Raw genomic sequence first — 111,432 nt, forward strand, 5'->3', positions numbered from 1 at the left:
TGATCCGTCCTGCGAGGAGACCCGCGCCCAGGGCGATACCCAGGAACGCTCCGGGACGCTTGCGCGCAAACTGCTTGACCTCGTCGACTAAGTCGCCGGGTTCTCGTTGATCGAGCCAGTCGGCAATCTGACCACTGTGATGGGAGGCTTGGTCAACCAAAGTGGCTGCAGTTCCCGAAGCCTGGGACTGATCCAGCATGGAGCGGAACTCATCACTGATGTCACGCAGATTCGTCGCGACTTTCTGCTGCTGGAGTGAGGCTTGCTCACGCAGATCGGAGCTGAGTTCGCCCAGCAGGTCCGCTGCTTGCTCTTTGGCCTGTTCTCCAAGCAGAGACGCTTCATGCTTAGCGGTGTCCAGGACTTCCGTTGCGGCGTGCTGCCCTTCCTGCGCGAGGTCCTTAGCCGTCTCAGCTGTCTTGCTGGTATTGGACTGCGACGTCGTATCCTCCCGGTCCTGATCATCAGCGATGTCCAGATGTTCCGGAAGAAACTGATCGTTGCGCAGGTTGGGTGCGGCAGGTGGGAGAGTTTCCCGCCCAGTTGCCTGCTCCGGCAAATTCGGTGATGGGCTGGAGCTTGGAAATTGGTCGTTGCTCATTTCGTGCCTTCCACTAGAGTCTGAACTTGTCCCTTACGTGAGCAAGATTAGAGACCTCCGAGAATCGCGACAGAAATTATTCGAAATCATAAGGATTCTTTCAGCTTGGTGAACTGGGACACGCTGATCGGTGATCTGGTCACCGGGTGCAGCCGGTTACTATCCGAAAGAGATTAAAACTGCCAAGAATGGCTAACGGTAAAATTTCGCAGCCAGGCGCGGTAGGGCATCGCTTGCGAGGGCGAGCTGATCCACTGGGGTAGGGGAATTTTGACTTTGGCCATCCCATTTTTCGAGCCTATATTTCAAGAACGTTAGCCGCTGGCCAAATCTGTATTTTGTCCAAAGCCTGTTTGGTGAGTTCTGGGCTACGGCACAGAAGGGAGAAATGTTTAGCTCGGAGGCCAAGCGGCAGGGGAATCGATGGAAAAACGCAGGAGCCCCGCGCGTTTCTGCGACGGGGCTCCTGCAAGCGGTCTGAACGCCAATCACCATCTAGCAAGAAGATGGTGTGCGCTTTTTGAACGTCCCCACGTTCTTAGGTCAACCGCCGAACCTACCTCTCAGGCTAAGCCCCGAACGAACTAAGCGCCTTCCTTTTCAGGGTTTGACTAGTTTTCGACTCGACAAGTGGCAGCGCGTCGGGGCACGTTGTGAAAGCACGGCAGCTGGCCACAGCATGTAAATCTGTGCAGAAATCCAGAGAATTTTTAACCGACGACTCGTACGCTATACAGACATCTCGCGACACCGTTATCGACTCCGATGGCTGCAGCAGAAATAGGCCGCGAGCCGCCTCCGACACGTGATGGAATTCTTCAACTGAAGCCGTGCAGAGTGTAAGCCCGTCACTTCTCTTTATTCTCTGGCCTCGGGTTTGTTCCAGTTCGTTTCCTTGTCTTCTTCTGCTTCCTCGCGTTGGAGCTCTGCGGAAATACGCAGTTCTTTGCCTTCTTGGACATCTTTCTCTTCCTTGGCAATCTGTTTCTCGCTTGCCTTCATGTCACGAGGTGGCAGTTGGATAGAGCTTTCCGCGGCGATCCCTGATTGCAGCTGGCGAGCACGTTCGAGTTCCGCATCGAAGGCCACCCCGAACAGAAGCGAAAGGTTTCCAATCCAAATCCACAACAGCAACACGATCACACCACCGATGGCGCCGTAGGTCTTGTTGTAGTTTGAAAAATTCGAAACGTAGAAGAAGAACCCCAGGGTCGCTAGCCCTAAGATCACCAAGGAGATGGCCGAGCCGAGGCTGAGCCACCGGAATTTGGGCTGCCGGACATTTGGTGTGCCGTAGTAGAGCAAGGCAATCATGAATACCGCGGCCAGAAGGATTACCGGCCATTTGGCGATATTCCAGACCATGATCGCGGTGTCCCCGAGACCGATGAGATCGCCCAGAGTGCGGGCCAAGGGACCGGAGACAGCCAGCAGCACCGCTACGGTCGCCGCGCACAGGAGCAGCGCGAGGGTGATCAGCAGCATTACTGGTTTCAGTTTGTAGGCTGGCCGGCCTTCTTGCACGTCGTAGATCTGGTTGATCGAGCGGCCAAAGGCCCCCACGTAGCCGGACGCGCTCCACAGCGCGCCTAAGAGACCTACAGCAAGGGCGAGTCCGGCGGACGGAGCAGAGGCGAGTTGCTCAATTGGCTGCTTCAACGTCTCGACTACTTGATCGCTGGCGAACTGCTCAAGAATGCCGACAATGTTGCGCGTTGTCGCTTTCGCCTGCCCCGCAATTCCGAGCAGGGAGACCATGGCTAGAAGCGCGGGGAAGAGGGAGAGCATTGCGAAGTAGGTCAGCGAGGCGGCAAGGTCCGTGCACTTGTTGCGCGAGAACTCGCTGATTGACCTTTTGAAGGCATATTTCCATGAGCTGCCATGCAGTTGCGTCGGGGAATCCGGTTTGGTTTCGTCTTCCGGTTCCGGGGCATTTAGATACTTGCGGCGGGTATCGGTGGCGGTGCCGTCCTCGGTATGGAGCCGGTTTTCCCCCGGATTTCCTTCTGCCGAATGTGATCTGGACATTCCAAAACCTCCGCAACGTCGTTGCTAGTCAAATTTTAAGCATTCAATCAGAAGCAATCAACCCAGATCAACGGCTTAGATAGTTTACTCAGGTAGTGCGCTAGCTTTAGCTGATGGCCACCGGCCAAGAATCGCTTATGAATGCACCTTCGCCGGCTTAGAGCACAGCCCGTTTCAAGTTGGTGAGTGGGTTTTACTGGTTCGTGTCCTACGCGATGGAACTGATTCAATCACGGTATCGCATATCCCAGGACTCTCTGCAGTTTCACGTCCAGGAATCGACTCAGCCTGCGAATGGATGCAAACCACATGGTGTTCTCGCCGTGAACCGCATATGTTTTTTGCTGCAGGCCGCCGGGAAATTTTCCTCTGCGCCTGAATTCTGCGTCACGGTGTTCGTGTCCGTATCCGTGTTCCTTTAGACTTACCCAGAACAATCCCATTCTGCTTCACCTCAGGATGCGCGCCATGTGATTCAGCAAGGAATATTTCCGGTCGCTTCTATCGAATCTTGTGGGATTGCTGAGTAAACTTCTGCGGTCTTGACCTATAGGTGTTACCGGCGAGTAAAGTATGAAACCCGCAGAACTATTGGACAACCAGGAGTTCATGGTGAACACTCCCCGTAAAGACATTCATCTGTCTCTCTCAGATGACCAGTATGATGACCTGACCAGCGCACTGGAAGCCCACCGTGACTCCATGCAGCAGTTCGCCAAGGAGTCAGTACTCGGTTTTGGATTAGATTCCACGTATTGGTCTCACCGCGTCACCGAGGTCCAAGAACTGCTGGAAGCCGTCCGCCGGCTCGCAGCAGGAGAAAGCCCCGACGCGGTCAAGCAAGACCTTCAGCACCAATCGCACGAGCACCCCCAGCAGTAGCCCGGCATTCGTCATCAGACTCAGTGCATTTGCTACATAGGAAAGGTTTCTTTTAGCTGCCCTTGAAAGGCTGGTACAGGGATCAAGGGTTCAAGCGTTGCCCATGGCGCAACGTATCTGGCACGGCATTGAAAGCAGGGATCGGATGCGCGACCGCGCAGGAATCCCAATACTTCACTCGGAAAGTCACTGACCCTCGATTTTGCGTGCGAACAAACAGCTCGTGGATCTGGTCCGTATCCTTTTCCAGATCGACTGACTGCAGTGCGGGGTTCGGCATGGAAACATGCAAGAAGTTGAGCTCATCGGTCCCAGCGTCGAGCATGGCAACCAGCACCGAACGACCATGCATGGACACCAAGCCCATGACGTCGTTGACAGGTTCGGTTGGAACCGTCATGATAACTGGCATTCCCTGTACCCAGCCGTAGGCGGCGAGGTGGTTGCGTCCTTCACGTGATCCAAGCAGTTCGGTCACGCGTTCGGCCGTTCGAGTACGTACAAGACGTCCTGGCATTGGTACTACCTCCACTATAGTTCTTGAGTTTTCCGAGTGATCCCCATCAGCTTGGAACAAGACGCAACGCAGACTGGCGGCCCGTCGTTGCGGTTCTCTAGTGTGCTTTAACCTTAAAAGATTAGAAGCAGCAAAGCCAGCATTAAAGATGAATGGTAAGAAAAGTTCACGTCAACACCTCGGCATCTGCTATTTCTCGGGTTCAAGTTGCCTGAATACTGCACAATTGGGTCAAGTAGATCCGAGTAAAACTCCAATCCCATCAGCTAAATTCCCGGAACTCCACGTTGATTATCATGAGCGCCGAAATATCCTGGAATTAAGAGGGATGCTCGGGCCTGAAAGCATGCATTTATGGGAGCGGGCAATCACTTAGTGTGTGCCGGGTGCCGGAGTGGCACTTGCATCGCTGTTGTCGCTGCGAACATAGAGAGGTATTTGGTGGATGGCGGCGCTATGCGCCCAGAAAGCGACGCGGAACGGCATAAGCCTGTTATTGCTGTGCCTGACACAGAGCTCGGCGAGCGTAGTCCCAGACGGCAGAGGCGGGACTCTGGTGAAGATAGGGCTGGGAACAGTGACATGCCATAGCTGCAGTTCATCGTTGGGTGCATCGGTAAGCACCAAGAGTACGGCCCGCCCATGGATGGAAATAAAGCCCATCACGTCTTCAACCATCTCGGCACCTTGCGCAAAGACTACCGGCATCCCTGAGACCCATCCATATGCCGCGAGATGCCTTTGAGCTATGGGGCAGTGCAGCAGTTCATTGAGGCGTTGGATCGCATGCGTGTGCAGTTCAGGGGTGTTCATATCTTCCTCCGTTGACAGCAGCTGTTCGAAAGCTGCTCGACCACGAGCTTCCTGAATCTTTATTCAGGCGCATTCCCCGGGTTTCGCATTGGGCGCTCGGTGATCATCGTGGAGTGATCTTCTGAGGATATCTTCCTTGCCGGAGCTTATAAAGTCTCCAGCACCTCCGAATTTGCTGGAGGAATTATCAGCAACGAAGCCGGATTTCATAAAAGGACTGATCAGCCTAAAAATATCCTTCTTATTTGATGCGCTGGATGTGCTGGACATCTCCATGCCGCGAGCCTTCTAACGCGATGAGATCTTCAACGTCCGCACGACAACTGGTTTGGCTGTTACGCGCCGTCCACCGCTAAGTCAAGATCTTCGGAATCTTCAGAACTAGCACCATCTGTCGACGGACAAATGGACTTTATAAGCAGTCCGTCTAGATTCCTTCGGATATTGGGCATAGTCTGGAGCACTACAATCAATTCGTCTTTGGGGGACCGGATTATTGTGCAACGCCGACACCACGTGACCTACCTATTGCCCAGAACCCAGCGAGCACGATATAGCAAACCGCTGATGATCTGGACAACTTCCGTGCTGTCCGCACTGAGCCTCACTGGTGCACTTGCTTGGCCGCTACTGGCTCAGCCGGCAGACCTCAGAACAGGTTCGATACCGACAGCAATTGGATCCCTGGACACGGCAAGCTTTCACGACTATCCCATAGTTGTCAGTGAATTTGCGCCGTTGGCGGTCTTCGCTGGCTCCGGCAAAGAACTTGCAATTGATGGGCGCCCCACAAATATCCCAGTCGTTCAAATTGGTGACAGCGGCCAACTGAATGAAAACGACGGCTTAACTACGTTCCCAAGTCAGCAGCAATCTGCGCAGGAACCGGCACAACGCGCATTATTGGCAGGACGAGTTGGGTCTGTGGGCAAACTGCCCGGAGGGCTTCAACTGATGCATCCGGTCACGACCCGGAGAATTTCGAGCCCTTATGGTTGGCGCGCAAATCCAACGGGTGCAGGGAACCAGATCCATATTGGACAGGATTACCCCATTGCCTGCGGCTCCCCGGTCTACGCCAGCGAATCCGGTCGAGTAGTCGTCGCCAACTGGGCCGGCCACTCGGGCCTGCGGGTCACCCTCGATCACGGATATAACGTGCATACCGGATACAGCCACAATTCGAAGATGCTTGTTCGAGCCGGCCAGAACGTGCAACGAGGAGAAGTCATTGCCCTGTCGGGCACCACAGGCAACTCCACCGGATGCCACGTGCATTTTGAAGTGCTCCTCGATGGCCGGTGGAATGATCCTCGGCTGTATTTGCCTGCTAACCCTGGTCAGCCAGAAGCCATGATTGATTCCACTTCGCTGACTGTTGACGCTAGGAACGCACCCAAGGCAGAGTCGAAGAACAAGATTGAAAAAGAGAAGAATCCTGATGTGGTGGTGCCAGAAGATGACACGCCGGTCATACCGAAACCGGAACCTACGGTTTCGGCGAAGCCATCTGCTCCTCCGAGTCCGCCAACGGTTGCGCCGACGCCCAGCAAACCTGAAGAAGTGAAGCCTACGCCGTCTTCGCCGACGCCCAGTCTGAGCACTTCGCCATCGCAGAGCCAGAGTCGGCCGGCTGAACCCAGTGCTTCGCATTCGGTCAGCCCAACGTCGACCACGTCGCCGTCACAGACGCCTTCAGTAGATACACCGAGCAGCAAGCCTACGGTGCCCGAAGCATCACAGACTCCCAGGGCTACACCCAGCCCAAGCCTTCAGCTTATTGAGGAAGTTCCGAGTTCTTCGCCGGTAGCTCCTACCAAGCAGACCCCCACCACCCGGGCAACTTCGAGGCCCGAAGAGTCCAAGAATTCACCATCTTCGGCATCGGCGCAGGCCAGTGAATCCGGCAAACAATAGTTTTCAGGCGGCGTCCGTCCCTAAAATGGGGCATCGCGTCCGCGCCGAAACGCCGAGACGGTAGGATCGCCGGGCAACCAGAAGCGCCATGGAAACTCAGATCCGCCGGCAACACCGGCGACTCCCACTCGTGGACCACTGGAAATCTGCGCCGGGTGATGCAGGGGCGCTTGCAGTAAGAAAGGGGAGGAGAACAAATCCAGTCCATCATGCTCTATCCGCGTGATGCCGAGCGACTGAGCCACATTGCCAGGCCCGCGGGCCAGCTGATGGCCTGGAATTCTGGTGCCGCTGCCTTTGCGCTTTATGAGTCTTCTCCGCTGGGCAATCTCGCTTCCCTCGATTATCTCGCCTGCGCGGATGAGTACTCCCGAAGCGGAATCCGCTGGCGAACAGACAAAATTTATTGCGTAGTGCATTCCGTAGCTGAAGTACACGTACGCGTAGCCCGGGTCCAAAAACATCGACGCATTACGTTCGGTGCGGCGGTCCTTTGAATGGCTTCCAGGATCGTACGGTCCTATGGCGCCCACACCCATATAGGCTTCCACCTCAGTAATGCGCAGGGTCACCATTCCTTCAGCGGATTCCACAGAAAACTGGGAGCCGAGTAATTTCGGTGCAACATGCAACGCGTCCTGAATGAAAAATTCGCGGTTCATCTCTCAAGTATTAGCAGATCCGGTCAAAGTGTCGGTTGCCGCTGTGAAGATGCTGTTATCGGATGCATGGGGCATCGGATATCTCGCACCCACAATGGAACATCAATGAAAAAGCTCATGGTAACTCTGGCCAGCTTCTTGGCCATGCTTTTCGCCCTGACCGCCTGTGGCGTTTCCACTCAAGAATTTGAAGCGGGAGAAAGCCGGGAAGGATAAGGAATAAGCGGCAAAGGAAGCTGCCAAGAAAGCCGAAGCGGCTAAAGCCAACAAGGCAAAGAAAATTTCCAAGCGTGCACTGGCTCAGATTGTGAAGAAGCCAGACTCGAACATAGATAAGAACGTCATTATCTATGCCAAGGTCACCCAGTTCGATTCGGCCACTGGACCTTGCATCTTCCGTGCTGACGTCGCCCACGCGCACGTGGGAAAGTACGACTACGAGCACAACTCAATGTTTACCGCCGGTGATGGTCTATCTGACTGCGATATTTTGGATGACGTACTGGCAGATGACATCATTCAGGTCACCGCAACGGTCACCGGATCCTTGAGCTACGACACTCAAATTGGTGGATCGACTACCGTTCCCAAGTTTGAGGTCATCAAGCTCAAACAACTCTGACCATATTTTCATTATTAACGCTTCGGCTCGGTTCCTGCTCTGCGCAGAGACCGAGCCGGTTGCCGTTGAGCGAATAGGCGGAAACCAGCCGGAAACATTTGTGAGCGCAGATCGTTACACCAAAGCGTTGATCGTCACGTCCCCGAAATCAAAAGTGCCTCCTTACGAAATATTGGTGATCAAGAATTAGTACTTGAAAGACCTGATTCACTCACCGATACACCTAACACTTTTGAGGAGATGGGTCCCTGATGCAGTTGGATACAGCCAGCTTATGGATCATGATCGCCGCAGCGCTAGTTCTCTTGATGACACCGGCACTTGGCCTGTTTTACGGCGGAATGACCCGGTCCACCGGTGTGGTCAATATGATGCTGATGAGTTTCTCCGCCGCAGCACTGAGCGCCATCGTCTGGATTCTGTGGGGCTACTCGCTCTCTGCAGGACAACCAGCGATTGCCGGAATCATCGGCAATCCGTTCAGCGACATTGCGATGCACAACACCGAGCCAGCCGGGCTTCTCACCGCCGGTTTCTCCGGGACCTTCGCATTGATTTCGGTAGCTATCATCTCCGGGGCCATCGCTGACCGCAGCCGCTTCGCCCCATGGCTGCTCTTTGTGCCGCTGTGGGTTTCACTGGTCTACGCACCGGTGGCCTTCTGGATCTGGGGTGGCGGGATGCTGTCAGAAGACGGTTTCCTCGGAAGCATCTTCGGTGAAGCCATCGACTTTGCCGGAGGCGCGGTGGTACACACCAACGCCGGTGTTGCGGCCCTGGTTCTTGCGCTCAAGCTTGGACAGCGTCACAACTTCCATGACCGTCCCCAGCCGCACAACACCCCACTGGTGATGCTCGGCGCTGCACTGCTCTGGTTTGGCTGGTTCGGTTTTAATGCCGGGGCCGCCACCACCGTCGAACAGGCCGGACTGATCTGGATCAACACCATGGGAGCTCCAGCCGCTGCGATCCTGGGCTGGATCTTTGTGGAGAAACTCCGCGGCCAGCGCCCGAGCTCGGTCGGTGTGGCCTCCGGTCTCGTCTCGGGACTCGTAGCCATTACCCCCGCTTGTGCAGACGTGGCACCGTGGGCCGCCCTGCTGCTTGGACTGATTGCCGGTGCCGGCTCTGCCTGGGCAGTGAACCTGAAATGGAAGCTTGGCTACGATGACTCACTCGATGTGGTCGGTGTGCACCTGGTCTCCGGCGTCATCGGTACCTTGTTCCTTGGGTTCCTTGCCCTGCCTACCGAGTCGAACGCCGGCGGGTTGTTCTACGGCGGGGGAATGGGCCAACTGGTCGCCCAGTTCATGACGCTCCTGGTGGTGCTTCTCTTCTCGGCGGCGATGACCTGGGTCATCGCCACGGTCATCGAGAAAATCACGCCATGGCGTGTCTCGGCACAGACCGAAATCGAGGGTATTGACGCCGCAGAGCACAACGAAAGCGGCTATCTCTGGGCAGAGAACAAAGCCTGAGAAAATCTGGAACTATAGGAAGCTCGCCGGTTGGATCATCCACCGGCGAGCTTCTGCATGTTCGGCCGAAGATGTGAAAATCATGGGAATTAGTTGATGTACTGGCCAGCACTAGGAAGGTTCCCTAACGTGGCTGGCATCCACAGGCAATCTATTCGAAGCTGGGAACGTGACATGACTAATCAACCAGAACAGCCCTCGAAGCCGGCGCATCCGCCAGTACTATCGGGTCCCGGACAAGACAGTGAAACTCTCACCACCACCCAAGGTGCACCGGTAAGCGACACCGACCACTCATTGAAGGCCGGCGAGCGCGGCCCCACCCTGCTGCAAGATCACCATCTTCGCGAAAAGATCATGCACTTTGATCATGAGCGGATCCCCGAGCGGGTGGTCCATGCCCGCGGGGCGGCAGCTCACGGAACTTTTGTCAGTTATGGCAATGCTTCGCAGCTGTGCCGTGCCGACTTCCTGCAGCCGGGAAAGGAAACCCGCGTTTTTGTCCGTTTTTCCAACGTGGTAGGTTCCCGCGGTTCCATGGACACGGCGCGTGACACACGGGGGTTTGCGACCAAGTTCTACACCGAGGAGGGAATCTTCGATTTGGTGGGGAACAATATCCCGGTGTTCTTCATCCAAGATGGGGTGAAGTTCCCGGATCTGGTTCATGCGGCGAAACCGCATCCAGATGTGGAGATTCCGCAGGCGCAATCAGCCCATGATACGTTCTGGGATTTTGTGTCGCTGCATACTCCGGCGCAAGCGCATGCAATGTGGCAGATGAGTGACCGGGGAATTCCACGCTCATACCGGATGATGGAAGGATTCGGTGTCCACACCTTCCGGATGGTCAGTGACAGCGGTGAATCTTCGTTGGTGAAATTCCATTGGAAGCCTGCGCTCGGGGTGCATTCGCTGGTCTGGGAAGAATCCCAGCTTGCGGCAGGCGCCGACCCGGATTTTCACCGCCGTGATTTGGCCGAAGCTATCAGCGCGGGCCATTATCCGCAGTGGGAACTAGGTGTGCAGATCTTTCCCGATGATGGCACCTATACCTTTGAAGGCATTGACCTGCTTGATCCGACCAAGTTCATCCCTGAGGAACTGGCTCCGGTCCAGGCCTTGGGAAAGATGGTGCTTGACCGGAACCCGGAGAACTACTTTGCCCAGACGGAGCAAGTTGCCTTCCATCCGGGGCATTTGGTGCCGGGCATTGATGTCACCGATGATCCGTTGCTGCAGGCACGTTTATTCTCTTATCTTGATACCCAGCTAACTCGTCTTGGCGGACCGAACTTTGCGCAGATCCCCATCAACCAGCCGCAGTCGCCGGTCAATGACATGTTCCGTGATGGCTTCCACGAACATCGTGTGCCGCAGGGCATTGCCCCATACCAGCCCAATTCCTTGGATGGAGGTTGCCCGTATATGTCACAGATGGCTTCGGGGGAACATCCGCCGTTGGACTTTCCCCAAGCACTGGGGGATAGCGAGAAGGTGCGTGCCGAGCCGGCGAGTTTCTCCGATCATTACAGCCAGGCGCGGTTGTTCTACCTGAGCCTCACCGCGCAGGAGCAGGCCCACGTACAGCAGGCGTACTCCTTTGAGTTGGGTAAGTGTTCCGATGTTGCGGTTCGCCAGCGGCAGGTGGACTGCCTGACGCACATTGATCAGCAGCTGGCCTCCACCGTGGCCGAGGCCTTGGGACTGGAAGCACAGCGGGCCCCCGCAGACCTGCCGCAGCCACAGCCCAGTGCCGCACTCTCCCAGATTGGAGCGCGTTGGCCGGTTGACGGGCGCAATGTTGCGGTGATCTTCAACCGGGGCAATGAAGAGCACGTGGCGCAGATTGCCCAGGACCTGACCGGATTGGGCATGAACCCCTTGTTGGTCTCATCGAAAGGCGGACAGGTAGCGGACGGGCTGCCGATTGACCGTACGTATCTGACCGCACGTTCCATAGAATTTGATGCGTTGGTGCTCATTGGACCGCTTCCGCCGGCCGATGATTCTTCGGTACCGCTTGATGCGAAGGCCGGGGCACCCAGCGCAGGATTCGTTCCGGTAGATCCAAGGGTCTCGTTGCTGGTCAATGAGGCTTACCGGCACAGCAAAGCCATTATCTGCATTGCCGGCCAGGGTGACGGTCTGCTGGATGCGCTTGGTATTGTCGATGACGCTCCGGGGGTCAGTACCGTTGACGTTGGCGCGGTCGCTCAAACGGCCGAGGACTCATTGGCGGAACATCGTGCGTGGGAGAGGTTCCCTGTCGCTGAGTAAAGCTTCAGGCATGAGGACGGGTAAACCCTGGACGGGGTTTGCCCGTCTGAGTGCTGTTCCTGATAGTTCCCGGGGATAGGTGGGTTGGCATCCCACGGTGCAGTACGTTCGAGGCATTAGTAACTTGGAGGAGAAATCTTTGAGATACGAAAGGATGGGTTGACTATGAGCCAATCCCATAGCCGTCCTCGTGGTGCTGCTTTGATAGGCATGAGTCTGGTGCTTGGACTCGCTGGATGTTCGAAGGCGATTCCCGTGGATCCGGAAGGCACGCTTGACTCGGTACGCAACGACACCTTGCGCATTGGGCTTTCTCCCAATGAATCTCTGGTGGAAATCAAGGGGTCCTCCTACCAAGGCAGCGAAGTCCAGTTGGCCAAGGACTTCGCGCAGAGCCTAGGCGCCAAAGCTGAGTTCATTGTCGGGGGAGAAGAAAGTCTGGTCAAAAAGCTTGAAGAGGATCAGGTTGATTTAGTGGTGGGCGGGATCAGCAGTAAAACTCCGTGGTCCAAGAAGGTCGGCATGACCCGTCCTTACACACAGATCATTGATGAGAAGGGCAAGAAAGAAAAGTTGGTTCTGCTGGTTCCTCCCGGAGAGAACGCTTTTCTTGGCGAGCTTGAGTACTTCTTGGATCAGACTCAGGAGATGCCATGAAGCCGGAAGCTGGAACGCACCTGCCCGAAGAGCAACAGCAATTGATGCGCCGGGCGACCAAGCTGGAGTGGATCAGCATCGGCTATGCCGCCTGCACTATTACTCTCGTCGCGTTGGTGGTCGGTAATTCCCAAGCAATGCGTACTGCCTGGGTTGAAGACATGCTCTCGGTTCTGCCGCAGGTAGCCTTCCTTACTGCCGGCATCTACGTTCGTAAATCCCGGCGTCCAACTCATCCCTATGGGTACCACCGGACCATGAGCGCCGGACACCTGGTGGCGGGAGTCGCCTTGCTGGCCATTGGCGCGCTTTTGGCCTATGAAGCAATTTCAGCGCTGGTCAAGGTGGAGCATCCAACCATCGGAACCATGAACCTGTTCGGGTACACGATCTGGCAAGGCTGGCTGATGATCGCAATTATGACGATGCTAGCCATACCTGCGGTGATTCTAGGGCAGTTGAAAATCAAGACGGCCAAACCGCTGAACAATAAGTTGCTCTATGCAGATGCTTCCATGGCCAAAGCAGATTGGCAGACTAACGTCGCGTCCATTGTCGGGGTCGGCGGCATCGCGTTCGGCTTATGGTGGCTAGATGGCGTCGCAGCGCTGGTGATCTCGGTGGGCATCGTGCGCGACGGCTGGACGAATACCCGCTCGGCTACCGTGGATCTGCTGGACCGCCGGGCTACTTCCTATAACGGAAAAGATCCGCACCCGCTGATCCCGGAACTAGAAGCGCAATTGCGGTCCTTCGGCTGGATCAAGGACTGCGGGATCAGGGCCAGGGAACTGGGCCAGGTCCTGCACGTCGAAGCGTTTATCGTTCCAGTAGCCGTGGACCTGACCATGTCCCAAATCCACGAAGTGCAAGCTGCCTTGGAAGATACGGATTGGAAAGCCTATGACGTGGTGGTGACGCCGGTACTTGAACTACCGGACTTCTTTTCTCAGCCGCGCGAAGTGAAGAAATGAATCCTGCGCGGTCACCGATGCCAGGAAATCGGACCCCCGGAGCCATGCTCCGGGGGTCCGCAACGTTTCCGCAACGTCAGGTCAGCAGATTAATGAGCTCGCGCCTAGTCGGAGCTCTTACGTGTGCTTTCCATGTCCGCGTAGACCTCAAGCAGCTGCAAGGCGCGCTCGCCGGCTGGTCCTTCTGATCTCAGGCCTTTGCGCATATTTTCCAGCGTGCTTTCTCCCTGCGGGAACGGCGCCAGCAATGGAACATTTGGATCGGTATGCATTTCCAACAGCATGGGGCGGTCGGATGCCAAAGCCTGCTCCCACGCGTCGGCAATCGAGTCCGGGTTGGAAATGCTCAGAGCCGACAGACCCAGCATTTGTGCGTATTCGGCGAAGGGGAAGCCTGGAAGATCCTGGCTTGGCCGAAAGCGTGGCTCGCCTTCGGTTTCCCGTTGTTCCCAGGAGACCTCGGCGAGGTCCCGGTTATTAAAAACGCAGATAATGAAGCGCGGGTCCTCCCACTCTTTCCACAGCTCGGAGAGTGTCACCAATTCGGCATTGCCGCTCATCTGCATTGCCCCATCCCCAGCCAGGACAACCGTTGGGCGCCGCGGATCACGCATTTTCGCCGCCAGCCCATAAGGGACGCCAGCGCCCATGCTGGCCAGGGTGCTGCATAGATGCGCCGGCACCCCCGGTGGCAACCGAAGCTGCCGGGCATACCAATACACGCAGCTTCCCACATCCACGGCTACCTGCGCCTCGGATGGGATCAACCCGGATAGCTCATGCACCACCCGTTCAGGGTTGATGGGATGTGCCGGAGTCATTGCGCGCTTCACCGCCACGGACCGCCACTTGGCAACTTCCGCACGCACCTGATCACGCCAGGGCTTGCGCCGCGCAGGCGCCGGGGACAACCGTTCTTCCAATGCACGCAAGGTATGTGCGGCATCGGCAACCAATGCCACGTCTACCGGATACCGGTTGCCCGGACACCGGGCATTGATATCAATCTGAATGGCCTTTGCCCGGGCACCTGGCGGATAGAACTCGGTCCACGGATCATTGGACCCGACAATCAGCAGCAAATCGCAGGCCTCCAGAAGGGCTGCGCTTGCGGTGCTGCCCATGTGGCCCATCACCCCGGCTGCCTGCGGCCAGGATTCGTCAACATAGGGTTTGCCCAGCAAACTCGTGACAATACCGGCATCCAGAAGCTGAGCCACGGAGTGAACTTCTTTTGTCGCACCGCGCGCGCCCTGGCCCACCAGCATCACGATTTTCTCGGACTCATTGAGCAGCTTGACCGCTTGCTTCAGTTCCGGCTCCCGGGGTACCACCAACGGCGCTTCCCACACCACCGCGGTGGGAATCTGCGCGTGTGTGGTTCCAGGCTGTGCAGCGTCGGCTTGCTGTACGTCGTGCGGCACAATCACTACCGCTGGACCGGAGGAAGCCAGAGCGGTGCGGATTGCCCGGTCCAGCACGAGGTGCAGTTGCTCTGGCGCGGTAATTTGCTCGCAATAGACCGCAACGTCTTTGAACATCGCTTCCAGATCCAATTCCTGCTGGTATCCGCTGCCTAAGGCGGTGGTGTTCTGCTGGCCGACAATGGCAAGCACCGGCATTGAATCCAATTTGGCATCATAAAGCCCGTTGAGCAGATGCACGGCGCCCGGACCTTGGGTTGCAAGCACCACTCCCAGATCCACTGCCGCGTTTTGGTCTGCCGTGTGCTCATCGGCGTACTGCCCGAGCCCGTATTTGGAATGGGCCACGGCCATGAACGCGGCATTTTCCTCGTGCCTGGCTTGGACAAAACTCATGCCGGACTCGCTGCGCCGCAGGGCACCGAGTATCGGATTGATTCCGTCCCCGCTGTATCCAAAGAGCCGGGTAACACCCCAGGTGTGCAATCGTGCGATAAGTTCGTCGGCCACGCTCTGGCTGCTCATGAATCTGTGTTCCTTCTGGCTGACTGGGTTTCTCTGGGCGGCTATTCGCCTGACTGGGTTGGCTCTGGCTCGTCCGGGGTAGCTGCAGGATCATCGGTAAAATTCTCGCGCAGTGTCTGGTTCAGTTCTGCGGAAGATTCGGTGGCTACGGCAAGCGGATCGGTGGCTTGCTGGTCTTGGGCCATGGCCTCGTCGCTGCGCAGCGGATCGGATGCCTCCAAGGTCTGCGGGGCATCGGAGGAGCCTTCGGAGACCGGTTGGCCGTCGCGGCCATCTAGTGGTTCATCTTCCAGACCCTCTTGGTTCACGGCTTGGAATTCTGCTTCGTTGAACGACATTTTTTACTCCTAAGATTGAGGATGGACACCGGATGCAACCCGGTTAGCTGGTCAATGTACTAGATGCGCTTGCCGCGTGACATCGCCTTGAGCAAACTCCCAGTGTCTACCGCAGGCTGGCGGTGCAGTACTTCCAACTGGTGCAGCGTGGTTTGTTCAAAATCCGGGTCTGCGGAGGCTACGGCCTGACTGGCGATGGCTACGCGGTAGTTCGCTGCAAAGGCATCTGCCGCGGTGGCTGCGATGCAGGAATCTGAAGCCACTCCGGCCAGAATCAGCCCTCGGATCCTGTGGAACTGCAGAAGCCCGTCCAGACCGGTTTGCCAGAAGGCGCTGTCGCGATGCTTGACGACTTCCACCGCGCGGGATAGGTCCAGTTCAGCAAGGTTGTGAGTCTGCACTGTTCCTTCAAAGAGGAATCCTTGGTCATCTTCGAGCATGCTCAACGTCCAGGTCGATTTATCGCGCTGGTGAATGGTGCGGATATTGACTATCAGCAGATCATGAGCGCGGGCTTCGGTCAGCAGCCTGTTGCACTGCCCGGCCACCTGCTGGCGCAGCTTCGCCAGTTCGGCAGTCTCGAAGAAAGCATTTTGCATATCGACAATGACCAGCGCCGGACTTGAGAAGTATTCTGGTTTCCACAGGCTCATTGTTTACTACCTTGGCTTCAGATATAGCTGACGATGGGGACAGGAAATTCCTGTCCCCATCGTCAGTGGGTTCTCGTTAATGGGTCTCACTAGAGTCCCGCGTCACTGCCACCGCGCGGGTGGTCAAGACTGCTTGGACCCTTGATCATCCTGAACAGGCCCCAGATGGCCATCAGTGCGCCCCAGGCGACACCTATCCACATCGGGGAGAACGACCTGTCAGCATTCTGCGGGATCAGCAAGAACGACAAGAAAAAGGCCAAGATGATCAAACCGCCAATCAGCAGCCCCAATCCCAGGTGTTTCCTGCGGGGAGCTTTTTCAGGCTGTCGCGAAGTCATGCTGGTACTCCTTACTGCCGGCTATCCGGCATCAAATCGATTGGGATCCTCTGCTTCTTCAGCCGTGGATTCCCCGTCTTGGTCCGGGTCTGAAATCGGTCCCCGGTGAACCACGTTCTTTTCCTCCGGTTCGTCCGTCGGACCGGAACTGTTACCGTAATTTGCGCGTTCAGTCATCGTTGATACCTCGTTTCAGGCAATTAGCTGTCTCGGAGCATGTCTATTAGTTCGTTCTTGCGTTTGTCTGAGTAGTTTTCCAGGCCGATTTCCTTGGCTCGTTCTTTGAGCTCCTGAACGGTCCAGTCCTCATAGCTGCCGGACTCACCACCGCGTTCGCCCACTTTGCCGCGGCCATCGCGGGCCGCGGCGTTGGCAATCCGAGCGGATTTCTGCTTGGAATTGCCCTCGTCGCGGAGCTCTTCATAGAGTTCTTCATCCTTGATTCGGTTGGAACTACTTTTCTCTGCCATCTCTTCTCACCTCTCTGCTGGCGGGGATCGATTGGAAGAACCTGCCAGGTACCGCACACGCTAGGCTTCCGCCGGACGCTTCGCCAGTGCCGGCGCTTTTCTTTATGGTAAATCCCAGAAACTCGGACTGCACTGGGTATATGGCCTAGCACAGTCCGTCTTTTGGTGCGTGTAAAAGCAGAAAAATCCAGCTAATTGGGGGAGGTTTCCGAGTTGCTGGATCTTGAGTGGGGACCGGGCAAATGGCATTCTGAGGCTACAGCTGGACAGCTGAACAGAAGGTCCGCATTCAGCACGCTAGGGAAATCATTGGCCAATGGCCCACTGAAGGGAGAGGAACATGAGTACCTTCGGTATCGAAGAAGAATTCTTCATGATCGATGCGGAAACCGGGCTACCGGCCGAACCGGATCCCAACCCGTTCAAAGAACTGCTCGACTCGCAGCGGCGTGGAGAGGTGCAGCATGAGCTACTGGCTTGCCAGCTGGAGTACGCCAGTGCCATCTGCGAAGACAGAAATCAGGCGCTGGCGGAACTGCGTGGTTTCCGTTCTGCTTTGGCCCACCAAGCCGAAGCGTCTTCAATGATTGTCGCCGGGCTCGGTGCGGCACCAATGATCGCGCAGAAAACTCCGACGGTGACCGATAACGAGCGATACCAAGACATCCATGCGCTGCTTCCGGGAATCACCTCGGAGCATTACATGTGCGGACTGCATATTCATGTGTCCATCCCTGATCGTGACGCGGGGGTAAGGGCATTAAATTTCCTGCGGCCGTGGTTGCCGTTATTCTGCGCCCTGGGCGCCAACTCGCCCCTGTGGCACGGAGCGGACAGCGGATTTTCTTCCTGGCGCACTATCCACTACCGCAAATGGTCCGTTCAGGGGATCCCCCCGCATTTCAGCGACGCATTGGACTACGAGAGTAGGCTGCGTGTGCTGGTCGACACGGAAGCAGTCCCTGATCAAGGACATATCGGATGGGCCGTACGGCTTTCAGAAACCCATCCCACCATTGAGCTGCGCGTCGCAGATTCGCAATTGCGTGCTCATGACTCAGTTCTCATTGCCGTACTGGCCCGGGCGGTCGTGGATACGGCACTGAAACCCGGGGCAACGTCCTACGAGTATCTTCCTGAAAGACTGGACATTGCCTTCTGGCAGGCTGCCAAGCATGGGCTTACCGGAAACCAGATCAACCCCGGTGACGGAAGTACCGTCAGCAGCAAGGACCTGATGAGCCGGTTGTTGCGGCTGATTGAACCGGCGCTGCGAGAGAGCGGAGATTATGACTTCGCCGTGCACTCCCTGCGCAATATCTTGGAAATGGGAAACGGCGCAGTCCGTCAGCGGGCAGCCTTTGAGCGTGGTTCCATCAGCCATCTATTGGCCAATGCCCATAGTGAAATGCGTATGTAGTGCTGCCGATTGCGAATGATCAAGCTGGGAGCGCCCGAAGAAAACCGCTACCGGGGTTTCCCTGCGACGGATAAAGGTCTAGAAAAGAAACACCAACCAGAAAGGAGTGCTTCCATGGCTCTCTGCGACACGTGCGGTAACGAATACGACAAGACGTTCACCGTGACGAGAGGCGAACAGACGAAAACCTTCGATAGCTTTGAATGCGCCATCCACCTGATGGCACCGAGCTGTGCCCATTGCGGGTGCCGAATTCTAGGCCACGGGGTGGAAAGCGGCACCGGAATCTACTGCTGCGCCAGTTGCGCCCGCCATTCGGGCGAAGCTCTACTTGCAGACCGCGCTTGAGCGGCCTCGGGCAGCAAAAGGTACGTGGGACCAGTTCATAGTGAACTGGTCCCACGTACTTTTAAAGCTCAGCGTCTAAGGCTTACGCGTTTCTGCGCTGATGAACCAGGCCTGCTGCTCGAGTAGGGCAATGTATTCATGCAGGATGTCGGCGGTGGTTGGGTCTGCCTCGTCCACCGGATCATGTACTTCACGCATGACGCCAACCGTTGCTTCCAAGGCCTTGACCACGATATCTACAGCGGTCGTGGTGAGGATTTCACCATTGGTTGGTTGGTCCAGCTCCGTGTACTTGGTGATGGTGGCTGCCAGTCCGTCTGGGGTCACATGCACTGCACGCATGCGCTCGGCGATTTCATCGGAACCTCGGCGGGCAATGGCCACGATCTCATCGAGGTTCTGATGCAGGTCGCGAAAATTGGGCCCGACGACATTCCAATGAATCTGCTTGCCGACCAGCTGCAGGTCGAGCAACTGGATGAGCACCGATTGCAGCGAGTCGCGCAGAACTGCCGGGGCAATAAAGCCTCCCTCAGCATTTTCCTTGCGGGTCTTGCTTGCTGGAGTGTTTTTTGTGTTCGACATATTTTTCTCCTTTGCAGTGAATCTGACATGTTCGGCGGTGGTCCCGAGGGGACACCAGCTAAATTGGACGCTACTACTGATGCCCTGTGGGTGTAAAACAGCAAGGGACATTCTCACCTCGCTCCAAGCTTTGCCCTGCGTGCGAAAAATTCATTCAGATCCGTGAAAACTGACCGACAAGCTTAAGCCCCATCAGCACCCGGCCGGAATCTGGGAAACCGCCGCTTCCATTAGCTGGCAGTATCCGGATAATGCTGGCGGACAGGTAGAACCAGCCGGTATCGTCCACCGCAGTACGTTGCCCCGAATGAATCCAAGGAGAAACATGGTGCATGACCCAGCCCCTAACGATCCAGTCGAGCAGAATACTTCCCAGACGGAGAACACGGACGAAGAAATCTTGCAGAACGAAGAACTCGTCCGGGAGTGGGAAGATGAGTCGTTCCCGGCCTCTGACCCGCCAGCGAATTTCTAGCCAGACTCCAGCTCCGGTAACCGCATGCTAAAGGCAGCGCCCTTGGGGACGCTGCCTTTAAAGTGCTAGACCCTTGGAATACGGTTAACGGGTCTCCAAGGAATTGCGGTGATCGGGATGCTGGCCGCGCCGTGTCAGCAACAGGCCAAGGGCCACCATTCCTACGCCGAGGACCAGATGAAGCCAATTATCTGCATCGTTGAGCGGGATGAAGTTGGCTGCGCTGTCAAAGTCGATGATCAGCCCGTAAATCCAGAGCAGCAGATAGATGATTCCGCCGACCACGAGGTAGCTTTTTGCCGCCGGGATGCTGCGCGCCATGATGAGTCCGGCAATGCCGAACAAAAGGTGCACTGCGTTGTGCAGGTAGGAGACTTGGAAAATCCCGAGGAGCTTCGCCTCGGAATGGTGCCCTGCTCCTGAAAGCGAATCGTAGTTTGTCGTGACTCCCGGAATGAATCCCAGGACGCCGACGAGGAGGAAGACTATGCCTATCAACAGAGCGGCCTTCTCCACCGCAGATCGGACATCAGAGGGGGTGTTTCGTGTGTTCATGGTGGCTCTCCTTCGTTCTTGATCAGCAACAGAACGGATGACGCTCACGCGCCGCACGGTGTTTTCCCGCGTGTCAGACACGCTAGAGGTCTGGAGCGCGCGCGGGAAGCAAGAGCCTAGGTGCACAGGAAATACTCAGGTTTCAAGGATTGCCGGCAGCCCGGTGTTTAGGGCCGGGGACAGTTGCCTTCGGCAAATAGCTGAGGCCCGTGGCGCGATTCTGGGAATTCATCACTGGTGCGGCGGTCGCGCCAGCCTGATTTCTCCACGTAATGCCATCACACTCGATGGCAGTGTATTGGCTCTGCCGGGATTTTTCACAGGAAGCGTTGTCCCAGCGCTTCGACGAATGGACAGTCTCAAGGGAATCTGTGGATCTCACGCGAAGCCGATGCTTGCTACTTGGCGGTGCGAGAATGACAGAAGGCCATAACGAGTAAGTGCAAAGACGAAAAGGATTCGGAAAATGAGCAGAAATCATCTGCATGTGCTGGTCAAAGACCCCGGACAATGGACTGTTTCCCTCGGCGGACAACACGTGACAACGAGCAAATCCCAAGCAGAGGCCTACCAGCAGGCGTTGGCCAAGGCTGAAAAACTCGGAGACGCGGTGATCTTTGTCCATGATGACGAAGGAGAGCTGGAGTTCGAGGAAACGTATCCGTAGCCTGCCGTAAATTTCTGCAGCTGCGATGTCGGCACTAAGCGTTCGCAGCACATTGCAGGGCTGTCAGATGACCCACACGTCCGCCAAGGAATTACTTCAAGGTATGCCGGATAGGGCGCTGGGTTGCCCGGCTCTGCTTCGACAGTTCGCTTGGGCTTGGATGGTGAAAGCAGTGTCCGTAAACCTGAAAGTCAGCTGAGCGTCCCGGTTTGTAAACGTGGGCTTTTGCGTTGCCACTCGTGAACTGACGCCAGCGGGGGAGCGCATTCGTAGCGGGTCCTCAAACTCCGTGTTCTCAGGCATGAAGAGCGGTTGAAGAGGGCAGTGCCTGCAGCCGCCAATAGTCCGCTACCGTGCAAGAGCGGATTTGGCAACATGGATCCGGTCTTGCGAAGTGGTGTAACGAATTGATAACTTGTGTTTACTGACTTGGTCTTTTGGAATTTGTTGCATGTGTGGACATCGCGTGGCTGCAAATCCAGATTCTAATCAGACACGGTTTTCCGGAGCACGGGAACAGTGCGGCGTAAAGGGAGTACTCGAAGAGTTACGAACAAATATGGAGGTAGTGCACGTGGCGGGACGTATTGTGAGGTCGAAAACTGCCGAACGAGTAACTGAACTCTTAGGTTCCCGTGAAGGGCGCAAGCACTTGTCCCAGTATGGCTGGGTTGAAGGTATGCCTGTGGTGATGTCCGAATCCCAAGAGGCACTTGAGGACGTGATGGCATTGGTATCCGTGCACGGGCGGGCAGTGCTCGTTGCCATGCTTGATCCACGCAGTGCAGACCCGTTGTTCTTGCATGTTTCAGCTCCGAACCCGGCGCTGAGCATTGTGAACAGTGTTGCGCAGGGGACCAGCATCGGCGCGCTCTTTGAGGCGGCCGAACACGAAGGAATGATGACTTTCCGGGTCAAGTACTGGAAATACAGTGCCGTGGCCCACCTCATTCCGGCCTATCGGGCAACTGCCACAGAAGCACAACTTTCTTACAGGAACTAGATGCCGCTCTAGCCACCTCGGCGCGGGAGGCCGCTGACAAGCATTGCCACCAAGTGGGGCATCTGCCTTCGGGCCGATGCCCCACACTGCTTAATCCGGAGTTTAGTGAAGACCAAGAAATTTTGAGGCGCCGACAAGGGCCGGCATACTGAACCGGCCCTTGTCGGAAGTGCATCCGCCAGCCTCAGCTGCGGCCGGCGAACATCAGTTTAACGGTTTGGCCCGTCATCCAAGCCGTCGGTTTCAATTCGTTCCTTGCGCAGTTGCTCATCGATACGCTCGTCCTCGACGACCGTTTCCTTGTCCAAGCGGACCCGCTCGACGGGAACGGCTTCCTTGTCAACCACTGGACGTTCGGCATGGAGCGTGACTTCCTGTTCCTCGGAACCCAGATCGCCACCTGCCACTGTGTCCGAAGCCTGAGCTCCGGTAATCGGCTCGCGTTCGAGCCTGACCTCTTCGTGGCTGACGGGAACGGTTGTGGTCACGTCCTCGGTCACTACGTGCTTGCGCAACCGGACCTTGCCGGTCTGCACCTGCTCAGTGCCCACACGCAGCTGTTCTTCGGAACGGATCATGGACTGATCGGCTCCTGCAACTTCATCATCGAGACCTGGCCGCTGCAAATATCCGGTGGATGCCTCGCCTGCAGTCGAATCGGTGTCGACGCCGATTGGTTCCGCGAAGTCATAAGCCCGGCCGTAGTACTCGAAGAGCTCCTGCTCCTCGGAGGGGCTCAACTGTGTCTGGGCATCGACTCGCGGAGCCTCCTTGACCGTCTTCTTGTCGAAAGGAACATTCAAGGTGTCTCCGGCAACGCTGGCATCGGCCAGGGGGACGAAGTTTTCTGACAGGCCGAAGAACCCGGTGTTCACGGTAACCCACTCAGGTTCACCGGTTTGTTCGTCCAGGAAAACTTGGCCGAGCTTTCCAATCTTCTCCCCATCGTTTCCGGTGACGGTGCCGCCGATAAGGCTTAATTCGTGTAGCTGGTCTGTGTTGATCATGAGTTTCTCCTTCTGCTGCGTTCGTCAATGAAATCATCAAATCCAAACAGCCTGACCGGCTGTGGTGCCGGACTGCTGAAGCTGCGCCTCGATAGGGGCGTGACACGAGAAAACTTCTCTCAGGCGGCCATGACGTTGCCGCGCTGAGTCGACTATTGCATGGAATGCAAATGAGGATTTCCAAGCTTGTGCCTGCATACCCGCAAGCTCCGCAATGCCTGTGAATCTCGCGGGTATCCTTACATTGGCCACTGGAACGACTCCACAATCCGTGCGGTCAGGCGAGTGGCTGGTAGGTTCAATCGGGAAAACCTATGGCACCTGTGTGTGCAGGATGCACGATTCTTACACCGGGTCCTCCGGATTTGTTCCCTAAGGCGTCCAGCCCAAACGGCACTGAACGGTGCTGATCCGCATTCCCAGCGAGTGCATAGCTGTGCCCGCGGAGGCTAGCTCTGGAGCGGCTGGAATCCGACGTATCTGCGGGTTGCCAGATGCCGAGACCGCGATGAGCACCGGACCACCCTGGATAGAGCCTGGCAGCACAGTTGATTCTGCGCTGGATCTAAAATCCCAGCACAATCCGAGGCAGGAAAATCTGCCTATTTTGAAGCGTCAGTGCCGTTTGAGCCGATTGCTTGAGCCGGAATTGCCGCTGGCATGAAACATCTTTCAAGGAACGGAAAAACTGCCTGACGTGGCATGCGGCACCAACATGTCCAGCGCCGCGCGCACAGCGAGGAATACTTGTGCTCCGCAAAACCGGAAGAATGCTGGGAAATTCTGGGATCTGCGACACCGGGTATGGACGGAGGGATACTCTGCGGTGGATCAATACTCTCCGTGGGGAGAAGTCATAGAAAGGCGGCTAAGCACGTGTCAATCCAGTTACTGGACGCGCCTGACCCACTTCGCATTGCGGTTCTTGCGCATCTGCACCATCCAATCCGCGCACCTTTTGCCGGCGGGATGGAAGCGCATACCGCGCATCTGGTCTCGGATCTCAGTTCGCGCGGACACCGTGTCACTCTGTTCGCCAAAGCAGGCAGTGAAGCGCTTTCCCCGCGAGCCACGCTTCGGATCCATCCGGTGATCTCCGGGACTTTCGAGGTCCGGGGATATCCGGATGACCATCTTAAAAATGCGCAGCACCGGAAGCTGGACGGTGCGATGAAGTCAGCGGTAGAGCATGTTCGCGCCGGTGATTTTGACGTGGTCATCAATAATTCGCTCAGTCCAATACCGCACGCGCATTTGCAGGGAATGGCTGTCCTGCACATTCTCCACACCCCTCCGCTTCCTAGGATTACCTCGCTGCTGGACAAGCAGAAAACCGATGAGCGGCACCGTTTCGCTACGGTTTCGGCCGTTAATGCCAGGGCATGGCGCCGCTGGCTGCCGCAGCTGGAGATCATCCCCAATGGAATTAACATGGAATTCTGGGGAAACCAGCCCCATGCCGAGGTCAGTGCGGGAACCGCGGCCTGGACCGGACGCATCACCCCGGAGAAAGGCACGCATCTGGCCATCGCTGCGGCCCGGGCTAATAATCTGCGATTGGCAATGGCCGGGCCCATCCAGGACTGGGAATACTTTAATGAGCTGATCGCCCCGTCCCTGGCCGAGGACGCCAGATACCTGGGGCATCTGCCGCAAGAGGAACTGCGGCAGCTCATTGGCTCCAGCGAGGTGTTCATCTCCTCGCCGCTGTGGGAAGAGCCCTTCGGACTGACCACACTTGAGGCGATGGCCTGTGGCACCCCGGTCGCCGCCCTGCCGGCCGGGGCCATGGCAGAACTGATCGGAACGACCGGCGGCGCGCTCGCCACTGCGCGGACCGCCACGGCGCTTGGCCACGCAGTGGCAAGGGCCTTGGCCATGGACCGCCAGAAGGTGCGCGAACGTGCCGCGGGTTTTTCGCGTGAACTGATGATTGAAGCCTATGAATCCCTGCTCGCGCAGATCGCTTCGCCCCTTGCGCTTCGAGGCCGGGAATCATGAGCGCACCGCGGATTTCCTACTATGCCCACCATGTGGGTTCCGGCCACCTGCGCCATGCCCGCAGGATCATCGACGCCTCCGTCTTCGAGGTGCAGGTCACCAGCACCGGGCCGAACCACGGGACGCTGCTGCCGGCCGGGACAAATTACGTCTCCTTAACCGCAGATGTGCACCCGGAGCAAACGACCCAACCGGCCACGGGTGGATACCTGCATTACGCGCCGGTAGGCAGACACATCACCGAACGATTCGCCACGCTGAACCAGGCGTGGAAGCGGTTTGCCCCCGATCTGGTGATGGTCGATGTATCGGTGGAAGTCGCACTCTTCGCCAAGCTCAGCGGCTACCGCGTGGCGATGCGGCGCATGCCCGGAAAACGCAGCGATAAGGCGCACGCCATGGCCTACGACATCGCTGACGCTCTTTTTGCCTACTATCCGCAGGAACTGGAAGATGCAGCTCATCTGGAGCGGTACGCGCATAAAAGCCACTACCTGGCGGTGCCGCGCCCCGCCGCGGCCTTGGCACAGAGCCAGGATTCCAGCGGATCTGCCGATGCTGGAACACTGCGGGGCAAAGTCGTGGTGCAGACCTCGCTCGGTTCTTCCATCGGGCAAGCGGACATTGTCCGGGCAGCGGCCTGCGCCAGTCAATGGACTTGGGAGGTGCTCGGGTCGGTAAACCCGGACGGTTCAAGGATCCCGGAGAATCTGCGATTCCATGGGCTAGTGCCGGATCCAGCACCCTTCCTTGCACAGGCCACGGTAGTAATCACCTCCTCCGGGCACAACGCGGTTTCTGCCGCGGCGGCCTGCGGCAGGCCAGTGCTGCTGATACCCGAAGAACGTCCCTTCGACGAACAGCGCTGCTATGCATCAATGCTGCAGCGAGCCACCGGGTGCTTGATGCTCGACTCGTGGCAGAGCCCCGCAAACTGGAACATGATCCTCGAGCAGACGGCGCAGACCGACCGCTTCGCACTGGCCCGGGCCTTGTTCATTGACCCGGAGGAATTCACCGGGCGGCTTCGGTCTATGGCCGGGGACCTAGTGGCAGGGGCAAGCAGATGCTAATAGGGTTCCAGGCTCTGTGCCTGCTCGATTTCGCTCACGGTGGGATGGCGCAGGATCTGCAACGGCTTAGCCTCAGCGTTCCAATTGATCAGACCCAATTGCTGGAAGGAAGCGAGCCAGCCTTCCATAGGCCAGATTGCCCAGCGCTGCCGGAAAATCTTGGCATTCTGGACGATGTCCGCAAAATGGTTCAGCGGCGGCTTGTACACCGAGTGATGCTGGTGGAAGATGACCGCGCTGCTGAAAGTCACCGCAAGACCCTGTGCACGCGCGGCCAGGGCGAAGTCGGTGTCTTCGCCTCCGTATCCGCCGTAGCCGGTGCTGAATCCGCCAAGCCGCGCGAAGTCCCGGGCGTGGATGGCGAATCCCAAGGACCAGAACATTTCGTGATGCTCGCAAGGAGTGTTACGTGGAAGATCTGCCCGCGCGTGGTGCGCGACCGAAAGCTCCGCAAGCCGCTGATCGGCAGGCGTGGGCCCGGGTTCCAAAGGCTGGCGCAGATAGCGCGGTTCGGCCATCACCAGCCCGCGGTGCTCTGCCAAGGTTTCGAGCAGCTCGGACAAAGCAGGTTGCGCGGGGATGCAATCGACATCCAGGAACACCAGCCGATCCGAGCGTGCCGCGTGCGCTGCAGCATTGCGGGCGCGGGCCAGCGGAAGTCCGCTTTCGTGCGGCAAGGAAGGCAGATGGATAATCCGCAGTGGAAGCGTGCAGGCCACCGGCTCAGGCCGCGGATCATCCATGTACACCACCACCACTTCCTGCGGCCGACAGGTGCTGCGCTGCACCCCGTCTAGCAGCCGCTGCAGGTGGCCGGCTCGGCCATGGGCAATGACCAAAACTGAAAATTCCATGTTGTTCCTCGGCTCCCTGGCACTTACCCGGCGCTGCCGGGCAGATGGACAAATCCGTACGGCTCGACATTACTCAAAAGAACACTCGCAAAGCAGGATCCACCATGACTTCTCAGATTACGTCCAACATCATCCGCGTCGCTTCGGTACCCAGCGACCAGATCTACATCCGCCACCTGGAATCCTGCCACGGCCAGCGGCGCCCGCAGATTCTCCGGTTGCCGGATCCGGTGCCTGCCCGGGGCTCGCGCAGCAGACAATCCCCGTGGTGGCCGCCGGTCATGCTCAGCGCCCAATGGGTCCGGGACCATCATGACTCCTTTGACCTGATGCATGTCCACTTCGGTTTTGATGCGCTGGATCCCCAGCAGCTTCGCGAAACCATGGCAGAGCTGCGCCGCTGGGGCAAGCCGCTGGTATATACCGTGCACGACTTGATCAATCCGCACCAACCGGATTCGGCCGCGCATCTGGCCCTGCTGGATGTGCTCATCACCGGTGCAGATGAGCTGATCACCTTGACCGATGGCGCAGCGGCCGCAATTGCTGCCCAATGGGGCCGGCAAGCCCATGTGCTGCCGCATCCTCATGTGCTGGACTTTGCAGTGATGGAGCGGATTCGCCAGAGCCGGCGAACGCAGCGGGCACAGGATCCCCAGCGTCTGCGGCGGGTGGGTGTGCATTTGAAGGGGCTGCGCGCCAATATTTCCCCGGCGATCCTCGAACCGCTGGCGCGGATTGTCGCGGAAATCCCGAACGCGGTACTGCAAGTTAATATCCACCGCCAGGTGCTGGATCCAGATAGCAGCGAATACCGCGAGGAGCTGGCACGGCTGCTCACCGGCGGCCAGCTGAAAGGAAAATGGGAGCTGGTTTCCCATGAGTACTTCAGCCACCAGGAGCTGTGCGAGTATTTTGCTTCTCTGGACGTCAACGTCTTGCCTTATCAGTTCGGGACGCATTCGGGCTGGCTCGAAGCCGCCTTGGACGCCGGAACGGCGGTGGTTGTTCCCTTGTGCGGCCAGTATGCAGGACAGCATCCCTCGCTGGCCGCGTACCGCTGGAACGCGGACCAAGTCGAGGAGGAGTCGCTGCGTGCTGCAGTGCGCCGGCAGGTCGCCATGGAATTCATTCCGGGCATGGGGGCCGCCGAACGCCAAGAGCAACGCGAAGCGCTGGCCGAAGCCCATCAACGCATCTATGCGACTTTGCTGGGCAGACGCAAGACATCGCCTAAAACCGGCTCCAGTGCCGCCGGTGCCCGGTGATCTGCGCGGTTAGCTTCCGAGCCATGCCGGCGGTTGCTTCGATGCGCAGCGGTGTGTGGACCTGCTAGCTGGCAATCCACTGAGTACGGCTTTGCACGGCGCTGAAAATCTGTAGCGTGGAAAGCGACCTGAACATCCCGATTCCAAGGAGCTGAAGCATGGCCAACGAAGAGGTAGACAAAGTTATCGGCATCATCAACGATGTGCGCATCGGCATGGTCGCGACCCAGAGCCAAGGGCGTCTGGTCAGCCGCCCGCTGACGGTCATCGACGTGAAAGAAGACGGAGATCTATGGTTCTTCTCTACCGCGCAGTCGGATATCGTTCGTGAATTCGAGACGCAGGACCTGGTGAACGTCTCGTTCTCCGGAAACAAGGAGTGGGTCTCGGTCAGCGGACGCGCATCGGTGGTGCGCGACGTGGCGAAGAAAAAGGAACTATGGAATCCCATGGTGGAAACCTTTGCCACCGATGGCCCTGAATCGCCTGAGACGGTGCTGCTGCGCGTGGATTCCGAATCCGCGGAGTACTGGAAGAATCCAGGTGGCGCAGCAAGCTTGGTCGCCGGGTGGGTGAAGCATAAACTCACCGGCAAGAATGCCGAGCCGGGGGATTCGAATACCGTGCAGCTATAGCCGTGTGAACACCATGGCACCGCATTGATCCATAACACTATCGGCCTCCGATTCCCGCAAGGGTTCGGAGGCCGTTGCCGCTTAGTGCGGTAGGCAGTAGATCATCGCGCTTGAAGCCGTGGTGCCTTCGCCAAGGCTCAAAGGCTGGCTACCCAAGGGGTAAACATGCACATGGCGCCCCATGATCCGAAGATCCATGGGGCGCCAGGTGCTAGGCAACTACTTCGTCAGGTCGTCTTTGACATCCTTGGCAGCGTCCTTGACGTTTTCGCCAGCCTGCTTGGTGTGCGCAGCAGCCTGGTCCTTGGCGCCCTCGGCCTGCAGACTTTCGTTGTCAGTTGCATCGCCAATCGATTCCTTGGCTTTTCCAGATACTTCCTGAGCCTTGTTCTGGATTTTATCTCCGATACCCATGGTCACTACCTCCTGTTTGGATCTGGTACTTACAATTGGAACTATAGAACTAATCGCACATCCGCTGTTTTAAACTGAATACCAGCTGGGAACCAGCGGCTCCCACGCCGGATAAGCCTGGTGATCTTTACTTCCGGTACTTTCACGCGCAACCCAAAACGTAGGCTTGAGCTAACCCTTTGCACCATCGGCACCTTAAAGGCGTAGGGTGTAAGCAAGTTTTATTTACCAGCATTCAACGCACGGCGGAGTCAACGCAATGACCGATATCAATCTCAACCTGGCGCTATCCAAGTCCCAAATTTCAGACCTTGTTAATGCCTTGGAAGATCACCGCGACGATTTTCTGCGCAAGGCCGTCGAAGCCCAAAATGGCTTCGGACTGGATCCCGAGTACTGGAAGTCCCGGGCAGGAGATATCGACGCGACATTGCTGACCGTGCGATCCGCTATCAGGATGAGCATCGGCCAGGACTAGCTTGTTGAGGTTCATGAGCAGCGAATTTCCGGCACGCGTGCTGGCGTTGCCTGCCGCGGATGCCGGTATTGCCAGGTTCTAAAGCCGTGTGGAGGTCCGCTGATACACGGTAGCCTGCTGGAATTCCGAGGTGTCAAAGACCGGCAGGATATGGGCGACCGCGCTGTATTTCCAGTAGCGGATTCTGAACGTCGCCATGCCGCCCAGTTCCAGAGCATCAACGAAATTTCCGAAGGACATACTGCGTGCCGATTCCTCGACGACCTGCAGCGCGGCGGAAGTCTCGGAGACGTGGATAAAACGCAGGTCTTGGGAATCCTCGTCGACCATCGCGACAAGTACGGCTCCCGGATGAACCGACACGAGCCCCATGACATCTTCCAATGGCTCCGAGGGCAGAGTCATCACGATCGCCATGCCTTCTTTCCAGCCGTGGCGTGCAAGATACTTCCGGCCCTCGCGCGAGTCCAGCAATAGGGTCACACGCTCAGCGGTTTTGGATCTGACGATATGTCCGGGCATTAGAACTACCTCCACTTGTGAACGATATTTCGAGTGCTCCCCATGGTGTGCCGCGAAAACACCCACTGCCATCGATGAAGGAATTCCTGCGCCGGCTATCGGTGAATCTGGCACTGCCTTGAATGTAGCAGGTGTGGCACGGTTCATATTTAAGTGGTTAATCCTTCTCAGATTATTCACAGCTATAGAGCGGCTCGTGACTGGATCGGCTTAAGGGCGACCCAATCGGAAGCACCTTATCAGGGGCCTATCAGCTTGCTCCATGACACGGGGGATTGCTCTACACTGGCCCGAAAGTGCAGGAGGATATTCATGCGACACAGGCCAGTGAAATTCGGTGCAACGCCCGGATGCGCGGACTCGGAACCAGAAACTGCGTGGTGGCCAGCCGGGCCGTCAATACTCGAAGCCGCCGGCGAATGCCAAGGTGACCCAGCCACCGTGCTCCGGGCGCTGGCACGCGCGACGGTGGATCCGCCGGTACCTGGACAGGGAAGCACCGTTCAATTATGGGAATTCCTCGCCTCGCTTGGCGCCATCGACTTGGTGGCCGCGCGCAGCGTGGAACCGCACTTCGATGCCGCAGCCATCCTGGGCGAAGCGGGCAAGCCGTGGCAGCCGGGTCAAACGTGGGGTGTCTATGCGGCCGAAGGTCCCGGCAGCACACTGGAGGCCACCGCAGATGATCACGGTCAATGGGAGCTGAACGGTATTAAGCCATGGTGTTCGCTCGCAGGCCAGATTTCCCATGCACTGATCAGCGCGCACACTGCCCAAGGGCGCAGGCTGTTCACCGTGCAGCTGGACCAGCCCGGCATCCATGCCGAAACCGGCAATTGGATCAGCCGTGGCATGGCCCGGCTGCCCAGCGGGTCGGTGCGCTTTGCCTCGGTGAAGGCAAAGCCGGTAGGTCCGGCTGGTTGGTATCTAGACCGGGCGGGCTTCGCCGTCGGCGGGGCCGGCGTGGCGGCCTGCTGGTTCGGGGGAGCAAGTGGAATCTTCCGCCACCTGCTGGAGAGCTCCGCCAAGAGAGAGCCAGATCAACTGGCGCTGGCCTGGCTCGGCGAAGCTGACCGGCTGCTGGCCGGAGGTGCCCAGGTACTTCATCATGCGGCCGGACTAGCCGACAGCGGTGCACTTGACGCAATGCATGCAGCCCGCGTGCGCGGCCACATCGCCCAGCTATGCGGACGGGTCCTGCAGATCAGTGCCGAAGCAACCGGGCCAGGTCCGCTGGCTACAGATGAAAACCACGCACGGCGCGTGGCTGACCTGGGGATCTATGTGCGCCAGCACCATGGTGCCCGCGATGATGCGGCACTGGGACGGATGGTTCTTCAGCAGCATGCCCGAGCAGGTGCATTGCCATGGTGACGTTCAGCCACACTGACCAAGGCACCGCGGCCGCGCAATGGAATGCCCATGGCTTGGGAGACCTGGAGCAGCTGGATCTTTCCCGGGTATTTACCCAAGGCACCAAGCTGGTAGTCCTGGCAGCGCATCCAGATGACGAGACACTCGGTGCAGGCGGCCTGATCCACCAAGCGGTGAAAATGGGCCTGGAGGTGACGGTTTTGGTTTGCACGTTAGGCGAGGCGTCGCATCCGGAATCCGCCACGCATTCGCCGGCCCAATTGGCCGCCGTGCGTGAAGCAGAACTTGAGCAGGCCATGGCGCTGCTGCGCGCTGAGGCCAAGGCAAGCGGTGCAGTGCACTTGCGCTGCCTTCGGTTGCCCGATGGGCACTTGCCTTCGCACGCCACCGAGATTGGGGCAGCACTGCGTGAAATCACCGAGGACGGACCCTTTGTGGTAGCCAGTACTTACCGCAGTGACGGGCACCCCGATCATGAGGTGCTCGGTCGCCTTGCAGCGAAAATCTGTGCAGAGCTGTCCTTATGCCATCTGGAATTTCCCATCTGGTACTGGCATTGGGCTGCCCCGGGCACCGAGGTGCGCTGGCGGCATTGGACCCAGCTTGCATTGGATGAACAAACGGTGCAGGCCAAGCGCCGGGCGCTGGCCGCGCACACATCCCAAACGCAGCCGCTATCGAGCCTGCCCGGGGATGAGGTGCTGCTCGATAGCCAATTTCTGGAGCACTTCCACGGTCCGCGGGAAATCTTCCGGCTTACCTGGCCAGGCGACAAGGATGCAGCTGCCGCCTCCCAGGTGTTTGATGAGCTGTATGCCCAGCGGCCGGACCCGTGGAACTACAAGGACAGCCACTACGAGCAGCGCAAGCAAGAAATCATGATGGCCTCGCTGCCGCGCCGCCGCTATCGCTCCGTATTGGAATTAGGGTGTTCCATTGGAATGCAAACGGCCGCGTTGGCTAAGCGAAGCGGCCAATTGCTGGCTGTTGATGCCAGCGCCGAGGCACTGGCCCACGCAGGCGAGCAGGTGACCGGCATGGAACATGTGAGCCTGCGCCAAGCGACGTTGCCGGGGCAATGGCCGCACTGCGACCCCGCATCAATGGACTTGGTGGTGCTCAGCGAAATTGGCTACTTCTTGGCCGCGGATGAATTAGCCGAAGTTCTCCAGCACTGTGCCACGGTGCTTGAACCCGGCGGCGAACTGGTGCTGTGCCACTGGCTGCATCCCATTGAAGGCTGGCCGCTGGATGGAAAAGCCGTGCATCGTATGGCCGGCGCGTGGATTTGGGAAGCCGCAGTAGTTCATCAGGAACAAGATTTCTTGCTTGAAATACTGCGCAAGCCGGCAGGCCGCCATGGGTCGTAATACGTTAGACGCCATCGCCGTCGTTGTTCCGGCGCACAATGAGGCTGACCATGTTGACGGGTGCCTTCGGTCGCTGGGATCTGCCATGGAGCGTTTTGCCTCAACCCATCCGGAAGTACTTGTGACAGTGACCTTCGTATTGGATTCGTGCACCGATAAAACTTCGGAAATAATCCAGCGCCATGGCGCCGCCGACCCGCGGATTGCAGGACTTTGTGTCCAGCATCGCAATGTCGGTGCCAGCCGTGCTGCTGGCGTGCGGCACGCGGTGAATGAACTGGCTCCGCTCGCCAGCGGCGGCTCACTTTGGGTTGCTTGCACCGATGCAGATACCCGGGTTCCGGAGCATTGGCTGGATTCCATTGCCAGATACCACGCGGCCGGAGCGGATGCAGTCACCGGAACCGTCGAACCGGATCGCCGAGAGCTGGATCCTGGCATCTTTGCGCTGTGGCAGGCAGCCTACCGTCCGGTCGACGGGCATCACCACATCCATGGAGCCAACTTCGCGGTCAGTGCCGCGGCCTATGAGGCGGTGGGTGGTTTTCAACCGTTGGAGGCAGGGGAGGATATTGCGCTGGTCAGCGCACTGCGCCACGCCGGGTACCGGGTGGATGCCTCGGCGTCGCTGCACGCGGTGACTTCAGGTCGGTTGCGCGGCAGGCTCCGCGAGGGTTTCGCGGATTATTTGGCCACCTTGGCGGGCCACGGCACCCGCGTCGGCTCGCGGGCCGGCAAGTGAAGGCTGGACGGGCGCCGGAAAATGATCCGGCGCCCGTCCAGCCTCAGGTCTTGTCCTAGTGCTTGGCAGCCTTGAGCTCCAAGTTCCGTGTCCAACGCTTCGTCAACGCCTGGATGCACGCGGCGCTCGCACCGGAGATCACCGCGAATGCCACGACCTTGCCCAGCGTCGCTTGCTGCTGTTTGTCCGGGTTTGCCAGCGACGGAGGCTGCTCGCCGGTGGCCTTTTTCCAGACGCTGCCCACCACTTTGGCACCCAGCCAACCGGTGATCAGCGAGGCGAGGGTTCCGAGCAATTTGACGATGATTTTCATGAGTTTTCCTTCCGTAGGTTACTGATGGTCAAAATTTTTAGGGGTGCTCCCAGGTAACTTCGTCGGGAGACTTCTCCGCACGCCAGCCGCGCCACACCGGATGGCGCAGCCGGCCTTCCCGGGTCAACTCGCTGTAGCGCACTTCGGCCACAAATTTCGGGGTGACCCAGTGGGCATCGCGGCGATGATCGGCAGGAATCTGCTGAACTGCCGGGGTCTTGCGGATCACGGTGTCGAGCCGATGACGTGCCGTTGACAATTGCTTGTCGCTGAAACCGGTACCGACGCGTCCCACATAGCGCAATTGTCCATTCTCAGGTACTGCCAGCAGCAGCGAGCCGAGACTGCCGGAGCGTGAACCGTTGCCTTCGCGCCAGCCGATGACCACAACTTCCTGATGCAGTTCATGCTTGAGCTTCAGCCAGCTGCGGCTGCGCTTGCCCATTTCGTACCGGCTCTTGGTTTCCTTGGCCATCACGCCTTCAAGGCCCAGCTCACGGCTCGTTTCCAGCGCAGCGTCCAGGGAGCCGGGATGCGCCTGCGGGATTTTCACATGATTGTCAACGGACACTTGTGCTTGAAGCCGCTGGCGGCGTTCATGATAAGGAAGTCCCGTGAGGTCCTGCATCCGCCCTGACCCCGGATCGGGAAGCGCAATCGCGTCGAAGAGCAACAGCTGGACCGCAGGTAATTCCTTGGACGCCCGCAGCGACTTGCGGCTCGCGGAAAGCCGCTGCTGCAGCAAGGAGAAATCCGGACGGCCGGCAGAATTGAGGGCTACTATCTCGCCGTCGAGAATGGATCCGGCAGGTGCCAAACGGGCCAGCTGCGCCAGCTCGGGGAAATGAGCACTCAGATCTTTTCCATTGCGGCTGGACAGGAAGACGCTGTCCTCACCCACGGTGGCCAGCGCCCGGTAACCATCCCATTTCATTTCAAAGCTCCAACCTGTGGCTGCGCCCAGCTCATTGGGTTCCCCGATGCTCGCCAGCATCGGGGCGGGCGAAAAATCCTTGCCCAGGTCTGCTGGCTTACGTCTGGCGGTTTCTTCGGCACGGACCGAACGTGGCGGCGCTACGCGGGTACCGGGCTCCGGTTGCTCACGCATCAGCTGCAGCAGCCAGTTCTTCTTCTCGCCCATACCCTGCGCGCGCACGAGCGCAAAGCGCCGGGGGACCCCGACCAGCCCGCCGTCTTCGCGCCCGTGAAGGACCGCGATGACTTCCTTGTCTTCGCACCATTTTTCTATGACGCAGCTGCCAGCATCCCAGATGCTCACCTCTCCGGCACCGTATTCTCCCTTGGGAATGCTGCCTTCAAAACTTCCGTAAGACAGGGGGTGGTCCTCGGTCATGACGGCCAATCGCCGGATGCCTTCGGCCAGCGGCGGACCCTTGGGAACTGCCCAGGAGACCAGCACACCGTCGTGTTCCAAGCGGAAGTCCCAATGCAGGCGGCGTGCGTGGTGTTCTTGAATCACAAATGCCTTGGCGGCATCGCCAGGATCCGCTAGCCGGTCTTCAAATTCGGGCACGGGTTCCGGAGTGAGCTGTGCATCGCGCTTGGATCGGTAGGTCTCCAACCTGTCGGTTGTCCGCGGGGCCAAGGCACCCAGTGGCGCCAGGGGTTCGAGCCCGGAATCCATGCGTTCAAGGACTTGGCGGAAATCAAGCTGTGCCAGCTTGGGGTCCGCAATTTCCTCCCAGGTACGCGGGGCGGCGACCGTCGGATGCAGCCTTCCACGCAGCGAGTAGGGGCAGATGGTAGTTTTTGCTGCGTTGTTCTGGCTCCAGTCCACCAGCACCTTGTTCTCGCGCAGCGAGCGTTTCACGCTGGACACCACCAGATCCGGAAGGTCGCGCTGCAAGGAGAGCGCCAGCTCTTTGGCGACCGCCGAGATCTGCTCGGAGGTGTGCGTTCCATCCAGTGCGGCATACAGGTGGATGCCTTTGGAACCGGAAGTGACCGGATAGCATTCCATGTCCATGCCTTCCAGGATCTCCCGGCAGAGCAGCGCCACCTGGGCGCACTGGGCCAATCCCGCCCCGGGTCCGGGGTCCAAGTCCAAGACCAGCCGGTCGGGGTTCTGCGGTTGCAGTGAGCTGTCAAATTTCCACTGCGGGACATGCACTTCCAAGGCGGCGACCTGGCCCAGCCACGCTAGTACGGCCGGTTCGTTGACCAGCGGGTAAACACTCACACCGCTCCTGTGGGTGATGCTGGCCGTGGGGATCCAGCTTGGGGCGGAATCTTCCAGATCCTTGCGGAAGAACACAGCACCGGGAGCGGCTTCGGTGCCCACGCCATCAACCCAGCGTTTGCGGGTCGCCGGACGCCACATGGCATGAGGGATCAGTGAGCTCGCCACCCGGGCATAATAATCGAGCACTTCGCCCTTGGTGGTTCCGGTACTGGGATACATGACCTTATCCAGGCTGCTCACCTTCAAGGCGCGCCCTTGGACCGATACTGTTTGCCCGTTCTTGCCCATCTGCCGCTCCTTTGCCTACCAAGCCCAATGTGCCTTAGCCAGCGGCCATATTCCAGTATTCCTAGGAAGCTTTGTGTTTTGATCTGGAGTAATCCGCGGAAACTGGCAATACCGCGCAGCCATTGCCATGGCCGCGGGGTATCTGGTTCACTCGACCCATGAGGGCTATCTGGACAGGATCCATTGCATTCGGACTCGTAAACGTCCCGGTCAAGGCTTATGGGGCAACGAGCGACCACGATATCGACCTGCATCAGGTCCACGAGAAAGACGGAGGGCGGATCCGCTATCAACGGCGCTGCGAAATCTGCGGGGAGAAAGTCTCCTACAAGGACATCGACAAGGCCTATGACGATGGCGAGCAAACCGTGGTGCTAACCGATGAAGAGATGGATGCCCTGCCGGCGGAGAAGAGCAGAGAAATCGAAGTGGTCCAATTTGTTCCGGCCGCACAAATTGATCCGCTGACTCTGGAGCGCAGCTACTATCTGGAAGCCGATTCGAAATCCCCGAAGGCCTATGAACTGCTGCGGCGCACCTTGGAAGACACGGAGAAAACCGCGATCGTCAGGTTTACGCTACGCCAGAAAACACGCTTGGGCGTGCTGCGCGTGCGCGACAAAGTGCTGGTGCTGCAGGCCATGATGTGGGCTGATGAAATCCGGGCCGCCGACTTTGCAGTGCCGGAAACATCGCCTCGGATCAGTGCCCAAGAACTGAAAATGTCTGCCTCGCTGGTTGAGCAGTTCAGCGCCGACTTCACCCCGGAAGATTTCGAGGATGACTATCAGGTGCAGCTGCGCACGCTGATCGAGGCGAAGCTCGCCGAAGGCGAGGCACTGGACACCGATGCCACGTTCGGCCAGCAAGAATCCGGTGAGGATTCCGGGGGAGAGGTCATCGATCTGATGGAAGCACTCAAACGCAGCATCGACTCGAAGTCTTCGAAAAGCAGCCAGGCGAAACCGGCCAAGGCAAAACCGTCCAAGGAAAAAACAGCCAAGGCCAAGCCGGCGAAAAAATCTCCGGCCAAAAAGTCCTCATCCAAGAAGTCCACGTCCAAGAAGTCCACGTCCGCCAAGACGGGCAGTTCCACGGCAAAGAAAACCGAGAAGGCCCCAACGACTCAAAAGAAGAAGAAGAAGGCCTCCTCGGCAACGGACAAACGCAAAGAAGCCTAAGGGGTCATAACCACCTTTATGCACTTGTCGTGTTTCTTCTGGAAGGTCTCGTACATCTGGGGACCCTGTTCCAAGGAGACCTGATGGGTCACCAGATCATCGAGTCCCAGCGGATCCTTCGGGTCCTCGGTGAAAGGCATGAGCGTTTCGGTCCACGAGCGCACATTGCACTGGCCTTGGCGCAGCTGGATTTGCTTGTCGAACATTTCCAGCATAGGCATCGGAGTAGCCGCGCCTGAATAGACGCCGCTGAGCGAGACCGTCCCGCCGCGGCGAACCGCCGAGATCGCTGCATGGAGCACCACGGTACGGTCCACCGACATGTTCTCCATGGCTTTCTGCGCAACGACATCCGGCAGCAGCCCGGTGGCTGACTGCAGCAACGCCGCGCCGGGGGAGCCGTGAGCTTCCATGCCGACCGCGTCCAACACGGCATCCGGACCGCGCCCGGTGATTCCGCGCAATTCACCGACGGTGTCCTTGGCAAAGTCCAGCGTCTTGATGCCGTGGCGCGAGGCCATGGCACGGCGTTCGGCTACCGGATCAATGCCGATGACCTCGTACCCCAGATGCGTGCCAATGCGCGCGGCGAGCTGCCCTACCGGCCCCAGGCCGAAGACGGCCAGCGTGCCGCCGTCGGGAACATTGGCGTACTGCACGCCCTGCCATGCGGTAGGCAGAATGTCCGAGAGGAATAGGTAGCGGTGATCGGGCAGCTCGTGGCCGACCTTGATGGCACCGTAATCGGCATGCGGGACGCGCAGGAACTCGGCTTGGCCACCGGGCACCCGGCCGTAGAGCTCGGAGTATCCGAAGAATGCAGCCCCCTTGCCGAACTCGCGTACCTGAGTGGTTTCGCACTGGGACTGCAAGCCGCGCTGGCACATCCAGCAATGCCCGCAGGAAATATTGAAGGGAATGACTACGCGGTCCCCGGCCGTGAGGCCGGTGACCTCGTTGCCTACTTCCTCGACGATTCCCATGGCTTCATGGCCCAGTACATCACCGGAATGCATGTAAGGTCCAAGCAACTCGTAGAGGTGGAGATCCGAACCGCAGATGGCGGTCGAGGTGATGCGCACCAGCGCATCTTTGGGGTCCTGGATCCGTGCATCCGGAACCTCGGTGTAGGAAACGCTGCGTTTGCCCTGCCAGGTCAGTGCTTTCATATGTCTGCCTCCTAAAACTTCATGGGAAAGTTATTCGGTTTCGTATTGGTCTTTGGTTGAGGGATCCAGATCAGGATCAGCGCCGATAGCCGGCTCTTGATCAGCAGGCAGACCCGCTCCGGCGTCCGAGGACTCTTCTTCACCGACTCCTGGCTTGTCCGGGGCGTCGAACCGGTCCTTGATTTCCTCGAATTTTTCTTTTGCCTTATCCATGAACGACATGTTTTGTCCTTATCTTGAGAAGGGGCGTGCGCAAGCGCGCTAGCCGCTGGATATCACCGACACTTCCAGAGCTCGCGCACTGGCACAAGAGTGAACGCGTTGGCATTACCTGTGAATTTCAAAGTCCGGAATTTCGGGGTTTTTTGGCCGGTTTTGGCCTTTGAATCTGCGAACTTGCTGGAAGTCTTTGGCTTGAGCCGGGCGGGATCTCTAGGGTGTTGCTCAGCGCGCCCTAGCGCTCAAGCAATTCGGAGGTGCGCCATGGACAAGACCGAGACTGATACACGCACAGTGGGTCTGCTTGCAGATCCCGGCATCGCGCAATCGCTGGCGAACCGGGTGGCCAGCAGGCTGGAAACGGTGCTGAATGAAAAATATGAAGACGGGACTCGATGGGTGATCGAGGTCGATCCGGTGTCGCTGCCCATGAACGAATCTGGCCAGGTGATTGTCAATAAGCACGTGGCCAGGTTGCGCGAGAAGTACGGTTGGGAATTCGTGATCTACCTGACCGACGTGCCGCAGTATGAACGAGGTCAGCCCGTGCGCTCTATTATCAACGAGGCACACGGCGCCGCCACCTTGGTGCTTCCCAGCATGGGGGTGCCGCGGCGGCGTGCGGTAGTCAGATTTTTTGTGCAGGCCTTGCATGAGCTAGCCGGCGGAGGAAAGCCGCCGACCCGGCCTACCTCGCTGGGCCGGGTGTTAAGTGTTCAAGTGCGTATCGAGGACTCCGCTGACTCGGGGGACCACTATGACAGCATTGAAGGCTTGCGCGGACGGGTGCTGCTCGTTGTTGGCATGATCCTCAGCAACCGGCCGTGGCGCTTAGTGCCGCGGCTTTCCTCGGCGTTGGCGGGCGCGGCAGCCACTGGAGCATTCGGTGTGTTCTATACGAGCATCTGGTCCATGGCCGATTACCTCAGCTTCAGGCGACTGGTGCTGATTACGGTGGTGAGCATCTTGGTGCTCACCACTTGGCTGCTGTTCCACAACCGCTTGTGGGAGCGCCCCAAAGGGGCACGGCGGCGGGAGAAACTGCTGCTCTACAATATCGCCACGGTGTTCACGGTCGCGTTGGCGGCCGCGGCCATGTACGCCCTATTGTTCATCGCATTACTGGTCGGTTCGCTCGTGGTCATTGATCAGGCGTTCTTATCTTTTGAACTGGATCATGAAGCAACTATGAGCGAATACCTCAACCTTGCGTGGCTGGCGGCTTCTCTAGGCACCTTGGGCGGAGCTATCGGTTCAAGCTTTGATGAGGTCAAGTCGGTGCAGCGCGCTACCTTCAGCCACCGCGAATTCGAGCGGCGGAATATCGAGTTTGGATCCTTCGACGCTGAAGAGCCCTGAGTCTTTACGGGAAAATACCAGCGTCTTGGAGGCGAGCAACAGGAATCTGGCAATCTCCTTAGTGTCCGTGCAGCGAGAAAATCGGGGGCGTAGCCTCGTATCTTGAAAGCGGGACGAAAGAATAACCCAGCAGGGCCCACACAGGCAGGAGGCAATCGCATGCCTAATCAAATCCTTCATCTTTCCTTGACCAAAGATCAGCTCGCCGACTTGGTGAACGCACTGGAAGACTATCGTGATGATTTCCGCACCAAGGCGGCGGACGCTACGCGGGGATTCGGGTTGGACAAGGCTTACTGGGACTCCCGGGTGGCGGAGGTCCAGCTGGTTCTGGAACTGGTGTCAGTTTCTGGCAGGCTCAATAGGCATTAGCCGCCGCAGACGACGGCTAATGCCTATTAAGCAGAGGCAGATGCCGCTTAGCTTTCTCCCGAAATTTTGGCCTGTTCAGGCTGAGGGAAAGAATGCGCCTCGTAGTCAAAGACCGGAATAGTGTGGGCCACCGCGCTGTACTTCCAGTACTTCACGCGGAACATCGACATTCCGGCACGCTCTGCCTGCTCGAACAGGTTGTTGATCGCGTGATCTTGTCGGCACGGTTCGACCACCATCAGGGCTGGCGACGGCTCGGAAATATGCAGAAATCTCAAGTCATCGGTGCTCGGCTCAGTCATAGCCACGAGCACAGGCCCCTGATGCACTGAAACCAGCCCCATGACATCATCCAGCTTTTCTGACGGCTGCGTCATGATCACAGGCATTCCCGGCTTCCAGCCGAATGCCGCGAGATGTTCTCTTCCTTTTCTTGATCCCAGCAACTGTGCGACACGATGCGCGGTCTGGGACCTGACTAGCCGGCCTGGCATGTGAACTACCCTCCACTTCTAGACGATACTTCCAAAAATACTTGAGCAGTGCTGCGCACGCTCCGGTTCACCGAGGCAGGACATGTGCCTGCAAAGGGAATCAACAGGAGCATGGCAAGAAATTATCACTTGCGACGCAAAATTTCTGACTCAGTTCCCGAATTCTCAGGTAATTTTCAGGTTGTATCGCAACTAGTCAGCAGTGCGTTCAGTCCCAGAATAGTTTCGAGCTCGAATGATCCTGGGTATTCACTGGCCGAAGTGCTCGCGAGCCAAATCCAGCACCGCTTTGTCGCCGCCTGATAACCACGCCGAACGCTGGCGCTGGGTCCCGGTGCCGTTTTCCTGCCACTTGGCCACCGCGGCCTGCACCCGGCTTTCATCCCCATTGGCCCGCAGGGCGCCGGAGGCATAGTCCAGCAGCGTTCCTACGTGATCCATGGCTGGGACATTTTCACCCGTACTAGCCTCAAGCAGCTTGCCCCGCAGCCCAGATCTGGCTGCCTGCCAGAGGGCAAGCTGGAGCGCCTCGGAAGAAGCTGTCGGCGGCACCGGCGGGTGATCGAGCACAGTATCCACCACCGCGCGGACTAGAACCGCCAGCGCCACAGCTTCACCGCTGGTCATCTGCACATCGCTGGCCCGGATTTCAATCGTGGGGAACTTCTCCGAGAGCCGTGCGCTCCAGCCGATATGCCCCGCGTCCAGCAGCGATTCCGAGCCAAGCAGCAGTTGTTGATGGCTTCGATAACTCGCGGCATCAGGAAAATGAGGCGGAATCCCATTGATGGACCAGCGCCGATACTGGATGGTGCGCCACGAGGCGAAGCCGGTATCCTGCCCGCGCCAGAACGGGGAATTGCTGCTCATCGCGATCAGTGCCGGCAGCCAGGGCCGAAGCCCATTGAGCGCGTGCACCCCGGATTGGAGATCCGGGATGCCGATATGGATATGCATTCCGCTGAGGTAGTGCTCGGCGGCCAGTCCCGGAACCAGTTGCTGGACCAAATCGTAGCGCCGGGCGTCCGTGATCCGTGCCGGCTGGGCAGGCAAGGCCGGTGGCGTACCCAGCGCCGCGGGAAAGACCCCGATCTGCTGGCACCGTGCCTGCAGCAGCTGCCTGGTGGCACGCAATTGCTCCACAGCCAGCTCGGCATCCTGGAAGACTGCCGTCGCGATCTCGATTTGCGCCGCCAGGAACTCGGTCTGCACATTGCCCGGATGCACCTGCGCATTAAGTTCGAGCAGCTGTGTGGATTCTTCCGGGTTCAGTGGGGCCAAGCTGTAGGTGTGCGCGTCGAAGAGGAAAAATTCCTCCTCGATGCCAAAAGTTCTGGACACTATGCGCCTTCGTTCCGGGGGACGGGCAATTGAGGTGCCGGCGTCGCTGCAGCGCGCAACTTAGCTGTTCTTCTCGAAGCCATTGAGCTTGTGCGAACCATCGCAGTACGGCTTGATCGCCGAGGCTCCGCACCGGCACAGGGCAACGGTGCCGCGGGTGCGCGGGACCGGTTGGCCCGCGGCATCAAGAATCTCAAAATCTCCGCGCACCAGCAACGGTCCGCGCGGGCAGACCACAATGCTTGCCTCCGGCTCGGACGCGCTCATCTGGACAGCTCCCCGGCGCGCAGCGAGCTGCGCCCTTGGTCCCAAGCATCCATTTGCCAGCGGCCGAGCAGCTCGTCCATGAAGCACACCGCGCGGGCTCCGAAGAACACGGCTGGGCCAAGCTGCGGATCGGCTTCAATCAGCCCGCCGGCCAGATCGCGGCCGGCGATCTGTTCATGGACCGCGTCGGCCTCCACATGCTCGTCGAAATATTCGGTCACCTCGGTGCCGAACCCCAGACGGCGCAGCCCCCGCGCATAGCGCGAACTGGGAATCGATGAAGTCATTTCGTAAATGGCCAGGTGTCCTGCAATGGCGCCGCGCAGCCGGCGGTGCAAACCGAAGAGCGACATCATGTTAACCGAAGCCAAGGTGATCGCCGGAATGGCGTTGATGTATGCGCCGAAGCCGGTGTCAAGGCCGAGCCCCGCCATGGTCTGGGCGAAGAGTTCGCTATGCATTTTGCCCGGCCGCCCACTGCCGTACTCGTCGAATTGGATCTCCACCAGAGCGGACTTGCCCCGGCCAGTGAGCCGGGGGATGGCCCAGGTATGCGGGTCCGCTTCTTTCAACTGGTAAATGGACTTCTGGATGAGGAACTGCTGCACCTGCTCGATGCTGGCGTGACGCGAGACGAAGTCGGCGACTGAGGGTCCTTCCGAGGAATTTGCCAGCTCGAAGAGCTCCATCGCGATTTCCTCGGCCGTGCCGGGAACTTTCGGGATACTGCCGACGGCTTCGCGCAGCCGGGATTCAAAGGCGGCTTCCAGCCGGGCACGGAACGCGAGTAATCCCGGATGCCACTCCCACCGGTCGCTGACCTCATCGAAGCCTGCATAGTGCAATTCGTACAGGGCAAAAAGACACAGCTGCAGGTCTTCGTCATAGAGGATATCGGTATCTGGCAATGCCAGCGTGGCTGCCTCATTGAGTCCCTGCAAATCAGGTGAGAGATCGTCCTGTCCGAGGATTTCGAACAGCAGGGCGCTAGCCGGTCCGCGGTGCGCTGGAAGTTTCATGGGTCCATTCCTCACGTGCTACAGGGATTGTTGGAACACAGCCTAGAACAATGTGCCATCACCGTTTGATTCCTCCCACCGGCTCCCGGAATTCTCTCAGCTTCGCCTCAGGTCTTTGAGTGCCTGGTGCGCCGCATGCCAGCCGGCCATGCCATGCACCCCGCCTCCGGGCGGGGTGGAGGAAGAACACAGATACAGCCCCGGCACACCCAAGCGATAAGGCGATAGCGACGCGGTAGGACGCACGAACTGCTGCAGGCCGCTCAGCGATCCACCGCCGATATCCCCGCCCACCAGATTCGGGTTCCATGCTTCAAGCTGTGCCGGACTGGTTTCTGCCCGGCGCAGGATCCGGTCCTTGAATCCCGGTGCGAAGCGTTGAATCTGCGCGTCGATCAGTTCTCCCGCCTTGCCGGTATACCCTTGCGGCACGTGCGCGTAAGACCAGATCACCTGCTGCCCGGCGGGGGCTCGGGTTTCATCGGCAGAGGAGGGCTGAACCACCATCACGAAGGGGCGCTGCGGCATGCGTCCGGCCGCTACTTCGCGTTCAGCATCCGCTAGTTCGCCAGCTTCACCGACCACGTGAACCGTCCCCGCATTGGCCGTGCGCGGGTCATTCCACGGCACCGGGCCATCGAGCAGGTAGTCAACCTTGTACACCGCCGTGCCATAGCGCCAGCGTTCGAGCTGCTTGCGGTAGTGCGCGGGCAATCGGGATCCGGCAATATCCAGTAATTGGCGCGGGGTGACGTCCAAGAGAGTCAGCTCTGCCGGTGGCAGCTGGGCAATATCGGTGATGTGCGTGCCGGTACGGATGCGCACGTCCAGTGCCTGGAGGACCTTGAGCAGGGCTTCGATAATGCTGCCGGTCCCGCCGCGGGCCACCGGCCAGCCCCACGACTGGCCCAATGCGCCGAAAAGCGCTCCGAAGCCGGAGGTAAAGGGATGCTCGAGTGGCAGCATGGAGTGCGCACTGGAGCCGGCAAACAGCGCCTTGGCCTCGCGTGTACGAAATGCTGCGGCACCAAGCAGCCTGGCTGGTGGCAGCGAGCGCAATCCGAAGCGCGCCATGAGCACCGGGTGCGGTGGAATGCCCAGCAGCGGACTGGTCGCATTATCCAGGGTGTCGTGCGGGCGGGCGATCAGCGGTGCATGAAGTGCCTGCCACGCGCGCGAGTCCTTTGGGAATTGCTTGACGGTCTCGGACAGGTCCTGATGCAGAAGCACCGAATCGGCGCCATCAAGCGGGTGGGCCAGCGGGTAGTCGTGGAATTTCCATTCCAGACCCTGCCCGGTCAGGTTGAAGTGCCTGAAGGCAGGGGATCCGAAGGCGAAAGGGTGGGCGGCGGCACCCAGATCCACCACGATGCCATCACCTAAGGTATTGCCTGAGGCGGCAGCACCGCCGGGTTTGGCGTTGCGCTCAAAGACTTGCACCTCAAAGCCTTGTTCGGCAAGCACCGCCGCGGCGATCAGTCCGTTGGGTCCCGCGCCGACGACATTAGCCCTGCGCGTCATTTGCCTCCTCCAGCGCTGCCCTCCGTGGGTTCGGGGGCGAAGCGGTCCTCCCAGGTTTCATCGCTGAGCAAAACCAATTGGCTGATCTGGGACACTGCACGTTGCTCCAAGTCTTCCAGCAGCGCCCGGTCCAGCCGGGGTTCTTCGCCAACCATCAATTGCAGCGTCTGCCACATGCGCAACTTGGCATTAAGCAGCCCGGTGAGCACGTCCAGCTGAACCTGCGCTGCCGAGATCTTGCGCTGCCTGAAGGGGTTGAACGGGTTGACCATTCCGGCAAGTTTCGCCACCGGAGCGGCGACTTGCGCCAGGGGTCCGCGGCTGAAACCTAAGCGGTCCATGAGCGATTCAAGATCCTGCTGGTCTTTTTCGACTTGCTTCCACAAGGAGTTGAAGCGCTCCTCATGCGCGGTTCCGGCCCAGGTATCTTTCGCGGCTTCAAAATGATTGAGCCCGGATTCGGAGCCCAGCAGATGCTGGCTTAGGTACCTGTGCAGTTTTTCCTGGTCGATTAGGTGGTGCGCCATCACGGTGTTCCTTCGCTCAGTGGGGCAGCTTGCGGCTGGCTGGTAGGTCGTACGCTATGTTGCTTGCCGGATTATTCCAAGGCCTCGCCTCGATTGCCCGGTAATTCCCATAATTCTGGGAGCCTGGTCGTGCCGGTGGCTAGGAACTGGGGAACGGCTGGGATTTGAGCAACGCGGCGAGGTGCGCACTATTGCGCGTTGAAATATCGGTGGCGTTGGCGGTGACCTCGGGAGTCTGCTCGAGATCCTGGAAATCGGTGGTGTGCATCGCCTCGCCAACCCAATAGGTGGAGCCCTGCGCAGCGATGCTGAAGCCGACGTCGCTTAGTCCTTGGGACAAGTCCGCAATCACGTGGTGAGCCCCATCCTCGTTGCCCACCACCGCCACCATTGCGACCTTGTCGAACAGTATCGGGCGTCCCTGGCTGTCCGTTTCGGAGAGTTCTGCATCGAGGCGTTCCAGCACCCGCTGGGAGACACTCGAAGGGTGGCCAACCCAGATCGGGGTGGCCAGCACCAGAATGTCCGCCGCCAAGATCTTTTCCCGGATTCCGGGCCATTCATCTCCCTCGCCCATGTCTTTGAGTACGCCGGGCATGACGTTATAGTCCACAACCCGCAGAATCTCGGATTGGACGCCGTGTTCCGAGAACTTCTGCCCTACCTGCTGTGCCAGCAGATCGCTGCTGGATTTTTTAGGAGAAGGTGACAGGGTGCAGACGAGGATCAATGCGTTAAGGCTGTTCGAATTCATGAGAATCAATTCCTAAGGTCGGTAGATTCTTGAGTGAAGGTTAGCCGCTGCGTTCATCGGCCATCGGTCGGGGCAGCTCGATGATCGATTGCCGCGGTGATCCGGTCGATTTCTTCCCGGGCGTCAGTGAACTGCTCAACCTTTTGCCACAGTTGCGGATGCGCCCGGTGCACCTCGGCGAGGCTGGTGCCGTCGGTTGCCAGTTTGGACAGGTCGAAGCTGACGTTGGTGCGCGCGCCGGTGACTGCGGCGCGCAGAGCCCCCAGCCCCACCGCCACGTCGGCGATCAGTGATGGATTGCCGTGTTCGGCAAGCCATGCCAGATCCGCGATGGCCGTGATAGCCAATTCACCTAGCGCGGCCGAAGCCTCAGCGGCCTGAACCGAGGCGGCTTCAACGGCCTGCTGCCTGCTGGGACCGGGCTCCATGCCAAACGCTGCCCCGAATGTGTTGGTAGCTGCCGCATCCTGGTCACCGAGTTCCAAGGCCTTGCTTTTGAGCTGTTGCGCCCGGGAATCGATCGAAGACAGCGCGTCTTGCTGGTTCTGATCGTCCGCGGTGGTGTATCCGCACACCATGGAGGTCAGCGAGGCCGCGATGGCCAGCATGATTCCGGAGGCCGCCCCGCCACCCGGAGCCCCGTCGGATATCGCCAGCGCATTGATCCAGCTGGCAATGGTGGAGTTCGCTGTCGAGGCGGTTTCGGTATTATCCATGGCTCGGGATCACCGGCGGATTATTCGCCATGTCCTTGGTCCTGGCTCATCGAACCTTCACCGGGCGGAGTTTCTCCGGGGGGAACGCCTCCACCGGGTTCCAACCCGGTGATCTTCTGCTCCACCGGATCAGGGTTGGAGCTTGCCGCAGCGTCTTCGTCTTCGGTGTTGGATTCAGGATTCGGGGACTTGTGAAGGTCAGGGGTGGTCATTGAATTCATCCTTGCAGCTAATGGATCTGGACATTGTGGCTGGTGCTTGGGACGCAGCAGCTCCTACGGGGTGGATTTGCCGCCGTTGACGTTCAGGGTTTCGCCGACCACGTAGCTCGATTCGGCCGAGGCCAGGAATACGTAGGCGGGAGCCAACTCGACCGGCTGTCCGGCACGTCCCAGAGGGACGTTGTGGCCGAACGTGGGCAGTTTGTCTTTCGGCTGGCCATCTGAAACCTGCAGGGGTGTCCAGATCGGTCCGGGTGCTACGCCATTGACCCGGATGCCGCGCGGAGCCAGCTGGACCGCGAGTCCTTTGGTGAATGCGTTAATTGCAGCCTTGGTCGAGGCATAGTCCAGCAATGTCGGCGAAGGATCGTAGGCCTGCACGGAGGTCGTGTTGATGATGCTTGCGCCGTCGGGTAAATGCTTGAGCGCCGCGCGCGTGATGGTGTACATCGCCAGGATATTGATCTGGAACGTTTCCATAACCTGCTTATCGCTGAGATCTTCCAGCTTTTCAATCGCAATTTGCTTGCCTGCGTTGTTGACCAAAATATCCAGTCCACCAAGTTTTTCGGCAACCATATCGGCCAGTGAATTGCGGTAATCTTCATCGAGCAGATCGCCGGGCAATCCAATGCCCACACGTCCTTCGGCTTCGATCAAGGAAATGATCTTCGCGGCATCTTCCGCCTCGGCTGGAAGGTAGGCGATGGCAACGTCGGCTCCCTCACGGGCAAAGGCGATGGCCACTGCGGCGCCGATACCCGAATCACCACCGGTGATCAAAGCCTTGCGGCCCTTGAGCCGGCCGGTGCCGACGTAGGAGGTTTCTCCATGGTCTGCGGTCGGTTCAAGTTTTGCGTCTAGCCCGGGTTCAGGCTGATCCTGCTTGGGCGGTGAAATCTTCGGGTGGCGGGTTACCGGGTTATCCAGCGAAAGCTGTGCCTCGTTACCTTGGGAAGCGGATTCGGGCGTAGTCATCAGAGATCCTCCTACTCGTGCGCGGAACTGCTCGAATCTCTCACGCTAGGACACATGAGAGCAGGTCTCAAGGCATTGGCAAGACTCACGGAGAACGTTCGGGAAACGGGTTTGATCCGTGTCCGCGGTACGGCGCACTTGCATGATTAAGAGGGCATAAACCCCCGGTTTTCAGGGGGATGGCTAACCTGGCGAATCCAAATGTTCTCGCACTACCTTTTTCAGCTGCTGATCGTTGAGCAAACGGAAGTGGCCCATGGTGGGCAGCCTGACATTGCTTACGCTCCAATGCCACCTCGTGCAGACCGCCATCTGCCATATCTTTCGAGACGTTATCGGACCGGGTGCTAGGTCGCCCCGGTTGTTGGGCAAGGCTGAGACCCGAAGCATCCGATGTCCTGACTGCTTCACCTAGCCTGCGATGAGAATCATGAACCACCAGCTTTCCCGGATGCCATAACGCAGAACAACATGCCCGGCATGCGCATCGGTAGTCGCGCTCAATTGCTTAGCCAACTTCCACGGGAGCAGAGCGCGCAATTGCCTAGTATTGGCATAGTCGCAGTTCACCAGTCATACAAATGCTTGCTCTGCGCACATCAAGGCACATATCAACACGATCTGATTTTGGGTTGACTGGCGCTGCTTCTCATCTTACATTTTGTATCCGATCGGTGTCATAATGTTTATATGAAGATCATTGATTCAGCGCAAGCTCTTGGCCAGGCTATTCGCGGCGCGCGTATCGCGCTCGGACTAACTCAGCAAGCTCTGGCCGAATCTAACGGACTGTCGCGGAAGTTCATCGGAGAGCTCGAATCGGGTAAGGGTTCGATTGAGCTTGGTTCGGCGCTCAAGGTCGCGAAATCGTTGGGAATAATCTGGGGAGCTCCCGATCCAACCCCGCAGATGGTTTTAGACAAAGCTGCCCGCGACATTGCCGAGGAGCTGTCCGCCGGTGATCGAGAATTCGCCTTGAGACTGGCTATGGACGCACTCAAATACCTGAAAACGATGAAGCCAGAGCGTCTGAAGAAACCTCGGCCCACTGGCAGCGAGCAATTCGACGCTCTGCTCGCTGCAGGTGCACGGCTCGTGATAGAAGGAAGCTCACCACATATGCCGCGCTGGGGCAAAAAGCTATCCGCTGCCTGGTTCCCTGGCAGTGACACCCGGAACATGGGGGAGGCGTTCCGTCGCCTGACCATAAAACGTACGCCCAAGATGTTTGCTGATTTCAACATTTACATTAAAGACAATTCCTTGGAAATCACATGAGCCGGGAGCTGACATTAGACGAGATTAAAAGCCTCTTGAGGGAGCTCAGTTCCAGGCTCGAGAGCGCTGGACACAATGCAACCTTTCGACTTGTCGGGGGAGCCGCCATGGCTCTGTCTGGTAGGGATCGGCGCGTAACGCAGGATATCGATGCATCCTATTCATCGGCTGCTGATGTGGAACGGGTTGTCCACCAGATTGCTGGTGAGCGAGACTTGGACCGAGACTGGTTGAACTCTTCCGCCCAAGCATTCATCCCGGTCGGAGCCAGCTGGGTTAAGGTCAGCCTCGGTGAAGGACACAATGCATATATTGCCTCTCCGGAAACCCTGCTGGCGATGAAGCTCAATTCGGCGCGAGAGCGCGACATAGAGGACCTCAGCTTCTTAGTTGCCAAGATGGGCATTGAGGATCCTGTTGAGGCTGCAAAGATCGCCGATGATCTGTATGGTGACGACGATATTGCCTATTCACCGCTCAGCCGTGAAGACGCCCAGATCGTGGCTTCAGAAGCTATAGGGCGGGCGCGACAAAAACGACTCTAGACAGGATCTGTCAGGACGCAGCCTCCAAGAACCGGCCCCGTCCTTGTGCTTGGTATTTGACTTCACGAGGCCTTCCTTATATTCATTGGTGGTGAAGGGGCTATAGCAATAAGCCAGTTCTATCTGATCTAGGCCTGTGCGCTCAAGCCACGGGGAACTCTGCGAGAAACACTTCGGGATTCAGGAATTCCACGCCGTGGCGCGCTTCGCGATCTGCCAGCACCTACGCAACAGCAAGATCGTAGTCCACTGCGACATTCTTCTTCATTAGGAGTCAGCTATTCCCAAACAACCCGGAGCTGCGACATAAAAGATTGAGGTAGCTCTACGCGGGGCCCGTCGAACTGAGATGCTCGCACACTGCCTGCTTGAGCCGCTGATCATTGAGCAAACGGAAGTGGCCCATGGTTTCGAGTTTGATATTAGTGGCGCCTGCGAGCTCGCTACCGCCGGGAATATGCGGATCGAAGCGGCTGAAGATGGAAATGATCCGCGCATTCACGCTCAAGTTAGCCGCCAGTTTCAGTACCCCGGTGTCATTGGGGGATAGTGCCCGCAAGCTGCGAATCGGCGCGTACCGGGCATAACTTGATCCAGAAAATGGGGTGCTAATCGCGATCATCCGGTTGATCCGGTACCCCTGGGTGGAGGCCGCCATCAAGTGTTTGCCAATGAGACCGCCTTTGCTGTGCGCCACGAGCACCACCTCCTGCAGGTCCGCCTTCGCCAGATACTGAGCGACGACTTCGGACATCGCCGGTACCGTACCTCGGTTGTAGCCCAGGGCCGGAACCACATGCACTCGATGTCCTGCCTGATGCAAATCCCGGGCCAGCGGAAGCATGAACTGCCAGCTTTCCCAGATACCCGGAACAAGAACAATCTGCTCAACCTGCGCATCGCTACTCGTGGGCAACTGCTTTGCAAGCTTCGAAGGCAGCAGCGCACGCAACTGCCAAGCGCCGGCATATAAGTAGTCAAGCAGCCACGCGAAAGCCTGCTCGCCGCGCTGCAGCATGCTTTTCACCTTCTACTCCTACCGTGGTTGTCGGGGCGGAATCACTGTGAGCTGGCAACCGATGCCGATTGAGTCTCATACCAAACAAGCCTTGCGAGCACATCTGGCAATTTTATTGTGGCACGCACAACGCCGGGGGCTGAGAGGCATGCCGGTATTCCCAGTTTGCTTTGGAAACGAGAACCAAAGCACAGTGATCTTCGAAGAAAATCCAGGTGTTGGTGTGGGAGCGGTTAGTCGCTGGCCCGATTGTTGATATTCTTATAAGTCGAGTCCTGTGCGGTTTTTTGATACGCACCATACGACCTATCGAAAGAAGTGCCCGGCACGTGTTTAATTCACTTTCCGATCGCCTGACAGCTACCTTCAAGAACCTGCGTGGCAAGGGTCGCCTCACCGAGGCAGACATTGACGGTACAGCCCGCGAAATTCGTCGCGCCCTGCTGGATGCCGACGTCGCAGTACCGGTGGTTCGCGCCTTCGTAGCCCAGGTGAAAGAACGCGCACTGGGCCTTGAAGTATCCGAGTCGCTGAACCCGGGCCAGCAGGTAGTCAAGATCGTCAACGAGGAACTCGTTGGCATCCTCGGTGGGGAAACCCGCCGACTAAACCTGGCAAAGAACCCTCCGACGGTAATCATGCTCGCCGGCCTGCAGGGTGCTGGTAAGACCACTCTTGCCGGTAAGCTCGCAAAGCACCTGAAGGCCGAGGGTCACACCCCTTTGCTGGTGGCCTGTGACCTGCAGCGCCCCAACGCGGTTAAGCAGCTACAGATCAACGGTGAACGCGCTGGCGTTCCCGTCTACGCACCGCACCCGGGTGTCTCTTCAGAATTTGATACCGCCACCGGTGACCCGGTATCCGTAGCCCGTGACGGTATCGCCGAAGCCAAAGCAAAGCTCCATGACATTGTCATCGTGGATACCGCCGGTCGACTCGGTGTAGACACCGAGATGATGAATCAGGCTGCGAACATTCGCGCCGCCATCAACCCAGATGAAGTCCTCTTTGTTATTGATGCAATGATCGGTCAGGACGCGGTTAATACCGCGCTGGCCTTCCAAGAGGGCGTCAACTTCACCGGTGTAGTCCTGTCCAAGCTTGATGGTGATGCACGTGGTGGCGCCGCCCTGTCGGTAGCCTCGATCACCGGCAAACCGGTGATGTTCGCCTCCACCGGTGAGAACTTAGACGACTTCGAGATCTTCCACCCGGACCGTATGGCTTCACGCATCCTGGACATGGGCGACGTGATGACGCTCATCGAACAGGCTGAGAAGAACTGGGACAAGGGCGAAGCCGAGCGGATGGCGAAGAAGTTCGCTGACCAGGAAGACTTCACCCTGGACGACTTCCTCGCCCAGATGGCCCAGATCAAGAAGATGGGCTCCATGAAGAAGCTGCTGGGCATGATGCCCGGTTCGCAGATCTCCCGTCAGCAGCTAGAACAGTTTGACGAACGTCAGATTGACCGGGTTGAGGCCATCGTTCGCTCGATGACCCAGCACGAGCGTGTGGCACCAAAGATCATCAACGGTTCGCGCCGTGCGCGTATTGCCAAGGGTTCCGGTGTTGCGGTTTCCGAGGTCAACCAGATGCTCGAACGCTTCACCGAAGCGCAGAAGATGATGAAGAAGATGGCCGCCGGCGGCGGCATGCCAGGTATGCCAGGTTCCGGCAAGGGTGCCGCTCGTAAGGCGAAAGCCAAGGGCAAGGGCAAGAAGCAGCAGCAGAAGTTCGGTAACCCAGCTAAGGCCGCACAGGCCGAGCTTGAGGCGAAGAACAAGAAAACTACCTCACCAGCCGGAGCCGCTTTTGGTCAGGGCGCGCAGGAGGACTTTGATCCTTCGAGCTTGAACCTGCCAGCAGGTTTTGAGAAGTACCTGGGTAAGTAGAAAACTTACGGCCACAACAGTGACCGCAAACCGCGCCTTGAGAGCTGGAAACAGTTCTTAAGGCGCGGTTTTTGCTTTCTACCCAAAGACCATCACCGGTTATTTGACCCAGGTTTTGCGGCCCAGTTCAGAAAGCTTTGCGCAGGAACCTCGTTGAAAACTAGGAATGGAGACGGCTATGCAACATCGCAGGGTCTCGTCTGCCCGGGTCGCGATTTTCAGGCAGGTTTCTGTGGGTCCAGAGCAGGGATTGATGACAAAAGACAGCCGACGAACAGGACACGGATAGTGTTGCTTTCACGTGGCTGGACTGACGCGAGCTGATGGTCTAGCGTCTGAATCATGTCCAAGGCTGAGACCACTGCAAAAAAACAGAATCCACTACTGGTGCTGGGAAAAATCAGTGCCATACTGGATTCATTTTCACTGAGACAGCCAGTGATGACCCTGTCCGATATTCGGCAGTCCACCCAGCTACCGGTCTCAACCGTGCAACGCCTTGTGGCGAACCTTGTTGAACAGGGTTTTCTGGATCGTGACGGTGACGGGTACCGAATCGGCATGAAAATGGCCTACTGGGCCGCGCCGGCCACACGAGGTAAAGAAGTACTCGATGTCATCAGTCCATCGCTGCCAGAACTTCGCGATTTCACTGGCGAAACTACCTGCTTATTCCGTGCCGAACAGCAGTACCGGGTGTGCGTGGGGATTGCTGAAACTCGTCATGCGCTGAGGCGCGAAATGCATTTAGGTGCATTGGCGCCATTACATGCCGGATCGGCTGGGCGAGTGCTCTTGGCTTGGAAACCCGGACTGATGCAGAGCTTGGTTGCTTCATCCTTGGAATCCCTCACTGAATCCACGATTACCGGAATGGCAGAACTCAAGTCAGCCGTGGATCAAACGCGTGCTGATGGATTTGCCATCACCACGGGGGAGCGTGAAAGCGGCGCGTCAGGGCTTTCTGCGCCCGTGTTTGACTCGGCGGCCGGGCTAGTTGCGGCGGTGACAATCAGCGGACCTACATTACGTATGACACGCCAGGTATGTGAAAGCTGGATTGAGCCGCTACTGGAAACCGCGGAACGGATGACGCGGCTGATCGGCGGGCGTTTTCCGGGAGAAACCCACAGACCGGCCGCGTAACTCTAGCCATGGAGAAGCTAACTGCTGCCCACCGCGTACTCGGTGATTGCACTGATGCTAGCTAAGTTGCCACTGGTGCGGCACTATCTTAACTAGTTTTCTGCCGAATCGCCTTCCCGAAAGGCATCACTACCGAGCTCAGAGGTTTGGCGCGCATTACGAGATCGTTTCGGAGGGGATAACCCATTCGAAAGCTTCTGCCTTAGAGCGAGCGCCCTGGGCAGACTTCGAACGGTTCGGTTCACCCAGCTCACCGAGCAAGGATGCGGACAGCTCAACAAGACCGGCAAAGTTCGTCGGTGTTAGCCAACTAGGCTGAGTCGCAAAAAGGATATCTTCGCTGGAGGTATTGCCGCTGGCGCCGGGGGCAAACGGGCATCCACCTAGACCGCCGAGGGCACCATCCACCAAGGTGGCTCCGGCCGAGATAGCCGCCAAGGTATTGGCAACCCCTAAGCCCCACGTATCGTGGCCATGAAAGACGATGCGTCGTGTTGGAGAAGTTTCGCGTACTTGCGAAATGAGTGAGGAAACCTGTGCCGGTACGGCCTGGCCCAGTGTGTCGCAGATGACGATGTCGCAGGTGCCTTCGGCACGTGGATCATTGGCAATTTCTAAAACGCGCTCCGGCGAAACTTGGCCCTCAAAAGGGCATGTAAAAGACGTGGCGAGACACAGCTGGATCCTGCCGCCGGCTTCTTGCGCATAGCGAATAGCTTCGGGGAGGGCATCCAAGCTGGCTTCGGTACTGCGCCCAATGTTCGCCTGGTTATGCGCTTCGGATACCGAGAGGCAATATTGGAAATTTCGGATCCCAGCCTTGACAGCCTTGGCGACATGCCCCGGAGTCGCGACCCAGATCCAGCAGCGTTCCAGCTCTTCTGGAGTCAGCCCCTGAGCAACTTCAAGGGTGTTTGCCATCGTCGGGACCAAATCAGCACGTGCCATAGAACCAAGTTCGATTTCCTCGACGCCGAGTCGAATCAATTCTCGTACGGTGCGGATTTTAGTTTCGGTGGAAAGCATTTTTCCTGTGAGCTGCAATCCATCACGCAAGGTGACGTCACGCAGGGCGGCAACAGGGGTAAATGAGTAGCTCATGAGACCGTCCTTTCGGATGCAGTGGCCGCATCGATTTCAGATTTATCCATCCCCAGCAATTGGCCGAGAACCTCTTCGGTGTGTTCGCCAAGATCAGGGCCCAGAGACCTGATGGGCAGTGAGGCACCTCCGATGACCGGAACGATTCCAGGGAATCCGACGTTCTCCAGTATTTCCTCGCCGGTGGACACATCAAATTTCTGAATCATGTTGCGGGCCGTGTATTGCGGCTCGGCGGCGATATCTTCAGCGGTATATATCGGACCCGCAGGAACCCCTGCAGCATCAAGAATTTCCAAAGCATCGGCTGAAGTATGGTTGGCGCTCCACGCTCCGATAGCTGTGTCCAGCATTTCGCGGGCTTCCCAACGTTGGGAATTGCTCTGCAGGTTCGGATCGATACCCAGCTCTGGGCGACCAATAGCCTCCATATAGCGTCGGTAGATGGCGTCGCCATTGCCGGCCACAACAATGCTGGTGCCATCCGCGCAGACGTACGCGTTAGACGGAGCAATGCCTTCCATACGTCCACCGGTGCGGGTCCGTGATTCCCCGTAGGCACTTTGGTCAGGTACCAATGACTCCATCATGGAAAACATTGCCTCGTGAAGTGCGACATCAATAATTCTATGATCCAGTGCCAGCGTTGCTTGATCTCCGCGTGTAATTTCCCGTTGATAAAGCGCCACCACAGCGCCGAAGGCAGCGTACAAACCGGCAATTGAATCTCCGATAGATACGCCTACCCTCACGGGTGCGCGGTCGGGGTCTCCCACTAGATTACGGAATCCACTGAATGCTTCGGCGACGGCTGCAAACCCTGGTCGTTGAGACATTGGCCCGGTCTGGCCGAATGCCGAAATTCGGGTAATAATCAGCTCAGGGTTGGCTGCGTTCAGTACTTCAGGCCCCAACCCCCACCTTTCGAGGGTTCCGGGTCGGAAGTTTTCCAGCAAGATGTCGCACTCCTTGACCAGTGCGAGAATTGCGGCTCGGCCGGCTTCGCTACGCAGGTCTAGGACAACAGACTTTTTATTGCGGTTGATGGTTCGGTAGAGCATGGAGACGCTACCCTTTTTTAGCCTCCAGTTGCGCAGTTCATCTCCGGTGCCGGGGCGCTCGATCTTGATGACTTCGGCACCAAAATCGGCCAACAGCCTTCCTGCGGTCGGTGCAGCAATGTAGTTTCCCAGTTCAAGGACCCGCACGCCACGAAGCGGAGCGATTTGTTCTTCTTCCATGATTTGTTCTTCCTTATGCTCTGGTACTAGATAAAGATGTTGAGGATCATGACCATGCCCAGGGCCACGATGGACGCTACAGAGACTCCGACGCTGACCGTCTTCAGTGCCCCTCGCACTGTCTGCCCGAACAGGGATTGCAATAACCAGAAGGTGTTTGAGGTGACATGGACCATGAACAATGCCCCGGAGCCGGCTGCCAGAGCGATCAGTACCGGGTCAATGCCCAGCGTTGGAGCAATGGGAGCAAGTAGGCCGGCCGCCGTGATCCCGGAGAGGGTTACGGAACCAACGGCGATGTGCAGCAAGGCAGCAATGCCCCAGACAACGACCAGCGGGGCGACGGTGCTGGCCGAGAAGAACCCGCCGAGAATGTTACCGAGCCCTGCAGTGGATACGGTGGCTGCTAGTGAACCGCCAACACCGGTCAGCAGCAGAATCTGCCCGCTTTCTTTGAATCCGCTGGCGATACCGCGATCTACGCCCTTCTGGCCTACGGCAGAACGTGCAACCAAGATGGTCCCGATTAAACCGATGAGCAACGCGACGACGGGATTACCGATGAGCATGATCCAGCCTGCTTCGTAGCCCAGCATCTCGGACACGGCGCCACCTGCGATCAGCACTAGCGAAGTCAGCAACGGGACAAAGAGGAGAAATAGTGGGGTTTCGCGTTGCTGCTGAGTCTGCACGTTAACGGCTGCCGGCGCGGTACCGTTTGAGCCGGTGCTAACTTCGTCGTCTTGCCCAGCGGCCTCTAACTTCCGGGCGCCGGTGCCGGTTTCCTCGCCGAGGACCAATTGCTCATCACTCTCGGCTTTCCAGAAGCCGCGGCTGAAGAAGAAGGACATGATGGCGACAGAGATCAGTACCGTAGGAACCACGACGAGAAACCCGAAAATCATCATCTTGCCAAATGGCACGCCGAGCAGTCCGGCTAGCGCTACAGCACCGACGCCAGGGACCATGAGCACGATGCCAACTTCGCCGGCGATGGCCATAGCGGTCGCGATGCGAGCGGTACCGTGCTGCCCGATCTTGGGAGCAATCCGACGGGCCAGCGGAGCGGAGATGACCAACAGTACATCCAAGAAGATGGTTTGCAGCGCGGTACTCACCGCAAGTGCCATCGTGTAAGGCAAGCGTTTGGGTCCGAAGGTCTTAAGTAGGTGTTCAACGAGTCGACTGATAGCCCCCGTCTCGTTGAGAATTGAACCCATCAGCACGCCGAAAGCCACGAGCAGCCCAACTTCGACCATGATGTCGCCGAAACCTTGGGTAATGGTTTCAATGGTCTTGGTGACTCCCAAGCCGGTGGATAGGCCCAGATAAATGGAGCCGATGATCAAGGCGATGACGGGGTTCACCTTAAATCTCACGATCAGCAGCACTGCTGCCAGTACTGCCACCGCCGTATTTATCAGTATCGCGGTATCAGACATGCTTGATCCGTTCTTAGGGGAGTGCGAGAAGTAGTGACGACCGCCACATTCTAGTAACCCATCTTATGAGTTACTACTCACAATGCAAACAACGTTTCAGTGGTGCTCGAATTCGTGACGGACCTTGAATTGCGGGCATCATGCACGGATGAACGCGACCGCTAAACTGCGTGAGGTGCGCGAAAGTGGCGTATTTTCGCAAGCAGCGGGCGGCGCCTCTGCGTTAGATCCTCGCCGGAGGGTAGGGGCCCGATGGAATGTCGCGAACTCTTCTAGGGCTTGCCGCTGAGTGGTTCTTTTACGAAATCACCCACGCCGTATCGCGGAAACCCATTGGCTGTTGTTCAGGGAGCGAAAGGGTTGAGCGAGGGCGAAATACAGCGCTTCGCAAAATGGACAAACCTGGCCGAAGCTACTTTTCTGCAACGGCCAACAGATCCTGCGGCCGATTACCGGGTACGGTTTTTCACCGCTTCTCAGGAGTTGCCGTTCGCAGGGCATCCCGCCCTGAGAACTGCCTTCGCGGCGCCACCTTTAGCCCGCTATGAATCGGTTGATGAGCCGTTGGTTCAGCAAATTGCTCAGGCCATAGGCGCAGCCCGGGAGGGCATCATTGACAGCTCGTGGCTAGTCAACGGTCCACAGTGGATTGGCGTTAGATTATCTACCGCGCAAGAAGTGCTGGCATTAAACCCGGACACGGCTGATCTGGGGTCACTCGCGGTTGGAGTAGTCGGGCCGCATGAACCCGGACACGATGCGAACTTCGAGGTACGTGCCTTTAGCGGCGGGGACTCGGTATAGGGCCCGGTGACTGGGAGCCTGAATGCCGGGTGAGCGCGGTGGATGATTGATTCTCAGATTGCCGGTCAGCATTACAGCGCCGCGCAAGGTACTGCTATCGGGTGCGAGGGCCGGGTGCATGTCGACGTTGAGGACGGAACCATCTGGGGTGGCGGGAACGTCATGAGCTGCGTTAACGGCGAAGTGCAGTTCTAGCTAGAACGGGCACTAGGTATGCAGATTAGGGCAGCGGCGTTCGGGGTCTGGGAAGTTCGGGTTACTATATTGCGCCAGTGGCCGAACTATGGAGAATTTTTCAGAGCTAGCCTAAGGTAGACCTTAAGGGGTACTCTCCCCACATTTGGAAGTGCTGAGCATTTCCGGCAAGGACGGCACATTATGTCGAACAAGTCACCACGCAAAAGCGACGCGAAGAAACCTGGCAAGTCCATCAAGGAAAAGCGTGCAGAGAAGAAGCTTAAGCATGCAGAGACCGTGACTGATCCGGTTCGCAAGTCAGCTAAGTAAAAACTATCTACATTAGTCAACACCCTCACCGGTAGTTGATGCCGATCGAGCCCCTGTCCGCAGCGTTAGACGCCGGATGGGGGCTCGGTCGCGTTTAAGGGACGAGTATTTAGTACGGCACCACGCATCTCTGAGGTAATGTGCAGATCCCGCTACTTTTCGGCAACGCGGCCTCCTCCTTTATGCCTACAAAGCTCCGGTTGTTGCCTCCTGTTAGTGAGCACTGAGGGCGATTCCTTGTCTGCCTGAAAATCATAGGATGGGAGCAGTAGATAAATTCCTAGCGAAAGCGGACTATGAGCACCGAATCGTTTGACCTCGTCTCCCTTGGGTTTGAGTTCCACGCCCGCGACAGTGACGCTGCACAAAAAGTCTTCGACGCGCTAGATTCCCGTGGCCTGATTGGTTACCTGGGGGCGCCACAGCTAAGTGATCAACTGACCTATGTGCCTGTAGACGTAGCCACCGACAAGCAAGGTTCCTTGCTTATGGCAACCGAGGCCGGCGAGTTAGCCAAGCACGACCTGTCTACGGAGAAGCTGACTACCGAGTTGCTGGAAGCCGCGGGTGCTCAGGCACTGAGCCTTGATGGCATCATAGTGGCCGGGACTGAGGTGGAAGTTACCGGTGACGGTGACGCGGCAGAGACAAACTCAGGGAATCAAGTAGTGGCCGGAACCCACGTGATGGCCAGCGAGTTGGTGATGTCCTCGCTGGGGCAACCAGGAGTATGGAAGGTGCGGCAAACCCAGGAGAGGCTCCTAGCCGTCCGCGAAGGAGAACCAGTTGAAATCAGGCTCGGGCAGAAGCACCTTCGTGCCATCGAGCTGAAGAGCTCCGACGGTTACATTCAGCTCAGCGTCCATGCCAGCGCAAAAGCCTTCCAACTGCAGGACAGTAACGTCTTCGATTATTGGATGCCCACCGAAGACCGTCCTGTACCCATGGCCGCCACCGGCAGCGAGGTTGCCCAGCTCCAAGGAAAACTCGGCGCGCAACTGTACGCCGCGGATTCCGAAGAGCTGTTGGAACTAGAAAGATTCTGGCCCGAGGCGGCAACAGGTATCGTGCGATTAGCTAAGCTACGCAGTCTGGACGGGCTGCGACTCTTCCTGAAGGGGCTGGGGCTGCCGGAAGAAATGGTCGACTACATGCGTGGCGAACCGCTAGCGGACGGATTCACCGAGTTGCCACGCAGTCTGCCAGCAGGTCTAGACCTCGCGGTAGAAGAAGAAAGGGCTAAAGCCAAGGGAGTGATGAAGCTGGTGTACCGCACCGGCTGGAGTCCTGCAGCGCTCATTTCCTCATCTTTAGCGGTCATCGGGGCGGGAGTCCTATTTAATCGCTGGATGAAAACTTCGGGCAAGCCGGGTACCGGATGGCGCCGAACCATCATGTTCTTTTGGTATTCAGATGCAGGCTACTACCTGGCACACGGGGTACGCCAGGTACTTAAAGCGAAGCTGAAAAACCGTTGAGCTGATCAAGGAAAATGGTTCCACCGGTGCTGCGCCTGAGCGTGGCCCCGGTGGAACCATTTCTAACAATGTGAGACGGAGCTATTTCTTTTTCGAGCGTAGCGAGGGAAAGTCTGTATCTCTGAACTCAGTACCCGAGACTTGACCTGAGCTGTGAAGCTCTTCCTCGGCCTTGCGCAGTTCAACACGGCGGATCTTCCCGGAGATCGTCTTTGGAAGGTCGGCGAATTCGAGTCGGCGAATGCGTTTGTAGGCTGCCAGATGCTCTCGACAATAGGTTAAAATGCTTTCGGCTAGCTCGGCGGTAGCCTCATAACCGTTGGCTGGCACGATGTAAGCCTTAGGAACGCTGAGGCGTAATTCATCGGGCGCCGGAACTACCGCGGCTTCACCGACACCGGGGTGCTCAATGAGCACTGATTCTAGCTCGAAGGGGCTGAGCTTATAGTCGCTGGATTTGAACACATCATCCGCGCGGCCCACATAGGTCAGGACACCATGCTCATCACGTTCGGCGATATCGCCGGTGTGGTAAACATTGTCGCGAAAAACTTCGGCAGTCTTTTCTTCGTTTTCGAAATAGCCCTTCATCAAACCTAGCGGACGCGGGGTGGTCACCAAACAGATTTCGCCAAGATCACCCTCCTGGCCGGACGCTGGGTCTCGAAGAATGATGTCATAACCGGGCATGGGGCGTCCCATGGCGCCGATGGTGATGCGTTCACCCGGAGGGTTGGCAATCTGCACGGTGGTTTCGGTCTGGCCAAAACCGTCTCGAATGACTTGACCCCAAGCTCGCTGTACCTGGTCTATGACTTCGGCGTTTAATGGTTCGCCAGCTGAAACAAGTTTGGCTGGGGGAGTCTTGAGCAGTGCGAGGTCTGCCTGAATAAGTAACCGCCAAACCGTTGGTGGCGCGCAAAAGCTCGTGACATGTTCCTTGGCCATCTGGTCCATCAGAGCAGCTGCATCAAAACGTTCATAGTTGTAGATGAAGACCGTGGCTTCGGCAATCCATGGGGTAAAGAGATTTGACCATGCGTGTTTGGCCCAGCCAGGAGAGGCAACGTTGAGATGAACGTCCCCAGGTTCTAAACCTATCCAGAACATGGTGCTGAGGTGCCCCACCGGGTAGGAAGTGTGCGTATGTTCTACGAGCTTCGCCTTAGAAGTGGTCCCGGAGGTGAAGTAACGTAGCAGAGTCTCATCTGCGCGAGTTGGTTCGCTGAGTTTAAAATCAGTGGGCGCGGTAAAGGAATCCGCATAGTTCAAATTGTCGCCACTGGGAGTTCCGCCAATTTGAATGAGCTTGTAGTCCCCGGGGACCGTCTCAAACTTTGGAATCTCAGCTTCGTTGGTAATCATCCATGAGACATGTCCGCGGTCAATGCGATCTTCTAGATCTGTTGAGGTTAGTTGCGTGGTGCAGGGAACAAGAATGGCTCCGAGCTTGATGCCGGCGAGCATGGTCTCCCATAGCTCTACCTGGTTACCGAGCATCACCGCGATGGAATCGGATCGTTTGACACCTTGGTCGCTGAGCCAGCGTGCCAGTTGTGTTGAGCGCTGTGAAAGTTCTTGCCATGTCCGCCGGGTGGAGGTGCCATCAAGTTCGGTGATGATCAGTGCAGGCGTGTCTGAACGCTGAGGGTCAAGGGCTACCTGATCAAACCAGTCAAAACCGAAGTTAAAATGCGTGAATTGTGGCCACGAGAACTCTTCGCGGGCCTTCGAATAGTCTTGGCGCAAATCCAATAGCTGATTACGGACGGAGCGAAATTCTTCGGTGACGTTCATCTAAAACCTTTCAGTACCGATGACTCTAAAGTGGCCTGCATCACTGGCAAATATACTTTGATGTCCTACCTTTTGGAAAGGGGCAAGCCGTGAAGATCCTCCCAATAAAAGATGTTTGACTTGCGAATTGGATCCGCGTCGTTAGTGGGCTTATGTTCCATGCAAGACAAAAGCCACCTTCTTGGCCAATGAGTTGGCAAGAAGGTGGCTGAAATCTTTGTGGTCGGAATTTAGATAGTTAGCCGGTTACGGGCAAGGCTTCCAAGACTTTCCGCCCGGTGCGTAGCAGCGTGGTCCGGTGTAATTACGCGGAACGGACTTGGTGCGAGGCTTGGGTGCCTGCGTACGCGGTTTCTGCACCTTGGGTGCCTGGTAAGTCGGCACCTTTTGCCTTGGCTTGGATTGCTGTTCAATGCGACGGCGCTCTGCGGCCTTTTGTTCTGCGACCTCGCGTTGTTGCTTCAACTGTGCTTGGCGCTTAGCTTCAGCTGCTTTCTTCTTAGCCGCTTCCTTTTTCTTGCGCTCTTCATCCTTGCGCTTTTCTTCGGCTTTAATGAGCGCCGTTTTGGTGTCTAGGTGAGCCTGTTCGACTTGATTCGCGTGAAGTACTGAGCTGTCGAGCTTGCTGATGTGCTTTTTAAAGTGGGTTGTTAGCAGCGCGTAGGTCACCGGATGCATGTCCGGGGTGATCTTGCTTAGGGCGCTCTTGGCTCCATGGCCAAGAGCTATTGCCGCGGCTGCTTCCCCCGCAAGGCTTTCGGCTTCCTTGACTGATTCTGCCGGCGCTTCACCAAGCTGTTCAAAAGCCTGCGTGGCTTCTTCGAGTTGCGCTGGGATAGTGCACGCGGCGCTAGGGTCGAACAATCCGGTGGCCTTAGCTGCCGCCTCGTTCTGTGCCTGAAGTACCTCGTCGTAGAATCGCACGTTTGGTTCGTACTTCACTGCAATGCCCAGCCCCGCGGCGGCGATATCGGCGTTGACTAAGCTCTTGTCTTTGTACACGCCAGCAAGGGTGCGTCCATATTTATCCGTGCGCTCAATGTCGTATTCCAAATCAACTTTATCGCCGGGCGCGAGTAGCGATTTGAGGTGCTCCGAGGCCTCGGGCCCCATGCACTCTACTGACTTATTGGGATCAACGGTTTCCGGGGTATCGATGTTCAGTAGGCGTACGCGTGTATCCTCACCCGCAATGCGGATGTCTACAGTATCGCCGTCGACTACTTTAACTACTGTTCCGTTGGAGTCATTTCCGGGCAGGATTGAACAGCCTGTGGCCCCAAGTGTTAGCGCCGCGGTTAAACCCACGGAAAGCCAAGTTAGCTTCTTCGTACTCATGGTGATGATTCCTTCAAGCGTGCGAGTGAGTGGAGTGATGAGTCTCCAAGGCTAATTGAAGGGAGGAAAAGTTGAACTGTCAATCTGTGTGCGGTGATGCGTCCAGAAGTGCTCTTCGCCTCATTGCTTGAAGCTTCAACTAAAAAGGAGTAGGCTGATATTCAAGAGCTACAGATACACGTTGAAAGGTAAGGAATCATGACACTCATCAAAGAAGACAAACTCTCCGCCGAACTGCAGATGAATGCGGTCCAGCTCAAAGTTGGCAACATGAAGGTCATGAGCGAGTACTACCAAAAAGCGCTGGGTCTTGAACTCCAAGACGAAAATGCTGGTGGAACCCGACTAGGCCGCGGGGCTCGAACGTTGGTCAACCTCACTCCATCACCGGGTTTGCAGCAACCAGCCCGCGGCGAAGCCGGACTCTTCCACACCGCACTGCTCTTTGATACCAAGGCAGACCTGGCTGCCACGGTGCTTTCTGCCGCACAGTTTGACCAGAGCCGCTTCGTCGGCAGCTCGGACCACCTGGTCTCCGAGGCCTTCTACTTCACCGACCCGGAAGGCAACGGCATCGAGCTGTACTGGGACCGCCCACGCGAGAGCTGGAGCTGGACCAACGGTGAAGTTGCTATGGATACGACTTATCTTGATCCCAACGTTTTCCTCAACGAACACCTCAATGAGCAAGCTATTGCTGGGCAGCGCAGTGCCGAGGCTGAAATTGGCCACGTCCACCTGCAGGTAGGTGACGTAGACACCGCGCGTTCCTTCTATGTGAACACCCTCGGCTTTGACGAGACCACGGCACTAGGCGATCAAGCATTGTTTGTCTCCGCCGGCGGCTACCACCACCACATGGCAATGAACGTGTGGAACTCCCGCGGCGCAGGTCCTCGCAAAGACACCTTGGGACTCGGTGAAGTGCTGATCAACGTGCCGACCGCGGACGAGGTCGGCAAGCTCGCCCAACGCCTGGACTTCGCGAAGGTAGCAAACCATCACACCGGAGCGGAACTGCGCTTCATGGATCCATGGAATAACCAGCTGCGTGTCGCAGTCAGCTAGGAGACGCCACAAAATGCCACCTTGTACTCGCAAGGTGGCATTTTTACGTGAGGCATCAGAGGGTTAACTGCCAGTGATTTTGCCAAGTTTCTGTGCCGCACGCTGCACCAGTCCCTGTGGTTCGGCCATCTGCACCGCTGGCATCTGCGTGGCCGTATTCTCATGCTCACTGTCGGTGTAGTTCCAGTATTCTTCGGTTTTGGTGATCGCCGAGGCATCGGGTTTGTACGGTGGCTTATGGAAAGACAGATGGGGCCGTTCCCACGCAATATTCTTGCGTACCACCTTCGCCGGGCTGCCCACGGCAATGACGTTGTTGGGGATTTTCCGGTTGACCAGGCTGCCAAAACCGATCACCGAGCCGTCGCCGATCTTCGCGCCGGCCAGCAAGGCGGCCTGCGCGCCGATCCATACGTGGTTGCCCACGGTAATGTCCTTGGCCGGGTTCACCCGCTTGCCGGACTTCACGTCAAAGATTGCATGGCCATCATCGGCGCGGATCTGGTTGCCGCTGGCAATCATCACGTCATCGCCCAAGCTGACGGTCACGCCCTCCACGGCGCTGATCAAACATCTGCCGGTGGTGGTCACATCCCGGCCGATGCGGACCGTGGCATCTTCGCCCACGCGGATGGTGAAGTGGCAACCCTTCTTCTGGCTGGGGCCAATGATCAATGTGCCATTGTCACAATCGAAGACCAGATCTAACCGGGTAATCTTTGCTTCGGGGTCCACAACAACCCGGTTGCTCTGACCACGGAACTTGACCGTGATGTTCTTTGCGAATTCGGTGGGGGAGGCAATGGTGTTCCCCTGCTCGTCTTCGTAATCGCGCAATGCGGTAAGTTCGATCATTGCACCGACTGTAGTCGCTGGAAATGAGTTCCCGGCTGCTACGCCCAGGATTTTCAGGCGATTTTCAGCGCTTTTTGACCTCCTGTTTAGGAGAGGTGCGCACCGCCCCATGTGTATCATTTGGGTGGCCCCCGCAAATATAGTTGTAAATCTGATCCGGTATGCATTACTTAGCCCTATCGGCGTTGTCGTATAGCTGATACTGTCCAAAGACGGTACTTGAATGGGAGTTTGGGGCTCATAATGGCAAATAGTGATGGGGATAGTTTGCGTAGCATGGTGATTGCTTCGCCTAAATGGGTGCACCGTCGAATCCAGACCATCGACCACACGACCCCGGGCCGAATTCTGCTTAAAAATTCGTTGGATGTGACCGCGCCGATCTCGGCAAAAATTGCTGGCACCAAGTCCCGGGTAATTATTCCGATAGCTGTTCTTGATAAGCGAGTGTTGTCCGGCTGGTGGGTCACGGATTCAGCGGGTTCCCCGCTGGCGGTTATTAGCCAGGACAGATCGAGAACCTTGGTTCAGGACATGCTGGTAAGCTTCCTTGCTCAGTTTGGCATCATTCTCTCAACGAATAGCGCGGTACAAAAGAGACTGCTTAGCTTCATAAATAATTCAGAAGCCATCGCTGCAGTCGCTCCGAACGCGTTGCTGAACGCGTACCCACAACTTCATGATGTGAATCCGGAGGCCCTCTTCATTAAGGATTTCATCCAATTGCTCTCACGCTCCTGGGTGGTACTGGTCGAAGTTCCTGAAGACGTCCTCGGACGGCGAATTATCATCAACTACGGCTATGATTTGCCCTCCAACGAAGTTCGTCGTCCAAGCATTTGGAGTAGTACAGATAATGATGTTTATAGCCTAGATGTACCCGACCCAGGTTTTTCACGTAGTCTGCATCTTCAAGTTTTGGTCCCACCGGAACTTACTATTTTCGAGATGAGCCTCGAACATGGAAGTGCTAGCGGCGAAGTAAACAGGGCCATCTCCTCAGCGGCCAGGCTAGGCCCGATTGCGCATGTTCAAAATATGAATTTCATTCCGCGTTTCGCCAAAGCCGCAGTTGAATTTCGTCTTCGCCCGGCTCGCGGAGGCATTAGTGCATTTACCCGTTGGTCACTCTTCTTCTCATGGGCTCTAATCTTCTTTAGCCTGAGCATCTGGATTGGCCCAACTGAATATTATTTGAACGATGATTGGAAAAGTTCAATCTCTTCATCCGTGATCCTTGTAGCTCCAGCCATATTCATGTCGTGGATAGCCAGGGCCCCCGAGCCAGGAGTTTTGGCTACCGCGCTGGTCAGACTCCGCCGAATAAATATTCTGCTGGCCTTGTCGATGCTGACCATGGCGGGGGCGCTTTCAGTCGCTTGGTCTCCGGTGATCTGGGCAGTGCTGTGGGTTCTGTCTTACATGTTAGGTGGTTTTGCGCTGGCCATTTGGTTGGCTGAGCATAGCGCCCGAAAGCCAAGGAAATTTTCTACGTCAACTAATGGTTGAATCTAGTAAATGCTCGTATGCTGAAGATTCAGGGAAGGAGTAGGCCATGACCGTTCCAGCGAACACCGAACCGGAGACCAATCTGCCGCAAAGCACCAACCAGCGTGTCATCAGTTATGCCGTATCTTCGTTGAACAACGATGCGGCTTATCTCGTTGACAGCTACCGCAGAATGCCAATCGTCGGCGTTTATGAGGGCTTGGACAAGGTGGAAGACTACGTGAAACTCATGGAGAAGTTTGGCAAGCTTTCGGACGATGAACCATCCGATGCCGAGGACTGGTCCGTCGAATAAGTAACCGAAGGGTTAGGATTCGTAAGACTTCTAAGACAGTTGACTGAACGCGGCGGATCATTATCGGGCCGAGAGGCGAGATTTTTGATCCGGGAGCCAGCACCACCATTATGGACATCAAAGTGGCAATCATGAACGGTCGACTATCGAAGACTTCGAAGATCGACTCGAAGCCACCACTTGCCGTCGCGCTCGTGAAACCATCGCCTTGGTCTGCCCATTGTTGACCGCTAAACGCTCCGAGTGGGTCTTTTGACCTGCCGCCGATCGCCATGAATTTCACGTAGCACCGTGTGCCTATCTCTCGATATTCCTGCCGACATTTGACGGAGGGCGCTTTCCCGACCGTAGTCGCTGAGGCAAGAATCGATAGCGCAATTGAAAGAGACTGAAAACCGAGTTGCTGGTTTTGTGGCATTGCTCCACGTACCTGTACCAACTGATGGGTGGGTAGTACTTCCGGCTACAGTTCGGGCAGGGACTCGATCCAGGTCCGTGGAATTTATGGTCTCGGGTCCAACGGGAGCACGTTGTATGAATGGATACCTGGCTAACGACGACATTCGGTACAACATGGGTGTGACAATTGCCCGCAATGTGTGCGAGTTGCCTGGTATCGTCCAAGCAGCCGGTCAGCAATGGGCCACTAACAGGGTAAGTTTTTGGTGGAAAGTGTGGTGATAGCTAGCGAGCGCATGGTGGAGGGCGAATCAGTTTGAATAGTTGGTCCTCCGTCTTTACCGTGACGATACCAACGAATCATCACTGGCGGTTTGAAGTGCCAGTCCGTTGCCACCTTTTACGGTGGAAGGTGGATGCTCGGCACTGGGCCGAACTGTTCCCTGCGCGAGCGGTTGGACTCAAGCCGCGACGAGGCATTGAAATGTGAAACCGGCTTCCGTGTCTTGTGGAACTACGATCAAGCCAATCGAGGAATACGGGTAACCCACACTGAATGGGAGGAAATTTCTAGACCCAAGCAAATAACTAGCCAGTTTTGACGTCGATACTCGGCGAAAATCGACGTACGCTCGCACCTTCTAGGTGATACTCAGTCAAACGTCGACACCGTCAACGTCATCTACTTTTGGCGTTAGGGGCAACCGGTGAATCAACCTTTTTTGTAACCAACGTTGCCGTCGCGATCGAAAAACCCCGGACAGTGGACGGACAATGCATCTAAGGTTGACGCTCACGTTGCTCTGTATAAAGCAATGTACTTCTGTGCGATGCCCCAGAAACCGAAAATTTGTAGTAGAAACTCTCATGTTTCCTGTAATTTTCGATGTTTTTAGGGCGACTTTCTTCTACTCGGAATAGAAATCTCAGGGCCAAGCTCAGCTCTCCCTTAAAGAGTCAGTTATGACTTTATGTGGAGGGTTTAGAGCGCGAGTGTTCAGAGATTGCTGGTCTCGCTGCATCGAGGCTCTGGACGTTGCGAACCTATTGCTAGATGACATGTCCAAAGCAGCTCGCGCTGGGCAGCACGCAAGCAATTGGTTTGACGTAATGGCCACTTAAAACGAAAAATGGACCCTCTCCCGAGCATTATGATTCGAAGCTGAAATTACATTTCTGGTAAAGCCGGTCTCTTAGGACCGTTCGGCTACGGACAAGTTCTCCTTGGCATAAAAGTCTGTAGTCGGGTGACTCGGAGTGCGTTCTTTTCGAAAGTGACAAGATCGGATAGATAACGATGAAAACCGTCGGCAAGACACACTTATGCGTTTCTTGAGAGTTCTTACGAAAACTAATCTCTAATTCGGTGTGGTGCTACACCGTTTCAAAAAGTTGCTGGCCCAGATACTGGCCGGCTTGGATTCCCGGTGGAACTGCGTAGAGGCCCGAGCTGGTGTGACGCAAATACTCATTCATCGCGTCATTGGCGCTCATGGCACGCTGAATCGGCACAAAGTGGGTGCGAGCATCGTTCACAAAGGCGATAAAAAACAATCCAGCGTCTAACCGGCCGAGGCCATCTGAACCGTCGGTGTAATTAAATCCACGGCGCAGCATCCGTGCTCCACCGTGCGCGCTGGGGTGAACCACCGCTACGTGAGAGTCCTTCGGGATGATCGGTCCACCACGTCCTGGCATGGCAAAGTCTGGCGGTGTAAATTCGTCCCCGCCAGACAGTGGAGCGCCGCTGCTTTTGAGCCTGCCCACCACATTTTCCTGCTCGCCTAGGGTGGAACGGTCCCAGGTTTCAATATGCATTCGAATCCGCCGTGCTACCAGGTAGCTGCCACCTACCATCCACGCTTGGTCGGTGCCCTCCTTGGTGACCCACACATTTTCTTCCAGTGCTTGGGAATCTTCGGCGACGATATTTTCGGTGCCATCTTTAAAGCCAAACAAGTTGCGCGGGGTGCTCTGCTGCGCGGTGGTCTTTGAGGTTCGCCCAAAACCAATTTGGGACCACCGCACATTTGCTTTGCCAAAGGCCAGGCGGGCCAGATTACGGATCACATGCACCGCCACCTGCGGGTCATCGGCGCAGGCCTGAACGATGATGTCGCCATAACTGCGCTGCGCCTCGATCATGTCGCCACGAAAATGCGGGAGTTCGATCAGCGCTTCGGGTAATTTACCGGCTAGTCCAAAGCGCGGTGTCTCGCCGTCCAAGAACAGCGAGCGGCCAAAGCCTATAGTCACGGTGAGCCGGGAGGCCGGAAGCCCCAGCGCTTCACCGGTATCCGTGGGCGGGGCATTATAGGAACCGGCGAGCGCACCGCCTTCACCAATTTCCTGTCCTTGGGTCATCGCCAAAATTGCTTGGGTCCACGCTTGGAGCAGCTCGATCAGTTCTTGGCGGTCCTCGGTTTGCACGTCAAAGGCGGCGATGTGCATGCGGTCCTGGGACTCGGTAACGATCCCCGCCTGATGCTCCCCATAAAAGGGTATCTGATCACTTGGTGCCGGTTCGCTGACCTGTCCGGCATAGGCTAAGTGGCCCAGCGCCCCCAAAGCTAGCCCCGCGCCGCCGGCCCCGGCCGCGGTGAGCAGTAACCGGCGGCTGAGGTTCACGCTGGTTTCTTCCTTGTCCTGGCGCATTTTTACTTCACCGCGGCGGCGGTCAACTGGGACAGTGGTTCGGACAAGGCATCCACCCCGGCGGCCAGGTCTTTGATCTGCGTGGCGGTCAGCTGGTTGTAGTACTTAAACCCGTCGCCCACCCGGTGCTCATCAAGTTGTTCCTGCAGCGCGGCGAAGTTCTTCTTCAGCTGTGCATCTAACTGATCATCGGTGCCCACCAATAAGGGCTGCAGATCCTCATAGGCAATCTTCGCTCCTTCCAGGTTCGCTTGGAAGTCCCACAGGTCGGTGTGGGAGAACAGTTCCTCTTCGCCGGTCACCTTGCCGGTGGCCACCTCGTCGAGTAGTTCCTTCGCACCATTGGACAGCTTGTCGGGGGTGAAGGTCAGCTCGGTGGTCCGCCATTGCAGTTCCTTGGTATCTTTGACCATCTGCTGCGCTAGTGTGGTGCGCTCGTCCTTGGACAGTTTGGTGTATCCGGTGGGGGACCAGAGGTCTTTTTCTGCCCGGTGCCAGCCGGTAAATGCCTCACCTTTTTCGAGGTCTGCTTCGCGGGCATCAAGGATCGGGTCAAGGTCCCCAAAGGATTCGGCCACCGGTTCGATCCGCTCCCAGTGCATCCGGGTCGGGGCGTAGAGCTTCTTGGCAAGCTGCTCATCGCCGGCGGCAAAGGCGGTGGCAAAGTTTTGGGTGCCGCGCACCAACTGTTCGGACTGATCCTTCACATATGCGCTATAAAGCTCGGTCGCGTTCTTTTGCAATGAGGCCCGATCCGCCGAGACGCTGGGGCCCTCGGCGGATTCGGTGACGCTAAACGGCGCACGAATCCCCTCGCCGACCATTCCCGGCTTACAGGCGGTGTAGTAAGAGCCGGCCGGTGCGATCACTACCAGGTCTCTAGAGACCCCGGGGCCGATGTTTTCTACCTCACCGGCGATGCGCAGCCCGTCTTCGGCCAGCAGGTAAAACTCGGTGACCGCGCTACCCTCATTTTTGACATTAAACTTCAGCGTGCCGCCGGGGACCTGGTTACTTGACACGGTGCAGGCCTCGGCGGTGGACACCACGTTGATGGTGCCGTCGCCGGCCGTCGTGCCGGTGGTGTTATCGGTGCAGCCGGTCAGGGTCAGTGCTGCCAGGGAAATCAGGGCTGCCGGGGCGAGGAATTTATTCATCGTTATGCCTTCGTTGTCAGAAAAAAGAGTGAGAATTATCCGCGCACTGCGGTTTTCGGGGCGAACACGGTGCGCAGGTAAAGGAACATCACCGGCACCACGTACAGCACCCAGACGGTAGCTTCGAGCCAGGTGGTGGCGGGGGAGAAGTTAAAAACACCCTTGAGCAGCGTGCCGAGCACCCCGCCCGGGGCGATCACACCGGAGACATCAAAGGCCAGGTAATGAAGTCCGGGCAGCAGGCCGGCCTCCTGCAGGTCGTGCACCCCGTAGGCGAGCACCCCGCCGGCGACGATCACCAAGATCGCCCCGGTCCAGGCAAAAAATTTGGACAGGCTGATCTTCAGCACCCCACGGTTGAGCAGGATGCCCAGTACGATCGCGGTGAGGATACCCAAAAATGCGCCGAGCAGCGGCTGCCAGGTTTCTCCGGTGGCCCGCGCCGCGGCCCAGATGAACAGCGCCGTCTCCAACCCTTCACGGCCCACCGCAAACGCGCCGACCAGCACCAACCCAATCACCGAGCCCTCGGCGACCTGATCCACCTGGGATTTCAGATCGGCATTCAGCGTCTTGGAGGCCTTCGCCATCCAGAAAATCATCCAGGTCACCAAGCCCACCGCAATCATCGACAGGCTGCCGCCGATCATCTCCTGCGCCTCAAAGGTCAGCCCGCGTGGACCAAAGGTCAGCAGCGCCCCAAAGCCCAAGGAGATCAGCACCGCGATGCCGATGCCCGCCCAGATCCGCGGAAGCAGATGTGCGCGCCCGCTCTTGGTCAGGTAGGCCACCAGCAGTACCACGATGAGCACCGCCTCGAGGCCTTCACGCAGGCCGATCAGGTAATTTCCGATCATTACTTTGCACTTTCACGCAGTTCGTTTTCCGCGCTGGCTGCTGCCAGGCATGCGGCGGTGCCACCGGCGCAGAAATAGCTCTGTGTCCGGTCACACAAGCAACCTCGCTAAGGTTAGCCTAAACTGACTACCGGAAAAAAACTACCTAGTACATCTGCGTTTTATGCGACTTTCCGCAGGTGGAGTTTCATTACTGCACCACGCCGTGCCCTAATGAGCGCCGCTCATTTTGATCCATCCAAGTAGTCCGCGCCGCTTTTTCGCGCACCATCGGGTATCGGCTACCGGTGACGCTTCGCTCCGTAGCTTGCTAGCCTGCACCCATGATGCTCTTCGATCTGCTGGGGGAAAGCGCGCCGCCCGCCCCGCCGCGCCGCAGTGCACTCGTCTTCGCGGCGCTCACCGCGCTGCTGCTGTTGGCCTCTGCAGCACTGCAGTTACGCGCTTCGGCCGCCCGCTGGGTCGAGTTCGGGTCCACCGTGGGTGACAACGAGCTGTCGGTGGAAAGCGACCAGTTTGATTACTTCTTTCCGGCCGGAGAGTTTTTCCCGTTGCCCCACACCGGCATCCCCCTCGGCATCGCCCTGCTGATCCAAGCCGCCGCGCTGCTCTGCCTGCTGGCCACGCTCATTGGCGTGCGCGAACGCACCTCGCGCGCGGTCTTCTTCACCGCGTTGCCACTGGGGGTGCTCGCCGCCCTGGGCTTTGCGCTGCAGGGCCTTCACGCGTGGCTCTCGGCGTTCGAGCAGCAACCCAGCGCCCTGGCCGAATCATGGCTTGTCGACCTCGCACTGCTGATCGCTTTTCTCGCCCTGTGTGCGCTGAGCATCCTGTGCTGTTTTTCGATCCCGCTGCTGGGTATCGCCGCAGCCTTTCTGCTCGGCTCCACGATGATCGGATATTTCATCTCCAGCTCCCTGCTCGCCCCGCTGCTCACCGGCTACGTCTCGCACGACACCACCCCGGGCACCGAAACCATCGTGGCGCTGTCCACCGCCGCCGCATCGCTGACCATGCTGGCTGGTTTGATCACCCTTACCGTCCAACGCCGAAAATGAATTCGGCACTTATCCACACCCTGCACCCGGCCAGAACCACCGGCCCCCGCATGCCGCCATGCTGGGTCCATGAGTATTCGACAGCTCGTCACCGGCTTGGCCAGCCTGCGTGACTTCGCCACCGGCCCCATCCCGCAGGCAGTAACCGCCCTGCTCTTCGAGGTGATGGGTCTATGCCTGGAGGTACTCACCAAGCTTTCAGTTCATTTGCGTGAATCGGACGATCACCGCGTGGCCGCCGCCCACGCCTCGGTGATTGAAAAAATCTTCCGCTACACCGTGCGGGAGCAAATCCGCAGCCTCGCCCACCTGGAAGCCACCGCCGCCCACCTGCTGGGCGGCGAGGACCTGACCGCACTGCGCGAGCACCGCACCGACTTCTCCCGGCCCGCCACGTTAGAGACCGGGCGCACCGCCTACAACAACGCCAGCAGCTTCAGTGCCGCCTGGCTGGGCATCGACTTCTTCGAGGCGGACCGCCGGCTGGCAGATGCCCACCTGCTCATCGCCCGCCGCTTCATGGACGGCAGCGCCATCACCCCGCGCTTCACCCAGCTGGCCACCTTGCACGCCGAGGATCAGGGGCTCGACCCACGACGGGTCGCCCAGGCCGCGCGCAGCCTGGACAAATTTGAACCGCCAGACACCAGTTTTGAAGGCGCTCCGCTGGACCCGGCCGCAAGCTATGAGGGCCAGAGCATGCAAGAGCGTGCGGTGAAGCTGCTGCGCGAGCCGGACCGGGCCACCGGAGCTAAAAAACTCAAAAACCTCCTGAGTGATTACCGCAAGGCGAACAAGGAATTTGTGCAAGCCGAATGCGGACTCTTCTATCAAGGCAATACCAACGGCATCGACAGCTTCCTGCTGCGCTCCCAAGGCCTGCAATCGGAGGAACTGCTTTCCTTCGTCGGCCAGTCCGATAATCCGCGCACCGAAAGCGGTCAAGCCGCCCGCAAACCTGCCCCACTGGCACCAGCCGATCTTTTCAGCAGCGCCGACCCCGCCCCGGATTGGGCCAAGGACCCCGCCGGGGAACCTAGTGAACCGGCCAAGCCAACTAAACCGGCCGATCCAACTGAACAGGCCGAGCCAACTGAACAGGCCGAACCCACTGAACTGACCGAGCCAACTGAACAGGCCGAACCCAGCGTATTGGAAGTCTCGGTCGCGCAGCGCAGGCTCAATGCCTTGCTCGCCTCCCTGTCGGCCAGCAAAACAGGTGCCAAAACCGTCATCCCGCAGGTCCTGGTCCACATGCAAGCGAGCAACCTGAGCGATCTGGCATCCGCCACCGCGGTGACCGCCCACGGAGTACCACTGGAACCGGCCGAACTTCGCCAGCTGCTGTGCGAAGCAAAAATCATCCCCATCGTCTTCGGCGGCAAAGGCCAGGTGCTCGACGTAGGCCGGGCCCAACGGCTCTTCCCCGAGCCAATCAAAAAGGCAGCCTTCGCCAGGGATCGCGGATGCATCGTGCCCGGGTGCAGTGCACCGCATGAAATGCTTGAATACCACCATTGCAATTGGTGGGAGCGCGGCGGAAAAACCTGCATCGAAAACTGCGCGGTGCTCTGCCGGCACCACCATGCACTGATCCACCGCAGACTCTTGCGCATTCAAATGGTCGGGTCAGTTCCGCACATCGTGCTGCCTGAATTCCTCGATCCGGACCAGATACCGAGGCGTAACAGCTACTTCCGTGCTGCCGCTTAAGTTCCGCCGCGGGCGCGCGGTGCAGCTGCGCCGGCCTAGTAGCGCATCTAACAAAATTCGAGTTGGTATCGGTTGACTGCTTCTGGCATGATTGGAAGGTACTCGATTTGTTGGGGACCCTCTCTCCGCGATAAATCCTGTCCTTTTTTAGAGTTGAACCAGTACGGCCTGCCCCACAGGCGCGAAACGTTCGACTCGCCCATGTTGAGAAACAGGAGACCACTAAAGTGGCCGTAAAGATTCGTCTGAAGCGCTTCGGTAAGATGCGCGCACCTTTCTACCGCGTTGTTGTTATGGACTCGCGCGCCAAGCGCGATGGCCGTGCCATCGAGGAGATCGGTAAGTACCAGCCAACTCACAACCCTTCGATCATCGAGATCGATTCGGACCGTGCGCAGTACTGGCTCTCCGTTGGCGCACAGCCAACCGAGCAGGTTGCTGCACTTCTGAAGATCACCGGTGACTGGCAGAAGTTCAAGGGCATCGATGGCCAGGAAGGCACCTACCAGGTTGCCGAGCCTAAGCCTGCATTCGTTGCTCCTGATAAGGGTTCGGTGATCCTCCCAGAGGCAATCACCAAGAAGGCCGAGAAGCCAGCTGCTGAGGAATCGGCAGAAGCTGAAGCCACCGAGGCCGAGTAATCATGCTCGCCGATGCGCTTGACCATTTGGTGCGCGGGGTAGTCGAGGAACCGGAAGACGTCAGGGTTTCCCTGAAAGCCAACCGCCGCGGCGACCTGCTCGAAGTGCGTGTCCATCCCGAAGACCTCGGTCGTGTGATCGGACGTCAGGGACGTACCGCACGGGCACTGCGTACCGTGATGGCAGCGCTGGCCAAGGAGCCGATTCGTGTTGATGTTATCGACACCGATCGTAGCCGGTAGCCAAACATTTTTGAGGTCAGGCGCAAGCTGACTTCACCACGGAAGGAGTTTCCGCTCAACAGGGCGGAAACTCCTTCTCGTGTTTCATCGTCAAAACCCGCCAACCTATGGCACCCCAGCGCGTGGCATCGTCCCGTGGATTCAAGGAGAATGATCACCAGATTATGCGATTGCAGGTAGCACGTATCGGCAAGCCCCACGGCATCCGTGGCGAAGTGACCGTTCAAGTCCTCACCGACGTCCCCGACGATCGTTTTGCGCCCGGAGAGGTCCTGCACGTCATCGACGGCCCGGTCAAAACCCTCACCGTCACCAAATCGCGCTGGAACAAAACCATTCTTCTGGTCGATTTCGCAGAAATCAAAGACCGCAACATGGCCGAAACCTTCCGCCAGGCACACCTGGAAATTGAGGTCACCGGCGAGGAAGAAAGCGCCTCCGATGAGTGGTACGAGCATGAGCTGCTGGACCTGAAAGTCATCCACGATGGCAAACAGGTCGGCGTGATCACCGCACTGCGCACCAACCCCGCCCAAGACCTGCTGGTCTTCAAGGACCTGAACGGCGAAGAGGTCTACCTGCCATTCGTCGACGAATTCGTTCCGGACGTTGATCCCGAGGCGGGCACCGTGACCATCACCCCTCCGGCCGGCCTCCTTGAGCTGAACCAGGGCGAGGAAGAAAAGTAAGCATCATGCGCATCGACGTCGTCTCCATCTTCCCGGAGTACCTAGCACCACTTGACCTGTCGCTGATCGGCCGCGCCCGTGAAGAGGGCATCTTGAACCTGAACGTCACCAATCTGCGTGACTTCACCACGGACCGCCACCATAAGGTCGATGACACCCCTTACGGTGGTGGAGCCGGCATGGTGATGATGCCCGAGCCGTGGGGCCAAGCCCTGGACTCGGTGCGCGCCAGCGCCCCGGAGGCCGCCAAGCCAATCCTCATCGTGCCTTCTCCTGCCGGTGCGGTTTTCGACCAGCAGATGGCTTATGACTTCGCCGAGGAAGATCATCTGGTCTTTGCCTGCGGTCGTTATGAAGGAATCGACGAGCGTGTCATCGACTACGCGCGGGAGAACTTCACCGTCATCCCGGTTTCCATCGGAGACTACGTACTCAACGGGGGAGAGGTCGCGGTGATGGTGATGGTTGAGGCCATCGCCCGTCTGATTCCCGGGGTCATTGGCAACCCGGAATCGTTGGTCGAAGAATCCCACTCCGACGTGCTGCTGGAATACCCGGTATATACCAAGCCTGCCGCCTGGCGTGGCCGCGAGGTCCCGGAAGTCCTGCTCGGCGGAAACCACCAGCGCGTGGCCCGATTCCGCCGTGATGAGCAGATTCGCCGCACCGCAACCCGCCGCCCGGACCTCATTAACCTGCTCGACGCAGCCAAGCTGAATCGTAAGGACCGTGACGCCCTATGGCACGCGGGATTTGCCGTCGTTGACGGGGAAATCATCGCTAAATCGCAGCTGGACTGGACTAAAGAGTCCTAGATCACGCATTCGGTGATCGGCTTTACTCGCGTCGATGCTCCGAATATGGCAAAATTGTTTCTTGGTGTGTTTTTGTCCGATTCCTGCTACAGGGGGAAACCGGGCCTAGGGAAACCGCCGCATCGGCAGCAACATAGGCTGCCGGTGGAAATACGTTTCGAAGAGATCACCGCTTGCGGTTGATGAGCTTCGCTACGAGGGTACGGTGACCTGTGGCATTGACCCTAGAGGATGCACCATGCATATTCTTGACTCAGTAAACGCAGCATCGCTGCGCTCCGACATTCCTGCTTTCGGCGCCGGCGACACCTTGAAGGTGCACGTCAACATCATCGAAGGTAAGAACTCGCGTGTCCAGGTTTTCCAGGGCTACGTCCTTGGCCGCCAGGGTGCTGGCATCGGCGAGACCTTCACCGTGCGTAAGGTTTCCTTCGGTGCCGGTGTTGAGCGTACCTTCCCAGTTCACTCCCCAATCATCGACAAGATTGAGCTAGTGTCCAAGGGCGACGTACGTCGTGCCAAGCTGTACTACATGCGCGATCGCCACGGTAAGGCAGCACGCATCAAGGAGAAGCGCGACTTCGGTACCAAGAAGTAATTTCGTTCTTTCATGAACGAGGTTGCTAGCCCCGAGCGAGCAACGAGCAAGCGCCGGACCTGGTTTTGGGTCTGGCGCTTCGCCGTTTTCGCAGTTATTTGTGGCCTGATCGCCACCCTATTCATTCGCGCACTCGTCGCGGATGTCTACCGGATCGAATCCGGCTCCATGGAGCACACGCTGAGCCCCGGACAAAGTGTGCTTGTGGACCGCCGCGCCTACCATGACACTGACCCGCAGCGCGGAGACATCATCGTTTTCGACGGACGCGGTTCCTTCCTGCCCTACGCGCGTGCCTCTTTCGCTGACGACCTGCTCGGTGCGCTGCACCTGAGCGGCACCTCAAACACCTATATCAAACGCGTGATCGCCATAGGCGGGGACTTAGTTGAATGCTGCGGCGCCGGTGGCAAAATCCTGGTTAACGGCCAACCCATCGACGAGCCCTATATATACGACGGAAATGCACCTAGCGAGCAAAAGTTCTCTGCGGTAGTTCCCGAAGGCCGCGTCTGGGTGATGGGCGATCATCGAGCCCGCTCCGAAGATTCGCGCGCATTGCTTGGCGCCAGCGGCGGCGGCATGATCAATCTGGATCGCATCGGCGGCAAGGCCACACAAATTATCTGGCCGCTCGACCAGCGCGCTACTCTCAAGTAACGCTCCGCAACATTCCCATGACGGAAAAAACTTTTAAATTTTTCTATCGGCATGGATTTATCTAAAAACATCCGATGGTTGAATATACAAGCTTCTTGCGGCACTGGTTGAATTCATCGAAGATTCTCAGCTCGCACTAAGCTGACTAGCGATTAGTAACCGAACTGCAATCTTAAACTAAAGCGCTAACTCGGGTCTTCTGGGCCGCAAGGTCTCTCGGTGCTGGAATGACAAGGGAGTATCGAAGGCTTGGTTTCTCCCTTTGGTGGATGCGGGTCCTTGAATCCGAGTATCAAAAGCCGATATTGTTTCAATTTGGTAACAACACACTGCTTTGAAGTGCGCCCGGAGACGGTTGCGACCTTCGAGCGATCGCACCACATAACTGGGAGAAGCTTTAATGCCAAAACCAAAGAACAAGACTGCGCAGCGCGGCATTGTCGCTGCTGCAGCCACTGCATTGGTGGTTGGCGGTAGCTTTATTGCTCCCGCAGTCGCAGCCGATAAGGCTGAATCCACTCCAGCACCTTCACAGAGCCCGAGCGTTACGCCGTCGGCCACTGATGTCGCTGTAGACACCAAGGGTCTAGACGAAGCCATCAAGCGCGATTTGGGCAAGTCACCTGAGCAGTACTTGGAAGACTCGAGGGTCAACGACACCGTTGCCGACGTGACCAAGAAGCTTGAGGACAAGGGCATTGAGGCCAAGTCCAGCGTCAAGGACGGCAAGGCCGAAGTAAAAGTTGCAAAGAAAGACGAAGAGAAGGCAAAAGATGTCATTGCAGCGTCTGCCGCTCCGTTAGAAACAGAACTTGTAATTGTCGACCAGGTGACAACTGTAAAAGAGCTGTACACGGAAGTTGTAGAGAAGGTTCAGCCTGCAGAAGTTGAACAACTGACTGCTATCTTGGATACTGCTGGCGGTTTGCAAATCATCGCTGGAGGAATTGCTTCCAATGAAGGCCCAGCTAAGCTGAATGGTAAGTCGTCAAACCAAGATAAGTCACCAAGCCCACGGGCATCAAAGTCCGCCGACAAAAATAAGCTAACTCTGGAAGCGTTCGCCAGCCAAGCCGACGTAGATTTGGTAGAAACTGCGGGTGAAGGCAAGGCTAAAGCAGGTGCCATCGAAGATATTTACGGTGGAATGGGCTACGCAATGGCCGAGCCGGGCGCGAAACCGAATTTCCTTTGCTCGGTAGGATTCAACGCCTGGAACCCATCGGGCGCAGATGCGATCCTAACTGCGGGACACTGTACCCAAGATGGCAAGATGACCGATACCTACGTACTCGAGCACGGTGACCCAGGTCAGAGCGAGGGCATTAGCAACAAGCTCGGCACATTCGGCTTCAGCCAGTTCGGTGGCCCTAACCACTCCGGTACGCCGACCATCCCGTCAAAGCCAGAGCTTGGTACCGACATTGCTGTCATTGACAAGATCAACCCTGATCTAACGTTGCATGACCAGGTTTCGAAGTGGCCAGCAAAAAAGGACGAGCGTGAAGGTACCATACAGGTTACTGGAGTAGCGTCTGCAACAGTTGGCGCAAACGCCTGCTCCTCAGGGCGCACCACAGGTTGGAGCTGCTCCGAGATCATTGGTGAAGGCCTGTTCTTCGTAGGTGGCTACAAGAACGACGTCCGCGCAGTCTGGGGCTATACGGCCGAGAACCCGGGTTCTCGGGTTCTGAACCAAGGTGACTCCGGTGGCGCCGTGCTGATCGGCAACAAGGCTGTCGGAATAAACTCCGCTAACTCCCCTGGCGAAGATGGTTCAAAATTCACTCAAGATGACCTTGCGTTCTACACTGGACTAGCGGATGCGCAGAAGCGTACACCGGGTGTTGCGGAATACCAGGTCAAGTTCTTGGTGAACGCACCAGCGCAGACCTCACCAGAGGTTGGCGCAGAGGTCAAGCCAGGCGCAACCATCACCGGTAAGGTAGCAGGCGCTTCTGCCGGCACGACCGTTCGCGTTGTTGTTGGTGGCAAGCTGTACAAGACTGCCAAGGTTTCGGCCAATGGCACCTTCACCTTTGCTGCACCTAGCGAAGAAGGCAAGGTCAGCTTCCGCATGACCGCTGTCAATGGCTTCAACAAGTCGGCCAACGCTACCGGTTCGGTCCTCGTTGCCGCTCCAGAGCCAACTCCTACGCCAACTCCAACTCCTACGCTTACGCCTACGCCTACGCCTACGCCTACGGATCAGCCTGAGTCGTCCGATAAGCCTGAGTCAAGTGATAAGCCTGAGTCAAGTGATAAGCCTGAGTCAAGTGATAAGCCTGAGTCGTCCGATAAGCCTGAGTCAAGTGATAAGCCTGAGTCAAGTGATAAGCCTGAGTCGTCCGATAAGCCTGAGTCAAGTGATAAGCCTGAGTCGTCCGATAAGCCTGAGTCATCCGATAAGCCTACCGAGTCGGAGAAGCCAAGCGAGTCGGCCAAGCCAACCGTGAAGCCAACCGAAACCGAATCCGAGGAGCCAACCGAGGCTCCGAAGAACGACGACCAGACTCCAACCCAGTCGCCTGAGAAGAAGGACCCGCTGGCCGATACCGGTACCAGCACCGTCCCACTGATCGCCGCTGGTGGAGCCCTGGCTCTTGTTGGCGCATTGTTCCTGCTGTTCCGCCGCGGAAACCGCCGCCACAGCTAAGGGATAATCCCACAGCGGTTGTAGCTCCGGCAGCAACCTGAAAGTGCCCCGTTACCTGCCCGGTAGCGGGGCACTTTCACTTAGCACACATGTGCCTCACCGAAAACTTTGCAGATCCGTAGATATCATCTTCCTAGGTGATCGAACTGACCAAGAGGCGGTAGTACCAAATGATCAAGAAATCCCCACTGGCTCAACGCTCACTCGCGCTGGCTTCCACCGCAGTGGTTGCAGGGCTCATGCTCTCCGGCTGCGGCCAGGCAACCACCAGCGGCGAAGGATCGGCCGAACCTACCAGCAGCGAGAATGTTGTGGATCAAAATGCACTGCTAGAAACCAACGACTCGCTCTCGGCCACCTTGGGCGACTCCTATGTGCAGGGCTGGATCGAAGACGGCAAGTTGAACGTCTCGACCACCGATGAAAGCAAGATGAAGGTGATCGAGGACGCAGGAGCGCAGGCCCACCTGGTCAACTATTCAACCGATGACCTTCGCCAGGGCATCAAGGATGTCATGAAGTGGCAGGCCGGGCTCGAAGCCCCGCTGAACACCGCAATCCACGGTTACACACTCAACCCACAAAATGGTGGACTGACCTTGCAGGTGGATGCCAGCCACATGGATGAAATCAAGAAACAACTCGATGCGGACAAGCCACTAGGTGACATTCCAGTGGACTTCACCGAAAGCGGCGGCATCGCAACGCGCGCCAACTAAATTCGCACTCCCAAGGCCGGCCACACAGCATCGTGCGGCCGGCTTTGGCATGCCTGGCGGCACCGACACTGAACCCAGCATCCACACACCTGGGCACCTGAGACCGAAGTCAGCGTCGGCCACGTAAGATGGAGATAACGCAGGACACTGAAAGGTAACAAAGAAAACGTGAACGCCGAATCCGCAGAAGTACCCCCAGTACGGGGCCCGATATACCGGCTTTGGCGGTTTGTCCGCGAAATACTGATCATCCTGGTCATAGCAATCGCATTGTCGCTGTTGATCAAAACCTTCTTCTTCCGCGCCTATTACATCCCTTCCGGGTCGATGGAAAACACGCTGCAGATCAACGATCGCATCTTCGCGAACCTGATGACTCCTGGCCCCTTTGAGCTCGAACGTGGCGATGTGGTGGTCTTCCGCGACGACCACCAGTGGCTGCCGCCGCTGGAAACCACTCCCACGGCACTGGAAAACGCGCTGTCCTGGGTTGGCATCCTGCCCGCGGGCGACGAACAGTACCTGGTCAAGCGCATCATCGGCATGCCAGGGGACAAGGTAGAATGCTGCTCGGCGGATGGAAAGCTCACCATTAACGGCGAAGAAATCACCGAACCCTACATTTATGCCGGCGATACACCCAGCGACATCCAGTTCGACGTGACCGTACCCGAAGGCAAAATCTGGGTGATGGGCGATCACCGCGGCGCCAGCGCCGACTCCCGCTTCCATGTGGATGTGCAAGGCGGATTTGTGGACCTCGATTCGGTGCAGGGCCGCGCCTCGCTGATTTCCTGGCCGCTGGACCGCTTCGGAACTATCGACACCCATGAGGAAGTTTTCGCCCACGTTCCGGCGGCGAAGTAGCCAATGGCCACCAGCAAAGCACAACCCACCACCCTCGAACACGAGCGGGCACTGGCTGCCGCATACGGCGCACGCTTTATCGGCGGCGTGGATGAGGTGGGCCGCGGGGCACTGGCCGGGCCGATCACCGTGGGCATCGCCGTCATCGACATCCACGCGGTCCCCGAATTCGGCGAACTGCGCGATTCAAAACTACTCACCCCGGCACGCCGCGAAGAATTACTGCCGCAAGTGCAAGCCTGGGCCGCCGGCTACGGGGTAGGCCACGCGAGCGCTGCGGAGATCGATCAGCTCGGCGTCACCGCGGCCCTGCGACTGGCTGGCTCCCGGGCTGTAGCCCAGTGCACGATCGCCCCAGAAGTAGTTTTGCTCGATGGCAGCTACGACTGGCTTACGGCCCCGGAACAAGACCTCTTTGACCTTTTGGCCGATGACCGCGAACCGGCCGGACTGCACATCCCGGTGCGCACCCTGATCAAGGGCGACATGACCTGCCAGTCGATCGCCGGCGCCTCGATCCTGGCAAAAGTGGAACGTGACGGGCTGATGGCTCAGGCCGCCAGCGACTACCCGGCCTTCGGCTGGGAGATCAATAAGGGGTACGCTACCGCAACTCACCGGGCGGCCATTGAAAAACTTGGCCCCTGCGACCTGCACCGCAAAAGTTGGAACTTGACTTCCAAACCCCAAAAGGCCGAAGGTAAAGCCTAGAGAAGAAGGACGTACCATGGCAGCCGAAGACCTCGAAAACTACGAATCAGACCTCGAATTGCAGTTGTACCGCGAGTACAAGGCGGTCGTTGGGTTGTTTAACTACGTGGTGGAAACCGAACGCCGCTTTTACCTAGCCAATCAGGTGGACGTGAAAACGTTGACCGATTCGGGTGAGGTGTACTTCGAGCTGAACCTGACCGACGCATGGGTCTGGGATATTTACCGCCAGGGCCGCTTCGTAAAAACCGTCAAGGTGCTCACCTTCAAGGACGTGAACGTCGAAGAACTCAACCGCGACGAGCTGCAGATCCCCAAGGAGGGACTCGGCGGCTAACGCGGACAAAACCAAAGGCACGTTCCCCGCCAGTAGCTGGGGAACGTGCCTTTGGTATTTGCCGGTGTGTTGGCTACTTGGTCATACCGTCAACGAAGTCACGGTTATCTTCCATCCACTGCTTAACCAGTGGCTGCAAGTCATCGGTGTCGTTCTCAACGAAGAGCAAGTTTTCCAGATCGTAGAGGGTCTCCAGATCCATCTTGAAGTTGCCCATCCACTTGGCAACCTCGGCGTGGTCATTGGCGAAGTCCGCACGGCTGAAGGTGTGCATGCCTTCGGCGTCGCCTAGTGCACCCTTAGGATCCTTCAGGTTTTTTACCGGGTACGCGCTGTAGGCCCAGTGTGGCTCCCACAGGGTGACGACGATGTTCTCTTTGTTCTTCGTCGCGGTCTCCAGCTCGGTGAGCATTGCGGAGGTCGAGCTGGTCACGAAGTCCATGTCATCTAGGCCGTAGTCCGGGATGACCGACTTGTTCATCGCTTCGGTCAGTCCGGCGCCCGGCTCGATGCCAACGATGCGGTTGCCGAACTTGTCAGCGTTGGCCGCTAGCTCATCGAGTGAATCGATCGGTGCGTCTTCGTTGACCGCCACGGTCAAGCGTGACTCCTCATTCCAGGCGCCCAGGTCCTTGATGTCCTCGCCGAACTTTTCCAGGTAGGAGGCGTGGGTGACCGGCAGCCACACGTCGGTGGTCACATCGTAATCACCGGTGGACAGGCCCTGGAAGAGGGGAGCGACATCGGCGTTGATCAGCTCAACCTCGTAGCCCTTCTCCTCAAGCACTGCCTTCCACAGTTCACTGGTAGCGATGCCTTCATCCCAGCCGTTGAAGACCGCAATGTTCATCTTCTTGTCATCCGCCGCGGCATCGCCGCCGTTGTCGCCGCTGCCACTGCCGCAAGCGGTCAACGCCAGCGCGCTGGCCGCGAGCAGTGCTCCAAATTTCAGGGTTTTGAGTTTCATGATCGTGATTCCTTTCGAGTGAGCGGTGCGAGCCGCCAGATCATTGATGGTTTCAGTGCGCGGCTTAGGCCGCGAGTTCTTGTTCCTTCGCCGCGGCAGCGGACTTGCGGCGCTTGGCGAACCAGGAGAAGAGTCCAGATTGACGCCCGAAGGCGTTGGTCAACCGGTCAAGGATCATCGCCAAGATGACCACGCCCAGACCTGCCTCCACACCCAGCGCGGTATCAAGCCGGCCCAGTGAGAGGATCACGTCTCCGCCCAGGCCGCCGGCGCCGACCATGCCGGCGATCACGACCATGGATAGCGAAAGCATGATGACCTGGTTGACGCCGGCCATAATGGTCGGCAAGGCCAGCGGTAGCTGGATCTGGCGAAGGATGCGTGCGGGGGAAGAGCCGAAGGCCTGTCCGGCCTCCACCACTTCCTTGTCTACCGAGCGGATGCCCAGTTCGGTGAAGCGCACCCCGGGAGCCAGCGCGAAGGCGATGGTCGCCACGATGCCCGGCGCCACCCCGACACGGAAGAGCATTAGTGCCGGGATCAGGTAGACGAAGGCCGGCATGGTCTGCAAGAAGTCCAAGAAGGGGCGCACAATGTTGGAAAAAGTAGTGGAGCGCGCCGCCCAAATACCCAGCGGCAGCGAAATCACCAGCGCCCAGAAGGTAGCAACCAGTACCAGTGCGAGGGAAACCATGGCGTTATCCCATTGGTCCATTCCTACGATGAGCACCAGCCCGATCACCGAGCCGAGCATGAACTGCCATCCGCGGGCCAGCAGCGCGATGACCGCGACCACGCCGATAATAACCGCGAAGTGTGGGGTGCCTAGCAGGTAGTAGACCCCATCATACATTTCAATGAAGATCGTGCGCAGCAGGTCGAAGAACGCTGCCATATTGTCGATCACCCAGTTGATGGCCTTTTCGGCGACATCTCCTACCGGAATAGTAAAGCCGTCCATTAGTTTTCCTCCCCGGCACCCTGCAGCGCCGCATCAACAACATTGCCCGGCAGCGGTTTTGAAAGTACCGTCATTTCTTCGGTCGGCGGAGTGGTGGAGGCCAGCGCCGCCAACAGTGTCACCCGTGGGATCACACCTAATAAACGGTGCTCTTCATCGGTGACGGTCACCGGCAACGGGGATTCCACCGACGGGACAAAGAGGTCGATCAGTGGGGTATCGCGGTTGACCGATTCCAACGGCTGAATCTTCGAGGTGATAGTGCTTTCGCCTTGCTGCACCAGTTTCAACGCGTCTCGGTCGGTGATCATCCCCACCACTTGGCGCTCCCGGTTGGTGACGATTGCCGCGGAGAGGAACAATTCGTTCATGGTGCGCAGCGCATTGCGCGGTCCGTCACTCTCGTGGATGACCGCCCTGGTTGGTTCAAGCACCGCGGACGCGGTGAGCACCCGAGCGCGATCCACGTCTTGGACGAATTGCGCCACATAGTCATTGGCCGGATCCATCAGGATTTCCTCCGGCGTGCCGACCTGGACGATTTGCCCGTCACGCATGACCGCAATGCGGTCACCTAGGAACATGGCCTCGTTCAAATCGTGAGTAATGAAGACGATGGTCTTGCCCAGCTTGGCTTGAAGCTGGATGAGCTGTTCTTGCATTTCGCGGCGGATCAGTGGATCCAGCGCGGAAAACGCTTCGTCCATGAGCAGTATTTCGGTATTTGCGGCCAACGCGCGGGCAATGCCCACACGCTGCTGCATGCCACCGGATAATTCGCTGGGCATTTTATCGCCCCAGCCGGTGAGCCCCACCAAATCCAACGTCTTCGCCGCGGTGGACAGGCGCTGAGCGCGTCCGACTCCCTGCTGCTCCAACGGGTAAGCCACATTTGCCAAAACCGTACGATGTGGCAGCAACGCAAAGTGCTGGAAAACCATGGAGACGCGTTTTCTTCTCACTTCGCGCAACTTTGCCGAAGACATCCCGGTGATCTTGTCGTCTCCCAGGGTGACCTGCCCCGAGGTCGCCTCCCAGAGTCCGTTTAATGCGCGGATCAGTGTGGATTTGCCCGAGCCGGAGAGGCCCATGACGACAAATATTTCGCCTTCCTTCACTTCAAAGGAGGCGTCGATGACAGCTGCGGTAGTTGATGAAGGCAGATCTTCGCGCTTCGTGCCGGCCATGAGTTGCTTGACCGCTTCTTGCGGTTTACGACCGAAGACCTTATACAAGTTCTCGACCTTGACGGCGATGTTATGGGTCATTGTCTCCACTGCCCGGTACCTGCGAGGGTATGAGCTGGTTGGGGACCACAAGTCTTGCGCGCTGCAACCAGATTCTTGAATAGTCGATCGCCGCGGCTCACTACTTGTTTGCACGACCCGAAGTTAACCATTTGGGGCGTGCACGGTCCTAGATTCTGTTATTCTCGGCCGACACAAACTAGATGTCATAGCTGGATTCCAACACTAACAAATTCCTGAAGAATTAGTTTTTGACGAGGTGCCAAAACCTCTAGTATTGGTCTGCTTAAACCCCAACCTATCGCGGATTCTAGGCTCAGGATCGCAAGTTACTAAATCGTTATAACTAGGGCTCTAAATCCAGTGATTGAGGAAGCAAAACAAGAACTAATCCGCCTGCGGTTAAAGCTTCCCTTAGCTACCGGTCGTGTTTTCGACAGCGAGCTTGCCGAAGGTAGCGTGGAGTGCTGCACGTGAGGTGAGAATGGTTGCCAAAATTGGCTGCTAATTAGACGGTAATTGTTTTCATGGTGGCTAATTCGGCACCAAAATTATCTGCAGATAATCACCCACGGAGATGAGCAAATGGTGGGTAGATTTGCTCAATTTTTGATCCAATTTCCGCAGACTTTTGACCGTTTACCAGTGATAATCGGGTAGCTGAACAGTATGGGACCTGGCAGGTGCCTGGCGGCGCACGGGCACCATTGCTCGGCGCGTCCAGATCGCGGTCTAGCCTGCCAAGTGAATTCCTCAAACGCTTTGTTTTGTGAAAACTCCGGTTCCGCTCGATTCCTTGGTCTACTTCGCTAGTCGAAGGCGGAATCGGTGCGCCTATGTTCTGCACTGTGCGTTGCTCGGGCCACCCGCTGCTGTGTCACCTTCACCATAGAACCATCATGACTTCTTCGTGTGGGCAGAAAAATTACACCTCGCCGAGATGACTTTGCAACGCAGGGGGCCAAAGGATTGCCACGTTATGCACAGTTCGAGCCTGGCCGATCCTATGCGGGGCGCAGAGCGGTGAAGCTTGTGTTCATATTCCGAATCGAATCCAAGGACCGATGACCGATGAATCAACAGCAATTACTTGGCGCACGCGGAGAACAAGCCGCCGCCGACTACCTCTGCGCCCACGGATATCGAATTTTAGAACGTAACTGGCGCTGCAAAATCGGGGAACTGGATCTGATCGTCGCCGACGCGAACGACTTCGTGCTCGCCGTCGAGGTCAAAACGCGCAGCACCAACAACTTCGGCACCGGCTTCGACGCAATCACCCCCAGCAAATACCGCCGCTTGCAACGCCTGCTACTGGCGTGGGGCAAAACCCGGGGACGCTACGTCGGCCGGCTGCGTATTGACGTCATCGAGGTTTATCCGCAGTCCGGTGGTTACCGCTGTCAACATCATGAGCAGGTGGCCTCATGAGCGTGGCCCGCACCGCCGCGGTGGCGCTACACGGGGTGCAACCGGCACTAATCGACGTGGAAGCGGATCTAGGCAACGGGATTCCTGGCTTCCTGATCCTCGGCTTGCCCGACGCCTCGCTGAACGAAGCCCGCGAACGCATCAAGGCTGCAGCCCGAAATACCGGTCTGCCACTGGCGAATCGAAAACTTACGGTTAATTTGTCCCCGGCGACGTTACCGAAATTTGGTTCGGGCTTCGATCTGGCCATCGTCATCGCCGCGCTGGCCGCCGACGGAATGCTCACGATCCCCGCAGATACGATCTTCCTTGCCGAATTGGCACTTGACGGGACGCTGCGTCCGGTGGCCGGAGTATTACCCGCGGTGCGCTTCGCCGTGCACAACGGCTATCGGCACGTCTTTGTGGCAGCCGCAAACGAGGCCGAAGCCAGACTGGTCCCCGGGGTGCGCATTACCGGAGCCCAGCACCTAGGCCAGGTTTTGGTGATGTGTGGGGCGCCGCCGGAAAGTATTCGCACCTACTTACGTCACCAGCGCCCGGAAAGAGTAGAGCTACCCGATGAATCCGAGGTTTCACAAGACCTAAACTTGGTCAACGGACAGTACGAGGCGAAACTCGCCTTGGAAATCGCCGCCGCCGGAGGACACCACCTCATTATGGTTGGCCCCGCCGGAGCGGGCAAAACCTTACTTGCCCGGTGCCTGCCCGGCATCCTGCCACCACTAGACGTTGCCGACTCCTTAGAAGCCACCGCGATCGACTCCATCACCCGCGGTGGACAGGGTGGAATTACGAAGTTGCAAAACACCGCCCCCTTTATTGCCCCGCACCATACCGCCTCCAGTGCTGCGCTGCTCGGCGGTGGGAGCCGCAATATCAGACCCGGAGCCATCACGCGGGCCCACGCTGGGATTCTTTTCCTCGACGAGGCGACCGAATTTCGCGCCGGGGTGCTCGACGCGCTGCGCCAACCGGTGGAAGAGGGACACATCAATTTGGCTCGCGCGAGTGGTCATCAGCAACTGCCGGCACGGTTTCAGCTGATCCTGGCTGCGAACCCGTGTCCCTGCGGAAGAAATTTTGGTAGCGGGACTGGGTGCACCTGCACTCCAAACGCCCGACGGCGCTACTTCTCCAAACTTTCCGGGCCACTGCTGGACCGGATCGATCTGCAGGTGAAGATGAACGCGCTGACCGGTCAACAATTACTCGGCCGGGAAGCGGCCGAATCCAGCGCCACCGTACGCACCCGGGTGCTAGCCGCCAGGCATCTGGCAACTGCCCGCTTAGAACCTTGGGGGTTGAACTGCAATGCCCGGCTCAGCGCAAAAATCTTGCGCCACGAACTGCAGTACCCCATGGCTACCCAGCGGGCCTTGGAACTGATCGGTGAAAGCCATGAAATTTCGGCCCGTGGATTAGACCGGATGTTGCGTGTGGCCTGGACTATCGCAGATCAGCAACAACATAGCGCGCCCACTGTCGATGATCTAGACGGTGCCCTGCATTTTCGACAAAACCTCGACCCGAGATAGGAGCGGATCATGTCTAGCCCAGATACCGCGCAGCTATTGTGCTTTGCAGAACTGAACACGCTGATTGAACCCAACGACTTCGCCGCCAACGCTCTGCTGCAACTGATGAGCCCGACCGAATTATTAGCTCTGATTCACCGCCAAGACCACGTGCCAGGTTCGCTGAACACCCAACTGACGGACATCTTAGGTGAGAGCACCGTCTCCAATAAAGCACTAAGCCTCCCGGTCGCGCTGACCCGGTGGCGTAAACGCCTAGGACTCAGCAACCCACAACTCGCGTTAGACACCATCACCGCACAAGATGGAGGACTGCTCACCGCAGAAGATCCGCGATGGCCCTCACAGCTTGATGACTTGGGGCTGGGAAAACCTTTGTGCCTGTGGTGGCGCACCGCGCGTCCCGAACTGCTCAGCGAACAACAGCTTGCACGCTGTATCTCCATCGTCGGCTCACGCGACTCTAGCGACTACGGCCATCAGGTCACGTTCGAACTGGCCCGGAAACTGACACTGCGCGGATTTTCCATCGTTTCCGGAGGCGCGTACGGAATCGACGCGAGCGCTCACCGCGCCGCCCTCTCCGTGGCAGACCCCGAGTTGTCCAGTTACCCAACAATTACTATCCTGGCCGGGGGAGCGGATAGACCCTATCCGGCTGGCAACGAGTCACTACTACGTCAGATTATTCACTCAGGACTCTTGCTCTCCGAGGTGCCGCCGGGCACCGCTCCGACAAGGTTCAGGTTCCTGAACCGCAACCGGCTGATTGCGGGGCTGAGCAGTCTCACCGTTGTCACCGAGGCCCGGCACCGTTCGGGTGCGCTCAACACCGCGAATCATGCAGTAGAGCTCGGCCGTGAGGTGGCTGCGGTGCCCGGTAGTATTTATTCTCCCAACTCGGCCGGAACCCACAGGCTGCTCGCCGCCGGAACCGCCGCGCTGGTGACTAGTACCAGCGATGTGCTTGAGCTGCTCGGTGTGCCAGCCGAACCTGCTGGGGCCCAGATTCCAGTGGTTGAAAGTCAGGAACGTCCGTTGGATTCGCTGACCAAAACTCAGGCGATGATTTATGACGTGATGAATTTTGCGCAAGGCCACGTTCCCGATGAAATTTCGGCGCTGAGCGGGATCCCCATTTTAGAAACCCTGCGTGCCCTGAGCGTGCTTCAACGCTTAGGTGTAGCGGAGTCCAACGGCACGCAGTTCAGGCTGGTGAGCCGTGGAAGTTTATCGGTGAAAAACGCGGTAAATTGAAAGGGATGAAGCCCGAACCAGCCACCGAAGTGCCACAAGCCCCGTTAGCTATCAGCGAGCCTATCGCCGACTACCTGGACTATTTGCGGCTGGAACGTGCACGCAGCGAAAATACCTTGCGTGCCTATGGTGTGGATCTGCGACTGATGACCGAATTCTTGGTGGGACAAGCTCGCGTTCAACGTCTCTCGGATGTCACCGTCCAGATGCTGCGCGACTGGCTAGCAATCCAGCACGAAGCGCAGATTTCACGCACCACCATCGCCCGGCGCATCTCGTCGGTCAAAAACTTCTTTGCGTGGGCGCTCAAACACCAGGTGGTAGCCAGAGATCCTGCGTTGCGTTTGGTGGCACCGAAAAAAGAACAGCGGTTGCCCCACGTATTGCAGACCGGGCAGATTGATCGTTTGCTCAGTGAACCCGCGTCGGAAACTACCAAGTCTGAGCCTGCGAACGGTGAACCAGCCAAAACGCTGAGCAAAGCGGAAATTGTGGCGGAGCAAAAACGCATTGCCCTAGCGGCCCGAGACCGGGTCATCGCGGAACTGCTTTACGCGTCGGGGTTGCGCATCAGTGAACTCGTTTCGCTGGATATTGCTGACATTGATTTTGAACGACGTACCGTGCGCGTAGTGGGTAAGGGAAATAAAGAACGGGTGGTTCCTTTTGGAAAACCGGCCGAACGAGTGATCAATCATTGGCTTCGAAATCACCGAAAAGTTCTGGCGCATGCGGAAACTGGTGGGGCGTTGCTGGTGGGTGCTCGTGGCGGGCGACTTAACGTCAGGCAAGCACGTGAAGTGATCGCCCAAGCACTCAAATCACTGGGGGATACCTCGGCTAGTGGGCCGCACGCTTTGCGCCATACCGTGGCCACTCATTTGCTTGATGGAGGCGCGGATCTACGCGCGGTTCAAGAGTTCTTGGGACACTCCTCGTTAGCTACCACCCAGCTCTATACCCACGTCTCGGTGGACAGATTACGTCAAAGTTACCGCCAAGCTCATCCGCGGGCCTGAGCATTTGGTTGAAATCTAGATCAAATCCCCCGTACGGCTGGCGAAAGTCTCGCTCTTCGGGCAAAATGGTACTTGTCGGTAAGTACTGCACTTCGGCGAGGTTGACGTAGGGGAAGACGATCAACACCGTAACGGAGGATGGCATGTCTGCATCGATGACACGAGGCGTGATTTATATTCACTCGGCCTCTGCCGCGTTGTGCCCACATCTGGAGTGGGCCATTCAGGAGGTGCTCGGCCAACCAGTCAAGATGGACTGGAGTGACCAGCACGTATCTCCTGGGCTTCGTCGTGCCGAAATTACCTGGACGGGCCTGCAAGGTACCGGCGCCAGCCTGGCCACCGCAATGCGCGGATGGCAGCACCTACGTTTTGAAGTCACCGAAGACCCAAGCGAAGGCTGCGACGGAAGTCGCTGGTCGTTCACCCCGGATCTGGGAATTTTCCACGCGACCGTAGATGTCGCCGGCAACATTATGGTCAGCGAAGAGCGCATCCGTTGGGCCTATGAAAAGGGCGACGGAAACGCCTCGGTCTTCTTCCAAGAAATGTCTGTTGCTCTCGGCGAAGCCTGGGATGAAGAACTTGAACCATTCCGCCATGCAGGTGACGATGCACCTGTTCGATGGCTCAACCAGGTGGTATAACAACTGGTTACTAAGTCTGGGGGAGACTGAATAAGTCTTCCCGAGTAAATCCCCGGTGGTGCGGGGTGTTACCGCAGAAAAACGGGATCCCGAAGAAGTTTCGGGATCCCGTTTGCGTGCGACGTGAATATTAGCGAACGACGTCGTAGATGTTCTTTTGAATACCGTTGGAGTACACGGCCGAATCCACCAGTTGCAGCTTCTGCGTCGCCAATGAGGCCTCACTGAAAAGTCGTTTGCCCGACCCCAGTAGTATCGGGAAGACCAACAGGTGATACCGGTCGATAAGCTGGTGTTCCTGCAGGGAATGCACCAAGGTCGCCGAGCCATGCACAATCAACGGGCCACCCTCACCCGCACGCAGCCTTGCCACCTCGGCAGTCGAACGAAGAATCTGAGTATCGCCCCACCCATCGATCAGCTCGTTCTTACGCAGAGACGTGCTCAGCACATATTTGGGCATGGCATTATATTTCTCGAACTGCTCCTCCATAGATGGCCACACCGCACCGAATGATTGATAACTGACTCGGCCCAGCACCATCGCTTCGGCCTGATCTTGTTCGCTACCCTTGATCTCGTACGCGGCCGGATCAAACTCCACACTGGACATGGACCAGCCGGCGTTGTGATACCCGGGTTCACCGCCCGGGGCTTCCATCACTCCGTCGAGCGAGGTAAATGCGGTGACAATCAGTTGACGCATGGCAGTTGCTTCTTTCTTCCGCGCTGGCTTGAGCTGGCCCACCTAGGTTTAGCTACTAGTGATCGTAGCCTAAGAGCTTAAAGCAATGACGGGGCGCCTTCTGAACTTCAGAAGGCGCCCCGTCATCAACGGTTCAAGTAGGTACTAGACGCTGCGGATTGCGACCACTGCGTTGTGTCCACCAAAACCAAAGGAGTTATTCAGTGCCACGATGCTGCCCTCAGCAGGAAGCTTCGCAGGCTCGCCGGTGACAACCTTCAATGGAATCTCCGGATCCTGATTATCTAGGTTAATGGTCACCGGTGCGAGGCGGTGGTAAATCGCCAAGGTGGTCAGTACGGACTCCACTGCGCCCGAAGCGCCAAGCAGGTGACCCATCTGCGACTTGGTCGCCGAGACCCACACGTTATCCAGGTGATCGCCCAGGGCTGCCTTCAACGCGGTGTATTCGGGCTTGTCGCCCACCGGGGTGGAGGTGGCGTGAGCGTTGACGTGCACCACGTCTTCTGGCTGAATCAGGCCGTCAAACATTGCTGCCTTCAGTGCGCGGGTGGCACCCAAGCCCTGTGGGTCCGGTGCGGTGATGTGGTACGCGTCTGCGGTCACCGAGGTGCCTGCAAGTTCGGCGTAGATCCGTGCGCCACGAGCCAGTGCGTGCTCTTCGGCTTCCAGCACCAGTGCGCCAGCGCCTTCACCCATCACAAAGCCATTACGGTCGATGTCATAGGGGCGTGAAGCACCCTGTGGGTTGTCGTTGCTGCGCGAGAGCGCCTGCATCGAGGAGAACGCGGCGATCGGCATCGGGTGGATGGCTGCTTCCGCGCCACCGACTACCACAACGTCTGCCTTGCCGGCACGGATCAGTTCCATGCCCACGTGCATCGCTTCGGTGCCCGAGGCGCAGGCGGAGACCGGGGTGTGAGCTCCGGCGGCGGCACCTAGATCCAAGGAGACCGCGGCGGCCGGGCCGTTTGGCATCAGCATTGGCACGGTCATCGGCAAGACGCGCCGTGGGCCCTTTTCGCGTAGGGTGTCCCACGCGTCAAGCAGGGTCCAGACGCCGCCGATGCCGGTGGCGAAGGCGACGGCAAGCTTATTGCGGTCGACCTCTTCGATTCCGGAGTCTTTCCACGCTTCACGCGCGGCAACCACGGCGAACTGCGTGGATGGATCCATACGCTTGGCTTCCACGCGGGAGAGCACATCGGTGGCTGGGACCGAGGCGCGCGCTGCGAAGGTGACAGGCAGGTGGTATTCCTCCACCCAGGAATCGGTCAAGGTGGCGGCGCCGGAGACACCCTTAAGGGCGTTCTCCCATAGGGTGGGGACGTCCCCACCGATAGGGGTTGTGGCTCCGAGACCGGTGATCACTACTTTGCGCGCCATCATCAAACTCTCTACTGGGCGGTAAAAAAATTGTGGGGGTCGGCTTCACGTACCGACCCGTGCGTGTGGCTTGCCCACATGACGGTGTGCCGCACCGAGGGTGCGACGAAACTGCTTAGGCCTGTGCTGCGGCGATGAAGTTCACTGCGTCGCCCACGGTCTTCAGGTTCTTGACCTCTTCGTCCGGGATCTTCACCTCGAACTTGTCTTCTGCCTCAACGACGATGGTCATCATCGAGATCGAGTCGATGTCCAGGTCTTCGGTGAAGGACTTGTCCATCTGCACGTCTGCAACGTCCAGGCCGGTCTCGGCGTTAACGATTTCGGCGAGGCCCGCCAGGATTTCTTCGGTGCTAGCCATGGAATGGCTCCTTTTCTGATTGTGCCGGATGATTCCGGCCATTGTGTGTGGCGCGCACCCGGTGTCGGGCGGTGCCGGTCTTAGTAAAATTTTACGCGCTGTTTCACGTCGGCTTTCGCCTTCGGTTTAAAGCTTAGGGCAGGAGGACTACTTGAGCGCCGAAGACAAGCCCGGCACCAAAACCAATCTGCAAAGCAAATTTTCCCGAAAGCTGCGGATGCGCTTTGCGCATGCGGTCCATCGCCATTGGAATGGAGGCCGCAGAGGTGTTCCCGTTTTCGGCAATATCGCGGGCGACGAGCACCGTGTCGGGAAGTTTCAGTTGCTTGGCCAGCTCATCAATAATGCGCATATTCGCCTGATGTGGGATGAAGGCGGCCAAATCCTCGGCTTTAACTCCGGCCTCGGCTAACGCCTCACGGGCCATCTTCGCCATTTCCCAGACCGCCCAGCGGAACACCGTCTGGCCATCTTGGCGCAGCGTCGGCCACGGGTTAGCCAGCTCCTCAAGCGGTTCATCAACCGCCGATTCCAATAGCTCAGTGGCGCCGAGCAACGAATCGCGCAATTCAAGTTGTGAGTGGGTCATGCTGATTGCGTTCCATTTGGACCCATCCGAGCCCCACACCGACGGGGAAATCCCCGGAACCGGTGACGCGCCGACGATCACCGCTCCGGCACCATCGCCAAGCAGGAAGGAAATGGTGCGCTCAGTATTGTCGATGTAATCCGAGAGCTTCTCCACACCGACCACCAACACGTGCTGAGCCAGCCCGGAGCGAACCAACGCGTCCGCCTGAGCGATCGCATAACAGTACCCGGCACACGCCGCGGAAATGTCATAGGCCGGAGCCGGGGTGGCGCCGAGCCGGTCGGCAAGCGCTGCGGCCGCCGACGGGGTGGCGTGCGGGAAGGTCACCGTCGCCACGATGACCGTATCAAGCTGCGCGGCACTAATTCCGGCGTCTTCAAGGGCCGCTTGCGCCGCGCCCTGAGCCATATCCAACACCGAGGTGTTCGCGTCGGCGCGGTGCCGGGTGATGATGCCGGTGCGCTGGCGGATCCACTCATCGGAGGAGTCGATCCACTGGCAGACATCGTCATTGGTCACCACCACATCGGGGCGGAATGACCCGGTGCCCAGAATCGCGCTATACGCGTTCGGGGTGGGGGTAAGTAGCTGCGGGCTCATGAGGGTTCCTAGTGCCCGGCGTGCTCGGCGATAAATTCGCGGGCGGCATCCAACTCTGCCGGGCTTTTCAGCGCGAGGGTTTTCACGCCCTTCAGTCCGCGGCGGGCCAGACCCACCAGGGTTCCGGCCGGAGCAAGTTCTAGCACTCCGGTGACGCCTTGGGCGGCCAGGGTTTCCATGCACAGGTCCCAACGCACCGGGCGGGAGACCTGAGCGACCAAGGAAGCGAGGTTCGTGGCACCATCGGTCACGGGCGCGCCATCAAAGTTGGAGAGCAATGTCAGTTGTGGGTTTTGCGGTGACAGGCTGGAGGAGAGTTCTTGAAGAACCCCCACTGCCGGCTGCATGTGGCTGGTGTGGAAGGCGCCTGCGACCTTCAACGGGATCACTCGGGCCTTCGCTGGTGGGTTGGCGACCAGGGCTTCAAGCTGCTCTAGGGTGCCGGCCGCGACCGTTTGTCCGCCGCCGTTGGCGTTGGCTGGGGTCAAGCCGAGCTCGCTGAGCTTGGCGAGGACCTCTTCCGGGTCTCCGCCAAGTACCGCGGCCATGCCGGTGGGGGTGGTGGCTGCGGCCTGAGCCATGGCGTTGGCGCGTTCCCGTACAAAAGTCAGCGCATCGGTTTCGCTCAAGGCGCCGGCTAAGGCGGAGGCGGTAATTTCGCCGACCGAGTGTCCGGCAAGGATCGCACCGGCAGGCAAGGAATCGCCAAAGAGTGCGCGGGCGCTCACCAGTCCGGCGGCGACGATCAAGGGCTGCGCGACGGCGGTGTCCTTGATGGTCTCCTCGTCGGAGGTGGTTCCGTGGGCGAGAAGATCGCGCCCGGTGATGTCGCCCAGCGCCGTTAAATGGTCGCGAACGCCATCAACTTCGAGCCAGTCGGTGAGAAAACCTGGGGTCTGGGAGCCCTGTCCGGGGCAAACGATTGCTAACACTCTTACAGCTTTCCAAATAGTTGTGGCGTCACGCGCGGTATTTGCGTACCAAGCTCGCGGTGCCTCTTTGTAGGAACTCTACAAAAGCTTAGCGTAACCCGAAGATAAAAACCCATGTAAAGCGCCTGTGTTGCGGTTCGGGGACTGTGTGTTCCCCATAAAATTGGCTGATTTAGCCCGGTTCGTTCAGCCGGCCCAGTACCAGTGCGCTGTGCAGCACAAATGCGTCACGCGCCACCAAGGGATCCCAACCGGTTACCTCGGAAACACGCTTGAGCCGGTAACGCACGGTATTGGCGTGCACAAAAAGTTCTCGCGCGGTGCCCTCCAGCGAGTGGCCGAGCGCAAGGTAACTGGACAGCGTCTGCAGCAGCCCGTTTCCGGCGTGCACCAGTGGCTGATAAACGCGTTCGATGAGCGCGGTGCGCGCCAGCGGGTCACCGTTAAACACCCGTTCGGGCCACAGGTCATCGGCGTCTACCGGCACCGGCGCCTGCTCCCAGGCGCGGGCCGCACCGTAGCCTGCCACCGCGGCGCTCGCGGCGGTATGCATCTGGCTGACGGTGCTCGCCAGCGGGGAATAGACGATCGGCCCGGGTCCAAAAAACCGGGCAAAGCGGGTGAGGTCCGCTTCCTCAAATTTGGTGTCCGAAAGCATCAGGATCGCCCGATCTCCGAGCACCCCCACCAGCGAGTCGCTGGCGTAGCGTTGCGCCACCCGGCGCAGCGCCGCAACAAAGGTGACCGAGCTGGACGCCGGGGTCGCGCCGACCATGATGCGAATGTTCTTCTGCGACTTCCAGCCGATCGCCGCGATCCTGGAGGACAGCGAGTCCTGAGATTCGCCATGCAGTACCGCATCGACCACGTGCGCTTCTAGCCGGGAATCCCAGGCGCCGCGGGTCTCGGCGGCCCGCGCATACACATCGGCGGCGGCGAAGGCCACCTCGCGGGAGTAGCGAAGTACCGCCTCGCGCAGTTGTGCCTGTTCGTTCTCGGCCGCGATATCCGGCACCTGGGATTCGACAACCTCCACGATGGTGCGCAGCAACGCCAACGCTTTTTGCAGCGAGATGGAGCGGGTCAGCTCGCTCGGGGCGGCGCCAAAGACGTCGTTCATGACCCAAGCCGGGGTGGATTCGGGCTCCTCGTACCAGGTGACAAAGGTGGAGATGCCCTTTTGCGCGACGAGTCCCAGGGCCGCGCGTTCGGCCGGTTCTAAGGAGCGGTACCAGGGTAGCGATTGGTCCAGGTATTTCAGCGCCGTGGTGGACAGCACGCCCAGATGGCTTTTGAGCCGGCGAATAGTTTCTGCGGTGGGCTTGGGCACTCGCACAGCGCGCGAGCGCACACCCGATGTGGGCTCGACCTGAGGACTCATGGTTTCAAGCATACGCAAAAAATGTGCCTACGCGCCGGTAGTTAAATGCGGCGGGCGCCAAGCCACCGGTGAAAGGTGGCTTGGCGCCCGCCAAACAAACAAGAACTAGCTCCGCGTCACTTACGCGTCGCCGCCCGCGTTACCGGAAGTTCCGGCATTTGGGTTGTTCAGGTCGTACTTTGCGTGAGCCTTTACCGCGGTATCGGCCGGGATCTCGCCGCGTTCTGCCAGCGAGGCCAAGGTCTTCACTACCAGGGTGTGCGAGTCGATCTTGAAGAAACGACGCGCCGCGGCACGGGTATCGGAGAAGCCGAATCCGTCCGCGCCCAAGGTGTGGAATTCACCTGGCACGTAAGGGCGGATCTGCTCCGGCACCGCACGCATGTAGTCGGTGGTGGCGATGACCGGACCGGTGGTGGACTGCAACTTGGAGGTCACAAACGGTACCGGGCGAGCCTTGGACGGATCGACCAGCACCTTCTCATCGGCGATCTGGCCCTCGCGCGCCAACTCGTTCCAGGAGGTGACCGACCAGACATCGGCGGACACGCCCCACTCCTCGGCCAGGATCTGCTGGGCCTCGATAGCCCACGCCAGCGCCACGCCGGAGGCGAGCAGCTGGGCGCGCGGCCCGTCGGTGGTCGCTTCCTTCAGCAGGTAGATACCCTTTACGATGCCTTCAACGTCGACGTTTTCAGGCTCGGCAGGCTGGCTGATCGGCTCGTTGTACACGGTGATGTAGTACATCACGTTGGGATCCGAGTGCGTGCCACCGTACATGCGTTCAAGGCCCGAGCGCATGATGTGCCCGATCTCGTAACCGTAGGCCGGGTCGTAGGCGACCACTGCCGGGTTGGTAGCGGCTAGCAGCGGCGAGTGGCCGTCCGCGTGCTGCAAACCTTCACCGGTCAGCGTGGTGCGTCCTGCGGTGGCGCCGATGATGAAGCCACGGGTCATCTGGTCAGCGGCGGCCCAGAACTGGTCGCCGGTGCGCTGGAAACCGAACATCGAGTAGAACACGTAGATCGGGATCAACGGTTCATCGTGCGTGGAGTAGCTGGTGCCGGCGGCGGTGAAGGCCGCCACGGCGCCTGCCTCGTTGATGCCCGGGTGGATCAGCTGACCGCTGGCCGACTCCTTGTACGCCAACACCAGATCACGGTCTACCGACAGGTAATTCTGTCCGGCAGGGTTGTAGATCTTGGCGGTAGGGAAGAAGGAGTCCATGCCGAAGGTGCGCGACTCATCGGGCACGATCGGCACGATGCGGTGACCGAAGTCCTTGTCACGCATCAGGTCCTTGAGCAGACGCACAAAGGCCATGGTGGTGGCGGCCTGCTGCTTGCCCGAACCACGCTTAGCGAAGGCGTACGCCTTATCGCCTGGCAGGTGGATCTTGGAGCTGGTTTCCTTACGGCGCGTTGGCACCGCGCCGCCCAGTTCGCTGCGGCGTTCCATCATGTACTTGTACTCCGCCGAGTCGTTGCCCGGGTGGTAGTACGGCGGCATGTATGGATCGGCTTCGAGCTGCTCGTCGGTGATCGGGATGCGCAGGTGATCGCGGAAGCCCTTGAGGTCCTCCAAGGTCAGCTTCTTCATCTGGTGGGTCGCGTTACGCGCCTCGAAGTGCGTGCCCAGGCCGTAGCCCTTGACCGTCTTGGCCAGGATGACCGTTGGCTTGCCCTTAAACTCGGTGGCTGCCTTATAGGCCGCGTAGACCTTGTGGTAGTCGTGACCGCCGCGCTTCAGGTTCCAGATCTCGTCGTCGCTCATATCCGCGACGAGTTCCTTGGTTTCTGGACGCTGACCGAAGAAGTGCTCGCGAACGAACGCACCGGACTCGGCCTTGTAGGTCTGGTAGTCGCCATCCGGGGTCTGGTTCATCACGTCGACCAGGGCGCCATTTGGATCTTCTTCGAGCAGGGCATCCCACTCGCGACCCCAAACCACCTTGATGACGTTCCAGCCCGCACCGCGGAAGAATGCCTCAAGTTCCTGCATGATCTTGCCGTTACCGCGGACCGGGCCGTCGAGGCGCTGCAGGTTGCAGTTGATCACGAAGGTCAGGTTGTCCAGCTTCTCGTTGGCAGCAAGCTGCAAGAAGCCGCGTGACTCTGGCTCGTCCATTTCGCCGTCGCCCAGGTAGGCCCAGACGTGCTGGTCACTGGTGTCCTTGATGCCACGGTTGTGGATGTAGCGGTTCAGCTGTGCCTGGTAGATGGCGTTGGCTGGGCCGATCCCCATCGACACGGTCGGGAACTGCCAGAAGTCTGGCATCGAACGCGGGTGTGGGTAGGAAGGCAGTGCGTGGCCTTCTTTGGACTTCTCCTGGCGGAAGCCGTCCATATCTTCTTCGCTCAAGCGTCCTTCGAGGAAGGCGCGGGCGTACATGCCGGGGGATGCGTGGCCCTGGAAGAAGACCTGATCGCCGCCGCCCGGGTGGTCCTTGCCGCGGAAGAAGTGGTTAAAGCCAACCTCGTACAAGGTGGCTGCGCCTGCGTAGGTGGAGATGTGTCCGCCGACGCCGACGCCTGGGCGCTGGCCGCGGTGCACCATAATGGCTGCGTTCCAGCGCATGTACGCGCGGAAACGGCGTTCTACGGACTCATCGCCCGGGAATTCTGGTTCCTGATCCACCGGAATCGTGTTCACGTAGTCGGTGGTGGTCACCATGGGGACGCCAACGGACTTGGCGCCGGCACGCTGCAACAGCGAGCGGATGATGAACTGAGCACGTTCGGTGCCCTGGGATTCGACCAGTGAGTCGAATGAGTCCAACCATTCCTGAGTTTCCTCAGGATCCCGATCAGAAAGCTGGTAAGTCAAACCACTACGGATCTGGGAGATGTGTTCCTCTACAGCCACGGAAGCTCCTTGATTGAATTGCGGCTCCGGCACGTTGGTCTGAGTTTCGGACCGTGTGACGGGTTGGGACTACGAGAGCGGCGCGCTTGAGTGACGTGTGCGTCTCGTTTCAACCCATACTCTAGTTCTTATAGGGATGTGAAAAGTACAGTTTTTTGACGCAAAAAGCCCTTAAATCTGACTTATAGAGTGACATATGCAACTCGGTACAGGAGCTAGGTACATAATGCTCATGTAAGGATGAGGTGAGTCACGAGTTCACGCGATAGAATTACCGGCGTGTTACGTCCTTAGCGCTTGAATGGGAAGACAAAAGAGTGTTTTGTTGTTAGTAACGCTTTGTAACAGCAGGAGGAATGAAGTGAGCGACGCCGTATCGGCAAACCTGGAACCCGCGAAGAACTTGGGTTTCAAAGATGAAGACCTTATTCAGGAACTGGGCTATGACGAAGACGTGGACTTCGGTCTTCGTGATGCTATCGAGGACCTGATCGGTTCAGATTTGCTCACCGAAGAAGACCACGACGTAGTCGACGCAGTCATTTTCTGGTGGCGCGACGGCGACGGAGACTTAGTCGACGCTCTGATGGATTCATTGGAATGCCTTGATGAAGGTGGCATTGTTTGGCTACTTACCCCTAAACAGGGTCGTAGCGGACACGTGTCCCCAACCCAGATTCAACAGGATGCTCCCACCGCGGGGCTTCATGTCACTACAACTGAGGGTGTCTCAGAGGATTGGTCCGCCATCCGTCTAGCACCACGCAAGAAGCACTAATGATCGAAACAGGTTCACGCCTGTTCGATTTCTCGCTGGAAAACCAGTACGGCGAAACTATCACCAGCACCCAGCTCGCTTCGGGCAGGGTGCTGGTGGTTTTTTACCCCTGGGCATTTTCCCGCGTCTGCGGATCTGAACTGGCACAAATTCAAGAACATCACCAAGAGTTCCTCGACGCGAACGTACGGGTGGTGGCGATCTCCGTGGACCATAAGTTCACGCTGCGTAGCTACGCCGAACAGCTTGGCGTCGAGTTTGAACTGCTCGCCGATTTCTGGCCGCACGGTGCGGTCGCCAAGGCGGCCGGCGCATTTGATGAGGCTAAGGGAGTGGCTACACGCCTCTCGCTGTACCTGATCGACGGGGTGGTGCGCCACGTTTTTAGTAGTCCAATGACCGAGCCGCGCAGCCTGAAGGCATATCAAGAGGTCATTACGAGCCTGACGTGACGTAGCTCGTCTGGCACGTTCGGCTCTCGATTTGCGCGAAGAGAAAATAACCGGTAAATTTATCTCTCGTTGGCTTGGAGAAATGCAAGACAGCATAAAGGTTTGGGCCTTTAGCTCAGCTGGTAGAGCGTCACGTTTACACCGTGAATGTCATCGGTTCGATCCCGGTAGGGCCCACCAAGCAAAACCCGCTTCACCGCATCTACGGATGAGGAGAAGCGGGTTTTTTGTTGTGCACCGGCTGACGCTGCGGCTTCCAGTGAGAACATCGGTTCTCGGAAGTGGGAACAGGCGGAGCTTGTGGACTGAACATGCCGCGGAGGCCTGGGGATATGCGTTCGAAACCGGGGGAGCATCACAGAGTTCAGTGGAATAGGTTCCTCTTCGGCTTGGTTGTTACTAGCGAGCGTCCCTATTTTCTCTGCAGGGTTGATTCTGCAAAGCCGCAAACTTAAGGAAACGATTTGCCTGTCCCGTTGAGCATTCTTGATCTTGCCTCTATCTCTGAAGGTTCCACCGCGCGCGAGGGAATTGCCGCGTCGATGAATACCGCACGCCTGGCGGATGAACTTGGCTACCATCGGCTGTGGTTTGCCGAACACCACAACACGGCAAATCTCGCTTCCAGCGCCACCGCGTTGCTCATTTCACAGGCAGCCTCGGTCACGGAGCGGATCCGGGTGGGTTCTGGCGGCGTGATGCTGCCCAACCACTCTCCGCTGATGGTCGCCGAGCAGTACGGCACCTTGGCAAACATCCACGGCGATCGGATCGATCTGGGCCTTGGCCGAGCACCGGGAACGGATGGCATGACCGCGCAGGCGCTGAGCCGTTCGTCGGCCGAGCCGCAAGAATTTGCGCGGAGCATTTATGACCTGCAGGGCTGGTTCGGGCAGAGCGGCACGGCCCACAGCATGCCGATTGTCTCTGCCGTATCGGCCGGTATGAACGTGCCGATTTGGGTGCTTGGCTCCACGGTTAATGGTGCGTCTATTGCCGGCCAATTGGGTCTGCCATTTTCTATCGCGTCGCACTTCGCTCCGGAGCAGGTTGACCACGCGCTGAAAGTTTACCGCGACGCATTTAATCCCGAAGCGGTGACGGCCCAGATCGACAAGCCCTACGTGATGGCTGGTATCAACGTGATGGTCGCAGACACCGACGCTGAGGCTGAGCGGGAATTCACTGTGGTCGAGCAGATGTTCCAGGATGTTCTGCGCGGAAAATCACGCAAGCTGCAGCCTCCGGTAGACCCTGAAACGCTGGCAAGCCATGGCGGAAGCCCGATGCTGAAAATCAAAGCGGTGGGCGCTGCGCCGAAGGTCAAGGCCGAGCTGGATGCGTTTGTGCAGCGCACCGGTGCCGACGAACTGATTACGACGACCTACGCCTTCGATCCAGCCGTGCGCGACCACTCGCTGAAACTTCTGGCGCAGCTCTGGTTCTAAACGTTTCACCCGAGCGTGCGTCTGCCGCGGGCCGAGAACTAATCGCCTCGCGGGAGATGCACGTCACTGCAAACTGATTTGCGCCGATGGGTTTTCACCAGTAAAGTTATTCCCTGTTGGCAAGAAGTTATTTCTTCGCTCAACGATGGTAAGGGCCTTTAGCTCAGCTGGTAGAGCGTCACGTTTACACCGTGAATGTCATCGGTTCGATCCCGGTAGGGCCCACCAATCAAAACCCGCTTCACCTCATCTTTTCGATGAGGGGAAGCGGGTTTTTGTTTTCCCGTTGGGCTCCTCGAAAAATCCAGACGGTGCCATGGCCTGTATCTCTACATTCGATCCTTTTCATTTCAGTATCTTCAATTACCGTTGGCGGCTCGTCTTGTGGGTGATTTCAACCGTGATGTGCAACGATCGAGCTTAGAAGCGATCCCGGCGCCACAAATGTCGAGGCCGAGTTCTGAAATGGCTAAATTGTTGGTTCTAGTAAGAGGATACAATCATGAAAGCAAACCCCACTTATTTACTTGATTCTTTGTCCAATAATGACGTAACTTTCTTCATTCCACCTTATCAGCGCAATTATGAGTGGTCTGTAGAGAATTGCAGAGTCCTTCTCACGGATGTCCACAAAGTGGCTCGTTTAAACGAATCAAGTGTGAAGACGGAGCATTTCTTCGGAAGCATAGTTTATGTTGTCGAAGAATCTGGCTTTGGATTACCCGACAAATATGTGCTCACAGATGGTCAGCAACGGATTACGACCACGATGCTTCTGCTGATGGCTCTTCGCGATAGTCTCGAAGATTCTGGCTATCAGGAAGCGATTCAGAAGCGTTATCTCGAAAACGAGCGAGCGGGTGATGGTAGTGAGTACAAGATCAAGCTTAAGCAAGTGGAAACAGATTGGGAGGCATATAAATGCTTGGCCCTGCGACATGAGATTCCTTCTTCTTTAAAGAATTCAACCGTTTACCAGAATTATCTTTTCTTTCACAGGGAATTCGAATTGTTGAATGATGTCGTAAAAAAGGGTCTTCTAGAAAAAGGTCTGAGGAAGTTCAGTACTATATCTATTCAACTGGAACCCGACCGGAATCCATGGGAAAACCCACAAGAGATTTTCGAGTCTATGAACTCGCTCGGCAAGCCACTTTCGCTCGCCGACCTAGTCCGGAATTATCTGCTAATGGGTCAGAATTCCGACGAGCAAACAAAACTGTACAACGAGTACTGGTTGACGCTCGAAAAACGGCTTCCTGGGAAATTATCCGAGTTTATCCGTGACTGGATGCAATCTGACCAACATAAGAGTTATAAAGTGGCGCGTGAGAGCAACTATAAAGAGCTCTATGGAATGTTTAAGAAGGTTGCCAGCGGTCGGACAGTAGAAGAGTTATTTGAGGACTTTGTTCGCTATTCGCGCCCATATGCTATTGCCTGTGGTCTTGATCAGACTAAGATCCAGGCGGCAGATCACGTAATTTTTGATCTCAACATTATCGGTGTTGCACCTGCTTATTCCTACCTAACAGAGGTCCTAGCTGCTTGGTCGGCGAAAGAATTGACGGACGGTAGGCTCGTTAAAGTGCTATTGGCGATTCGAACATATCTCCTCCGCCGACGTGTTTTGGGCATGACCCAAGCTGAGAACAAATTCTTCCCTGTTTTAGGTGCCCGTATAGCTGACCTAGTTTCATCTGAAAACTTGACGGAATCTTTGTTTGAACAACTCTCTTCACAAGAATATGCGTTACGACTACCGAATGACTCCGAACTGAGTTCACGGCTGGAAACTATGAATTTCTACAACTTAGGTAGATCTAGAAACTACCCTCGTCTGCTTCTGTCACTGGCCGAAGAGCTGCTGACAAAATCGCGTCCTGCTTGGGACGATAATACGCTTCAGCTGGAGCACATCATGCCTCAGAAGTTGAGTGCTGAATGGAGCAATGCTCTTGGTGAGTCTTACGAAAAGGATCATCAGGACTTTGTGAATAATATCGGAAATATTACTTTGATTAGGCACAATCAAGAGCTCGGAAACAAGCCGTACGTCGCGAAAAAAGTTACGTACGCCGGCAAATCTGGTTTGCAGGTGACTCAGAACTACGTCCTTGACCGCGATGAGTGGAACGTCGAATCGATTCAACGACGTCAGCAATATCTAGTTGGCTTGCTGGTAGAGCAGGTTCTCGAAATTCCCCACGGGTTTAAACAGGCAAGCAACTGGAAGCAGAATAACGGTGGGTCTGGGCAGTTCGACTCGCGTCAAATTTTGAACCAGTTGGCTGGGGAAACGATCCAATTTGTGTCGAATCCAAAAATCACTGCAACGGTTCTTAAGAACTCGAAAGTTCTCTTCGAAGGGCAGGAGTGGAATCTATCGCCATTGACCGCGGAACTCAAAGATCGAGATGGGACTGTAAGTAAGTCAAAGTCTTATCAAGGTGCGTTGTACTGGAGCTGGGATGATACTCGATTGGTCGACATTGATATCTAAACGTAGTTCGAAGTAATGTTCGGCTTTGAGGTTTGAGTAATACGACCGAATCAGATATCGGACGGTGAATTTTCTGTGAGATCCTTGGCTGGTCTTAACGAGTCTGTTGGTGAGATGGCTGTATTAGTCATCTAACTTTTCCTGCGCCCTTGTCCTGCTATGAGTTGAGCGCTATCTCCCGTGGAATATTGGCATTTAGAATGAACTTCTTCATTTGTTTGTCACATGGGAAACTGAAGTCATGACTGCTCCCGAAGAAAACGTCTGGATCGCCGCGACCCGAGCGAATCCCGAACACTCGCAGAACTTTGCACAACGCTGGCGGACCTTCGCGCAGGAAGGCCGCGATATTTTTGGTGAGGCGCGGACCATCGATGCGATGGCAGATCGCGGCAGCCGAATCCTCGATGCCGGATGCGGTACCGGCCGCATCGGCGGCTGGTTGGCGCAGCGCGGGCATCAGGTCGTAGGAATCGACCTGGATGAGCACCTGATCGATGTGGCCCGCGAGGATTACCCAGAAGCGCGCTGGGAGGTTGGCAATCTGGCTGACTTCACGCTCAGCGATGGCTCTTCGGCCGCACCGGAGTTCGATGTGATCGTCTCGGCCGGAAATGTGCTCACCTTCCTATCCCAATCCGAGCGGCTGCCGGCCTTGGTGAAACTGCGTGAGCATTTGGCGGCCGAGGGACGCCTGGTGGTGGGTTTCGGCGCGGGACGCGACTATGAGTTCGCGGACTTCGAAGCCGATGCCGCAGAAGCGGGCCTCGAAGTGCAGCAGCGCTTCTCCACCTGGCAGTTCCACCGTCCGGCTGATGATTTCCTGGTGGCGGTGCTCGGCCGCGACAGCTAGGCGCGGAGGAAGGTTATGCCTTGGTGCGCAGCCGCCACAGCGAGGTGACTTCCCGCGAGCGTGCTGCATGGAGGATGTCGGAATCATCCGTGGCGCGCCCGTGGGTGGGCAGGGTGTCGAGCCTGTCGATCACTTCGAGTCCTGCGTCGTCGATGGCATCGAGCAATAGCTGGCGGCTGCGCAGGCCCAGCAGCTCGGCCAGGTCGGAAATGATCAGCCAGCCTTCGCCGTGCTGCGTGAGGTGTTTGGGCAGTCCGCGCAGAAACTGCAAGAGCATCTTGCTTCCCGGATCGTACACGGCCGCATCCAGGGTGGTCGGCGCGCTTCCGGGCAGCCAGGGCGGATTGCAGATCACCAAAGGTGCCCTGCCCGCGGGAAACATGCTGGTCAGTTCGGCGCGCGCGGAATCACTGATGGCCAGGCGCGCGAAGTTGTCGTTTGCGCAATCCACCGCGCGCTGATGGATGTCGGTGCCGATTACGGTCTGCACTCCGCGGGCCACCAAGACGGCTGCCAGCACTCCGGTGCCGGTGCCGATATCAAAGGCCAGCTCGGTGGTGTTCAGCGGGGCCTTGGCGACCAGATCAACATACTCGTGCCGGGTGGGCAGGAACGTGCCGTAGCCGGGGTGGATCTTCTGGCCTAGCGCCGGCACCTCGACGCCGTTGAGGTGCCATTGGTAGGCGCTGAGCACGCCGGTGAGTTCCTGGAGGCTGACCACGGCACTGGTGGCAGCGGAGCCGGACTGCTGCGGATAGCCAAATGCCACCGCAGGTCCAACGCGCGGGGCCCGGGGCAGTTCCAGCGCGGCTTCGCCATCGGCGGTGTCCAGATTCAGCGGAACCAAGATCAACGACATCATGCGTGCGCGTTGGGCTCGCCCCTGGCGGATGGCGTAGAACTTTTCCGCGTCGGTTTGCGTCTTGCGCGAAGACTTGCCGCTGGCCGCCTTGGAAAGCCGGCGATCGATGGCCGAGAGCATTTGCTTGGCATTGTGGAAGTCGCCCAGCCAAAGCATGGCCATGCCGCGTGCTGCGTTGCGCATGGCGGCATCGGCGGTGAGCCGGTCGTCAACGACCACCACATTTTTGGGTGCGGGGCGTGCATTGGCAGAGAACCAGCTGGCGGAAGTGCGGGTTCCTTGATGGTCCCAGCTCAGGGTTTGGCCGGCAGTGTCGGGGGAGTGCTCGATGGCGGTGTACCTCGTTGAGTCGTGGCGCTCACCCGATGTCTGACCGCGCGCGAGCGATGGTGCTGCGAAGTCCGGTACAGACAATGATACGGAGTTTTCCGCTGGCGCTGGTGCAGTACCAGCACCCCTAGCATGTACGACTCCTGAGTGCTATCTTTAACTTTGTAATGCAAAGTACTTTTCATCACGAATAACTTTGTGGCTCTACCGAGTCGCCCGATGAAAGAGAGAGCAGACCATGAGCAACGACAACACGCCAGAAACGGATCCGGCGCGGATCTTGGATGATATCGAGGCTAATGCGCGTCAAACACGTCAGGCCATGAGCCCGAACCAGCTGCTTCTCTTTTCGCTCTGGGGCGGCGCCTGGGTGATCGCGTTCATCGCGGTCTTCCTCACCTTTGCTCCGGTTGCTGCGCCGTTGCTGCCGAGATTTCTCGGCGTCGGCATTGGGGTATTCGCCTTTCTGCTGGCCATCGTGCTTTCCGCGGTGCACTCGGCCAAACGTGGCTCCGGAACGAAGGGGCCATCAATGGTGGAAGGTGCCATTTACGGCAACACCTTCACGCTAGGAATCATCTTTGCCGGCTTGCTCGGATGGCGGCTGCACGCGGCGGGCCTAGATTCCATGGGACTGCTGACCTTCGCGCTCGGCGCACTGTGCTTGGTGGTGGGGGTGTTGGTAATCGCCGGATCGTTGATCTTCAATGATCGAACACAATTGATTTTTGGGGCATGGATCTTAGTAATTGGAATGCTTTCACTGGCAGTGCCGGCGCCCTACAATTTGCTGGCCGGCGCGGTGGGAGGACTGGGGTTGATAGTGCTCGGGTTGCTGCACGGACTGAAGCCAGCATTGGTCGCAGGTGAGGTGGTTAAAGGTGGGCATGCACGAGCTTGATCCAGTCATCCATGCACAGGCGCGCCTGCGCACGGTCACGGTGCTCGACACGCTTCGGGTCGGAGACCGAATCTCATTTCCCAAACTCCAGGGGCTGCTTGCGATGACCTCGGGTAATCTGGCGACACATCTGCGCAAACTTGAAGAGAGTCAGTATGTGGCAGTGGAGAAGATTTTGGAGGGACGCAATCCGGTGACCTATGTGTGTCTCACGTCCACGGGGCGGGTAGCGTTTGAAAACTATAAATTGGCGCTACGCGAACTGCTTGACCCGGCGCGGTAAAAAGCCAAACCTTAGCGCATACTTGCACGATTGCAAGACCTAGAAATCGGAGTCAGGCAAACGTAAGGTTGTGTCCAGCTAGCTCCAAAAATTGGCAGGTAGCGTCGGTTAGGTAAGTTGTTCGAT

The 111,432-nt window shown here is 57.9% G+C and carries 114 protein-coding genes and 2 tRNA genes (1 of these 116 cut by a window edge); 62 read left to right on the forward strand and 54 right to left on the reverse strand.

Annotated elements, in window-relative coordinates:
* On the reverse strand, window positions 1-601 hold the 5' portion of the coding sequence (locus IEX04_RS09755; RefSeq protein WP_188685427.1) for a hypothetical protein. Its footprint begins 251 nt before the window's first position; the window shows 601 of its 852 coding nt (coding positions 1-601); the start codon lies at window positions 599-601; its stop codon lies off the left edge, out of view.
* Window positions 602-1,459: 858 nt separating this feature from the next.
* Window positions 1,460-2,629, reverse strand: a complete 1,170-nt coding sequence (locus IEX04_RS09760) for a YihY/virulence factor BrkB family protein (protein WP_188685429.1) — start codon at window positions 2,627-2,629, stop codon at window positions 1,460-1,462.
* Between the two features lie 573 nt (window positions 2,630-3,202).
* Between IEX04_RS09760 and IEX04_RS09765 the strand changes: the two genes are divergently transcribed.
* Window positions 3,203-3,511 carry a hypothetical protein gene (locus IEX04_RS09765; protein ID WP_188685431.1) on the forward strand — a complete coding sequence of 103 codons (309 nt, stop codon included), beginning with the start codon at window positions 3,203-3,205 and terminating at the stop codon, window positions 3,509-3,511.
* A gap of 82 nt (window positions 3,512-3,593) precedes the next feature.
* On the opposite strand, the gene IEX04_RS09770 is transcribed toward IEX04_RS09765, so the two are convergent.
* Window positions 3,594-4,028 (reverse strand): hypothetical protein, encoded by a 435-nt coding sequence (locus IEX04_RS09770; RefSeq protein WP_188685433.1) that lies wholly within the window; start codon window positions 4,026-4,028, stop codon window positions 3,594-3,596.
* 372 nt (window positions 4,029-4,400) lie between these two features.
* Window positions 4,401-4,841, reverse strand: a complete 441-nt coding sequence (locus IEX04_RS09775; RefSeq protein ID WP_188685435.1) for a hypothetical protein — start codon at window positions 4,839-4,841, stop codon at window positions 4,401-4,403.
* A gap of 136 nt (window positions 4,842-4,977) precedes the next feature.
* Here IEX04_RS09775 and IEX04_RS09780 point away from each other — a divergent pair, with 136 nt between their 5' ends.
* Both IEX04_RS09780 and IEX04_RS09785 read left to right on the forward strand, forming a co-directional pair.
* Complete coding sequence (locus tag IEX04_RS09780; RefSeq protein ID WP_188685437.1) at window positions 4,978-5,133, forward strand: hypothetical protein; 156 nt, start codon at window positions 4,978-4,980, stop codon at window positions 5,131-5,133.
* Window positions 5,134-5,408: 275 nt separating this feature from the next.
* The gene (locus IEX04_RS09785) at window positions 5,409-6,758 is read left to right on the forward strand and encodes a M23 family metallopeptidase (protein ID WP_188685439.1); all 1,350 of its coding nucleotides are present in this window, start codon (window positions 5,409-5,411) and stop codon (window positions 6,756-6,758) included.
* Window positions 6,759-6,778: 20 nt separating this feature from the next.
* On the opposite strand, the gene IEX04_RS09790 is transcribed toward IEX04_RS09785, so the two are convergent.
* Window positions 6,779-7,420 (reverse strand): DNA-3-methyladenine glycosylase, encoded by a 642-nt coding sequence (locus IEX04_RS09790; RefSeq protein WP_188685441.1) that lies wholly within the window; start codon window positions 7,418-7,420, stop codon window positions 6,779-6,781.
* Window positions 7,421-7,727: 307 nt separating this feature from the next.
* Between IEX04_RS09790 and IEX04_RS09795 the strand changes: the two genes are divergently transcribed.
* The 5 genes from IEX04_RS09795 (at window position 7,728) to IEX04_RS09815 (ending at window position 13,431) form a co-directional block, all read left to right on the forward strand.
* The gene (locus IEX04_RS09795) at window positions 7,728-8,042 is read left to right on the forward strand and encodes a hypothetical protein (RefSeq protein WP_188685443.1); all 315 of its coding nucleotides are present in this window, start codon (window positions 7,728-7,730) and stop codon (window positions 8,040-8,042) included.
* Between the two features lie 251 nt (window positions 8,043-8,293).
* The gene (locus IEX04_RS09800) at window positions 8,294-9,520 is read left to right on the forward strand and encodes an ammonium transporter (RefSeq protein WP_188685445.1); all 1,227 of its coding nucleotides are present in this window, start codon (window positions 8,294-8,296) and stop codon (window positions 9,518-9,520) included.
* A 174-nt stretch (window positions 9,521-9,694) separates the two neighbouring features.
* On the forward strand, window positions 9,695-11,800 hold the full coding sequence (locus tag IEX04_RS09805; protein ID WP_229677090.1) for a catalase: 2,106 nt from the start codon (window positions 9,695-9,697) through the stop codon (window positions 11,798-11,800).
* Window positions 11,801-11,965: 165 nt separating this feature from the next.
* Window positions 11,966-12,457 carry a transporter substrate-binding domain-containing protein gene (locus IEX04_RS09810; protein ID WP_229677091.1) on the forward strand — a complete coding sequence of 164 codons (492 nt, stop codon included), beginning with the start codon at window positions 11,966-11,968 and terminating at the stop codon, window positions 12,455-12,457.
* Window positions 12,454-13,431, forward strand: coding sequence for a cation diffusion facilitator family transporter (locus tag IEX04_RS09815; protein WP_188685449.1), 978 nt, complete (start codon window positions 12,454-12,456; stop codon window positions 13,429-13,431). The genes IEX04_RS09810 and IEX04_RS09815 overlap by 4 nt, the downstream gene beginning before the upstream one ends.
* Before the next feature lie 104 nt (window positions 13,432-13,535).
* On the opposite strand, the gene IEX04_RS09820 is transcribed toward IEX04_RS09815, so the two are convergent.
* From IEX04_RS09820 to IEX04_RS09845, 6 genes are all read right to left on the reverse strand, one after another.
* A complete protein-coding gene (locus IEX04_RS09820) occupies window positions 13,536-15,380 on the reverse strand; it encodes a thiamine pyrophosphate-requiring protein (protein ID WP_188685451.1) in 1,845 nt (614 codons plus the stop codon).
* 41 nt (window positions 15,381-15,421) lie between these two features.
* On the reverse strand, window positions 15,422-15,718 hold the full coding sequence (locus IEX04_RS09825) for a hypothetical protein (RefSeq protein ID WP_188685452.1): 297 nt from the start codon (window positions 15,716-15,718) through the stop codon (window positions 15,422-15,424).
* A gap of 59 nt (window positions 15,719-15,777) precedes the next feature.
* Window positions 15,778-16,371: a cysteine hydrolase family protein gene (locus IEX04_RS09830; protein WP_188685454.1), complete on the reverse strand. Its 594-nt coding sequence runs from the start codon at window positions 16,369-16,371 to the stop codon at window positions 15,778-15,780.
* A gap of 89 nt (window positions 16,372-16,460) precedes the next feature.
* Window positions 16,461-16,712 (reverse strand): hypothetical protein, encoded by a 252-nt coding sequence (locus IEX04_RS09835; protein WP_096254964.1) that lies wholly within the window; start codon window positions 16,710-16,712, stop codon window positions 16,461-16,463.
* A 21-nt stretch (window positions 16,713-16,733) separates the two neighbouring features.
* Window positions 16,734-16,889, reverse strand: a complete 156-nt coding sequence (locus tag IEX04_RS09840; RefSeq protein WP_188685456.1) for a hypothetical protein — start codon at window positions 16,887-16,889, stop codon at window positions 16,734-16,736.
* Window positions 16,890-16,912: 23 nt separating this feature from the next.
* Window positions 16,913-17,182 (reverse strand): DUF7218 family protein, encoded by a 270-nt coding sequence (locus tag IEX04_RS09845; RefSeq protein WP_096254965.1) that lies wholly within the window; start codon window positions 17,180-17,182, stop codon window positions 16,913-16,915.
* Between the two features lie 340 nt (window positions 17,183-17,522).
* Here IEX04_RS09845 and IEX04_RS09850 point away from each other — a divergent pair, with 340 nt between their 5' ends.
* Both IEX04_RS09850 and IEX04_RS19240 read left to right on the forward strand, forming a co-directional pair.
* A complete protein-coding gene (locus IEX04_RS09850) occupies window positions 17,523-18,602 on the forward strand; it encodes a carboxylate-amine ligase (protein WP_096254966.1) in 1,080 nt (359 codons plus the stop codon).
* A gap of 114 nt (window positions 18,603-18,716) precedes the next feature.
* Window positions 18,717-18,950 carry a metallothionein gene (locus IEX04_RS19240; protein ID WP_096254967.1) on the forward strand — a complete coding sequence of 78 codons (234 nt, stop codon included), beginning with the start codon at window positions 18,717-18,719 and terminating at the stop codon, window positions 18,948-18,950.
* A 75-nt stretch (window positions 18,951-19,025) separates the two neighbouring features.
* On the opposite strand, the gene IEX04_RS09855 is transcribed toward IEX04_RS19240, so the two are convergent.
* Window positions 19,026-19,535, reverse strand: a complete 510-nt coding sequence (locus IEX04_RS09855) for a Dps family protein (RefSeq protein ID WP_096254968.1) — start codon at window positions 19,533-19,535, stop codon at window positions 19,026-19,028.
* Window positions 19,536-19,689: 154 nt separating this feature from the next.
* Window positions 19,690-19,869, reverse strand: coding sequence for a hypothetical protein (locus tag IEX04_RS09860; RefSeq protein WP_096254969.1), 180 nt, complete (start codon window positions 19,867-19,869; stop codon window positions 19,690-19,692).
* Between IEX04_RS09860 and IEX04_RS09865 the strand changes: the two genes are divergently transcribed.
* Entirely contained in the window at window positions 19,861-20,010 is a 150-nt protein-coding gene (locus IEX04_RS09865; RefSeq protein ID WP_170947773.1) for a hypothetical protein, read from the forward strand. The two genes, IEX04_RS09860 and IEX04_RS09865, sit on opposite strands and share 9 nt — an antisense overlap.
* A gap of 84 nt (window positions 20,011-20,094) precedes the next feature.
* On the opposite strand, the gene IEX04_RS09870 is transcribed toward IEX04_RS09865, so the two are convergent.
* Window positions 20,095-20,565, reverse strand: a complete 471-nt coding sequence (locus IEX04_RS09870; protein ID WP_188685458.1) for a DUF4383 domain-containing protein — start codon at window positions 20,563-20,565, stop codon at window positions 20,095-20,097.
* Between the two features lie 466 nt (window positions 20,566-21,031).
* On the opposite strand from IEX04_RS09870, the gene IEX04_RS09875 reads away from it, so the two are divergent.
* Together IEX04_RS09875 and IEX04_RS09880 are read left to right on the forward strand one after the other, a co-directional pair.
* Entirely contained in the window at window positions 21,032-21,232 is a 201-nt protein-coding gene (locus IEX04_RS09875; RefSeq protein ID WP_188685460.1) for a DUF2188 domain-containing protein, read from the forward strand.
* A 574-nt stretch (window positions 21,233-21,806) separates the two neighbouring features.
* Window positions 21,807-22,235 carry a hypothetical protein gene (locus IEX04_RS09880; RefSeq protein ID WP_188685649.1) on the forward strand — a complete coding sequence of 143 codons (429 nt, stop codon included), beginning with the start codon at window positions 21,807-21,809 and terminating at the stop codon, window positions 22,233-22,235.
* A gap of 209 nt (window positions 22,236-22,444) precedes the next feature.
* On the opposite strand, the gene IEX04_RS09885 is transcribed toward IEX04_RS09880, so the two are convergent.
* Together IEX04_RS09885 and IEX04_RS09890 are read right to left on the reverse strand one after the other, a co-directional pair.
* Window positions 22,445-23,242 (reverse strand): DUF2382 domain-containing protein, encoded by a 798-nt coding sequence (locus IEX04_RS09885; RefSeq protein ID WP_188685461.1) that lies wholly within the window; start codon window positions 23,240-23,242, stop codon window positions 22,445-22,447.
* A gap of 372 nt (window positions 23,243-23,614) precedes the next feature.
* Window positions 23,615-23,788: a hypothetical protein gene (locus tag IEX04_RS09890; RefSeq protein ID WP_188685463.1), complete on the reverse strand. Its 174-nt coding sequence runs from the start codon at window positions 23,786-23,788 to the stop codon at window positions 23,615-23,617.
* A gap of 330 nt (window positions 23,789-24,118) precedes the next feature.
* Here IEX04_RS09890 and IEX04_RS09895 point away from each other — a divergent pair, with 330 nt between their 5' ends.
* Window positions 24,119-25,243 carry a glycosyltransferase gene (locus IEX04_RS09895; RefSeq protein WP_188685465.1) on the forward strand — a complete coding sequence of 375 codons (1,125 nt, stop codon included), beginning with the start codon at window positions 24,119-24,121 and terminating at the stop codon, window positions 25,241-25,243.
* Window positions 25,240-26,316, forward strand: a complete 1,077-nt coding sequence (locus IEX04_RS09900) for a glycosyl transferase (RefSeq protein ID WP_188685467.1) — start codon at window positions 25,240-25,242, stop codon at window positions 26,314-26,316. The genes IEX04_RS09895 and IEX04_RS09900 overlap by 4 nt, the downstream gene beginning before the upstream one ends.
* On the opposite strand, the gene IEX04_RS09905 is transcribed toward IEX04_RS09900, so the two are convergent.
* Window positions 26,313-27,170, reverse strand: a complete 858-nt coding sequence (locus IEX04_RS09905; RefSeq protein ID WP_188685469.1) for a glycosyltransferase family 2 protein — start codon at window positions 27,168-27,170, stop codon at window positions 26,313-26,315. The two genes, IEX04_RS09900 and IEX04_RS09905, sit on opposite strands and share 4 nt — an antisense overlap.
* A gap of 104 nt (window positions 27,171-27,274) precedes the next feature.
* On the opposite strand from IEX04_RS09905, the gene IEX04_RS09910 reads away from it, so the two are divergent.
* Entirely contained in the window at window positions 27,275-28,438 is a 1,164-nt protein-coding gene (locus IEX04_RS09910) for a glycosyltransferase family protein (protein ID WP_188685471.1), read from the forward strand.
* Window positions 28,439-28,596: 158 nt separating this feature from the next.
* The gene (locus tag IEX04_RS09915) at window positions 28,597-29,073 is read left to right on the forward strand and encodes a pyridoxamine 5'-phosphate oxidase family protein (RefSeq protein ID WP_188685473.1); all 477 of its coding nucleotides are present in this window, start codon (window positions 28,597-28,599) and stop codon (window positions 29,071-29,073) included.
* Between the two features lie 219 nt (window positions 29,074-29,292).
* On the opposite strand, the gene IEX04_RS09920 is transcribed toward IEX04_RS09915, so the two are convergent.
* Complete coding sequence (locus IEX04_RS09920; RefSeq protein ID WP_096254976.1) at window positions 29,293-29,487, reverse strand: CsbD family protein; 195 nt, start codon at window positions 29,485-29,487, stop codon at window positions 29,293-29,295.
* 259 nt (window positions 29,488-29,746) lie between these two features.
* Between IEX04_RS09920 and IEX04_RS09925 the strand changes: the two genes are divergently transcribed.
* Window positions 29,747-29,965 carry a hypothetical protein gene (locus IEX04_RS09925; protein ID WP_188685475.1) on the forward strand — a complete coding sequence of 73 codons (219 nt, stop codon included), beginning with the start codon at window positions 29,747-29,749 and terminating at the stop codon, window positions 29,963-29,965.
* A gap of 78 nt (window positions 29,966-30,043) precedes the next feature.
* On the opposite strand, the gene IEX04_RS09930 is transcribed toward IEX04_RS09925, so the two are convergent.
* Window positions 30,044-30,634: a hypothetical protein gene (locus IEX04_RS09930; RefSeq protein ID WP_229677092.1), complete on the reverse strand. Its 591-nt coding sequence runs from the start codon at window positions 30,632-30,634 to the stop codon at window positions 30,044-30,046.
* Window positions 30,635-30,799: 165 nt separating this feature from the next.
* On the opposite strand from IEX04_RS09930, the gene IEX04_RS09935 reads away from it, so the two are divergent.
* Genes IEX04_RS09935 through IEX04_RS09945 form a run of 3 tightly spaced genes read left to right on the forward strand, consistent with a single transcriptional unit; the run spans window position 30,800 to window position 33,973 of the window.
* Complete coding sequence (locus IEX04_RS09935) at window positions 30,800-31,861, forward strand: acyl-CoA dehydrogenase family protein (protein ID WP_188685477.1); 1,062 nt, start codon at window positions 30,800-30,802, stop codon at window positions 31,859-31,861.
* Entirely contained in the window at window positions 31,855-33,231 is a 1,377-nt protein-coding gene (locus IEX04_RS09940) for a bifunctional PIG-L family deacetylase/class I SAM-dependent methyltransferase (RefSeq protein ID WP_188685485.1), read from the forward strand. Before IEX04_RS09935 ends, IEX04_RS09940 begins: the two co-directional genes overlap by 7 nt.
* Window positions 33,221-33,973 carry a glycosyltransferase family 2 protein gene (locus tag IEX04_RS09945; protein WP_188685487.1) on the forward strand — a complete coding sequence of 251 codons (753 nt, stop codon included), beginning with the start codon at window positions 33,221-33,223 and terminating at the stop codon, window positions 33,971-33,973. Before IEX04_RS09940 ends, IEX04_RS09945 begins: the two co-directional genes overlap by 11 nt.
* A 55-nt stretch (window positions 33,974-34,028) precedes the next feature.
* Here IEX04_RS09945 and IEX04_RS09950 read toward each other — a convergent pair whose 3' ends face one another.
* Entirely contained in the window at window positions 34,029-34,286 is a 258-nt protein-coding gene (locus IEX04_RS09950) for a DUF4235 domain-containing protein (protein WP_096254981.1), read from the reverse strand.
* Window positions 34,287-34,323: 37 nt separating this feature from the next.
* Window positions 34,324-36,777 carry an ATP-dependent DNA ligase gene (locus tag IEX04_RS09955; protein ID WP_188685489.1) on the reverse strand — a complete coding sequence of 818 codons (2,454 nt, stop codon included), beginning with the start codon at window positions 36,775-36,777 and terminating at the stop codon, window positions 34,324-34,326.
* A gap of 158 nt (window positions 36,778-36,935) precedes the next feature.
* On the opposite strand from IEX04_RS09955, the gene ku reads away from it, so the two are divergent.
* The gene (gene ku / locus IEX04_RS09960) at window positions 36,936-37,958 is read left to right on the forward strand and encodes a non-homologous end joining protein Ku (protein WP_188685491.1); all 1,023 of its coding nucleotides are present in this window, start codon (window positions 36,936-36,938) and stop codon (window positions 37,956-37,958) included.
* Here the strand turns inward: ku and IEX04_RS09965 are convergent.
* Window positions 37,955-39,127 (reverse strand): alcohol dehydrogenase catalytic domain-containing protein, encoded by a 1,173-nt coding sequence (locus IEX04_RS09965; RefSeq protein ID WP_188685493.1) that lies wholly within the window; start codon window positions 39,125-39,127, stop codon window positions 37,955-37,957. The two genes, ku and IEX04_RS09965, sit on opposite strands and share 4 nt — an antisense overlap.
* Window positions 39,128-39,157: 30 nt before the next feature.
* Complete coding sequence (locus tag IEX04_RS09970; protein WP_096254984.1) at window positions 39,158-39,349, reverse strand: hypothetical protein; 192 nt, start codon at window positions 39,347-39,349, stop codon at window positions 39,158-39,160.
* Between the two features lie 261 nt (window positions 39,350-39,610).
* Between IEX04_RS09970 and IEX04_RS09975 the strand changes: the two genes are divergently transcribed.
* Together IEX04_RS09975 and IEX04_RS09980 are read left to right on the forward strand one after the other, a co-directional pair.
* Window positions 39,611-40,705 (forward strand): hypothetical protein, encoded by a 1,095-nt coding sequence (locus IEX04_RS09975; RefSeq protein WP_188685496.1) that lies wholly within the window; start codon window positions 39,611-39,613, stop codon window positions 40,703-40,705.
* A 159-nt stretch (window positions 40,706-40,864) separates the two neighbouring features.
* Window positions 40,865-41,077, forward strand: a complete 213-nt coding sequence (locus IEX04_RS09980) for a hypothetical protein (protein WP_096254986.1) — start codon at window positions 40,865-40,867, stop codon at window positions 41,075-41,077.
* Window positions 41,078-41,124: 47 nt separating this feature from the next.
* Here the strand turns inward: IEX04_RS09980 and IEX04_RS09985 are convergent, their stop codons facing one another.
* From IEX04_RS09985 to IEX04_RS10030, 10 genes are all read right to left on the reverse strand, one after another.
* Window positions 41,125-41,466: a hypothetical protein gene (locus tag IEX04_RS09985; protein WP_229677093.1), complete on the reverse strand. Its 342-nt coding sequence runs from the start codon at window positions 41,464-41,466 to the stop codon at window positions 41,125-41,127.
* A 354-nt stretch (window positions 41,467-41,820) separates the two neighbouring features.
* A complete protein-coding gene (locus tag IEX04_RS09990; RefSeq protein ID WP_188685503.1) occupies window positions 41,821-42,912 on the reverse strand; it encodes a carboxylate-amine ligase in 1,092 nt (363 codons plus the stop codon).
* A gap of 60 nt (window positions 42,913-42,972) precedes the next feature.
* Window positions 42,973-43,179, reverse strand: a complete 207-nt coding sequence (locus tag IEX04_RS09995) for a CDGSH iron-sulfur domain-containing protein (RefSeq protein WP_188685505.1) — start codon at window positions 43,177-43,179, stop codon at window positions 42,973-42,975.
* Window positions 43,176-44,198 (reverse strand): iron-containing redox enzyme family protein, encoded by a 1,023-nt coding sequence (locus IEX04_RS10000; RefSeq protein ID WP_188685507.1) that lies wholly within the window; start codon window positions 44,196-44,198, stop codon window positions 43,176-43,178. The genes IEX04_RS09995 and IEX04_RS10000 overlap by 4 nt, the downstream gene beginning before the upstream one ends.
* Before the next feature lie 96 nt (window positions 44,199-44,294).
* Complete coding sequence (locus tag IEX04_RS10005; protein WP_188685509.1) at window positions 44,295-45,719, reverse strand: phytoene desaturase family protein; 1,425 nt, start codon at window positions 45,717-45,719, stop codon at window positions 44,295-44,297.
* A complete protein-coding gene (locus tag IEX04_RS10010) occupies window positions 45,716-46,246 on the reverse strand; it encodes a hypothetical protein (RefSeq protein WP_096254992.1) in 531 nt (176 codons plus the stop codon). The genes IEX04_RS10005 and IEX04_RS10010 overlap by 4 nt, the downstream gene beginning before the upstream one ends.
* A 139-nt stretch (window positions 46,247-46,385) precedes the next feature.
* Window positions 46,386-47,000: a flavodoxin family protein gene (locus IEX04_RS10015; protein ID WP_188685511.1), complete on the reverse strand. Its 615-nt coding sequence runs from the start codon at window positions 46,998-47,000 to the stop codon at window positions 46,386-46,388.
* 53 nt (window positions 47,001-47,053) lie between these two features.
* Window positions 47,054-47,716, reverse strand: a complete 663-nt coding sequence (locus IEX04_RS10020; protein WP_188685513.1) for a cyclodeaminase/cyclohydrolase family protein — start codon at window positions 47,714-47,716, stop codon at window positions 47,054-47,056.
* A 20-nt stretch (window positions 47,717-47,736) separates the two neighbouring features.
* On the reverse strand, window positions 47,737-47,928 hold the full coding sequence (locus tag IEX04_RS10025) for a DUF6480 family protein (RefSeq protein ID WP_229677094.1): 192 nt from the start codon (window positions 47,926-47,928) through the stop codon (window positions 47,737-47,739).
* 63 nt (window positions 47,929-47,991) lie between these two features.
* Window positions 47,992-48,915: an SDR family oxidoreductase gene (locus IEX04_RS10030; RefSeq protein WP_229677095.1), complete on the reverse strand. Its 924-nt coding sequence runs from the start codon at window positions 48,913-48,915 to the stop codon at window positions 47,992-47,994.
* A 690-nt stretch (window positions 48,916-49,605) separates the two neighbouring features.
* Here IEX04_RS10030 and IEX04_RS10035 point away from each other — a divergent pair.
* Entirely contained in the window at window positions 49,606-50,193 is a 588-nt protein-coding gene (locus tag IEX04_RS10035) for a helix-turn-helix domain-containing protein (RefSeq protein WP_188685515.1), read from the forward strand.
* Window positions 50,190-50,738 carry a DUF6036 family nucleotidyltransferase gene (locus IEX04_RS10040; RefSeq protein ID WP_096254998.1) on the forward strand — a complete coding sequence of 183 codons (549 nt, stop codon included), beginning with the start codon at window positions 50,190-50,192 and terminating at the stop codon, window positions 50,736-50,738. Before IEX04_RS10035 ends, IEX04_RS10040 begins: the two co-directional genes overlap by 4 nt.
* A gap of 325 nt (window positions 50,739-51,063) precedes the next feature.
* Here the strand turns inward: IEX04_RS10040 and IEX04_RS10045 are convergent, their stop codons facing one another.
* On the reverse strand, window positions 51,064-51,756 hold the full coding sequence (locus IEX04_RS10045; protein ID WP_229677100.1) for an esterase/lipase family protein: 693 nt from the start codon (window positions 51,754-51,756) through the stop codon (window positions 51,064-51,066).
* 329 nt (window positions 51,757-52,085) lie between these two features.
* Here IEX04_RS10045 and ffh point away from each other — a divergent pair, with 329 nt between their 5' ends.
* Window positions 52,086-53,651 carry a signal recognition particle protein gene (gene ffh / locus IEX04_RS10050; RefSeq protein WP_188685517.1) on the forward strand — a complete coding sequence of 522 codons (1,566 nt, stop codon included), beginning with the start codon at window positions 52,086-52,088 and terminating at the stop codon, window positions 53,649-53,651.
* A 342-nt stretch (window positions 53,652-53,993) separates the two neighbouring features.
* Window positions 53,994-54,797, forward strand: coding sequence for an IclR family transcriptional regulator (locus IEX04_RS10055; RefSeq protein ID WP_096255000.1), 804 nt, complete (start codon window positions 53,994-53,996; stop codon window positions 54,795-54,797).
* 156 nt (window positions 54,798-54,953) lie between these two features.
* Here the strand turns inward: IEX04_RS10055 and IEX04_RS10060 are convergent, their stop codons facing one another.
* Genes IEX04_RS10060 through IEX04_RS10070 form a run of 3 tightly spaced genes read right to left on the reverse strand, consistent with a single transcriptional unit; the run spans window position 54,954 to window position 58,581 of the window.
* On the reverse strand, window positions 54,954-55,898 hold the full coding sequence (locus tag IEX04_RS10060) for a hydroxymethylglutaryl-CoA lyase-like TIM-barrel protein (RefSeq protein ID WP_188685518.1): 945 nt from the start codon (window positions 55,896-55,898) through the stop codon (window positions 54,954-54,956).
* Entirely contained in the window at window positions 55,895-57,139 is a 1,245-nt protein-coding gene (locus IEX04_RS10065; protein WP_188685520.1) for a CaiB/BaiF CoA transferase family protein, read from the reverse strand. Before IEX04_RS10065 ends, IEX04_RS10060 begins: the two co-directional genes overlap by 4 nt.
* A gap of 26 nt (window positions 57,140-57,165) precedes the next feature.
* Window positions 57,166-58,581 carry a GntP family permease gene (locus tag IEX04_RS10070; protein WP_188685522.1) on the reverse strand — a complete coding sequence of 472 codons (1,416 nt, stop codon included), beginning with the start codon at window positions 58,579-58,581 and terminating at the stop codon, window positions 57,166-57,168.
* 279 nt (window positions 58,582-58,860) lie between these two features.
* Here IEX04_RS10070 and IEX04_RS10075 point away from each other — a divergent pair, with 279 nt between their 5' ends.
* From IEX04_RS10075 to IEX04_RS10080, 4 genes are all read left to right on the forward strand, one after another.
* Window positions 58,861-59,385: a PhzF family protein gene (locus tag IEX04_RS10075; protein ID WP_308422412.1), complete on the forward strand. Its 525-nt coding sequence runs from the start codon at window positions 58,861-58,863 to the stop codon at window positions 59,383-59,385.
* A gap of 42 nt (window positions 59,386-59,427) precedes the next feature.
* Window positions 59,428-59,580, forward strand: a complete 153-nt coding sequence (locus IEX04_RS19090) for a hypothetical protein (protein WP_308422413.1) — start codon at window positions 59,428-59,430, stop codon at window positions 59,578-59,580.
* Between the two features lie 183 nt (window positions 59,581-59,763).
* On the forward strand, window positions 59,764-59,892 hold the full coding sequence (locus IEX04_RS19020; RefSeq protein ID WP_256382679.1) for a hypothetical protein: 129 nt from the start codon (window positions 59,764-59,766) through the stop codon (window positions 59,890-59,892).
* 296 nt (window positions 59,893-60,188) lie between these two features.
* On the forward strand, window positions 60,189-61,370 hold the full coding sequence (locus IEX04_RS10080) for a hypothetical protein (protein ID WP_188685524.1): 1,182 nt from the start codon (window positions 60,189-60,191) through the stop codon (window positions 61,368-61,370).
* A gap of 81 nt (window positions 61,371-61,451) precedes the next feature.
* Here the strand turns inward: IEX04_RS10080 and IEX04_RS10085 are convergent, their stop codons facing one another.
* Both IEX04_RS10085 and IEX04_RS10090 read right to left on the reverse strand, forming a co-directional pair.
* Window positions 61,452-63,167 carry an AMP-binding protein gene (locus IEX04_RS10085; protein ID WP_188685526.1) on the reverse strand — a complete coding sequence of 572 codons (1,716 nt, stop codon included), beginning with the start codon at window positions 63,165-63,167 and terminating at the stop codon, window positions 61,452-61,454.
* A 246-nt stretch (window positions 63,168-63,413) separates the two neighbouring features.
* Complete coding sequence (locus IEX04_RS10090) at window positions 63,414-64,505, reverse strand: thermonuclease family protein (RefSeq protein ID WP_188685528.1); 1,092 nt, start codon at window positions 64,503-64,505, stop codon at window positions 63,414-63,416.
* Between the two features lie 198 nt (window positions 64,506-64,703).
* Between IEX04_RS10090 and IEX04_RS10095 the strand changes: the two genes are divergently transcribed.
* Window positions 64,704-65,573 (forward strand): VOC family protein, encoded by an 870-nt coding sequence (locus IEX04_RS10095; protein WP_096255007.1) that lies wholly within the window; start codon window positions 64,704-64,706, stop codon window positions 65,571-65,573.
* A gap of 63 nt (window positions 65,574-65,636) precedes the next feature.
* Here IEX04_RS10095 and IEX04_RS10100 read toward each other — a convergent pair whose 3' ends face one another.
* On the reverse strand, window positions 65,637-66,428 hold the full coding sequence (locus IEX04_RS10100; RefSeq protein ID WP_188685530.1) for an acyltransferase: 792 nt from the start codon (window positions 66,426-66,428) through the stop codon (window positions 65,637-65,639).
* Window positions 66,429-66,797: 369 nt separating this feature from the next.
* Here IEX04_RS10100 and IEX04_RS10105 point away from each other — a divergent pair, with 369 nt between their 5' ends.
* Both IEX04_RS10105 and IEX04_RS10110 read left to right on the forward strand, forming a co-directional pair.
* On the forward strand, window positions 66,798-67,937 hold the full coding sequence (locus IEX04_RS10105) for a hypothetical protein (RefSeq protein ID WP_188685532.1): 1,140 nt from the start codon (window positions 66,798-66,800) through the stop codon (window positions 67,935-67,937).
* 46 nt (window positions 67,938-67,983) lie between these two features.
* A complete protein-coding gene (locus IEX04_RS10110; protein ID WP_188685534.1) occupies window positions 67,984-68,232 on the forward strand; it encodes a hypothetical protein in 249 nt (82 codons plus the stop codon).
* Window positions 68,233-70,005: 1,773 nt separating this feature from the next.
* Here IEX04_RS10110 and efeB read toward each other — a convergent pair.
* From efeB to efeU, 3 genes are read right to left on the reverse strand one after another with little or no spacing between them, the layout of a single operon-like run.
* Window positions 70,006-71,286, reverse strand: a complete 1,281-nt coding sequence (efeB, locus tag IEX04_RS10115; protein ID WP_188685536.1) for an iron uptake transporter deferrochelatase/peroxidase subunit — start codon at window positions 71,284-71,286, stop codon at window positions 70,006-70,008.
* 2 nt (window positions 71,287-71,288) lie between these two features.
* Window positions 71,289-72,443 (reverse strand): iron uptake system protein EfeO, encoded by a 1,155-nt coding sequence (gene efeO / locus IEX04_RS10120; RefSeq protein WP_188685538.1) that lies wholly within the window; start codon window positions 72,441-72,443, stop codon window positions 71,289-71,291.
* 35 nt (window positions 72,444-72,478) lie between these two features.
* Window positions 72,479-73,300 carry an iron uptake transporter permease EfeU gene (gene efeU, locus IEX04_RS10125; RefSeq protein ID WP_188685540.1) on the reverse strand — a complete coding sequence of 274 codons (822 nt, stop codon included), beginning with the start codon at window positions 73,298-73,300 and terminating at the stop codon, window positions 72,479-72,481.
* 323 nt (window positions 73,301-73,623) lie between these two features.
* On the opposite strand from efeU, the gene IEX04_RS10130 reads away from it, so the two are divergent.
* The 13 genes from IEX04_RS10130 to IEX04_RS10190 all read left to right on the forward strand — a co-directional run bounded on the left by IEX04_RS10130 (window position 73,624) and on the right by IEX04_RS10190 (window position 85,006).
* Complete coding sequence (locus IEX04_RS10130; protein ID WP_188685542.1) at window positions 73,624-74,358, forward strand: hypothetical protein; 735 nt, start codon at window positions 73,624-73,626, stop codon at window positions 74,356-74,358.
* A gap of 69 nt (window positions 74,359-74,427) precedes the next feature.
* Window positions 74,428-76,071 (forward strand): HNH endonuclease signature motif containing protein, encoded by a 1,644-nt coding sequence (locus IEX04_RS10135; protein WP_188685544.1) that lies wholly within the window; start codon window positions 74,428-74,430, stop codon window positions 76,069-76,071.
* Window positions 76,072-76,298: 227 nt separating this feature from the next.
* Window positions 76,299-76,712, forward strand: a complete 414-nt coding sequence (rpsP, locus tag IEX04_RS10140; protein ID WP_096255014.1) for a 30S ribosomal protein S16 — start codon at window positions 76,299-76,301, stop codon at window positions 76,710-76,712.
* Window positions 76,713-76,714: 2 nt separating this feature from the next.
* Window positions 76,715-76,954 (forward strand): RNA-binding protein, encoded by a 240-nt coding sequence (locus IEX04_RS10145; protein ID WP_096255015.1) that lies wholly within the window; start codon window positions 76,715-76,717, stop codon window positions 76,952-76,954.
* 164 nt (window positions 76,955-77,118) lie between these two features.
* The gene (gene rimM / locus IEX04_RS10150; RefSeq protein WP_188685657.1) at window positions 77,119-77,643 is read left to right on the forward strand and encodes a ribosome maturation factor RimM; all 525 of its coding nucleotides are present in this window, start codon (window positions 77,119-77,121) and stop codon (window positions 77,641-77,643) included.
* A gap of 5 nt (window positions 77,644-77,648) precedes the next feature.
* On the forward strand, window positions 77,649-78,458 hold the full coding sequence (gene trmD / locus IEX04_RS10155; protein WP_188685546.1) for a tRNA (guanosine(37)-N1)-methyltransferase TrmD: 810 nt from the start codon (window positions 77,649-77,651) through the stop codon (window positions 78,456-78,458).
* 238 nt (window positions 78,459-78,696) lie between these two features.
* Window positions 78,697-79,056 carry a 50S ribosomal protein L19 gene (rplS, locus tag IEX04_RS10160; protein WP_096255018.1) on the forward strand — a complete coding sequence of 120 codons (360 nt, stop codon included), beginning with the start codon at window positions 78,697-78,699 and terminating at the stop codon, window positions 79,054-79,056.
* A gap of 12 nt (window positions 79,057-79,068) precedes the next feature.
* Window positions 79,069-79,716 carry a signal peptidase I gene (lepB, locus tag IEX04_RS10165; protein WP_188685549.1) on the forward strand — a complete coding sequence of 216 codons (648 nt, stop codon included), beginning with the start codon at window positions 79,069-79,071 and terminating at the stop codon, window positions 79,714-79,716.
* Window positions 79,717-80,116: 400 nt separating this feature from the next.
* The gene (locus IEX04_RS10170; RefSeq protein ID WP_188685551.1) at window positions 80,117-82,372 is read left to right on the forward strand and encodes a S1 family peptidase; all 2,256 of its coding nucleotides are present in this window, start codon (window positions 80,117-80,119) and stop codon (window positions 82,370-82,372) included.
* A 170-nt stretch (window positions 82,373-82,542) separates the two neighbouring features.
* Window positions 82,543-83,091, forward strand: coding sequence for a hypothetical protein (locus IEX04_RS10175; RefSeq protein ID WP_188685553.1), 549 nt, complete (start codon window positions 82,543-82,545; stop codon window positions 83,089-83,091).
* Between the two features lie 168 nt (window positions 83,092-83,259).
* The gene (lepB, locus tag IEX04_RS10180) at window positions 83,260-83,958 is read left to right on the forward strand and encodes a signal peptidase I (protein ID WP_188685555.1); all 699 of its coding nucleotides are present in this window, start codon (window positions 83,260-83,262) and stop codon (window positions 83,956-83,958) included.
* A 3-nt stretch (window positions 83,959-83,961) separates the two neighbouring features.
* Window positions 83,962-84,669: a ribonuclease HII gene (gene rnhB / locus IEX04_RS10185; protein ID WP_188685557.1), complete on the forward strand. Its 708-nt coding sequence runs from the start codon at window positions 83,962-83,964 to the stop codon at window positions 84,667-84,669.
* A gap of 16 nt (window positions 84,670-84,685) precedes the next feature.
* Window positions 84,686-85,006, forward strand: coding sequence for a DUF2469 domain-containing protein (locus tag IEX04_RS10190; RefSeq protein WP_096255025.1), 321 nt, complete (start codon window positions 84,686-84,688; stop codon window positions 85,004-85,006).
* 73 nt (window positions 85,007-85,079) lie between these two features.
* On the opposite strand, the gene IEX04_RS10195 is transcribed toward IEX04_RS10190, so the two are convergent.
* The 3 genes from IEX04_RS10195 to IEX04_RS10205 form a co-directional block, all read right to left on the reverse strand.
* Window positions 85,080-85,973: a glycine betaine ABC transporter substrate-binding protein gene (locus IEX04_RS10195; RefSeq protein ID WP_188685559.1), complete on the reverse strand. Its 894-nt coding sequence runs from the start codon at window positions 85,971-85,973 to the stop codon at window positions 85,080-85,082.
* 64 nt (window positions 85,974-86,037) lie between these two features.
* The gene (locus IEX04_RS10200; RefSeq protein ID WP_096255027.1) at window positions 86,038-86,934 is read right to left on the reverse strand and encodes an ABC transporter permease; all 897 of its coding nucleotides are present in this window, start codon (window positions 86,932-86,934) and stop codon (window positions 86,038-86,040) included.
* Window positions 86,934-88,202: a quaternary amine ABC transporter ATP-binding protein gene (locus tag IEX04_RS10205; protein WP_188685562.1), complete on the reverse strand. Its 1,269-nt coding sequence runs from the start codon at window positions 88,200-88,202 to the stop codon at window positions 86,934-86,936. Before IEX04_RS10205 ends, IEX04_RS10200 begins: the two co-directional genes overlap by 1 nt.
* A 1,050-nt stretch (window positions 88,203-89,252) precedes the next feature.
* On the opposite strand from IEX04_RS10205, the gene IEX04_RS10210 reads away from it, so the two are divergent.
* The 5 genes from IEX04_RS10210 (at window position 89,253) to IEX04_RS10230 (ending at window position 94,073) form a co-directional block, all read left to right on the forward strand.
* Window positions 89,253-89,612, forward strand: coding sequence for a YraN family protein (locus tag IEX04_RS10210; RefSeq protein ID WP_096255029.1), 360 nt, complete (start codon window positions 89,253-89,255; stop codon window positions 89,610-89,612).
* Window positions 89,609-91,150, forward strand: a complete 1,542-nt coding sequence (locus IEX04_RS10215; protein WP_096255030.1) for a YifB family Mg chelatase-like AAA ATPase — start codon at window positions 89,609-89,611, stop codon at window positions 91,148-91,150. Before IEX04_RS10210 ends, IEX04_RS10215 begins: the two co-directional genes overlap by 4 nt.
* 9 nt (window positions 91,151-91,159) lie before the next feature.
* Window positions 91,160-92,407 (forward strand): DNA-processing protein DprA, encoded by a 1,248-nt coding sequence (dprA, locus tag IEX04_RS10220; protein ID WP_188685564.1) that lies wholly within the window; start codon window positions 91,160-91,162, stop codon window positions 92,405-92,407.
* A gap of 5 nt (window positions 92,408-92,412) precedes the next feature.
* Window positions 92,413-93,426 carry a tyrosine recombinase XerC gene (locus IEX04_RS10225; protein WP_188685566.1) on the forward strand — a complete coding sequence of 338 codons (1,014 nt, stop codon included), beginning with the start codon at window positions 92,413-92,415 and terminating at the stop codon, window positions 93,424-93,426.
* 143 nt (window positions 93,427-93,569) lie between these two features.
* Window positions 93,570-94,073: a DUF3145 domain-containing protein gene (locus IEX04_RS10230; protein WP_188685568.1), complete on the forward strand. Its 504-nt coding sequence runs from the start codon at window positions 93,570-93,572 to the stop codon at window positions 94,071-94,073.
* Between the two features lie 130 nt (window positions 94,074-94,203).
* Here IEX04_RS10230 and IEX04_RS10235 read toward each other — a convergent pair whose 3' ends face one another.
* The 7 genes from IEX04_RS10235 to aceE all read right to left on the reverse strand — a co-directional run bounded on the left by IEX04_RS10235 (window position 94,204) and on the right by aceE (window position 102,896).
* Window positions 94,204-94,779 (reverse strand): dihydrofolate reductase family protein, encoded by a 576-nt coding sequence (locus IEX04_RS10235; RefSeq protein ID WP_188685659.1) that lies wholly within the window; start codon window positions 94,777-94,779, stop codon window positions 94,204-94,206.
* A 144-nt stretch (window positions 94,780-94,923) separates the two neighbouring features.
* Window positions 94,924-96,165: a beta-ketoacyl-[acyl-carrier-protein] synthase family protein gene (locus IEX04_RS10240; RefSeq protein ID WP_096255059.1), complete on the reverse strand. Its 1,242-nt coding sequence runs from the start codon at window positions 96,163-96,165 to the stop codon at window positions 94,924-94,926.
* Between the two features lie 115 nt (window positions 96,166-96,280).
* Window positions 96,281-96,526, reverse strand: a complete 246-nt coding sequence (locus IEX04_RS10245) for an acyl carrier protein (protein WP_096255035.1) — start codon at window positions 96,524-96,526, stop codon at window positions 96,281-96,283.
* A 133-nt stretch (window positions 96,527-96,659) separates the two neighbouring features.
* Window positions 96,660-97,718, reverse strand: a complete 1,059-nt coding sequence (locus IEX04_RS10250; RefSeq protein WP_188685570.1) for a beta-ketoacyl-ACP synthase III — start codon at window positions 97,716-97,718, stop codon at window positions 96,660-96,662.
* Between the two features lie 8 nt (window positions 97,719-97,726).
* Window positions 97,727-98,650, reverse strand: a complete 924-nt coding sequence (locus tag IEX04_RS10255; protein ID WP_188685573.1) for an ACP S-malonyltransferase — start codon at window positions 98,648-98,650, stop codon at window positions 97,727-97,729.
* A 172-nt stretch (window positions 98,651-98,822) separates the two neighbouring features.
* Window positions 98,823-100,031, reverse strand: a complete 1,209-nt coding sequence (locus IEX04_RS10260; protein WP_188685575.1) for a PucR family transcriptional regulator — start codon at window positions 100,029-100,031, stop codon at window positions 98,823-98,825.
* Window positions 100,032-100,151: 120 nt separating this feature from the next.
* Entirely contained in the window at window positions 100,152-102,896 is a 2,745-nt protein-coding gene (gene aceE, locus IEX04_RS10265) for a pyruvate dehydrogenase (acetyl-transferring), homodimeric type (RefSeq protein WP_188685577.1), read from the reverse strand.
* A 361-nt stretch (window positions 102,897-103,257) separates the two neighbouring features.
* On the opposite strand from aceE, the gene IEX04_RS10270 reads away from it, so the two are divergent.
* The 7 genes from IEX04_RS10270 (at window position 103,258) to IEX04_RS10300 (ending at window position 108,930) form a co-directional block, all read left to right on the forward strand.
* The gene (locus IEX04_RS10270) at window positions 103,258-103,674 is read left to right on the forward strand and encodes a DUF3052 domain-containing protein (RefSeq protein WP_229677096.1); all 417 of its coding nucleotides are present in this window, start codon (window positions 103,258-103,260) and stop codon (window positions 103,672-103,674) included.
* Window positions 103,674-104,126 carry a redoxin domain-containing protein gene (locus IEX04_RS10275; RefSeq protein ID WP_096255040.1) on the forward strand — a complete coding sequence of 151 codons (453 nt, stop codon included), beginning with the start codon at window positions 103,674-103,676 and terminating at the stop codon, window positions 104,124-104,126. Before IEX04_RS10270 ends, IEX04_RS10275 begins: the two co-directional genes overlap by 1 nt.
* A gap of 104 nt (window positions 104,127-104,230) precedes the next feature.
* Window positions 104,231-104,306: transfer RNA gene (locus IEX04_RS10280), tRNA-Val, on the forward strand.
* A gap of 284 nt (window positions 104,307-104,590) precedes the next feature.
* Window positions 104,591-105,574, forward strand: coding sequence for an LLM class flavin-dependent oxidoreductase (locus tag IEX04_RS10285; RefSeq protein WP_188685579.1), 984 nt, complete (start codon window positions 104,591-104,593; stop codon window positions 105,572-105,574).
* 152 nt (window positions 105,575-105,726) lie between these two features.
* A tRNA-Val gene (locus IEX04_RS10290) sits at window positions 105,727-105,802 on the forward strand.
* A gap of 274 nt (window positions 105,803-106,076) precedes the next feature.
* On the forward strand, window positions 106,077-108,077 hold the full coding sequence (locus IEX04_RS10295) for a DUF262 domain-containing protein (protein WP_188685581.1): 2,001 nt from the start codon (window positions 106,077-106,079) through the stop codon (window positions 108,075-108,077).
* Between the two features lie 241 nt (window positions 108,078-108,318).
* Window positions 108,319-108,930, forward strand: coding sequence for a class I SAM-dependent methyltransferase (locus IEX04_RS10300; protein ID WP_188685583.1), 612 nt, complete (start codon window positions 108,319-108,321; stop codon window positions 108,928-108,930).
* A gap of 13 nt (window positions 108,931-108,943) precedes the next feature.
* Here the strand turns inward: IEX04_RS10300 and IEX04_RS10305 are convergent, their stop codons facing one another.
* Window positions 108,944-110,206: a methyltransferase gene (locus tag IEX04_RS10305; RefSeq protein ID WP_308422415.1), complete on the reverse strand. Its 1,263-nt coding sequence runs from the start codon at window positions 110,204-110,206 to the stop codon at window positions 108,944-108,946.
* 154 nt (window positions 110,207-110,360) lie between these two features.
* Here IEX04_RS10305 and IEX04_RS10310 point away from each other — a divergent pair, with 154 nt between their 5' ends.
* Together IEX04_RS10310 and IEX04_RS10315 are read left to right on the forward strand one after the other, a co-directional pair.
* Window positions 110,361-111,023, forward strand: a complete 663-nt coding sequence (locus IEX04_RS10310; RefSeq protein WP_188685585.1) for a hypothetical protein — start codon at window positions 110,361-110,363, stop codon at window positions 111,021-111,023.
* A complete protein-coding gene (locus IEX04_RS10315) occupies window positions 111,010-111,306 on the forward strand; it encodes a transcriptional regulator (RefSeq protein ID WP_188685587.1) in 297 nt (98 codons plus the stop codon). The genes IEX04_RS10310 and IEX04_RS10315 overlap by 14 nt, the downstream gene beginning before the upstream one ends.
* The last annotated feature ends 126 nt before the right edge of the window (window positions 111,307-111,432 follow it).

This window comes from Glutamicibacter ardleyensis, assembly GCF_014644555.1.
Classification (GTDB): Bacteria; Actinomycetota; Actinomycetes; order Actinomycetales; family Micrococcaceae; genus Glutamicibacter; species Glutamicibacter bergerei.

Bases quoted from the DNA above. Each gene is read 5' to 3' on its own strand.
- IEX04_RS09785 (WP_188685439.1), top strand. From the start codon at position 5,409: ATGATCTGGACAACTTCCGTGCTGTCCGCACTGAGCCTCACTGGTGCA.
- IEX04_RS09920 (WP_096254976.1), bottom strand. From the start codon at position 29,487: ATGGGTATCGGAGATAAAATCCAGAACAAGGCTCAGGAAGTATCTGGA.
- IEX04_RS10245 (WP_096255035.1), bottom strand. From the start codon at position 96,526: ATGGCTAGCACCGAAGAAATCCTGGCGGGCCTCGCCGAAATCGTTAAC.
- IEX04_RS10315 (WP_188685587.1), top strand. From the start codon at position 111,010: ATGCACGAGCTTGATCCAGTCATCCATGCACAGGCGCGCCTGCGCACG.
- rplS (WP_096255018.1), top strand. From the start codon at position 78,697: ATGCATATTCTTGACTCAGTAAACGCAGCATCGCTGCGCTCCGACATT.
- IEX04_RS10110 (WP_188685534.1), top strand. From the start codon at position 67,984: ATGACCGTTCCAGCGAACACCGAACCGGAGACCAATCTGCCGCAAAGC.
- IEX04_RS09800 (WP_188685445.1), top strand. From the start codon at position 8,294: ATGCAGTTGGATACAGCCAGCTTATGGATCATGATCGCCGCAGCGCTA.
- IEX04_RS10175 (WP_188685553.1), top strand. From the start codon at position 82,543: ATGATCAAGAAATCCCCACTGGCTCAACGCTCACTCGCGCTGGCTTCC.
- IEX04_RS09870 (WP_188685458.1), bottom strand. From the start codon at position 20,565: ATGAACACACGAAACACCCCCTCTGATGTCCGATCTGCGGTGGAGAAG.
- IEX04_RS09950 (WP_096254981.1), bottom strand. From the start codon at position 34,286: ATGAAAATCATCGTCAAATTGCTCGGAACCCTCGCCTCGCTGATCACC.
- IEX04_RS10010 (WP_096254992.1), bottom strand. From the start codon at position 46,246: ATGGCGCACCACCTAATCGACCAGGAAAAACTGCACAGGTACCTAAGC.
- IEX04_RS10000 (WP_188685507.1), bottom strand. From the start codon at position 44,198: ATGAAACTTCCAGCGCACCGCGGACCGGCTAGCGCCCTGCTGTTCGAA.
- IEX04_RS10230 (WP_188685568.1), top strand. From the start codon at position 93,570: ATGTCTGCATCGATGACACGAGGCGTGATTTATATTCACTCGGCCTCT.
- IEX04_RS10040 (WP_096254998.1), top strand. From the start codon at position 50,190: ATGAGCCGGGAGCTGACATTAGACGAGATTAAAAGCCTCTTGAGGGAG.
- rimM (WP_188685657.1), top strand. From the start codon at position 77,119: ATGCGATTGCAGGTAGCACGTATCGGCAAGCCCCACGGCATCCGTGGC.
- IEX04_RS09910 (WP_188685471.1), top strand. From the start codon at position 27,275: ATGACTTCTCAGATTACGTCCAACATCATCCGCGTCGCTTCGGTACCC.
- IEX04_RS09825 (WP_188685452.1), bottom strand. From the start codon at position 15,718: ATGTCGTTCAACGAAGCAGAATTCCAAGCCGTGAACCAAGAGGGTCTG.
- IEX04_RS10190 (WP_096255025.1), top strand. From the start codon at position 84,686: ATGGCAGCCGAAGACCTCGAAAACTACGAATCAGACCTCGAATTGCAG.
- lepB (WP_188685549.1), top strand. From the start codon at position 79,069: ATGAACGAGGTTGCTAGCCCCGAGCGAGCAACGAGCAAGCGCCGGACC.
- IEX04_RS09885 (WP_188685461.1), bottom strand. From the start codon at position 23,242: ATGATCAACACAGACCAGCTACACGAATTAAGCCTTATCGGCGGCACC.
- IEX04_RS09835 (WP_096254964.1), bottom strand. From the start codon at position 16,712: ATGACTTCGCGACAGCCTGAAAAAGCTCCCCGCAGGAAACACCTGGGA.
- IEX04_RS10020 (WP_188685513.1), bottom strand. From the start codon at position 47,716: ATGGATAATACCGAAACCGCCTCGACAGCGAACTCCACCATTGCCAGC.
- dprA (WP_188685564.1), top strand. From the start codon at position 91,160: ATGTCTAGCCCAGATACCGCGCAGCTATTGTGCTTTGCAGAACTGAAC.
- IEX04_RS10055 (WP_096255000.1), top strand. From the start codon at position 53,994: ATGTCCAAGGCTGAGACCACTGCAAAAAAACAGAATCCACTACTGGTG.
- IEX04_RS10090 (WP_188685528.1), bottom strand. From the start codon at position 64,505: ATGAGTACGAAGAAGCTAACTTGGCTTTCCGTGGGTTTAACCGCGGCG.
- IEX04_RS09865 (WP_170947773.1), top strand. From the start codon at position 19,861: ATGGTGCATGACCCAGCCCCTAACGATCCAGTCGAGCAGAATACTTCC.
- IEX04_RS19020 (WP_256382679.1), top strand. From the start codon at position 59,764: ATGTCGAACAAGTCACCACGCAAAAGCGACGCGAAGAAACCTGGCAAG.
- IEX04_RS09850 (WP_096254966.1), top strand. From the start codon at position 17,523: ATGAGTACCTTCGGTATCGAAGAAGAATTCTTCATGATCGATGCGGAA.
- IEX04_RS10310 (WP_188685585.1), top strand. From the start codon at position 110,361: ATGAGCAACGACAACACGCCAGAAACGGATCCGGCGCGGATCTTGGAT.
- IEX04_RS10205 (WP_188685562.1), bottom strand. From the start codon at position 88,202: ATGACCCATAACATCGCCGTCAAGGTCGAGAACTTGTATAAGGTCTTC.
- IEX04_RS10015 (WP_188685511.1), bottom strand. From the start codon at position 47,000: ATGAATTCGAACAGCCTTAACGCATTGATCCTCGTCTGCACCCTGTCA.
- IEX04_RS10235 (WP_188685659.1), bottom strand. From the start codon at position 94,779: ATGCGTCAACTGATTGTCACCGCATTTACCTCGCTCGACGGAGTGATG.
- IEX04_RS09945 (WP_188685487.1), top strand. From the start codon at position 33,221: ATGGGTCGTAATACGTTAGACGCCATCGCCGTCGTTGTTCCGGCGCAC.
- IEX04_RS09985 (WP_229677093.1), bottom strand. From the start codon at position 41,466: ATGCCTGTGATCATGACGCAGCCGTCAGAAAAGCTGGATGATGTCATG.
- IEX04_RS10225 (WP_188685566.1), top strand. From the start codon at position 92,413: ATGAAGCCCGAACCAGCCACCGAAGTGCCACAAGCCCCGTTAGCTATC.
- IEX04_RS10295 (WP_188685581.1), top strand. From the start codon at position 106,077: ATGAAAGCAAACCCCACTTATTTACTTGATTCTTTGTCCAATAATGAC.
- IEX04_RS09875 (WP_188685460.1), top strand. From the start codon at position 21,032: ATGAGCAGAAATCATCTGCATGTGCTGGTCAAAGACCCCGGACAATGG.
- IEX04_RS09820 (WP_188685451.1), bottom strand. From the start codon at position 15,380: ATGAGCAGCCAGAGCGTGGCCGACGAACTTATCGCACGATTGCACACC.
- IEX04_RS09955 (WP_188685489.1), bottom strand. From the start codon at position 36,777: ATGGGCAAGAACGGGCAAACAGTATCGGTCCAAGGGCGCGCCTTGAAG.
- IEX04_RS09790 (WP_188685441.1), bottom strand. From the start codon at position 7,420: ATGAACCGCGAATTTTTCATTCAGGACGCGTTGCATGTTGCACCGAAA.
- IEX04_RS10030 (WP_229677095.1), bottom strand. From the start codon at position 48,915: ATGACTACGCCCGAATCCGCTTCCCAAGGTAACGAGGCACAGCTTTCG.
- IEX04_RS10195 (WP_188685559.1), bottom strand. From the start codon at position 85,973: ATGAAACTCAAAACCCTGAAATTTGGAGCACTGCTCGCGGCCAGCGCG.
- IEX04_RS10060 (WP_188685518.1), bottom strand. From the start codon at position 55,898: ATGAGCTACTCATTTACCCCTGTTGCCGCCCTGCGTGACGTCACCTTG.
- IEX04_RS09930 (WP_229677092.1), bottom strand. From the start codon at position 30,634: ATGAACCGTGCCACACCTGCTACATTCAAGGCAGTGCCAGATTCACCG.
- IEX04_RS10095 (WP_096255007.1), top strand. From the start codon at position 64,704: ATGACACTCATCAAAGAAGACAAACTCTCCGCCGAACTGCAGATGAAT.
- IEX04_RS10005 (WP_188685509.1), bottom strand. From the start codon at position 45,719: ATGACGCGCAGGGCTAATGTCGTCGGCGCGGGACCCAACGGACTGATC.
- IEX04_RS09980 (WP_096254986.1), top strand. From the start codon at position 40,865: ATGCCTAATCAAATCCTTCATCTTTCCTTGACCAAAGATCAGCTCGCC.
- IEX04_RS09935 (WP_188685477.1), top strand. From the start codon at position 30,800: ATGCGACACAGGCCAGTGAAATTCGGTGCAACGCCCGGATGCGCGGAC.
- IEX04_RS09765 (WP_188685431.1), top strand. From the start codon at position 3,203: ATGAAACCCGCAGAACTATTGGACAACCAGGAGTTCATGGTGAACACT.
- IEX04_RS09915 (WP_188685473.1), top strand. From the start codon at position 28,597: ATGGCCAACGAAGAGGTAGACAAAGTTATCGGCATCATCAACGATGTG.
- IEX04_RS09830 (WP_188685454.1), bottom strand. From the start codon at position 16,371: ATGAGCCTGTGGAAACCAGAATACTTCTCAAGTCCGGCGCTGGTCATT.
- IEX04_RS09770 (WP_188685433.1), bottom strand. From the start codon at position 4,028: ATGCCAGGACGTCTTGTACGTACTCGAACGGCCGAACGCGTGACCGAA.
- IEX04_RS10250 (WP_188685570.1), bottom strand. From the start codon at position 97,718: ATGAGCCCGCAGCTACTTACCCCCACCCCGAACGCGTATAGCGCGATT.
- IEX04_RS09975 (WP_188685496.1), top strand. From the start codon at position 39,611: ATGGACAAGACCGAGACTGATACACGCACAGTGGGTCTGCTTGCAGAT.
- IEX04_RS10215 (WP_096255030.1), top strand. From the start codon at position 89,609: ATGAGCGTGGCCCGCACCGCCGCGGTGGCGCTACACGGGGTGCAACCG.
- IEX04_RS10065 (WP_188685520.1), bottom strand. From the start codon at position 57,139: ATGGAAGAAGAACAAATCGCTCCGCTTCGTGGCGTGCGGGTCCTTGAA.
- IEX04_RS19240 (WP_096254967.1), top strand. From the start codon at position 18,717: ATGGCTCTCTGCGACACGTGCGGTAACGAATACGACAAGACGTTCACC.
- IEX04_RS10260 (WP_188685575.1), bottom strand. From the start codon at position 100,031: ATGAGTCCTCAGGTCGAGCCCACATCGGGTGTGCGCTCGCGCGCTGTG.
- IEX04_RS09995 (WP_188685505.1), bottom strand. From the start codon at position 43,179: ATGAGCGCGTCCGAGCCGGAGGCAAGCATTGTGGTCTGCCCGCGCGGA.
- IEX04_RS10045 (WP_229677100.1), bottom strand. From the start codon at position 51,756: ATGCTGCAGCGCGGCGAGCAGGCTTTCGCGTGGCTGCTTGACTACTTA.
- IEX04_RS09905 (WP_188685469.1), bottom strand. From the start codon at position 27,170: ATGGAATTTTCAGTTTTGGTCATTGCCCATGGCCGAGCCGGCCACCTG.
- IEX04_RS10080 (WP_188685524.1), top strand. From the start codon at position 60,189: ATGAGCACCGAATCGTTTGACCTCGTCTCCCTTGGGTTTGAGTTCCAC.
- IEX04_RS09970 (WP_096254984.1), bottom strand. From the start codon at position 39,349: ATGTCGTTCATGGATAAGGCAAAAGAAAAATTCGAGGAAATCAAGGAC.
- IEX04_RS09760 (WP_188685429.1), bottom strand. From the start codon at position 2,629: ATGTCCAGATCACATTCGGCAGAAGGAAATCCGGGGGAAAACCGGCTC.
- IEX04_RS10240 (WP_096255059.1), bottom strand. From the start codon at position 96,165: ATGGCGCGCAAAGTAGTGATCACCGGTCTCGGAGCCACAACCCCTATC.
- ku (WP_188685491.1), top strand. From the start codon at position 36,936: ATGAGGGCTATCTGGACAGGATCCATTGCATTCGGACTCGTAAACGTC.
- IEX04_RS10300 (WP_188685583.1), top strand. From the start codon at position 108,319: ATGACTGCTCCCGAAGAAAACGTCTGGATCGCCGCGACCCGAGCGAAT.
- IEX04_RS09860 (WP_096254969.1), bottom strand. From the start codon at position 19,869: ATGCACCATGTTTCTCCTTGGATTCATTCGGGGCAACGTACTGCGGTG.
- trmD (WP_188685546.1), top strand. From the start codon at position 77,649: ATGCGCATCGACGTCGTCTCCATCTTCCCGGAGTACCTAGCACCACTT.
- IEX04_RS10025 (WP_229677094.1), bottom strand. From the start codon at position 47,928: ATGACCACCCCTGACCTTCACAAGTCCCCGAATCCTGAATCCAACACC.
- IEX04_RS09845 (WP_096254965.1), bottom strand. From the start codon at position 17,182: ATGGCAGAGAAAAGTAGTTCCAACCGAATCAAGGATGAAGAACTCTAT.
- IEX04_RS10275 (WP_096255040.1), top strand. From the start codon at position 103,674: ATGATCGAAACAGGTTCACGCCTGTTCGATTTCTCGCTGGAAAACCAG.
- IEX04_RS09840 (WP_188685456.1), bottom strand. From the start codon at position 16,889: ATGACTGAACGCGCAAATTACGGTAACAGTTCCGGTCCGACGGACGAA.
- IEX04_RS10170 (WP_188685551.1), top strand. From the start codon at position 80,117: ATGCCAAAACCAAAGAACAAGACTGCGCAGCGCGGCATTGTCGCTGCT.
- IEX04_RS09965 (WP_188685493.1), bottom strand. From the start codon at position 39,127: ATGAAAGCACTGACCTGGCAGGGCAAACGCAGCGTTTCCTACACCGAG.
- IEX04_RS09815 (WP_188685449.1), top strand. From the start codon at position 12,454: ATGAAGCCGGAAGCTGGAACGCACCTGCCCGAAGAGCAACAGCAATTG.
- IEX04_RS09775 (WP_188685435.1), bottom strand. From the start codon at position 4,841: ATGAACACCCCTGAACTGCACACGCATGCGATCCAACGCCTCAATGAA.
- IEX04_RS09805 (WP_229677090.1), top strand. From the start codon at position 9,695: ATGACTAATCAACCAGAACAGCCCTCGAAGCCGGCGCATCCGCCAGTA.
- IEX04_RS19090 (WP_308422413.1), top strand. From the start codon at position 59,428: ATGATTGATTCTCAGATTGCCGGTCAGCATTACAGCGCCGCGCAAGGT.
- IEX04_RS10145 (WP_096255015.1), top strand. From the start codon at position 76,715: ATGCTCGCCGATGCGCTTGACCATTTGGTGCGCGGGGTAGTCGAGGAA.
- IEX04_RS10070 (WP_188685522.1), bottom strand. From the start codon at position 58,581: ATGTCTGATACCGCGATACTGATAAATACGGCGGTGGCAGTACTGGCA.
- IEX04_RS10130 (WP_188685542.1), top strand. From the start codon at position 73,624: ATGATGCTCTTCGATCTGCTGGGGGAAAGCGCGCCGCCCGCCCCGCCG.
- efeU (WP_188685540.1), bottom strand. From the start codon at position 73,300: ATGATCGGAAATTACCTGATCGGCCTGCGTGAAGGCCTCGAGGCGGTG.
- efeO (WP_188685538.1), bottom strand. From the start codon at position 72,443: ATGAATAAATTCCTCGCCCCGGCAGCCCTGATTTCCCTGGCAGCACTG.
- IEX04_RS10200 (WP_096255027.1), bottom strand. From the start codon at position 86,934: ATGGACGGCTTTACTATTCCGGTAGGAGATGTCGCCGAAAAGGCCATC.
- IEX04_RS10135 (WP_188685544.1), top strand. From the start codon at position 74,428: ATGAGTATTCGACAGCTCGTCACCGGCTTGGCCAGCCTGCGTGACTTC.
- IEX04_RS09900 (WP_188685467.1), top strand. From the start codon at position 25,240: ATGAGCGCACCGCGGATTTCCTACTATGCCCACCATGTGGGTTCCGGC.
- IEX04_RS09925 (WP_188685475.1), top strand. From the start codon at position 29,747: ATGACCGATATCAATCTCAACCTGGCGCTATCCAAGTCCCAAATTTCA.
- IEX04_RS09940 (WP_188685485.1), top strand. From the start codon at position 31,855: ATGGTGACGTTCAGCCACACTGACCAAGGCACCGCGGCCGCGCAATGG.
- IEX04_RS10085 (WP_188685526.1), bottom strand. From the start codon at position 63,167: ATGAACGTCACCGAAGAATTTCGCTCCGTCCGTAATCAGCTATTGGAT.
- IEX04_RS09855 (WP_096254968.1), bottom strand. From the start codon at position 19,535: ATGTCGAACACAAAAAACACTCCAGCAAGCAAGACCCGCAAGGAAAAT.
- IEX04_RS10035 (WP_188685515.1), top strand. From the start codon at position 49,606: ATGAAGATCATTGATTCAGCGCAAGCTCTTGGCCAGGCTATTCGCGGC.
- IEX04_RS09810 (WP_229677091.1), top strand. From the start codon at position 11,966: ATGAGCCAATCCCATAGCCGTCCTCGTGGTGCTGCTTTGATAGGCATG.
- rnhB (WP_188685557.1), top strand. From the start codon at position 83,962: ATGGCCACCAGCAAAGCACAACCCACCACCCTCGAACACGAGCGGGCA.
- efeB (WP_188685536.1), bottom strand. From the start codon at position 71,286: ATGCGCCAGGACAAGGAAGAAACCAGCGTGAACCTCAGCCGCCGGTTA.
- IEX04_RS10210 (WP_096255029.1), top strand. From the start codon at position 89,253: ATGAATCAACAGCAATTACTTGGCGCACGCGGAGAACAAGCCGCCGCC.
- IEX04_RS10100 (WP_188685530.1), bottom strand. From the start codon at position 66,428: ATGATCGAACTTACCGCATTGCGCGATTACGAAGACGAGCAGGGGAAC.